We start from the raw sequence: 93,889 nt of genomic DNA on the forward strand, positions 1-93,889 counted from the left end.
CCGATGTGCTCTCCACCGCCCGGCCGGACACAACCGAATTCGAACTGGTCTCCGCACTGGCCGCCCGGGTGGTCGCCGTCGGCGCGGAACCCCTTGTGCTTCTGTGCAACGGCAGCTCCCGGAGCGGCTTCCGCCACCCGCTGGCCACCCACGCGCCCCTCGGCCGCCGCGCCATGGCCGTGATCTGCGCCCGCCGGGACGGCCTGGTTGCCAATCTCACCCGTTGGGTGAGGTTCGACGGCGGCACCCCGGAAGAGCTCGACGCCGAGGCCCGGATCGCCGCTGTTGAGGCGGACATTTTTGACGCCACTGTTCCCGGCGCACGGCTGGACCGGGTCTTCGAAGAGATCAAGGCAGCCTACGCGCGCCACGGATTCGGCGCGGAGCAGTGGGAGCAGCACCACCAGGGCGGACCGGCCGGCTATGCGGGACGGGATCCTCGCGTCACCGCGTCCGCCACGGACTCCGTCGTAACCAACCAGCCGTTCACCTGGAACCCGTCGGGACCCGGGGTGAAGATCGAGGACACGGTCCAGCTCACCGAGTCCGGCGTGAAAGTCCTGACGGTGGACGACCGCTGGCCCGGTACAACGGTCAACGGCCTGCTGCGGCCGGTCACCCTCCAGCTGTAGGCCGGATGCTCTCTCAGATCCTGCCGCGAAACGCCAAACGCTCTCTCAGTTTCCGCCGGAGTCCCGGCAGCAAGTGAGAGAGCGTTTTCGGCTAAAGCCGCATCAAGTGAGAGAGCGTCTAGGGGAGGCGCAGCTCGCCGTCCACGCGGCGCGGGATGCCCAGCGGGTTGCTGTCGTGCAGCGCCGGGTGCAGCACGGCTTCGGGAGCATCCTGGTAGGCAACGGGGCGCTGGAAGCGGCGGACCGCCGTCGCCCCCACCGAGGTGAACAGGGACGTTGTGGCCGGGTACGGGCCGCCGTGCTGCTGCGCCCAGTTCACTGCCACGCCGGTAGGCCAGCCGTCGAAGAGGACTCTGCCGGCCAGGCCGGAGAGCTGGTCCACGAGCTCAGCGACGTCCTCGCCCGGCTGGTGGTGGACGGTGGCGGTCAGGCTGCCAGGAACCTTGGCCAGGACAGCTGAGAGCTCTTCCTGGTCGGCGTATTCGATCAGCAGCGTGGTGGGCCCGAAACACTCCTCGAGCAGCTCGTCCGGGCGCTGCAGGACAGTGGCGGCGGATGTCGAGAACACCACGGGCGCAGCACCGTCGCGGCTTGCGTCCTGGTCCGCGGTGCCGCTGACGATCTGCACGCCAGGCAGCGAAGCCACGCTCCGCAGGCCTTCCGGGTAGGCATCGGAGATCCGGGTGGTGAGCATGGCCGCCGTCGGCGTGTCTTTACTGGCCTCGGCCAGCTCCGCGGCGAAACCGGTCCCGGCCGGGAGGAACACCAGGCCGGGCTTGGTGCAGAACTGGCCGGCGCCCATCGTAAACGAGGCTGCGAGCCCTGCCGCCAGCTGGCTGGACCGCTGGGCCAACGCCGCCGCGGTGAGGACCACCGGGTTCAGGCTGCCCAACTCGCCGTAAAACGGAATGGGGTCGGGCCGGGAGACTGCGAGGTCAAACAGCGCCCGTCCGCCCGGGATGGACCCGGTGAAGCCGACAGCCTTGATGGCCGGATCCTGCACCAGGGCTGTGCCCACCTCCCGGCCGACGACCAGCGCAAACAGCCCGTCCGGGGCCCCGGCGGAGCGCAGGGCCTCCGTAACGACTTCGGCGGTCCGCTCGGACAGCTTCAGGTGGCCCGAGTGCGCCTTGACGATCACCGGACAGCCCACTGCCAGGGCGGACGCCGTGTCTCCGCCCGCCACGGAAAACGCGAACGGGAAGTTGGAGGCCGAGAAAACGGCCACGGGACCGATGGGCCGCAGGATGCGGCGCAGGTCCGGCTTGGGCGGGGTGGCGGACGGGTCCGCATGATCAATGATTGCCTCCAGGTAGGAGCCCTCGGTGATCACGCGGGCGAAGAGCCGCAGCTGCCCGGACGTGCGGGCGACCTCGCCGGTCAGCCGCGCGGTGCCGAGACTGGTCTCCGCGTCGGCGATCTCCACCAGTTCGGTCACGTTGGCGTCCAGGGCGTCGGCGACGGCGGTGAGCCAGCCTGCGCGCTCGGCGTCAGGGGCCGCCCCCGCGATGGCGGCGGCCCGGGTGGCGGCAGCCGTGAGTTCTGAAAGGGAAAGAGTTGCAGTAGTCACTGGAGTTACCTGTTCATCGTCGGGAATCGTCGTCTTTGCGGTCATCGGTTTCGCGTGAAGCCCAGCTGCGGTCAGCCGCGGTGCTCAGCCCGGCGGGTTCTCCGTGAAGCGAAAACCCAGCCCCGGCTGGTCCGTAAGGGTCAGCCGGCTGTTGCTGAAGCGCACCGGTGAGGGACCTGCCAGGACGCCCAGCTGTTCGAAGGATGCATCTTCCACGTCCTCCACCAAGGTACTTTCGGCCAATGTGAGCGCCAGCTGCCCGGACAGCTCCGGCAGCAGATGGGGCATCACCCGGATGCTGTTGGTCCGGGCCAGCTCCACGATCCGGCGGAACGGCGTGATGCCGCCCACCCGGATGATATTGGGCTGGATGATGTCCACCGCTTCCGCGTCAATGAAATCGCGGAAACGGTAGACGGTGTGGAGGTTTTCTCCCAGGGCGATGGGCACGGGTGAATGCTTCCGCAGCCGGCGGTACGCCCAAAGATCGTCCGCGCGGAGAGGCTCTTCGATCCATTCCAGTCCGTACACCGCGAGCACGTCCAAGGCTTTGAGCGTGGTGGGAAGGTCCCACCGCTGGTTGGCATCAATCATCAGCTTGCGGTCCGGGCCAAGCACGGACCGAACGGCCGCCACCCGCTCGGCATCCTCGCGGACATCCGGCTTGCCTACCTTGATCTTGACCGCCCGGTGACCCGCAGCAACCCAGCGCTGGGTCTGGGCCACAAGTTCCTCCAGTGTGTAGTGAAGGTTCACCCCGGAGCCGTACACTTCGGCGGAGTCCTGCCGCTGGCCCAGCAGACCAGTCACGGATGAACTGGCCCGGCGGGCCTGCAGGTCCCAGAGGGCGAGGTCGACGCCGGCCATGGCGATGGTGGTCAGTCCCCCGCCGCCGGCCTCATGCAGCCGCTTCCACAACGTGTCCCACACGGTCTCGGGATTCGCGGGCAGCCCCGTGATGAACGGCGCGATGTCGTAGTCGAGCAGTGCTTTGACAGCCTGCGGGCCAATGGTGGGGGTCCAGGAGAATCCGTGGCCCGCGCCGCCGTCGTCCGTCCGGAGCTCCGTGACGATCACGTGGTTTTCCGGCGCATCCGCTCCCCAGCTGCGGCGCAGCGGCACTGTCAGGATGCGGCTGGTCAGACCCGTGATGACCGGTGCAGCCCGAACCGTTTCGACGGCGGGTGCACTCATCAGCGGGCGGCCAGCTCGTGGCCCTTGGCCAGGATGGCTTTCAGCTGGACCAGCTGGTCCTCGGAGGGATCCACCAGCGGCGGCCGGACCGGGCCGACAGGAAGTCCGCCAAGCCGCAGGCCCGCCTTGACCAGCGAGACGCCGAAGCCGGGCGTCTGGTCACGAAGCCTCACCAGCGGGGCGTAAAAGCCCTCCAGGAGGGCGTTGCGGCGGTCCTCGTCACCGGAAATGTAGGCGTCATAGTAGGCCGTGGCGATCTCCGGCGCCATGGCGAACGCAGCCGATGAGTAGAGCGGGATGCCCAGCCCACGGTAGGCGCCCTGCGTCAGTTCGGCGGTCAGCAGGCCGTTGAAGAATGCGAAGTCCTCGCGTCCGGTGCCCCGGACCGCGGACACGATTTCCTGGGCCAGGCCAACGTCGCCGAGCCCGTCCTTGAAGCCGATCACCTTGGGGTTGGCGGCGAGGCGGACCATGGACGCGGCAGTGAACTTGGCATTGCCGCGGTGGTAGACGATCACCGGGAGGCTGCTGGCGTCCGCCACTGCCTCGATGTAGGCCACCAGGCCGTCCGTGGGTCCGGTGACCAGGTACGGCGGGAGGACCAGAAGCGCGTCGGCACCGGCTTCCTCGGCCACCCGTGCGGCAGCAAGGGCATGGCCCAGGGGCCCGCCGGCCCCGGCAACCACGGGTACCTTCCCGGCCACAACCTCGACGGCGGCGCGCACCACGGTGGCTACCTCGTCGATGCTCAGGGCATGGAACTCGCCGGTCCCGCAGGCGGGAAACACGCCGCCTGGTCCGAAGGGGAGCCGGGAGCCGATGTGCTCCTTGAGGAGCTCCACATCAACGGCGCCTGCCGGCGTGAAGGGGGTGACCGGGAAAAACAGGACGCCGTCGAATTTCATGATGTCTCCTTGGATCCGGCTGTGACCAGCAGGGCAGTTGTCTCGTCGTTGAGGGTGGTGCTTGTCTTCAGTTCGGTCCGCCAGTTGCGCTTGGGTTCCCAGCCGAGCAGGTCCCGGGCCTTGGTCACGGCGAAGGCCGGGCTGGTGCCGGTCAGGCCGCCGGCCAGGGCACCGCTGCCCGGCAGGAAGCTGGGCAGCAGCCCGGCCAACGGCACGGTGGCGAGGGCATCTGCAGCTCCGACAAAGAAGGTTTCCCCGTTGGGAATGGAGTCCATCTTCTGGAGGAGCACGTCCAGGAAATCGGCGACATCGCGGGCGTCCACGTAGTTGAACAACGCCGGCGCGGACAGGGCAGGATCGGCGAGGCGTTCGGCCACGGTATGGCCCTGCTGAGTGGGCGCGCCGTCCCATTCCTCAGGCGAGATGACGTAGCACGGGCGGAAAGCAGCGTACCTGATCTTCTCCCCCTGCGCCGCGGCAAACATCTGCACTGTCTGTTCGGCGATCAGCTTGGAGAGCGCGTAGGCGTTCCAGGGCTTTGGCGTGGTGCGTTCATCCAGCGGGAAGCTGTCCGGCAACCAGCCGGCCGGCGATCCGTAACCCAGCACCGTGGGGCTGGATGCCGTGACGATCTTGCGGACCCCGAGCTCCGTGGCGGCGCTGATGACCGCGTAGGCGAGACGGGTGTTCGTGGCGAGGATGACGTCTTCCGGCGCGCTGAACGGAACGGCGATCGCGGCAAGGTGGATGACGGCGTCGGGCCGGGTTTCCCGCAGCAGGCGCATGGCCTCGCCCGGTGCCAGCAGATCGCCCGTTTCCTGCACGACGCCGGCCGGCAGCTGATCCGCCGGGATGGCGTCACGGTCCACCGAGATGACGTGGTGACCGGCCCCGGCGAGCCCGGCCACGACGCTGCGGCCCAGCCGGCCGGAGCCGCCGGTGACAAAAATCCTGCTCATATTGGTTTCCTTAGGGTTCAGAAGGGCCGCTGCCCCGGCGGCCGTTAGGCGCGGCGAAGGTCGACGCCGAGATCCAGGTCGTCGATGCGGACAGGTACGGAGGACTCCAGCGAGCGGTTGCCGGCGATGCCCACAGACACTGAGCGGAGGCCGTCCAGGTAGCCGGACGGCCGGCCCAGCGGGTCCTCGCCCGGGCCGTTGAAGAGGTCTGACAGGAGGAGTTTGTCGCCGCCGCCGTGGCTGCCTGCGCCGTTGACGATCGGCACCTCGTACGCCGGCTCCCAGTGGCGCTGGACCACCAGGCGCTCGCCGTTGCGGCGGATGGCGTCCTCTTCCTCGACGGGGGTGGCCGAGGGGTCCACCACGGTCTTTTTGTCGGTACTGCTGAGGACGGCGGCACGTTCCACCACTTCCAGTTCCGCCCGGCCTTCGGTGCCGTTGACGGCCACGCGGTAGCCCTCCCACGGGCTGTGCGCGTTCAGGGAGTAGCTCAGGCGCGGACCGTTCTGGTACTCGACCACGAGGGCAAGGTTGTCTTCGATGGTGATGCCGCCGGTGAAGACATCCTGGTCCCGGCGGTAGCCGTCGTGGTGCTCGTTGTCGAGGAAGAGGGCTTTGAGGCGCTCATCGTCACGGAGGTCCAGCGCAAACGGATCCTTGTCCCCGGTGGCGGGAGAGCCGCCGTCGGGCGTTCCCCGCTCGGGGCGGGGGCCCAGTCCGCGCTCGGCCGCGTTGTGGTCGCCGTAGAACTTCAGCCCGCCGGAGGCAAAAACGCGCTCCGGGACGTCGCTTAGCCACCAGTTGACGAGGTCGAAGTGGTGGGATGCCTTGTGGATCAGCAGGCCGCCGGAGTTCTTCTTCTCGCGGTGCCAGCGGCGGAAGTAGTCCGCGCCGTGGACTGTGTCCAGGACCCAGTTGAAGTCGATGGAGGTGACCTTGCCGATCACGCCGCTCTGGATGATTTCCTTCAGGGCGCTGTTGCGCGGTGAGTAGCGGTAGTTGAACGTGACCACCACGTTGCGGCCGGTTTCCGAGACGGCCTTGGTGATGCGGCGGCAGCCCTCGGCGTCGATGGTGAGGGGTTTTTCGACGACGACGTCCGCCCCCGCCTCCAGTGACTCCACGATGTAGTCGGCGTGGGTGTAGTCCGGAGTGGTGACGACAACGCGGTCGATCCTGTTGGCTTGGATGAAGGCGGTGAGATCGGCGGGGTCAAAGGAAGCTACCGGACCCGGGGCCCCCAGTTCCTGGATGAGTTTCTGGTAGTACTCGACCCTGCCGGGGTTAACGTCCGAGAACGCCACCAGTTCTGCGGTGTCAGCGTGGTCGCCGAAGATGGCGCGGATGTACATCTCGGAGCGTCCGCCGGTGCCGATCAAAGAAATGCGTGACCGGGTGCGTGCGCCCGGCCCCGGAGCGGCTTCGGCTTCGTCGCCGGTCTGCGGAGCGGGTGTGAAGGCAGCGGTAGCAGAACTCGATTCGGCTGTGTTGACCATGAGGGTCCCTTTCGAAGGCGTCAAGACTCGGCCGGGCTGCGGCCGCTGGTGGTGCTCTGGAATGGCTTGGAGCTTGGAGCTGGCAACTGCGGTGCTGCGGATGTGCAGAAGATTTCGCTCGGCTGTCGAGAAAGCGTTTTCTCGCAGCCGCTACATGATTTCTATCAATAGACCCGCTGTCCCGTCAAGCCTTATGCTATTTGGAAGAAAGCGTTTTCTAGCGACGGCCCGGATCACTTGCGGCGCTGCCCACAACGCGGCCCGCCGGGAAATGGAAACCGGTTTCTGAGAGCGCTGTATGCTTTCCCTCGGGCGCCGGGTGATTATGGGGCCCGGACTGACGAAAGGCGGGCCCATGGCCAGGAAATCTGCCACTGGCAGGATCGGCATTGCGGACGTTGCCCTGAAAGCGGGTGTCTCGCACGCCACGGTTTCGCGCGTGATGAACGGAAACTTCACCGTGGACCCGGAGATCGCGACACGGGTGCGGGCGGCCGCCGTCGAACTTAAGTACCAGCCCAACCCGGTCGGCCGGAGCCTCGCACTGGGAAAGACGGACACCATCGGCATTGTGGTGCCGGACCTTGCCAACCCCACGTTCCAGGCTATTCTGCGCGGGTTGAGCAGGGCTGCGGCCGAGGATGGTTACCGGGTCCTGATCGCCGATTCGTTCGAGGTCCCCAGCGAGGAATCAATCCTGGCCGGCGAGGCCCGCCGCCGATGCGATGGACTGGTGCTCTGCGCCCCGCGCATGACTGATGCCGAGCTCGAAGAAATCGCACCCTCGCTGCACCCGCTGGTCCTGATCAACCGGACGACGGCTGCTGCCGGGGTTCCCAGCCTCGTGGTCGACTACGGGCAGGGAGTGCAGGACCTCGCCGAGTACCTGACGGGCCTTGGCCATACGCGCCTGGCCTTCCTCGCTGGCCCTGCAGGCAGTGCCTCCAACCGGCTCCGGCTCGAGGGCCTGGAGGCGTTCAGGGCCAGGCATCCTGAGGTGGAGGTCAGCATGCTCGACGGCGGATCGGACTTCGATACCGGCCATGAGGCCGTGGACGCAGTCCTGGACAGCGGCGCCACCGGCATCCTGGCCTTCAACGACCTTGTTGCCATGGGCCTGATGAGCGGACTTCATGAACGGAGCGTGAACGTTCCCGGCGACATTTCCGTCACCGGCTTCGATGACATCCCCTTCGCCCGCTACACCACGCCCACCCTGACCACCGCCGCCGTGCCTATCTCCGAACTGGGCGGCCAGGCCTGGCACCAGCTGCGGGCGCTGATCCGCAAGGAAGAGATCGAAACGCCGGACACCCGATACCAGCCACGCCTGGAAATCAGGGCCAGCAGCGGCCCCTCCCCCGCGAACCTCGCCCCCGCTACATGACATCTCGACGGCGGGTCAGGCCTTCGCGTCAGGCCTGACACCGGCTTCCCGGTAGTAGCCCTCGATGTGGTCCGCCACCAGCCGGGCCGCGTGGCCGCCGTCGTGACTGGTGATGGCCGCCAGGATGCCCCGATGTTCCGCACGGAGCCGCGCAGCAGTGGCGTCCCAGTCCGGGAGGTTGCTGGTGAGCCGGCCGGCATAGTCCTGGATGGCTTCGCGCAGGGAGCCCATCATGGCGCTGACGACCGCGTTGCCGGCGGCATCCGCCAGGGCCAGGTGGAAGCGGACGTCCAGCGCCAGGAACTCCTCCGTCTCCGCGCAATTGTCCATCTGCTCCAGCAGCCGGGCCGCCTCGGCCAGCGCGGGCGATTCCGGGCGGGCCCGGGAAGCGGCCCAGGACTCCAGCAGTACGCGCGTCTCCACGATGTCCTTGACGGGCAGGTGCGAGGTGGCCACGTGCAGCCGGAGTGCTGAGCCCAGCGCCGCAGCCGGATCGGCGATGACAACGGTCCCCGCATCCGGCCCGGACCCCACCCCGGCCCGGAGCACACCCATGGCCTCCAGGACGCGGATGGCTTCGCGGACGGAGGTGCGGGAGACCTGAAGCTGCTCGGCGAGCGCGCGCTCGGCCGGAAGCCGGCCGCCCAGGGTGAGCTGACCGCTGGAGAACTGGCCCTCGATCCACTGCAGGACAAGCTGGTGGGTACGCATGGGTTCATCCTACTTGATGTGGTTGGACCACACGCCTAGACTGTGGTTGGACCACACTCCCGGCGGCTTTGTCTTCCGGGGGTCCCGACACCAGGACCACGAGACCTGCCCGGAGGCAGCAATGACGCAGACGATCGAACCCGGCAACCCCGAGGTGCCCACCCGGGCCGACGACACCGGCGCGGGGCACCACTCCGCCGCAGCCACCCCGGGCAGCGTTCCGGCCGCCCTCAAGCGCCGCGTTCCCAAGTACTCGGACCTGGCCCCGCTGATGCAGTTCAAGAAGCCGGAGTTCAGCCGCGCCGCCAGACTGCGGCGTGCCAGCACCATCTGGGATCTCCGGGATATGGCGAAGCGCCGAACGCCGCAGGCTCCGTTCGACTACACCGACGGCGCCGCCGAAGCCGAAATCACGCTCCGCCGGGCCCGCGAGGCCTTTCTGGACATCGAGTTCCGTCCCGGCATTCTGCGCGATGTGTCCCGCGTGGACCTGGGCACCGAGATCCTTGGCAAGCCGTCGCGACTCCCGGTCGGCATTGCACCCACCGGCTTCACGCGGATGATGCAGTCCGAGGGTGAATACGCCGGGTCCCAGGCCGCCGCGGCCGCCGGGATCCCGTACACCCTCTCCACCATGGGCACGGCCTCCATCGAGGATGTGGCCGCCGCGGCGCCGGACGGCCGGAACTGGTTCCAGCTCTACCTGTGGACGGACCGGGACCGTTCGCTGGAGCTGATCGAGCGTGCCGCCAAGGCCGGTAACGACACCCTCATGGTCACCGTGGACACCGCCGTCGCCGGCGCCCGGCTGCGCGACGTCCGGAACGGCATGACCATCCCCCCGGCGCTGACGATCAAGACCGTGCTGGACGCCTCCTACCGGCCGGCGTGGTGGTTCAACTTCCTCACCCATGAGCCGCTGACCTTCGCGTCGCTTTCCCGCTACACCGGAACCGTCGCGGACCTGATCAACTCGATGTTCGACCCCACCCTGACGTTCGATGACCTCGACTGGCTACGTGAGACCTGGAAGGGCAAGCTCGTGGTCAAGGGCATCCAGACCGTCGACGACGCCCGCCGCGTGGTGGACCACGGCGCCGACGGCGTTGTGCTCTCCAACCATGGCGGCCGCCAGCTGGACCGGGCCCCGATCCCGTTCCACCTGCTCCCGGACGTCTCGACGGCGCTCAGGGCGGACAACAGCGACGCGGCCGTCATCCTGGACACCGGCATCATGAGCGGCGCGGACATCATCGCCGCACTGGCCCTGGGCGCCGACTTCACGCTGATTGGCCGCGCCTACCTCTACGGGCTGATGGCCGGCGGAAGGGCCGGCGTGGACCGGGCCATCGAGATCCTGGAAAAGGACATGCTCCGCACCATGGCCCTGCTGGGCGTCAGCCGGATCTCCGAGCTGACGCCGGACCACGTGCGGATCCTCAAGAAGTAGCGACGGATCGCGGCTCCCGGTTCCGCGAGTGTGCAGTTCGCGGCAGTGTCCGTCGACGACATTGCCGCGAACTGCCAACTCGGCGCGCACCGGGTGCGGGAAGTCCTAGATGAGCCCCTGGGCGAGCATCGCGTCGGCCACCTTCACGAAGCCGCCGATGTTCGCGCCCAGCACGTAGTTCCCCGGGTCCCCGTACTCGTCGGCGGTGGCGGCGCAGCGGTCATGGATTCCAACCATGATCTCCGTGAGCCGTTCCTCGGTGTGCGCGAAGGACCAGGAGTCGCGGCTGGCGTTCTGCTGCATTTCCAGCGCGGACGTTGCCACGCCTCCCGCGTTGGCGGCCTTGCCCGGGCCGAACAGGATGCCCGCTTCCTGGAAGACCGCGACGGCGTCACGGGTCGAGGGCATGTTGGCGCCCTCACCCACCGCCAGCAGCCCGTGGCGGACCAGCCGGGCGGCGGCGGCGCCGTCGAGCTCGTTCTGCGTCGCGCACGGCAGCGCGACGGTCGCGTCAAGGTCCCAGACGGAGCCGCCGTCGACGTACGTGACGGCGGAACGCCGGGCTTCGTAGTCCTTGAGCCGACCGCGCTCGACCTCCTTGATCTGGCGCAGCAGGGCGACGTCGATCCCGGCCTCATCCACAATGTAGCCGGAGGAGTCGGAGCAGGCCACGACCGTGGCGCCGAGGGTCTGGGCCTTGGCAATCGCGTTGATCGCGACGTTGCCGGAGCCGGAGACCACCACGCGCTGCCCGTCGAAGGAGAGGCCGCGGGTCTTGAGCATTTCCTCGGCAAAGATCACGGTGCCGTAGCCGGTGGCTTCGGGACGCACCAGTGAGCCGCCCCAGGAGATGCCTTTGCCGGTGAGGACGCCGGATTCGTAGCGGTTGGTGATCCGCTTGTATTGTCCGAAGAGGTAGCCGATTTCGCGGCCGCCGACGCCGATGTCCCCGGCCGGGACGTCCGTGTACTCGCCGATGTGGCGGTACAGCTCGGTCATGAAGGACTGGCAGAAGCGCATGATCTCGGCGTCCGAGCGCCCGCGGGGGTCGAAGTCGGAGCCGCCCTTGCCGCCGCCGATCGGCATGCCGGTCAGGGCGTTCTTGAAGATCTGCTCGAAGCCGAGGAACTTAACGATGCCCAGGTTCACCGAGGGGTGGAACCGCAGGCCGCCCTTGAAGGGCCCGAGGGCCGAGTTGAACTCCACCCGGAAGCCCCGGTTGATCTGGAAGCGCCCGGCGTCGTCGACCCACGGGACCCGGAAGATGATCTGCCGTTCGGGCTCGCAGAGCCGTTCGAGGATGGCGCCTTCAAGGAACTCCGGGTGCCGGTCGTGCACCGGGCCGAGGCTTTCGAAGACCTCGGTGACGGCCTGGTGGAACTCCCCTTCGCCGGGATTCCGTGCCAGCACCGTGTCCCTTATGGCTTCAAGCCGTGCGTCCATTGCAACTCCTCAAACTTCAGCGCCCCTCGTCGGGCGCGACAAAACAAGCCTTTCCATGGTTGCACCGGGCCGGAAGCGATATCCATTCGGGCGCCGGTAATTGCCCCGTGTGACAGGAATGGGGTGACGGGGAACACAAACGGGACGGTTACTTCTTACGGCCGAACTTCGGCAGATTGGCCAGGAGGTCGGCGGCCTTGGTGGCGGCCCGGCCGACGGTACGGCCGATCTGCTGGGGCATTTTGTCCTCGCCTGCCGTGCCGACCGGGAGAACGACGGCGGGACTCAGCGGGCTGCCCGCGGCCCGTCCGGCGAGCGCCGCGGCGGGCTGTGGGGCAGGTTCGGGCGCGGAGGTGGCGGCCTCGGCCAGGGTGTCCGGGACGGTCTGGAGCCGGTGGTCCGGCGTCCGGGCCGGTGACGGCGCAGCTGACATCGCCGGCGCCGCAGCGGAAGCGCCGACGTCGAATGTCTCCAGCCAACTGGCGATCCCGGCCAGCGGCTTGGGATTGAGCGTGTAGTAGCGCTTCTGGCCCTGGGCGCGCATGCTCACCAGGTCCGCTTCGCGGAGTACCTTGAGATGCTTGGAAATGGTGGGCTGGCTGGCCTCGAGCTCCTGGACCAGCTCCCCCACTGCTTTGTCCCCCTTGCGGAGGGACACCAGAATGTCACGCCGGGTTGCCTCAGCAATGACGGCAAATACGTCGTCTGTCACCATGCCCTCCACACTAGCGACATATACGCCGGATGGCATCCACCAATTGCCGCCGCCGCTGGTACCCGCCGGGCATTGCCCCGCACCGGGGGCGGTGCTAGAACGGACACACCGCCTGCCCGGCAGGTGAGGCCGCAGCCCACCGACCCAGAGGAGTGGACGACCATGGGGGACTTCTTCCGGAAGCAGCTGTTCAACATCATCGCTGCGGTGTTCCTGGCCCTGTTCGTGATCGTCTGGGGCAACGTCCTGATTCAGGTCTGGGTGTTCGTCCCGGAGATACCGGGCACCCCGCCCCAGCTGAACGGCGCCGTCGTCTGCGCCGCAGGGGCGCTGTCCACCTCGCTGAGTTCGCTGACCGCCTCCGCCCTCGGTTTCACCATCGCCGAAGTGCGCCGGGAGGAGCAACGCAGCGGGGAGGCCGCGGGGAAGGCCCAGGCCGGTGTCTTCGACGCCGGGGGGATCACCACCAAGCTCTCCGGCCGGGTCATCACGGCATTGATGGTGTACCTCGCGATCGGGCTGCTGGTGCTTGGTGTGTGGCTGGTGAAGGGCACCGCCTCTTCCGACCTGATCGGGGCGTTCTCGCTCTCGCTGCTGGGCTGGATCATCGGCGCCGCCGGGGTGGTGTTCCAGACCGAGAAGCCCAGCCCCGAACCGTCCGCAGCGGGTTAACCGCAGCAGCGGGCTAGTCGAACCAGGGGTCCAGTCCGTAGAGCGGAAAGACTTCCTTGCGGGTGGCCATCACTGTCCGGTCCACTTCGTCGTTCGGATCGAAGCCGACTTCCCAGGAGCGCCACCAGAGGTCGACGTCGTCGCCCATCATTTCCGGTGCGTCCACCCCGTATTTTGACCCGTAGGTGTCCTTCACATAGCTTCGCCAGTCCTCCGGGACGGGTGTGCGGAGCGGGACAGGGCGCCCCGCGGCGATCGCGATCAGGTGACTCCACGACCTCGGCACCACGGTGACGACGTTGTAGCCCCCGCCGCCCGTGGAGATCCAGCGGTTGTCGCAGTACCGGGCCGCGAGATTGCCGATGGCGGTGGCGGCCTCCCGCTGGCCGTCGACGCTGATGTTGAGGTGCGTCAGCGGATCCAGCCGGTGGGAGTCGCAGCCGTGCTGGCTCACGATGACCTCCGGCTCGAATGCCCCCACGAGCTGCGGCACGACGGCGTGGAAGGCCCGGAGCCAGCCGCCGTCCCCGGTCCCGGCCGGCAGGGCCACGTTCACGGCGCTGCCCTGCGCGTTGGGCCCGCCGATCTCGTTGGCGTACCCGGTGCCCGGGAACAGGGTCAGCCCCGTCTCGTGCAGGGAAATGGTCAGCACGCGCGGATCGTCCCAGAAGATGCTCTGGGTTCCGTCGCCGTGATGGGCGTCGATGTCGATATACACCACGCGCTGCACACCGCCGTCGAGCAGCCGCTGGATGGCGAGGGCCGCGTCGTTGTAGATACAGAAACCGCTCGCGCGTTCTCGGGCCGCGTGGTGCATGCCCCCGCCGAAGTTCACGGCCCGGACGGCGGTGCCGTCCAGGATGGCGGCGGCGGCCAGGAGGGAGCCGCCGGCCAGCCGGGCACTGGCCTCGTGCATGCCGGCGAAAGCCGGGTCATCCTCGGTACCGAGCCCGCGCTCCAGGTCCGGGGTCCCCGGATCCGCGCTCACCCGCCGCACGGCGGCGACGAAGTCCGGGCTGTGGACCGTGCACAGCTCCGCGTCGCTGGCGACGTCCGGGGCCGAGACAGTAACGTGGTCCAGATCCAGCAGGCCGAGGCTTCCCGCCAGCCTGGCGGTGAGTTCCATCCGCTCCGGGGCCATCGGGTGGCCGTGGCCAAAGTTGTAGGCGGTCATGGCAGGGTCCCACACAACCGTCGTCGGCAGTGCGGCCTGTGTGAGCCCCGGCAGGTATGTCATCAATCACAGGCTACCCGAGCGCGGAACCCCGCTCCCCGGTCATTGCGCGGGGTTTAGTGGTTTACTACTGATGGAAACAGTTTCTAGCAAGGAAATGTCACACATGACGCAAAGCCAGTCGAGGTCCAAGAGCCCGGCCAGCTGGCACCCCGGCATTCCGGAGCGGGAGGGCCTGTGGATCTTCACAAGCCTTCGCGACTTCATCGACAACATCGCCAATACCTCCCCTGCCCGGCTGGCACTGACCGCGTTCGGCATGGTGATCCTGGTGTTCACCGCTTTGTTGTCCCTGCCGGTGTCCTCAGCCGCGGGTGAGTTCACCCCGCTGTACCAGTCCCTGTTCACCGCGGTTTCGGCGGTCTGCGTCACGGGCCTGACCGTGGTGTCCACGGCCGTGCACTGGTCCTTCTTCGGCCAACTCGTCATCCTGGTCGGCATTTTCGTGGGCGGCCTGGGCACCCTGACGCTGGCCTCGCTGCTGGCCCTCATGGTGAGCAAGAAGCTGGGTGTGCGCGGCAAGCTGATCGCACAGGAAGCCATGAACGCCGGCCGGCTCGGCGAAGTGGGCACCCTGCTGCGGATCGTCATTGTGACGTCCGTGGTCATCGAGGCAGCGCTGGCTCTGGCGCTGATCCCGCGGTTCCTGCTGCTGGGCGAAAGCTTCGGCCAGGCTGTCTGGCACGGGGTGTTCTACTCGATTTCCGCGTTCAACAACGCCGGCTTCACGCCGCACTCGGACGGCATCGTGCCCTACGAGACCGACTTGTGGATCCTGGTCCCGCTGATGCTGGGCGTCTTCCTGGGCAGCCTGGGGTTCCCGGTGGTGATGGTGCTGCAGCAGAACGGTCTGAACTGGAAGAAGTGGAACCTGCACACCAAGCTGACCATCCAGGTCTCGCTGATCCTGCTCGTGGGCGGGACCGTGCTGTGGGGGCTGATGGAGTGGGAAAACGTGCGGACCATCGGCGAAATGACCGTGGCGGACAAGGTCATTCATTCACTCTTCGCGTCCGTGATGACCCGGTCCGGCGGCTTCAACCTGGTGGACCAGAACCAGATGGACTCCACCACCATGCTCCTGACCGACGCCCTGATGTTCGCCGGCGGCGGTTCGGCCTCGACGGCGGGCGGCATCAAGGTCACCACCATCGCGGTGATGTTCCTGGCTATCGCGGCCGAGGCCCGCGGCGACTCCGATGTGAAGGTCTACGGGCGCACCATCCCCGAAGGCACCATGCGGGTCGCCATCTCGGTCATCGTCGCCGGCGCCACGCTCGTCGCAGTGTCGGCCATGCTGCTGCTCCACATCAGCGGCGCGTCCCTGGACCGGGTGCTGTTTGAAACGATTTCCGCCTTCGCCACGGTCGGCCTCAGCACGAACCTGAGTGCCGAGCTGCCGCCGTCGGGCGTTTACGTCCTGAGCGCCCTGATGTTCGCCGGGCGCGTCGGCACCGTCACCCTCGCCGCCGCCCTGGCCCTGCGCCAGCGCAGCCAGCTGTACCACTACCCGGAAGAGAGACCCATCATTGGCTAGTTCCTCAGGCGCAGTCAACCGCCCAGCCCACAACGCCCCCGTGCTGGTGATCGGGCTGGGCCGCTTCGGCGCGTCCACCGCAGAGCAGTTGGTCAAACAGGGCCGTGAGGTGCTCGCGATCGAAAGGGACCGGAGCCTGGTCCAGAAGTGGTCCAGCGTCCTGACCCACGTGGTGGAGGCCGACGCCACCAACATCGATGCCCTCCGCCAGCTCGGCGCGCAGGAGTTCAGCTCCGCCGTCGTCGGTGTGGGCACCTCGATCGAGTCCTCGGTGCTGATCACGGTGAACCTTGTGGACCTCGGCATCGAGCACCTCTGGGTCAAGGCGATCACGCCCTCGCACGGCAAGATCCTGACCCGGATCGGCGCCAACCATGTGATCTACCCGGAGGCCGACGCCGGCGTCCGCGCCGCGCACCTGGTCTCCGGCCGGATGCTGGACTTCATCGAGTTCGACGACGACTTCGCGATCGTGAAGATGTATCCGCCCCGTGAAACCGTGGGCTTCACGCTGGACGAGTCCAAGGTCCGGTCCAAGTACGGCGTCACGATCGTGGGCGTCAAGTCCCCGGGCGAGGACTTCACCTACGCCCGGCCGGAAACGAAGGTGTCCTCGCGGGACATGCTCATCGTTTCCGGGCACGTCGACCTGCTGGAGAGGTTCGCCGCCCGGCCGTAGCGCCGGTGGCGGCGGCCGTTACTAGGCGCTTCCGGGGGCGGTGGCGTCCGGGTCCGGGCCGGGGGCCAGGTTCCTCGTGGCCGGCCCCTGGATAACCGTGCCGTCAGTGCTGAAACGGGAGCCGTGGCAGGGGCAGTCCCAGGTCACGTCCGCCGGATTGAATTCGACGGTGCAGCCAAGGTGCGTGCAGATGGCCGAGACCGCCTGGACGTCCCCCGCGGGACTGACGTACACGGCAGTCTTAGCCCCTTTGACGTCCACCACTTTCCCCGCGCCCGGAGCTATCTCTCCCGGAGCTACTTCCGCCGGGGCAGCGCCGGCCGGGGGCATCCGCTCCGCCGGTCGCGACGGCGCCGCACGCAATGCTTCACCGCTCCTGGTGCTGTCAAAAACCGCGGCCCACGGGTTAGCGGTCCCGCACAGCGTGTCCCGGAGGATCAAGGCAGCGGCCGTGCCGTTGGTGAGGCCCCATTTGCGGAGGCCGGTGATCACGTGGACATGCCGGAATTCCGGAGCCATGAGGCCCACGTAGGGCAGCCCATCGGCCGGCATGGCGTCCTGGGTGGACCAGCGGAAGGCGATCTCCCCTGCGTCCAGGCGGTCGCGGGCAAAGGCCGCGAGCCGACCGTACCGCTCGGCGGAGTCAACGCTTTCGGCAGCCGGGTGTCCTTCACCGCCGGCCAGCACGTAGCTGGTGCCCTCGACCTCGACGGTCAGGATGGAGCGCATCGGTTCATCGACGCTGACGAAGGTTGCATCCAGCGGGGGAACTGCGCTGCGTCCGGCGACGAGATACGAGCGGTGCGCGTAGCATCGCCCGGCGAAGTGTCCGTTGTCCCCGAAAGGCATGTTCGTTGCCACAATGATGTCCCGCGCCCGGACTGATCCCCGCTCCGTGTCCACCACGGCCGGAGAGCCGTCCCGGAAACCCGTAGCAGGCGACTCCTCAAAGACGAAGCTGCCATCCCCGTCCACTGCCCGGGCCAGTCCCTGCACGTACCTGAGCGCGTGGATCTGGGCCTGCCCGTCGAAACGGACGGCGCCCCTGACCGCGAACGGCAGCGGCACGTCATCCGTGAAGGATGCCGGCAGCCCGAGCCGTCCCGCCAGCGCCGCTTCCTCCCGGACCAGTGCAAGCGCGGACACGGATTCGGCGTAGGTGTAATTGGCCACCCGCCGGAAGCCGCAGTCGATCCCTTCCGCCGCCACGACGTCCGCAATGTGTTCAATGGCTGCCTCGTTGGCCTGCCCGTAGGTGGCGGCGGTGCCGACGCCGTGGCGGGCCGCAAGGTCCGTGTAGGCAAGCCGGTGCAGTGAGGTGACCTTGCCCGTCGTGTTTCCCGTGACGCCGGTACCCACCCGCGCCGCCTCCAGCACGGCCACCGTCCGGCCCGCCCGTTTCAGGGCCAGGGCGGCAGTCAGGCCCGCGATGCCGCCGCCGATCACGGCAACATCCACGCCCAGGGATGCGGCAGCGTCCTCGTCCAGGGACGCGTAGGTGGCGGCTCCTCCGGTGGCAGTCCAGAGGGAAAGGAGTCGTCCTGCCGGCTGTTCCTTCACGGTCCCGACCTCCACACACTAGGTTTCCTCCGCCGTCGGGCGCGTTCTTCCCGGCGTCGCTGGCTTTAGCTACCGCAGGATCAGGGACCGGCGGTCTTCGCCGCCTTCGCGGCGGCCTTGGCGGCCTGCTTGCTGGCGCGCACCTTGCTCAGCGACTCCGGATCCACAATGTCGGCGACGGACAGGAAGGCGTTCTCCTGCCCGTAGTGGCCGGCGGCCTCGCGCCAGCCTTCGGCTTGGAGTCCACACTGCTTTCCCAGCAGCGCCAGGAAGATCTTCGCCTTTTGTTCGCCGAATCCCGGCAGCGCCTTGAGCCGGCGCAGCACTTCCTGCCCGTCGGGGTCGCCCTGTGTCCAGATGGCAGCGGCGTCACCGTTCCAGTCGCCGTGCACCGTCTCGGCGAGGGCCTGGACGCGGCCGGCCATTGATCCGGGGAACCGGTGGACGGCCGGGCGTTCTTTGAACATCTCGACGAACGCCTGCGGATCGTAGCCGGCGATCGCTGCGGGGTCCATGGATCCGATGCGCGTCCGGATCTTTTCAGGACCGGCAAAGGCCGACTCCATGGTCACCTGCTGGTCAAGCAGCATGCCGGTGAGCAGGGCGAACGCGTCGTCGCCGAGTAGTTTGTCCGCCGCGGGATCCCCTGTGATGTGCAGTTCCATGGGTCCCATCCTGCCATCCGGTCCGGTCTGCGTCATGCCTTCGCCCGGGTTGGGCTAGCCGAGCTGCCTGGTGATCTCCGCGGCCCTCGCTGCGGCGGCGCTGGCGCCGCCGGCAATGATCGCGGGGAGGCCGCGCTCATCAAAGGTGGCGATGGCGCGTTCAGTGGTGCCGTTGGGGCTGGTGACGGCCTTACGCAACGCCGTCGGATCAGCGCCCGGCTCAGCCAGCATGAAGCCGGCTCCGGCGACGGTTTCACGCGCAATCAGCAGGGACAGGTCACGGTCGAGTCCCAGTTCGACGCCGGCGTCGGCCATGGCTTCGGCCAGGTAGAACGCGTACGCCGGGCCGGAGCCGCTGATCGCGGACAGTGCGTCGACCTGGTGCTCGGGGATTTCGACGACGGTGCCCGCGGCAGCGAGGACGTCCTTGGCCAGCTGGAGCTGCGCGGCGGAGCAGTGGGTCCCCGGGGACACGGACACGACGCCGCGGCCCAGCTTCGCGGGGGTGTTCGGCATGGTCCGGATCACCGGCTGGCCGGCCGGCAGCGCGGCTTCCAGCTGCTCCAGCGACACAGCTGCGGCGACGCTGATGACGATCGCGTCCGGTGCCAGCGAATCGCCGATCTCACGTGCCAGATCCGCTATGCCCACGGGCTTGACGCCCAGGATCACGACGCCGGCGCCGGTGGCCGCCTGTTTGTTGTTCTCCGGCTCTTCCTCGCCGGCGATCGCCGTGATGCCGTGATGCCGTTTGGCGAGTTCGTCGGCGCGTTCTGCGCGGCGGACCGTGGCGACGATGTCCGCCGGGTCGGCGCCGCCCGCGATCAGGCCGCCCATAATGGCCTCGTTCATTGATCCACAGCCCAGGAATGCGATTCGGTTGCTCATCCCCCCATCATTGCAGTCCGCCCCGATTCACAGCCAGCTCACATCCTTGGGTCAGGGTCTTCACAAACTCCGTGGCTAACGTAGTAGTTACCTCATTGAGGGTGCGAGTGATGCGGCAGGCATGCGGATGTCTGCCCGGCACCGGTGGTCTGCAGCGGGTTTCCCCCCATTTTCCCGCAGCGGACGGCCGGTGCCTTCGTCGTTAAACGGCCGGTCCCGGCCCGAGGGCCCGCAGGCGGGCTTCCAGGAAATTCCGGTCGGCAGTATTTCGGACCAGCTCCAGCGCGGCGCGGTACGCCGCGCCGGCCTCAGCCCGGCGGCCCAGCCGGACCAGCAAATCGGCACGCACGGCGTGGAACAGGCTGTAGCTGTCGAGCCCGAGCGCGTCGACGAGGAGCAGGGCAGGTTCGGGACCCTCGACCTCGGCAAGCGCCACCGCCCGGTTGAGGGCCACGACGGGTCCGGGCGCGGCGTCGGTGAGCTGGTCATAGAGCCAGAGGATCCGCCGCCAGTCTGTTGCTGCGGCGTCGTTCGCGTCGCTGTGGACGGCGTTGATCGCGGCCTGCAGCTGGTACGGTCCCGGCTGGTTCCGCCGCAGGCATTGACGCACCAGTTCCTGCCCTTCGGCGATCAGGGTCCGGTCCCACAGCCGCCGGTCCTGGTCGGCCAGGAGGACCACGCCGCCGCCGGCTTCCCGCGCGGCGCGTCGTGATTCGGTCAGCAGCATCAGGGCCAGCAGTCCGTTGGCTTCGGGTTCGTCCGGCATCAGCGCGACGAGCAGGCGGCCCAGCCGGACCGCTTCGCGGCAGAGGTCCTCGCGGATCGGCGGGCCGCCGGAGCTGGAACTGTAGCCCTCGTTGAAGATGAGGTACACCACGGCCAGCACCGGTTGCAGCCGTCCCGGAAGTTCCGCCCCGCGCGGCACTTTGTACGGGATCCTGGCATCCCGGATCTTGGCTTTGGCCCGGACAAGGCGCTGGGCCATGGTGGATTCCGGCACCAGGAAGGCATGGGCGATTTCCGCCGTCGTGAGTCCGCCCAGCAGCCGCAGGGTCAGTGCCACCTGGACGTTTGTGGCCAGGGCCGGGTGGCAGCAGGTGAATATCAGCCGCAGCCTGTCGTCGTCCACCGTGCCCTCCCTTGTGAGTTCAGTGATCACGATTTCCTCGGGTGTCGGCACTGCCGGCGAGCGGGCCGCCTGCAGCTGCGCGGCGTTGCGCTGTTTGTCCCCGCGTCCGGCTTCCCGGCGCAGCCGGTCGACGGCCCGGTTCCGGGCCGTGGTGATGATCCAGCCTGCCGGGCTTGGCGGGATGCCCGATGACGGCCAGTGCCGGACGGCGAGCGTGAAGGCATCCTGGACGGCGTCCTCGGCGGCATCGATGTCCCCGAGGACACGGGTCAGGACTGCCACCGCCCGCCCGTATTCCTGCCGGAAGACACGGGCGATGTCCGTCTCCGGTGTCCCGCCGGGTTCCGGCGTCGGTACTCGTGGCATGGTTGCGCGAACCGTTCCCGGGTGCCTAGTGCTGGACGGGTCGCACTTCGATGGGGAGGGTGGTGGCGCGGGCAAGCTTGCCGGCCCAGCCGAGGGCGGCGTCGAGGTCGGATGCTTCGATGACGGTGAATCCTCCGAGGTGCTCCTTCGCCTCGGCGAAGGGACCGTCTGTGATGAGCACCTCGGTGCCTTGCTGCCGCACGACAGTGGAGGACCCTGCAGGGTGCAGGCCGGCCGCGAACACCCAGGCACCGGCGGTCTTCATTTCGCGGTTCAGGGCCTCGAGGTCCCGCATGATGGGCTCCAGGAATTCCGGGGCCGGTGCGGGGCCGACGGGCTGGTAAACGCTGAGCAGGTACTGTGCCATGGTGGTGTCCTCCTTGACGATTGGGCCGGCTCCGTACCGGCCTCTCACCTTCTAGACGAACGGCGGGCGTCCGGATCGACACGCCACCCGGGGCGACCCGGCAGCCGGGGGCCTTTTACCGGGTGTCGGCCGGTGCGGCCTGGGTTGGTTCCGCCTCGTCTCCGTCGGGCGACTGCAGCACAGGGGGGTGGCCGGTCCCGGTCACGTGGGGCGCGGGCCCCAGCGGCCCTTCGAAGACCAGCTGGTCCAGCCGGCGGAGGATCAGTCCCTCGCGGAGCGCCCAGGGGCAGATCTCCATGCTGGGGAACTCGAACATTTCGAGGGCGGCCTCGGCCACGAGAGCGCCGGCGAGCAGTTGGGGAGCGCGGGCTTCGGAGACCCCCGGCAGGTTGAGCCGGTCCTCCACCTCCATGGCCGAGATGCGCTGCGCCCAGAGACCCAGATCCGTCGAGAACAGTTCCCTTTTGACGTAGGGGCCGGCGGCGCTGGGCGCGGCCCCTGCGATGCGGGCCAGCGAGCGGAAGGTCTTGGAGGTGCCTGCCACGTGGTTCGCCTTGCCCAGCTTCTCAAAGTCACGGACGACCGGCTTGAGCGTGGTCCGGATGTAGCGGCGGAGTTCCTTGACGCTCTTGGCCGACGGCGGGTCTTCCTGGAGCCAGTCCCGGGTGAGCCGGCTCGCCCCGAGCGGTACTGACGTCGCCAGTTCGGGGAGTTCGTCCTCGCCGTAGGCCATTTCGAAGGAGCCGCCGCCGATGTCCAGGTTCAGGATGGGACCGGCGCCCCACCCGTACCAGCGGCGGACGGCGAAGAACGTCATGGAGGCCTCTTCGCTGCCGGTCAGTTCCTGGAGCGTCACAGTGGTCTCATGCTTGACCCGGGCCAGCACGGCAGGACCGTTGGTGGCCTCGCGGATCGCGGAGGTACAAAACGCCAGCAGGTCCTCGGCTTTGTGCTTGGCCGCGAATTCCCACGCTTCGAGGACGAACTCGATCAGCTCGTGCTGGCCGTCGTCGTTGATGCTGCCGTCGCTCTCGAGGAACTGCACGAGGGACAGCGGGCGTTTGTGCGAGGCGAACGGCACAGGGCGCGCGCCGGGATGGGCGTCCACGAGCAGCAGGTGGACAGTGTTTGATCCGATATCAAGGACGCCAAGACGCATAGTGCCATTATTCCCCCGGGGACGCGGCCCGCCTAACGGGGCCGCGTACGGAGGACCCGGTTAGGCCTGGCCGTCCTGGGAGGCATCATCCGGCTCCTCGGCGGGCTTGAAGTCGCGGCGGATGTTCGCCACGCCTTCCGGATCGATCTCGAAGCCGAAGGCGGCACCGGGATTGATGACCATGCCGAGATCGTCGCCGAGGTTGCCGAGGATCGCGGCGCCCTGGGTGCCGAGCACGTTGGGCGCGGCTTCCAGGTACTGCTCGGCGACGCGGCTCGGGTGGGAGAACACGGCCAGGACGGGATTCCCGGAGGAGTTGGCCAGCACCAGCGGCTCGACCTGGGCATCGGCCCCCTCGAGTGCATCGGAGCTGACGATGTAGACCTCGTTGTTGAGGAACGCGAGGATGACGTCAACGGGGTTGGCGTCCGGCTGCTCCCCCACGGCAAGCTTCTCTTCGAGGTCGTTCAGGGGCTGGAGGTCCAAGTGGGCGGGCTGTTCAGTCATGTCTCTACTCGATCACGTTGCGCCCGGGTCCGCAAACGCGAAATCGCCGGAAACCCGCGAAGTCGCCGGAAGCTTCCGGCGATCCTACTTCTTGGCGGCAGCCTTGCGGGCCGGGGCCTTGCGGGCCGTCGTCGTGCGCTTGACCGGACCCTTGGCGCGCTTCTCGGCGAGGAGTTCGACGGCCTGTTCCCGGGTCAGCTCCTCCAGCGCGGTGGAGCGCGGCACGGTGATGTTGGTGACGCCGTCGGTGATGTACGGGCCGAACCGGCCTTCCTTCACCACGATGTTCTTCTCCGAGACCGGGTCGGGGCCGAATTCCGCCAGCGGCGGGACGGCGGCGCGGGCGCCGCGCTGCTTCGGCTGGGAGTAGATCTCCAGCGCCTGCTCGAGCGTGATCGTGAAGATTTCCTCTTCCGAGCCGATGGACCGCGAGTCCGTGCCCTTCTTCAGGTACGGGCCGAAGCGGCCGTTCTGCACCGTGATCGGATTGCCCTCGGCGTCCTGGCCGAGCACCCGGGGCAGGCTCATGAGCTGCAGGGCCTCGTCCAGGGTGATGGTGTCCACGGCCATCGATGCGAACAGGGACCCGGTGCGGGGCTTGGCCTTCACGGGCTTCTTCGGCGGTTTGGGCTTGCCGTTCTTGTAGTACTCCACCGGCTGGCTGGCGAGCTGTTCCTCGGTCATCTCCGGGATAATTTCGGTGACGTAGGCGCCGTAGCGGCCGTTCTTGGCGACGACGGTGTGTCCGGTGTGCGGGTCCGCGCCGAGCACGCGCTCTTCGGGCGCGGCAGTTTCCATCAGCTCAATGGCTTTGGCCGCGGTGAGCTCGTCCGGGGCCAGGTCCTCGGGGACGTTGGCGCGGGCGGCCTCCACCACCTCGCCGGTCTTCGGATCGACGGTCGGGATGGAGCTCTCCAGGTACGGGCCGAACTTCCCGACCCGCAGCGTGATGCCGTCGGTGATGGGAATCGAGTTGATTTCGCGGGCGTCGATCTCGCCGAGGTTGTTGACGATGCTCAGCAGCCCGGGATTGGAATCCTCGCCGAAGTAGAAGTGCTTCAGCCAGGCGGGCCCGGCCGCCTGGCCGTTGGCGATCTTGTCCAGGTCCGCTTCCATGTCGGCCGTGAACTCGTAGTCCACGTAATCATGGAAGTGCTGTTCCAGCAGCCGGATCACGGAGAATGCGATCCAGCTCGGGACGAGCGCCGAACCCTGCTTCCGGACGTAGCCCCGGTCCTGGATGGTGGAGATGGTGGACGCGTAGGTGGACGGGCGTCCGATGCCCTTCTTTTCCAGCTCGGCGGTCAGTGACGCTTCCGTGAAGCGCGGCGGCGGGGAGGTCTCGTGCCCGACGGCGACAATTTCCGACGCGGTGAGTGCGTCGTCCTTGGCCACGTTGGGCAGCCGGCGTGCTTCTTCGGAGTCCTCATCCCCGCGGCTTTCGTCCTTGCCTTCTTCGTAGGCGGCGAGGAAGCCGGGGAACGTGATGACGGTGCCGGAGGCCGAGAATTCGGCGTCGCGGCGGTCGGTAGCAATAGCGCCGAGGCGGATGGTGGCGGTGGAGCCCTTGGCATCGGCCATCTGCGAGGCGACGGTGCGCTTCCAGATCAGTTCGTAGAGGCGGAACTCGTCGCCGGAGAGCTGCTTGGCCACCTGGGCCGGCGTGCGGAAGGAGTCACCGGCGGGACGGATGGCCTCGTGGGCCTCCTGCGCGTTGGCTGCCTTGCCGCTGTAGACGCGCGGGGACGCGGGGACGTACTCCGGGCCGTACAGCTCGGAGGCCTGGCGCCGCGCGGCCGTGACGGCCTCGTTGCTCAGCGCGGAGGAGTCCGTACGCATATAGGTGATGTAGCCGTTTTCGTACAGTCGCTGGGCCACCTGCATGGTGCTCTTCGAGGAGAAGCGCAGCTTGCGGCCAGCCTCCTGCTGCAGCGTCGAGGTGGTGAACGGCGCGGCCGGGCGGCGGGTGTACGGCTTGGTGTCGACGGAGCGGACGCGGAAATCGGCGTCCTGCAGGCCGGCGGCAAGCGAGGTGGCGAGTTCCTCGTTGAGGTGCACAGCGTTGCGGGAGGTCAGCTCGCCGTTGTCGTTGAAGTCGCGGCCGCTGGCGACCTTGGCGCCGTCGACCATGGCCAGCTTCGCTTTGAAGGAGCCGGACCCGGCGCCGAACTGGCCCGTCAGGTCCCAGTAGGAGGCCGCTTTGAAGGCCATCCGCTCACGTTCGCGGTCCACCACCATGCGGGTCACAACGGACTGCACGCGCCCGGCCGAGAGGCCGCGGGCCACCTTGCGCCACAGCACCGGGGAGATCTCGTAGCCGTAGAGGCGGTCCAGCACGCGGCGGGTTTCCTGCGCGTCCACCAGGTCCTGGTCGACGTCGCGCAGGTTGTCCATGGCGCGGTGGATGGCTTCCTTGGTGATTTCACCGAAGGTCATCCGGTAGACCGGCACCTTGGGCTTGAGCACTTCCAGCAGGTGCCACGCGATGGCCTCGCCCTCGCGGTCCCCATCGGTTGCGAGATAGACAGCGTCGGCGTCTTTGAGCTGGGCCTTGAGTTCGGCGACCTTCTTCTTCTTGTCCGGGGACACCACGTAGTACGGCTTGAAGTCGTTATCAATGTCGACGGCGAACTTGCCCACCGAGGTCTTCTTCAGATCCGCCGGCAGCTCCGAAGGCTGCGGAAGGTCGCGGATGTGACCAATGGAGGCCTCAACAATGAAGCCCTCGCCGAGGTACTTGGCGATGGTCTTGCTCTTGGCGGGAGACTCCACAATCACGAGTTTCTTACCGGTTTTGGCCTTGCTTGGCACGGTGCTCCTACAGAAAAAGGTTTCTCGGGCAGATGCGCCCATACCCGCCTAGTTCACCATATTTTGCCGATTCCCGCGCATCCAGCCTGTAATCACGGGCCTCCGGACAAGGCTCCCGGACGTAATGTGCCCTGCGCCTCTCCCCCATCTGCCGGGCGCGGCCACCGCAGCCGGGACGGCCTCAGGCGGGGGTACCGGACGGGCCGGCCAGAGCCCTCCCGCGGTCATCCGGGATCATCGACCACATGGTCGCCATCCGCTCTGCACCTTCGGGGACGTGGTCCGGGTCCTCCAGCTCGTAGTCCCGGAGCAGGTCGAAGAGCCGGCTGTTCAGCTCGGCCCGCTGCGCCGGGGTCAGGTAGAGCAGGCTGCTGGCAAGCACCACGGAGGAGGGGCCGTCCCCGGCTTCGCCGCGCTGGCGCCGCTCGTCCCGGGTCTTGGCGTAGGCGTTGACGCGCCGGCGGTAGGCGTCCAGTTCCAGGTCCAGCACCGCGAACTCGGGGCTCGCGACACCTCCGCCCGATTTAATCGTGAAGTCGGTGCCGGCGGCTTTCCAGCGGCGTTCCCGGGCATCGCCGGCCGTGGCGGCCGGCACCACGATGCCCCACTTCTGCAGCGCGCGCAGGTGATAACTCATGGCGCTCGGCGTGAGGCCGGTCTGCGCGGCGAGTTCGGTGGCGGTCCGGCTCACCTGGGTTGAATACAGTTCGGAGATGACTTCCAGCCGGGCAGCATGGGCCAACGCCCGGATCGCCTTCGGGTCGGTGATCTCCACGTTCTTTTCCGGGCGCTGCCGGCGCTTGGTGGCCGGAGGGACCGGCGCCTCCGCCATTGGGGTTTCTGCATTCACACCACCAGTCTACCGAGCACCGCCAAACTATGAAAGAAGTGCTTGACACTAAGTTCCGGCGGGGAGTACCTTGCGATTATGAAACATACACTTCATAATCTGCCCGGCGGTTCCGTAGCCCCGCAGCCCCTTTGGCGCAACCGCGACTTCGTTCTTGCCAGCAGTGCCCGCTTCATCGCCACGGCGGGCATGGGCGCCGTCATCATCAGCGTTATGCTGCACCTGCAGAACATCGCCGCCGCCGGCCAGACCGCCGTGGCCGGGCCTTGGCTCGTCGCGGCCTATCTGCTCTGTTCCGCGCTCCCGCTGGTGCTGCTGGCCCCCTGGGCCGGTCGGCTGGCCGACACGCGGGATTCCAGGACGCTCGCGACGGCGTCCTCCGTGGTCAGCGCCGCGGCGGTCGCCGGCATGGGGCTGGGGATGCAGTATCTGGACAACTACCTTCCGGTGCTGTTCGCCATGACGTTCCTCCTCGACACCGCCCAGGCGGTGGCCGGGCCGACCTGGCAGGCCCTGCTGCCCCGGATCGTGGGCGAGGAACGCACCCCGCGCGCTCTGGGCACCATGCAGGCAACCATCATGATCGCGGGCATGGTGGGGCCGGCCGCGGGCGGGCTCCTCAGCGGCTGGGGCGGATCCGGCCTCGTGTTTGCCGCCGCCTGCGCCTGCTACCTCGCGATGGCCCTGGGCGCCCTGCTGATCCGGACCCGCCGCGGGACCGCCGCCGAACGGGCCGGCAGGGACAAGCCCGCCCTGCTGGATGGCCTGCGCCTGATCCGCCGCGACGGCCTGGTCTGGGCCTTGGTCCTCGGCGCGCTGTTCTTCATCACCGTCGGCGAGGCGACCAACGTCCTTGAGGTGTTCCTTGCCCGCGACGAACTCGGCGCCTCCGAGACGCAGTACGGGCTGCTGGCCGCGTCATTCGGCCTCGGGATGGCTTCCGGCGCGGCACTTGCCAGCCGGATCAAGACCCCGCCGGCCCGCCTTCGCGCACTGCTGGCCTCGATGGCCCTGACCTCGGCCTTCCTGGGAATCATGGCCCTGGTGCCGAGCGTCGAACTGCTGTTCGTGGCCTACACGGCCATGGGGGCCGCCTGCGGGGTGCTGAACGCGTGCTTTGGGGCGATTGCCATCCTCCGGATCCCGGAAAGCGGACGCGGCCAGGCCATGGCGATCATCGGCGGCTTGACCCGGGCCGTCTCCATCGGGGCGCTCGCGCTGGGCGGGCTGCTTGGCGCCCTGCTCCCCATCCGGGTGAGCTTCCTGGTCACCGGAGTGGGCGGGGTCCTGGTGGCCCTCGCCGTGACCATATATGTCCTGCCGCGCTACGGCAGCGACGGAGCAGTTGTCCCCGCCGACGACGACGCCGACGATGCCGCGCCCGGCGCCGCGGTACGCCCGGCCGCTCCCGCCGGGTCAGGCGGGCAGCAGGAAGCCGTCGCGGACCAGGTTGCCCACCTCGGCGAGGAGGCCGGCGTGGAAGGCCTCCCCGTCCCAGCCCTCTCCCCCGCCCAGCAGCGCCTCGAGGGCGCCGATGATCTGCCCGGCGGACAGGTCGCCGTCGCACGCTGAGACGAAGCCCGCCAGTTCGGTGCTCAGCAGGTTGGTGCGGCGCAGGCCGGCTCCCTGGCGCAGCAGGATGACGCCGGGGTGCTCGGCTCCGGGGCGCTGGTGCCGCTCCTCGGTCACGTCCCCGGCCACGAGCAGGTGCGCGGCCGCCAGATCGTGGGCGGCCAGCCAGTCGGCGCGCTCCACGGCGGCGCCGAGATGCGGGCCGACGGGCTGCTCGATCGGATAGGTGATTTCCTCGAAGCGCTTCAGCACCGGGGCGCCCGCTGCGGGCCGCCGCAGCCAGATCATCCCGAAGCCGATGGTCTCGACACTGCGTGAGGCGAAATCGTCCAGGTACGCGGCGTACGAGTCCTGGTAGAGCCGCCGGTCCCGCGCCTCGGAGGCGTCCTGCAGCCACGTCTCGGCGTACTGCTCCGGGCTGACCTGCTCACGCTGGATCAACCAGACATCCGCGTCCGGACTGGCCCAGGTTTGCGGCCGTTCCGCCCAGGCGGCGCCCGCCGGGATCTCCCAGTTGCCCAGAAGCTGGGCTGTTCCGCCTGGGGTGAGGACCGAGGGAAGGGCCCGGACCAGCGAGGCGACGATATCATCGCCCGGCAAGCCGCCGTCGCGGTAGGTGAACTGGTTCGCGGCGGCCTCGCCCACGCTGCGCGGCGTGATCACGAAGGGCGGGTTGGAGACCACCAGCTCGAACTCCTCGCCCGCCACCGGATCGAGCAGGGAGCCCTGCCGCAGGCTGACCCGGGCTTCCAGATCGGCGGGGTCCAGGTGCAGCTGGCCGGCATTGAGCAGCAGGTTGAAGCGGGTGAACGCGAGGGCGCGGTCCGAGATGTCGGTGGCGGTGACGTGCTCGGCGTGATGCAGGAGGTGGAACGTCTGGATGCCGCAGCCGGTGCCGAGGTCCAGGGCACGGGCCACATGCCGGCGGGCGGTGACCTGCACCAGGGTGGTGGAGGCCTGCCCGATCCCGAGCACGTGGTCGTGGCGCAGCACGCCCGGGCGCTGGTGGGCCGCCAGGTCACTGGCCACCCAGAGCTCGGCCCCGCCGCTCCCGTCGGCGTTCTCCCCCTCGGTGCCGTCCCCCTCGGCGCCGTCCCCCTGGGTGCCGTCCCCCTCGGCGCCGTCCCCCTCGGYGCCGTCCCCCGGGGCCTCCTCCCAGCCGTACGGCCGAAGGTCCACCTTCGCCTGGACCCGGCCCTCCGCCGCCGGCTCCACGAGGCCCAGTTCCAGCAGGCCCTCCGTGCGGACGCCGGGCAGTGCGGCGTCGAGTGTTGCGGCCGGCTGCGGTTCGGCCAGCAGCCAGAAACGGACGACGGCGGCGAGCGCCGCCGTCGTCTCCAGCCGATGCCGCGCAGGTCCGTGGCCAGGGAGCCGAGCAGGCCKGGGAGGTCGCTGCGGGGCGCGTCGGGGGTGTTGCCGGCCGTGAAATGCGTTGAGGGAGTCACCGGACAAGTTTAGTCCCGGCGCAGGCCGGCCCCCGGCGGCCGGGGGGTCGGGCTCCGGCCCTACAGATGCTTCGCGGCGTAGATCCGCAGCGGGCTCGAGCTCCGGCCCTAGAGATGCTTCGCGGCATAGACCCGCAGGGCGTCCCGGACGAAGGCTGCCCCGGCTTCGCCGCCGTAGTTTGCGGCGAAGCGCGGATCGGCAACGTACATCTCGCCGAGCCCCGTGACATAGCCCTTCACGTCGCCGCCGCTCCCCGTCGCGGAGGCAGACGCCGGCGTGCCGGGAATTCCGGTCAGCCATTCAACATGCCGCCGGGCCAGCTCCTGGGCCTCGGCACTGTCCGCCGCGATTCCCGACTCGGCGGCCGCGGTCCAGTCGCTGCCCAGCTGCCGGGAACGCAGTTTCCAGGCTTCCTTCCCGGCGGGGTCCATCCCCCGCCACCAGGCGTCGCTGTCCGCGTACGCTTCCTTGCCCCAGCGTTGTTCCACCTCGTCCCTGTACTGGGTGTGGTCGAAGCCGTCGAACATTTTCTCCGCCATGATCTCTCCTCCAACTTTCAGTGCTTCAATCGTCTGCCGGACCGACGCAATTTGCCGCGCCAGCCGGTCCTGTTCCTGCCGCAGCCAGTCCAGGTGGCGGCCCAGTGCCTGTTCGGCGTCGGGCTCGTGAGCGAGGACCTCCGCGATGGCCGGCAGCCCGAGCCCGAGGTCCCGCAGGAGCAGGATGCGCTGCAGCCGCACCAGCGAAGCCTGGTCGTAGAACCGGTAGCCGTTGGCTCCGGTCCGGCTCGGTTTGAGCAGCCCAACGTCGTCATAGTGGCGCAGTGTCCGGCTCGTGGTGCCGGCGCTTCGGGCGATCTGTTGCACGGACCACTCCACTTGGCACCCTCCTTCCGCTCCGCGCCAGCCGCTTCCGGGCCGGTCATCTGATGCTAGATGTTGACGCTACGTCAAGGTCAAGACCCGTGGTCAAGGCCCGTGCGGGGCGGTCGGTCCGGACCCCTACGGCCTGCAGTAGCATGGGCGGTATGCATACGCAGCAGCGATTTATCAGCCCTCGGCCGCTTTCCGGCCGCACGGGCTTCTTGTCGCGCGCATAACTGCAGCCGCCGGGGTCCGTCCGGTGCAGCGGCTGAGGGTGAAGCTTCCCCCTTCCCGCACACAAGACCAAGGACCCCTCATGAAGAATTATCTGACCCCCGCCGAGCTTCAATCCGCGCTGGCGCTCCGCGATTTGTCCGATCCCGCCCAAGGCCCCCACGCGATGTCACTGCTGCTGGCAGACGTCACAGTGGCGCTGGAACGCCTCTGGGGCATCGGGGCGGAAACACACCGGATCAGCCCCCTTGTCGCAACCGCCGATAACTACGACCGCCTGGGCTACTCCCCCGACGACGTCACCCGCGATTCGCGCTACTCCCGCCATGTCAGCCCCACGGTGATGCTGCGGAGCCACACCTCGGCGGGCGTTCCGGCGCTGCTGGACGCGCTGCGCCAGGACATGGGCCGCTACGACCGGCTGCACGCACTGCCCGGCCTGGTGTACCGGCGGGACTCGATCGACCGCACGCATGTCGGAGCCCCGCACCAGGTGGATTTGTGGCGAGTTAAGGCGCGCGGCCTGTTGGGCCCGGCCGCGCTGCACGAGATGATGGGCGCCGTCGTGGAGGCGGTCCTTCCCGCTGCGCTGCACCCGGACCTGGAATGGCGCGCAACCCCGGCAACCCACAGCTACACGGACACGGGCAGGCAGCTCGACGTGCTCGTCACCCAGCCGGACGGCACGCGGGAATGGCTGGAACTGGCTGAATGCGGCCTCGTCGCCGCGCAGGTTCTCCGCGGCTCCGGGCTGGATCCGCGCCGCTGGGCCGGCCTCGCCATGGGACTGGGGCTGGACCGCGCCTTGATGCTGCGCAAGGGCATCCGGGACATCCGGCTGCTTCGCTCGGAGAATCCCGATGTCCAGGCCCAGCTGCTGGATCTGAGCCCCTACCGGCCGGTGTCGGTGCTGCCGGAAGTCAGGCGTGACCTGTCCCTGGTGCTCGGCTCCGCGGCGGAGGCCGACGTCGAGCTGCTGGGAGACCGTGCGCGGACGGCCCTCGGGGCGGAGGCCGAGGTGCTGGCCGCACTGGAGATTCGGGCCGTCACCCCGGCGTCGGAGCTACCGCCCGCCGCCGTCGAGCGGCTCCGGCTCGCTCCGGAGCAGGTGAACGTGCTGCTGCGGATGGTGCTGCAGCCGCTCGACCGGACGCTGACCGATGAGGAGGCCAACCTCATCCGGGATCGCGTATACCTTGCCCTGCACCGGGGCCGCGTGATGGAGCTCATCAGCGGGTAGGGCGCGGGGCGCGGTCCGGGGCGGGCGCGGTCCGGGGGCGCCAGCAACAGCGGTAAGTTTGAGGAATGTTCTTCCGCAACACCAGCCCCCTCCGCGCCCGTGCCGTCCGGCAGCGCGCACTTGGCGCTGCGGCGGGCGCCGCCGTCGTCCTGGCCGCCGCCGCGTGCTCCCCTGCCGTTTCAATCGAGTCAGCCGATGTGCCGGCGTGGAAGGCGACCGCGCTTCCGCCGTCCAGCGGCATAGTGGTCGAAGAGGCGGGAAAGATCCTCAACCGGGACCCGATCGTCAAGACGGCAACAGGGATCCGGCCCGGCACCTACGTCCTGACCATCACCTGCGACGGCGGCGGCAAGGCTTTCTTCGACGTCTCCCTTGACGGCACCCGGTTGAGCGAGGCCGGAGCGGCCTGCAACGGAAGCCGCGAGACGGCACGCATCAAGGTTCCGGCGGCCGGGACGCTCCAGATCAGCACCTCGAGTGTTGATGCCCCCCTCATCTACGCCTACCAGTTGGTGCCCGCGGCTTAGCAGCCGGGCCCGCCCCGGACACGCCTCTGTGACTTGCGCCCCCGGCCCCGGCCGTTAGGCTCGGTGCATGTCTGCTACTGGGGGTATGCACCTGACGCGCCGGTCGCGCCAAGCAGCCGTGGTGCTGGCGGTGGCCGCCGTCGCCGCGGGGCTGGCCGGGTGTGAATACGCGGACGACGGCGAACCGCCGGCTGCCGCTTCCAGCGCTCCCAGCCGGTCATATCCGGCGAGGGCGCTGCCGACCCGGGATCCGGCAGTCGTTGCCGCCGAATCCCGCAACCTGTTGGAACTCGGGGCCGTCCTCGACGGCTCATCGGCGGACTACCTGTTCGGCGGATCGAGCGGGATCGGCACCAACAGCGGGGGGTTCTCGACGTCAGGCCCCGTTCGACAGGCCGGCCAGTACAAGGTCACGGCGGCCTGCGTGGGCGTACCGGACGCGCATTTGTCCGTCACCCAGGGGGCCCGGGAGGGCGGCACCCTCCTGGAGCTCAACCTCGACTGCGGCAGCGCGGCGGAAGCGCTGGTGGACCTGGTACCCGGGTCCGTCTCGGCGCACCTCATACACTACGGCCGAGGCGCTCCGGTGCCCGCAACCGGGGCCGTCGCGGGGATCCGGATCGGCTTCAACGGCCCCGGGCAGTAGGCGCCGGACCCGAACTGCCGGAGGGCCCTTGGACTCTGGTGCCCGGCCCCGTGGAGGGCTAACGTCAGGCTATGCCCACAGTTCCGGCGTCGGGCGTGCCCCGGACCCGCACGGCATCCGCCGTGAGGATCCTCTTTGTGCTGCTGCTGGCGCTGTCCGGCTGTGCCTACGAATATGACGACGGGTCAGCCAGCGGGACGGCGCCCGCCTCCGCCCCCGCTTTCACCGATCCGGCGCTGCCGCGGGATCCCACCGTGAACCAGCCCGTCTCCGGCGCAGAGCTGGACGCGTGGGTGGCGCAGGTGCTGCCCGAATCCGAGGGGCAGGTTTTGCACACCAACTACGGCATCTTGGAAGCCGAAGAGGAGCGGGAGGAGACCACGGCGAGCCTGCCCGAGGGCAGCTACGCCCTGACCTTGGCCTGCCGGAGTCCGCGCCGGGTTTCGTTCAGCGTCAGTCTTGACGACACGGAACTGGTGGACCTGAACCTGCGTTGCGGAAATTCGCGGGTCAACGTCGTCTATTTGCCCGCGGACGTTATCCTCCACATCAAGGTGGAAGCAAAGAGCGGGGCCAACTTCGCCTACCGCGTGAGCCGGATCTGAGGTTTTACGGCGCAACCAGCGGTCCCGGCAGCGGCCGGGACGCAGGTTTCCAACCGCGGGATCTGGGCCGCGGGGTCTAGGCCGCGGGATCTAGGCCGCGCAGCCGTCCGGGCAGCGGAGCGTCTCCGGGCTGGCGGCGCAGTCCGGGCAGTACAGAGTAAGCGTGCGGCAGGACGCGTTGGAGCAGTTCTCAAACTTGCTGGTGGGCGCCGAACAGCGGACGCATTCGCCGATGGTCTTCGCGTCCTCGCTGAATTCCACGTGCATGCGCTTGTCGAACACGTAGAGGGACCCCTCCCAGAGGCCCTGGTCTTTGAAGGTTTCGCCGTAGCGGACAATCCCGCCGTCGAGCTGGTAGACCTCCTTGAAACCGCGGTTCACCATGAGGCTGGACAGCACCTCGCAGCGGATGCCGCCGGTGCAGTAGGTGACCACCGGCTTGTCCTTGAGCGCGTCGTATTTGCCCGAGTCGAGTTCCCTGATGAAGTCGTGGGTGGTGGCCACGTCCGGGACGATCGCGTCCTTGAATTTGCCGATCTGGGCTTCGAAGCCGTTGCGGCCGTCAAAGAAGACAACCTCCTCACCGGACTCCTTCCGCGCTTCCACGAGCTGGTGCAGTTCCGCGGGCTGTAGGTGCGTCCCGCCGCCGACGACGCCGCTGGCATCGACCTTGAGCTCTCCCGGGGCCCCGAAGGACACAATCTCGTCGCGGACCTTGACGCTCARCCGGGGGAAGTCCGCGGCCCCGCCGTCGGACCATTTCACGTCGATGCCGTGGAAGCCCTTGTACTCCCGCGTCGTCTTCACGTACTGCTTGACCGCGTTCAATTCGCCGCCGACCGTCGCGTTGATGCCGTCCTTGGAGATGATGATGCGGCCGGTCAGGCCGAGTTTCTCGCAGAGGGCGCGCTGCCAGAGCCGGATGGCATCCGGATCCGCGAGAGGGGTAAAGCCGTAAAAGAGCACAATTCTGTTCAGAGCCACGTTTTAAGGGTACTGGGTGGACCAAAGCAGGGCTGCCGGCCCCGGCAGCGCCCGTTCCGGCGGAGCGGTCCGGTCACAATTGCGTAAGCAGTGACTGTTCCCTGACCCGGCCCCTGTTGCTTGTGGCGGGGCTGGAATACGCTCATCTCATGAGTCTTGAGGCCATGGTTGAAGACACTACCCATCTGCTGGAAATCTGGGTCACCGGCTGGGCCGGCTGCCGGGGATATGAGACACGCAGGGAGGGCCGGTTCCCTGCGGCCTTCCGGGCGGACACCACTCATGAATGGGAATATTTCGCCCACAACCCCTCCGATGCTGAGTTCGCCGCGCTGGCCGCCACCACCGCTGAAGTACCTGCCCGTATCCTCACGATCCTCACGAACGACGTCGCGCGGTACACCTTCCTCGCCCAGCAGCACGGGCTCAATGTCACCTCGGCCTCGCAAACCATGATGATCGTGGACATGGAGACCCAGGACGCCGAGGATCCCTGGCTTCCGGATGATGATCTCCGGTGGGTGCCGTCGCGGACTGACGGCGTCCACCATGCCACGGTCTACGCCGGGGACGAGGTGGCAGCAAGCGGGCAGGTGTTTGTGGTGGACCACACCGCGATCTTCGACAAGATCGTCACAGAGCCGGGATACAAACGCCGGGGCCTGGGCAGCTTCATCATGCGGGCACTCGCCGCCCAGGCTTTCGAGCACGACGTCGAAACCGGGCTGCTGCTCGCTTCCCTGGACGGGCAGAAGCTGTATTCGCACCTGGGCTGGACCGCGGTCTGCCATGTGCTGATGCTCTCCGCCTCGGACGAGGGCGCGGACCTGTCCGTGGGCTGAGGCTCCGGGCCCTGCGGCCTCTTCCACCCGGACGATTTGAGGCCGGGTGAAAGAATGTACGAGTGAACCCACATGAGTCCCTGATTCCGTTGCTGGGCCGCGGCCCGGACCCGGAGCAGCTCCGTCATGTGCGCACCATCCCCGCCCGCCAGGCCGTGCACGCACCGTGGCCCGAGTGGGCGCACGCCGACCTCGTGAACGCCTACGGTTCGCTCGGCATCCACGAGCCCTACCGCCACCAGATCCAGGCCGCCGAACTCGCCCACGCCGGCGAACACGTGGTGATCGCCACCGGCACCGCCTCCGGAAAATCGCTGGCATACCAGCTGCCGGCGCTGGACGCGGTCCATCGGTCCGAGCTGCGCGTCCTCGCCGATCCGGGCAAGATCCACGACGACGGCGCCGTCACGCTATACCTGTCCCCCACGAAGGCCCTGGCGGCGGACCAGCTGGCCGCCATCCGGGCGCTGCAGCTCCCCACCGTCCGGGCCGAGACCTACGACGGCGACACCGACCCCGCGTCCCGCCGGTGGATCCGGGACCACGCGAACTTCATCCTGGCCAACCCGGACATGCTGCACTTCGGGATCCTGCCCAACCACGCCTGGTGGGCCCGGTTCTTCCGCCGGCTGCGCTACGTGATCGTGGACGAGGCCCACAGCTACCGCGGCGTCTTCGGATCCCATGTGGCCAACCTGATGCGCAGGCTGCGGCGCATCTGCGCCTACTACAGCCCGGACGGGTCCGGGCCGGTATTCATCGCAGCTTCTGCCACGGCGTCCGAGCCGGGGACCTCCTTCGGCCGGCTCATCGGCGCTCCGGTGAATGCCGTGTCCGAGGACTCCTCGCCGCACGGCGCCACCACGGTCGCGTTCTGGGAGCCAGCCCTGACCGAGCTCCGGGGCGAGAACGGCGCCAAGGAACGGCGCACGGCCGTGGCTGAAACCGCGGACCTTCTGGCCAATCTGGTGTCCTCGCGGGTGCGGACCATTGCCTTCATCAAATCCCGGCGCGGCGCCGAGACCATCTCCAGCATCACCAAGCGCCTCCTCGACGAGGTGGACCCCAGCCTGCCGCAGCGGGTGGCTGCCTACCGCTCCGGCTACCTGCCCGAGGAACGCCGGGCCCTGGAGAAATCGCTGCGCTCCGGCGAGCTGCTGGGCGTCTCCAGCACGTCAGCCTTGGAGCTCGGCATCGATATTTCCGGCCTCGACGCGGTGCTGGTAGCCGGCTGGCCGGGTACCCGCGCGTCGTTGTTCCAGCAGATCGGCCGGGCCGGCCGGGCCGGGCAGGATGCAATCGCCGCGTTCGTAGCAAGCGACGACCCGCTGGACACGTATCTGGTGAACCACCCCGAGGCGATCTTCGACGTCTCGGTGGAGGCCACTGTCTTTGATCCCTCCAACCCTTATGTGCTGGGCCCGCATCTGTGTGCCGCCGCCGCGGAACTGCCGCTGGGAAACGCCGAGCTGGAACTGTTCGGCGCCACGTCCGAAAAATTGCTGGACCAGCTGGTGGCCCAGGGCTACCTGCGCCGGCGCCCCGCCGGATGGTTCTGGACCCACCCGCAAAGCGCCGCGGGCATGGTGAACCTGAGGGCCGACGGCGGCGGGCCGGTGAGCATTGTGGATGCCGACACCGGGTCACTGCTCGGGACCATGGATTCCCCGCAGACGCACTACCAGGCCCACACCGGCGCCATCTACGTCCACCAGGGCGAGAGCTATGTGGTGGAAGACCTGAACGAGGACGATCACTGCGTGGTGGTGCGCCGCGCGAACCCGGACTACTACACCACAGCCCGCGACGTGACCCAGATCGAAGTGCTCGAGACGCTGCGCACCACCGAGTGGGGCGATGTGGCGGTGCATTTCGGTGATGTGAAAGTAACAACGCAGGTGGTTTCCTTCCAGCGCAAGGCCCTGATTTCGAACGAGATCCTCGGGGAGGAACCGCTTCAGCTTGGTGCCCGGGACCTGTTCACCAAGGCCGTGTGGTTCGTCGTGGACAACCGATCGCTGACCGGTGCGGGGCTGATCGAGGCGCAATTCCCCGGCGCACTGCACGCTGCGGAACACGCGGCGATCGGCCTTCTGCCCCTGGTTGCCTCCAGCGACCGCTGGGACATTGGCGGCGTGTCCACGGCCATCCACGCCGACACCGGGGTGCCGACCATCTTTGTCTATGACGGCCACCCCGGCGGGGCAGGCTTCGCCGAGCGCGGCTACGAAAAGGCCCGGGTCTGGCTCGCCGCCACCCGGGACGCGATCGAGGCCTGCGAGTGCGAGTCCGGCTGCCCGTCCTGTGTGCAGTCGCCCAAGTGCGGCAACAAGAACAACCCCCTCGACAAGGACGCCGCCGTGACCCTCATCGACGTGCTGCTCAAGGACGCGACAGACCAGATGCAGGCCACGTTGCCGGACCACGCCGGGACACCGCTGCAGGCCTAACCGCAGCAGCGGACGCAGCGGTGACGTGGCTATGGCTACTGCCGGTCCGGCCGTAGGCTTCACCAGGGGCCGGCCCGGATCTTTGGCACCGGCCGACGGCGGCGGCAGGCACGGGCTCAGGGCGGCGGCCCGGCCCTGGCCAGACCGGTGGCCCCGCCCCAGGGCGGATGGGTATCGAGCTCGGTGCGGACCTGCACTGTGCTCCCGGGTCCTTCCAGACAGCTCAGGACCCTGGCCCCATTCCGGCGCGCCACGTCCGCGGCGACGGCGCATGGCTCTCCGGGTGTGATCCCCCGGGCAGCATCGGCGGCGGCCAGGGCCGCCAGGTCTGCGGCGGCCGCCGCCCGGAACGCCATCGCAGCCGACTGGGCCAGTAGCATGATCAGGACCGCCGCGGCGAGGACCAGCATCCCCAATCCCAGCGCCAGGACGGTTCCGGCGCCGCGTTCCGGGGATTCCTGGGGTTCCGGGTGCGCGCACTCCGGGGATTCCAAGTGCACCAAGAACTCGAAGGATTCCGTGTGTCCCAAGCACTCCAGGGCTTCCGGGTGCCCCGAACACTCCGGATGCCTGCCCGGATCGGGTATGCGCGGGTGCTGTTGCGGTTGCGTCATCCGGTGAGGCCCTGCATCTGGTGGCCCCCAGTCCAGGGAACCGTGGCCGCAGCTGAAGGGCCGGCCGATTCGCCCCGAACCCAGGCGCGGGCCGAGAGAGTCCAGGGAACGAGCGAACCGACGGCACCGGGAACCCTGTCCGAGACCGTCACGCTGAGCCACTCGCCGTCGGACGCCACTGCTGATGCCGCCGCGTTGCCCGCGAGCCGGCGGACGATCACGTCCACCGCTCCGGCATCGTCGCCCCGGGCCAGTGCGCGGGCGCCGGCCCGGGCTGCTTCCTCCAGGCGAAGCTGCGTGACTCCCGCCGCAGAGCCGGCCAGCAGGAGTGCCAGCAGGAGCAGGACGGCGGGCAGCGCGACCGCGAATTCGGCCGTCACAGCGCCGCGGCATGGTCCGGCGGCAGCGCCCGGCCGGCCGCGGGCGCTCGCGGCAGCGGGCGGAAGCGCCGCACCCCGCTTCATTCGCCCCGCCGGCCGGCCGGGGCTCATGGCAGGGCGAGCGCCGTGCGGATGAGGTTCAGCAGAAAGCCCCGGACCTCATCACTGCGCATGATGAAGACGAGAATGCCGGCAAATCCCACGGCGGCGAGCGTGGCGATGGCGTATTCCGCCGTCGCCATCCCTCCCTCGGAGCCAAACAGCTTTCGGGGCCTTCGCGCCCGGAACGGGCCCGCAGTACTGGCTCCCGGATAGATTTCGCGGACCTCAGCGTTGTCCGGTTCGGCGTGGACCACCCGGACAGTGCGGACGGGCTCAAAGTACTGGGCTGGCATGGGACTTTCCTTTCCTCGGATTCCGGCGGGACCGCCGGCACTCTCCACTGTTCCGGCCGGGTGGGCGGCCGGAAAGGGGCGTTTGCTGCCAAGTGGAAAAGTCCGGCCCAGGAAGCCTGTGGGGGAATGCTCCTGGCCAACGGGTACCGCTCCGTTGCAGGGTCACCTCGGCCGGATGGGTCCGGCAGGATCGACACGTCAGGATCAGCCCGGCAGCATCGCCAGCAGCACAGGAACCACGCCGAGGCAGACGAATGCCGGCAGCGAACACAGGCCGAGCGGCACCACAAGCTTCACGCCCAGGGCTGCGGCCTGTTTCTCCGCGGTCCGGAACCGTTCGCGGCGCAGGCGTGCCGCCTGGGCGTACAGGATCGCGGAGGACGGGGCTCCTGTGAGCGCGGCAAACCCCAGGGCATCACGCAGGGCAAGAAGTCCCGGCGACCGGATGCCGGAGCCGCGCCAGGCTGTGTCCCAGTCGGCGCCAATGGCGAGCGCCGCGACGACCGGCCGCAGCGAACCACGGACCTCGGGGGTTGCCAGCTCTGCAGTCAGCGCCAGGGCACGGCCGAGACCGGCTCCCGCGTCGAGCATCGCGCCGATCAGTTCCAGCATCATGGCCACATCACGGAGCCCGGTCCCGGGCGCGCCGGGTGCCGCGGATGGCCCGTCACCGCATCGCGTGCCGCTCAACATTACGGCGTCCGGAGCAGGCAGCGTCCGGCGCCTGAGCCGACGTCTGGCGATGCCGCCGCCGGAGCACGCAGCGAAGGCAGCGATCGCCAGGATCGCCATCACCGCACAGCCCGCGGCGACTGCCGTCACGGCTGCAGTCCCTCCGCCGCCCGGACGAGCCGTGCCGACCAGAACCGGCCCGCCGCTGTGAGTGCCAGGCCCGCCACGAGCGCCGCCACACCCCAGGGGTTTGCCAGCAGGACCTCGACAGGATCCACCCCGAGCAGCAAACCCAGGCCAAGACCGAGGAACGGCAGCCATGTCAGCAGCCGCACGGTTGCGCGGGGGCCGGCCAGCGCCGTCTGGCGGGCGCCCTCGGCGTCGTCCTCCGCCTCAAGCTGGGCGGCGAATCTTGTCAACACGTCCGCCAGCGGGCAGCCGGTGGCTTCGGCAACATCAAAGCATGCGGCGAGCTGAAACCAGACGCGTCGCTCGGACCCCCACAGACCCGCATCCCTGTCCTGGGTCGTTCCGGCTGTTCGGCCGGCGCCAGCCGCGCCGGCGGAGCGGATGGCGGCTCCCACGGGAGACCCGCGCATCGCGGCCGCACGGGCTGCCGCGAGCATCCGCACGGATCCCGGCGCAAGTGCCGCGGCCCGGCGGGGCAGTGGCTCCCCGGACAAGGCCGCGGCGGGACCGGCAACATGCAGGAGCCACAGCTCGTCCCACAGCCGCGCGGGGGCGCGGCCGCCCTTCAGCAGGGCCGCCAACTGCTGCACGAGCAAGTTCATCGAAACGGCCGGATCCTTCCGGCGCCGCCATCGGGACACCGGGCCGGGTCCTGCGGGCGGGCCGGCGGGAACCCCACGGCGTGCGCCGGTCAACGTCACGCGGATCCGGTGTGGCGGGGCACCCGCCCGCGAAAACGCCAGGAACACCGCGAGCGCAAGGACGCCCACGAGGGCGGCGGTCATGCCGTTCCCCCGCCCGGATCCTCCCGCGCCGCTTCTTCCGCCGGCTCTGCCGATTCCGCTTCCCGCAGCTGTGCTGATCCGGCGACGCCGGGTGTGTCCAGCCCGCCGGCAGACAGTCTGCCGGGGCCAGGTCCGTCGTGAGCAACACTGTCGGGGTCCAACCCCAGGCGGACCGCCAGCAGGGGCCAGGCCGGCCCAGCCCGGACGGCCCCGCCGCAGATGTCCAGCGCGGAACCGACCACCAGCCCGGCAGGGCCGTCTTCCAACACGCCGATGCCGGCCACGGCCCGCCCAAGGTCCAGCCGTTCCACGTGAACCACAGCGTCGAGGGCGCTGGCCGCCTGCAGGCGCACCGCGTCCTGTCCCATCCCGGCCAGCGCCCCCAGCGCGGCCAGCCGTGCGGGCACGTCGGCAGCGGTGTTGGCGTGAATGGTTCCGCCGCCTCCGCTGTGGCCGGTGTTCATGGCGGCCAGCAGTTCCCGTACTTCGGCACCGCGGCACTCCCCCACCACCAGCCGGTCCGGCCGCATCCTCAGGGACTGCCGCACGAGCTCGCCCAGGTCCACGACGCCGCCCCCTTCAAGGTTGCCGTGCCGCGCCTCCAGCGAGACAACGTGCGGGTGGACGGGATTCAGCTCCGCGGCGTCTTCGATCAGGACCAGCCGCTCGCCCGGCGGACAGAGGCCGAGGAGGGTGGCGAGCAGTGTGGTCTTCCCCGACCCGGTGGCGCCGCTGATCAGGAAGCTCAAGCGGTGCGCGACCATCCGTTCCAGCACGGCCTGAACCAGTGCCCCGAACATTCCGTCCCGCCGTAACTCGTCCATGGAGAAGACCCGTTCACGCCGGATCCTGATGCTCAGGAGTGTCCCCGCGGTGGAGATCGGCGGCAGGACGGCATGAACCCGGAAGCCGCCGTCGAGCCTGATATCGACGCAAGGGGAACCGTCGTCCAGCCGCCGGCCGCCGGCTGCCACCAGCCGCGCCGCCAGCGCACGGACCTGCGGCTCGCCGGAGAACGATACCGGCGCCCTTTCGAGCCCGTCCCCGCGGTCCAGCCAGACGGCACCCGGGCCATTCACGAAGATGTCTGTCACGGCGGGGTCCCGGACCAGCACCTGCAGCGGTCCCAGGCCATTCAATTCCGCGCTGATGCCCTCGACCGCGGCCAGCGCACCGGCCGTCCCCAGCAGGCGTCCACTCGCTTGGACAGCGGCTGCCACGCGCGACGGAGTCACCGGGCCCGCGTCGGACATCACGGATTCCCGGACCGACTCCAGCAGCCGCGCGTCAACGGAGGCGCGGGCCGGAGCCCGGTACCGCGGGATGCCCGGGCTGGACCCGGCGTCCGGGGGCCCCGACGCCGAATGGGCGGCGCTCATGGCGTGGGTCCTGCGCCGAAGTCGAGGACCATTCCGGTAAACCGCCGCACACTGCGCTGCCGTCCGGCGTCCAGCAGCCGCCCGGCCTCCGTGGCGGCTGCGGCCCGCCGGACGTCCGGCACGATCCCGGCCAGGGGCAGCCCGACAGACTCGGCTATCAGCCCTGCATCCAGTGAGGCCCCGGATTTGCCCCGCACCACGAGCACCGTGTCCACCGGAGGAAGGTCCTGCAGGAGCCGAGCCGTTGCCACGGCCGCCCGCAGCAGAGCGGGGGCAACAACGATCATCCGGTCGCAGTCCCACGCGAAAGTCCGCAGCGTTTCACGTCCCCGGCCGATATCCACGACCACCAGCTCGTAGCCGCGCCGGGCGGCGTCCAGCACTCCGGCCACGACGGCGTGGTCCACTCCGCTGTGGCGCTCCTTGTTCCCGGGCCAGGACAGGAACGGGAATCCCCCGGCAAGCGGCAGGGAATCGGCGAGCTGGCGGGGATCGATCGTGCCGTCGGCGTCGGCCAGGTCCGGCCAGCGAAGCCCGGCCGATTCTTCGGCGGCGAGCGCCAGTTCCAGTCCCCCGCCCCACGGGTCTCCGTCCACCAGCAGAACCCGCACGCCCTCCCGGGCGGCGGCACTGGCCAGCCAGACAGCGGCCGTGCTGGCCCCGGCGCCGCCGCAGCCGCCGACAATCCCGAGGACCAGCCCGCCCGGCTCGGGAGTCCGGGCGCGGCTGAGGAACTCCGCGAGCCAGGTAGCGGCCTCCGGCAACACTGCGACGCGTTCAGCTCCGACGGCAGCCGCCAGCTGCCACAGGCGGTCGCCGTCTCCATTGAGTCCAACGAGGACAGCCGGCGACCGTCCCCGCGGCGGCAACTCGTGGATATCGCTGCCGAGCAGCACCACCGCGGCCGTGTCCCAGACCTGCGCCGCCTCCCTGATGGTCCCGACCGTCCGCAGCTGGCCGCCGGACGCCGCCACGATCCGCTCCACCTCACCGCGCAGCAGCCCGTCCCCCGTCACCAGCAGCATCTCCGGCGACCCGTCCGGAATCCACGGCCCGGACTCTGGCCCGCCCCCGGCCCCGGGGCCTGGCAACGGGCCAGACCCGGGACTTGCTAGCTGGTGCCTGCTCATGCGGCAACTCTTCACGTCCCGCTGAGCCGCCATAACCCGTGCCGGCGGCTATGTGGACAAGCCCGTGAACGGGTCCATGGACAAGGCACTCCGCACCGCAGGGCAGAATTGACCCTATGTACCTGTTGCTCGCCGCCCACGCTGACGGCGCAGCCCTCCAGGAACTCACCGCAGACGGCGCCCCGCACCCGGACGCACCCGCACTGCAAGTCGTCAGCGCCGCCGAGCTGGCCGGCGTCGTGCGTGCACTCGAACAGCGCCGGCCGCGCTGGATCTGGCACCGCACCCAGGACTGGTACCCCGCCCTGCTGGCCGCCGGCGTGGAGCTGGAACGCTGCTACGACCTCACGTTGTGCGGCGCGATCCTGGCGCACTCGGAGTTCACTGCCCACACCGCGTACGCGCAGAACGCGGAGAAACTGACCCAGGACGACGAACTGCAGCAGCCGCCCCGCGCGCTGCAGCCCCCACCCCCGCCGGCCGACCAGGGTGCCCTGTTTGATGACCCCGGCTGGCGCAAGGCGCCCCGGCACAGCCCCGAGGACCTCCGCGCCGAATACGCCGCCCAGCAGGACGCCCTCAGCCAGGCCGGAGGGGCCGGCGTCGAACACCACGGCGACAACCGCAGGCAGCGCCTCCAGCTCCTGCTCGCCGCCGAGTCCGCCGGCGCCATGATCGCCGCCGAAATGCAGCACACAGGCGTGCCGTGGCGGGAGGAACTGCATGAGCAGATCCTGGCCGACTACCTCGGCCCCCGGCCTCCCCAGGGGCACCGCCCGGCCAAGCTGGAAGCGCTGACCGCCGAGCTGCGGCAGCTGCTGAATTCGCCCGCGCTGAACCCGGACTCCCCGCAGGAGCTCATGCGCGCCCTGCACCGGAACGGCATCGAGGTGAAGACCACCCGGCAGTGGGAACTGAAGGAATCCAGCCACCCGGCGATCGAACCGCTCCTGGCCTTCAAGAAGCTCTCCCGCCTGCACGCCGCCAACGGCTGGGCCTGGCTGGATGCCTGGGTAAAGAACGGCCGGTTCCAGCCGGAGTACGTGGTGGGCGGCGTGGTCTCCGGCCGCTGGGCCTCCCGGGGCGGCGGGGCGCTGCAGATCCCGCGGCAGATCCGAGGCGCCGTCCATGCCGATCCGGGACACAAGCTGATCGTCGCCGACGCCTCCCAGCTCGAACCCCGCGTGCTCGTGGCGCTGGCGCAGGATGCCAAGATGGCCGAGGCTGCGCGCGATAAGGACCTGTATGCCGGCATCGCCGCGCAGGGTTTCGGCGGCGACCGCGCCAAGGCGAAGGTGGCGCTGCTTGGGGCGATCTACGGGGCCACAACCGGCGAGTCCGGCCGCCTGATGCCGCAGCTGACCCGCACCTATCCGCGTGCCGTGGGCTACGTGGAACAGGCCGCCCGCGAGGGTGAGGCCGGACGGACCGTCACGTCACGGCTGGGCCGCAGTAGCCCGCCGCCATCTTTGCGCTGGCTGCAAAGCCAGCAGTCGACCAGCGCCGAGGAACAGCGTCGGGCCGATTCGCTCGCCCGCTCACGCGGCCGGTTCACCCGCAACTTCGTGGTCCAGGGCTCCGCGGCAGACTGGGCAGCCTGCTGGCTGGCAGAACTGCGACGGCGGCTCCGCACCATGCGCGCGGACGGCACCCCCTCCGGGGAACTCGTCTTCTTTCTCCACGACGAAGTCATGGTCCATAGCCCCGAAGCCGCGGTGGCCGACTGCATCCGGGCCATCGAGGAGGCGGCCGCCGCCGCCAAGGAACTGCTGTTCGGCAGGATCCCGGTGGAGTTCCCGGTCAGTGTGGCGGTTGTGGACTCCTACGACAACGCCAAATAGTGCTTGTGACCCGACCGGCGTAACGTACCCGTCGGTAGCGTTGTGCCCTCGTGTGACGGCGGTTACTCTCGAAAAGGCCGGTGGTTGAACCGATAGTCATCGGCCGTGCAACGACGCATATTTCTTGGGGAGGCAGCACCTTGGCTGGCATTTTTGAGATCGCCATGGCCGGCGAGAAGAAGTACTTCTTCAAGCTGACGGCATCCGACGGAACGGTGGTCGCCGTTTCACCACTGTTCAACACGATTAAGGGCGCCGCCGCGGGCATCAACGCCGTGCGGGAGAACGCCGCGACCGGGCTGGTGGTCGACAAGTCACGCGCCTTAGCCGTCTAGCCGGCTCCAGGTATCGACGCTGAGCAAGCTGGTGCGGTCCCAGGGGACCGCCCACCCCAGCTGCTCGAAGAGCTGGTTCAGAATCATCCCGGTGAAGCCCCAGACCACCACGTCGTTGACGGTGAAGGCGGGGCTGTGGAACGTCTGCCCGGCCCGGGTCACGGTGGCCATCACGCGGTTGTCCGGGTCCAGCAGGTCCCGGACCGGGACCCGGAAGACCTGGGAAGACTCGCCGTAGTCCACCACGCGAACGGGTGACTGGGACGCCCACCACCCGAGGACCGGCGTCACCAGGAAGTTTCCGCGCGGGAGGGCCAGTTCCGGCATCACGCCGAGGACCTCGACGCCGGCCGGGTCCAGCCCGGTTTCCTCTTCTGCTTCCCGCAGGGCGGCGTCGGTGACGGATTCGCCCAGGTCGATGCCGCCGCCCGGGAAGGCAACCTGCCCCGGATGGTCATCCAGGGTCTGGGCGCGCTGCAGCAGCAGGACATCCAGATCAGCCGGGGCAAGGACCTTGACCGAGGCCGCCGGGACATCATCGAGCGAGCCGAAGAGCATCAGTACGGCCGCCCGGCGGACGCGGTCCCCGGACTCTACGGCGAGTTCGCGCCAGCGCGGATCAGGTGGCGGGGCCGTTCCGGCCTCCACCGCGGCCACCAGGTCGATGAGGTCCTGACGGGCCGTCACCGTGGCTTCCTCTGGGATTCCATCCGGATCTCCGCGGCCCGGTGCGTCCCTGCGAGGAGCTTCGACAGCAACTCTTCTTGTCCCGGTGCCAGTTCGTACTTCAGCAGCTTCTTCGCCTTCTCAGGGTCCGTCTCGCCCATGCCGTAGCTCGGGCACCAGTTCGCCACCGCACACGCCCCGCAGGCCGGTTTGCGGGAATGGCACACGCGCCGGCCGTGGAACACCACCCGGTGCGAGAGCATGGTCCAGTCCCTCGGTTCGAACAGTTCGCCGACGTCGGATTCGACCTTTACCGGGTCCTCCGAATCCGTCCAGCCGAAGCGTTTGGCGAGACGGCCAAAGTGGGTATCCACCGTGATGCCGGGGATGCCAAAAGCGTTTCCGAGCACCACATTCGCGGTCTTCCGCCCGACGCCGGAAAGCGTCACCAGATCAGCGAGTCTGCCGGGCACCTCGCCGTCGTACTCGTCCACCAGCCGGTTGCACAGCGCCATCAGGTTTCTGGTCTTGGCCCGGAAGAACCCGGTGGGCTTGATGATGGCCTCCAGCTCGGCCGGGTCCGCCTCCGCCATGCTGCGCGCGTCCGGGTAACGGCCGAACAGCAGGGGCGTGATCGCGTTGACCGTGACGTCGGTGGTCTGCGCGGACAGCACCGTGGCCACCACCAGCTCGAACGGACTGCGGAAATCGAGTTCCGCGTGCGCATACGGATACTGCTCCGCCAGCGCCTTGTTGATCCGGCGGGCACGCCGTTTGAGGCCCAGCAGGGACTCCCCCGCTGCCCGCGGCCCGGCGGTCTTGGTCTCTGTGATTTTGCGGCCGGCGGTTCTGCGGCCGGCGCTTTTGGCGCCGCCCGGCGCAGCGCCACGACCGGCGGCCGGTACAGCGTCCGAAGGGGCGCTGCCTGTCGCTGCGCTGCCGGCGGCCGGAATGCTCGAGTCGGTGGCCACCGGGCCGGCTAACCGCGTTCGATGTTGCTGAGGTCCCGGAGCACGCCAACGCGGCCGTCGGTGTGCTGGACCAGGAACTCGTGGCCCCGGTCCTCCAGGGCAAGCACCCAGCCGCCGGGCTCGATCACGAAGGCCGCTGCTCCGGTGTGCTCATCCACGGCGGTGCGGGGCTGGGCAACGGCGAACCAGAATGCCTCGTGAACGGGCTGGACGTCGTCTTCCTCGGGTCGGCTTGCGGGGTCGACCGTGGCGCCGATCGGCTCCTGCTGGCGCACCTGCGGGTTCACGGTGGTGGGTGCGCTGTGGCTTGAAGCGGCCGGAACCTCGGCGGCCCGGGTGTCCTCGGCAGCAGCGGCGGCCCGGGCCTGTGCGTCCGGGGCCTGATCGCCTGCGGGTGATTTTGCGGCGGGAGGCACGACGGCGGCGGCCTGGGTCTGCTCGGCGGCGGACGGTGCCGCCGGGGCCGACGCTGCAGGCACGACGGCGGCGGCCTGAGTTTCCGGGGAACTGACCACCGGGGCGGGCGCGGCGGACTGGGCGGGCGCGGCGGACTGGGCAGGTGCCTGCTGGGCGGGTGCCTGCGGGGCGGGTGCTTGCTGGGCCGGAGGCGGCGTCGAAGCTGCGGCGCCGGCCGCGGCACCGGAGGCTGCGGCCGCGCCCGCTGCGCCGGCGGCAGCACCTAACGACTCGTAGCCGCGCGGGGCCGTGTCCTTGGCAGACTGCCCACCAGGGGTCATCCGCTTCGCCCAGCCGGCGACGGCGCTGGTGCCGGCGGCCTTGGGCGCCTTCTCGTCCGCGGCCTCTTTCGGGGCCTTGGGGGCACGGGGCTTGCTGACGGGGACCGCCGATTCACGGGCCACAATGTGGGCGGGCACCTCTGCACGGTCCAGGAAATCGCCGGCGAAGAAGGGGATCAGGCGGCCCAGCACGGTGGCCGCGAGGAGCCCGAGGGCGCCGACGAGGGCCAGCAACATGCTGGGCACGAATGCGCCCGCGATGGACAGGAAGAAGAACGCAACGGAGAAGGACGCCACCACAGAGCCGAACTGGTCTACGGAAAGGGAGCCGACCCGCATCTTCGTTGCGGGACTGACGCGGCGCGCCACGAACAGTGCGGCAACGATCACCGGGAGGATGATCCCGAGGCCCAGGAAGAACAGGCTGCCCAGGTTCCACAGGTTGTAGCGGACGGCAAACATCGGAATTAGCGAGGCCACAAAGAGAATCAGGGTCGAGCCGAAAACGGTGAGATCACGGATGGTGAATGGCCCCAGGACCGCTTCGTTCTTTTTGCCGGCCGTCTTGCTGTTGGCCTTGTCCACCGTGAAGCGGGGCGCTTCCCCGTAGCCGGCGGGCCGTTCCGCTCCGCCGTTGCCCTGGCTCTGGGCGGGCTGCTTGAGCTGCCCGTTTGCTTGCTCGTTCATTCGGTTCTCCTTAGCACGGCGGCACTCTGGACAGCACCGTCTAACGGCAGCCGAGCAGGGACCGCGAGCAGTCCCGTCGCCTCCATCGGATGTCACAACTTCATCTCAGCCTAGTCAAGTGGCTGGCCGATCACTAGCTGACAAGCCGTGAACAGCGGCATGAAACAAGGCCCGGCATCCCGGTGCCGCGGCTCCCGGTGTGTGTCATTCCAGCACGAAGGTGTGCATGGTCCCGCCCTGGCCGTCGACGAGGGTCACGGCCAGCGGAAGGGTGTGCGCCCCGGCCGGAACGGTGAATTCGTGCGTCGTCGGCGCAAGGTCGGCGGTGCAGACGTTGTCTCCGGCCTGCTCGAAGGTGATGTTCACCCGATCGCTGCCGGCCGCTTCAATCCGGGTCGGGACGGCCGGGCAACTGGAACTTCCCCACAGCGTGACGCCGAACCGCCGGGGTTTGTCCACCCACCCCGCCAGCGGCGTCCCAGACCCCTGGGGCGGTGCGGGGGACGCCGTAGAAGAGGATCCCGGGGAGGCGTCGGGCGCCACGGAGGGCGACGCCACCACGCCGCGGTAGCTGCGGTCGGCGGCATGTGGCGCGCCGGCGCAGGCCGCGACACCCAGCAAAATGCCGACGGCGAGCGCACAGGCCAGTGTCCGCAGCCGGCGTCGTTTCCCCTGGTACAGGTTCATCGCTCACCGGTCCCCGGCTGCTGCCCGGAACCGATGGTGTGCAGGGCCCGGCTGTAGGCGGCCGGTTCGTTGCGGGTGGCGGCAGAGACGGCCAGGTGCCGGGCGGTGATGCGCCGGGCGAAGTGTCCCCGGTATGGCAGGACGATCACGGTGTCCAGGCCGTTCTCCCAGGCGGCGATCAGGGCGGGCAGGCTTTGAGGCTCAGGCAGCTCGGCCGCGCCCCGGCCCGGATGGGCGTCAGCCTGGGGTCCGGACGCCCATTGCCAGGAGTTGTACGCGCCGGCGTCGATACCGGCCCAGCCATAGTCCGCCTGCCAGAACGGCGGAACCAACGGATCGAGGCCGTGTCCCGGCTGCGAGACCAACCGGAGGTGGGCCGGAGTCGGGTGGACGGTCGGATCGGGCTCCTCCACGGAATACCAGTCCCACGCCCGGGCCCAGGCCCGGTGCCAGCGGGCTTCCCACTCTACCGGCGTCGCCGAGTCCGGGATCCTCGATGTCCCGGCGCCGGGCACCGGCTCCAGGCGGGGGACATCGGCGTCGGCCGCTATGTCCCAGGCGTGGCGGATGAACAGCAGGAGCGTCAGGTGGTGCGGGGTGTCGTCCACGCGGATGGCCATGCCCTGCGGCCACGGGTTGTCCGGCACCGGGTCCCAAAACTTCATGTTTCATTCCCCCAATCAGCGGCTGCGTCATCCCGGCCCATTCTGGCGAACGACGGCCGCCGGCGCCAGAGCCTGGACATGCCCCCACCGCCATTCGGCGCTTAACAAACGCCGCTCACGGTTCGCTGTGTGACGCGGCACACGCCGGGCGCGGCGCAGGCGTTAGTGTGTATTTCGGAACAGCTCTTTGCGGTACGACCGTGACCAGCCCATGCCCGACGCCGCGCACGCGGCACGGCCCTGCGGCGGAACGGACGCCCCGCGCAGCACGGATCGATGAATGATGAGGTTCACCATGTCCCAGCAGACACCCGGCATCGCAACGGCGCAGGCTCACCAGGGCGATGCCTTCGAAAACCTGTCCCACGAGAACCGCAAGTTCGCCCCCTCCCCCGAGTTCGCGGCCAACGCGGTGGTCACCGCCGCCGACTACGCCGAGGCCGACGCCGACCGGCCCGCCTTCTGGGCGAAACAGGCCCGGGAACTGCTCACCTGGAGCAAGGACTTCACGCAGACCCTGGACTGGTCCACGCCGCCCTTCGCCAAGTGGTTCGTCGGAGGCGAGATCAACGCCGCCTACAACGCGCTGGACCGCCACGTCGAGAACGGCCACGGCGACCGGGTCGCCATTTACTTCGAGGGCGAACCCGGCGATACCCGCACCTACACGTACGCGCAGCTCACCGAAGAGGTCAAGAAGGCCGCGAACGCCTTCGAGTCCCTCGGCGTCGCCAAGGGCGACCGTGTGGCCGTGTACCTGCCGATGATTCCCGAGGCCGTCATCACGCTGCTGGCCTGCGCCCGGATCGGCGCCATCCACTCGGTGGTCTTCGGCGGCTTCTCCGCTGAAGCCCTCCGTTCCCGGATTGACGACGCCGAGGCCAAGCTCGTCGTCACGGCCGACGGCACGTACCGCCGCGGCAAGCCAAGCTCGCTGAAGCACGCGGTTGATGAGGCGCTGTCCCACGAGGGCGACGGCACCGGGCACACCGTGCAGAACGTCGTCGTCGTCAAGCGCAACGGCCAGGACGTCGACTGGCATGAGGGCCGGGACCACTGGTGGGCCGACACCGTCGGGACCGCCTCCGCCGAGCACACCGCCGTCGGGCATGACTCCGAGCACCCGCTCTTCATCCTCTACACCTCCGGCACCACCGGCAAGCCCAAGGGCATCCTGCACACCACCGGCGGCTACCTCACCCAGGGCGCCTACACGCACAAGGCCGTCTTCGACCTGAAGCCGGAAACCGACGTGTACTGGTGCACGGCCGACGTCGGCTGGATCACCGGGCACTCGTACGTCGCCTACGCCCCGCTCATCAACGGCGCCACCCAGGTCATGTACGAAGGCACCCCGGACTCCCCGCACCAGGGCCGCTGGTGGGAGATTGTGGAGAAGTACAAGGTCTCCATCCTCTACACCGCCCCCACCGCCATCCGGACCTTCATGAAGTGGGGCAAGGAGATCCCGGCGAAGTCCGACCTCTCTTCGATCCGTGTCCTGGGTTCCGTGGGCGAACCCATCAACCCCGAAGCGTGGATGTGGTACCGCGAGGTCATCGGCGGCAACGCCGGGAAGAACGGCGAGCGGAAGGAAACGCCGGCCCCGATCGTGGACACCTGGTGGCAGACGGAGACCGGTGCGCAGATGATTGCGCCGCTGCCCGGGGTCACCGCCACGAAGCCCGGCTCCGCCCAGGTCCCGCTCCCGGGCATCGCCGTGGACGTCGTGGACGAACTCGGCGAGTCCGTGCCGAACGGCTCCGGCGGCTACCTCGTGATCCGCGAACCGTGGCCCGCCATGCTCCGCGGCATCTGGGGTGACCCGGAGCGCTTCAAGGACACCTACTGGTCCCGCTTCGAGGCCATGTACTTCGCCGGGGACGGCGCCAAGAAGGACGACGACGGCGACATCTGGCTGCTCGGCCGGGTCGATGACGTGATGAACATTTCCGGCCACCGGCTCTCCACCGCCGAAATCGAATCCGCCCTGGTGTCCCACCCCGCCGTCGCGGAAGCCGCCGTCGTGGGCGCCGCGGACGAGACCACCGGCCAGGCTGTCGTCGCGTTCGTGATCCTGCGCGGGGACGCCGTGGACACCGGGGACGCGATTGTGCAGGAACTCCGGAACCACGTCGGCAAGGAGATCGGGCCGATCGCGAAGCCCAGGACCATCCTCGTGGTGCCCGAACTGCCCAAGACGCGCTCGGGCAAGATCATGCGGCGCCTGCTCAAGGACGTGGCGGAAGGCCGTGAGGTGGGCGATGCCACCACCCTGGCCGACAACACCGTGATGGCGCAGATCGCGCAGTCGCTGCGGAAGTAGAAGGAGGCCGGCCGGGGACGGTTCGACGGCGGCGCCACCCACCTTTGGTGGGTGGCRCCGTCGCCGGTTAACCCGGGCGTTGTTCAGGGGTGTTTATTCAGCGGCGTTCAGCCGCCGGCGCAGGCCTTGACGAGGACAGCTTCGAAGCTCGTTGCCGCGGGGGTGGTGAATTTCGCGTTGACGAGGGCGAGGGTATCGCCGAACAGGGCCGCCGTTGTGGGGACGTCGAAGTTCTCGCTGGTGATGACCCCCCTGACCTCACCGGAGCTGAGGCGCCCGTTCAGGTCCACCCGGCTGACCTGGTTGGAGAGGTTCTGGACGGCCCAGAGCGTGCCGTCCCGGACGACGATGCCGTCGACGTTCGTCAGGGCGACCGGAACCCCGGCGGAGTCTGTGACCTCGATTTTCTTGTTGAATCCGTCGGTCGGGTCGACGGCGTACAGGGCGCCGCGGCCCGTGTGGGCGACGATCAGCTTGTGGCCTTCGTCGGCGGCGGCTATTCCGTTGAGGTTGAACCCTTCGTCAACAGTGCCGGCGGGGGCCTCAAGCGACAGGGTCCGGACGTCGTCCGGCCGCCCGTCACGGTTGATCGGGACCCGGTAGAGCTCACCGGCCCGGGAGTTGGTGAACCACGCGCCGCCGCGGGTCAGGGTGACGTCGTTGATGAAGCTGGCACCGGCGGGCGCCAGTTCGTACACGGCCACGGTCTCCTTCGTGTCCAGATCGTATACATAGGCCTGGCCGGTGGCGCCGCCGGCCACGAAGAGAAGGTCGTTGTCCCTGTCGACCTTCATGCCGAGGGCGGCCCGGCCCTCCGGTGCTTTGATGAACAGTTTTGCCTTGCCGGTGTCGATGTCTCCCCGGAAGATGTTGCCGTTGAGCCGGTCGCCGGCGAAAAACGTGCTGCCCTCCCCTGCGGCGATCCCTTCAGCTCCGGTGGCGCCGGGGAGATGGAGCACCGGGGAGCGGCCGTCCCGGTCCGCCCCGGAGGCGGAGGCAAGGGGCGCCGGCACGAGAAACGCCGCCAGGGCAAGGATGCCCACGGCCAGCCGGCGGATGGATTTTCCTGTGTGAGTAGTGCGCATGATGTGCTCCGAGATCGGGCTTGCCGCGCGGGCTGACCAGTACGGGCGCTCCGCACGATGGTCCTTTCAGTCTAGGCAGGCGGGCCGGTGCGGGCCAGAGCGGCCTGCCTGTCCGGGCCCATCCCGGGGGGTGTCATTTGAGTGCCGATTCCCGCCGGGTGCGGCGGCCCGTAACGCAACGCGATACATTGGCAGGCATGAGCGAAGCCACCCCCGACGGCGCCGGCCGCGGCACCATCCTGGTCCTCAACGGACCCAACCTGAACCTGCTCGGCACCCGGGAACCGGAGAAGTACGGCACCGCCACCCTTGCCGACGTCGAACAGCTCGCCAAGGACGCGGGCGCGGCGCACGGCCTCGACGTCGAGTGTTTCCAGTCGAACCATGAGGGTGCCCTGGTGGACGCCATCCATGCCGCCCGCGGCAAGGCCGTCGGCATCGTCATCAACGCCGGCGCTTACACGCACACCTCGGTGGCGATCCGGGACGCCATCTCCGCGGTGCAGCTGCCAGCCGTCGAGGTCCACATCACGAATGTCCACGCCCGCGAGGAGTTCCGGCACCACTCGTACCTCTCGGACATCAGCAAGGCGGTCATTGCCGGCGCCGGGATTCTGGGGTACCGGTTCGCCGTCGAATACCTCGCCGGGCTGCAGGCCGGCCGGGACTGAGCATGTCCGCCGGCGAGCCCGCCCGCGGGGAATCGGGCACGGCCGAATCAGGCACGGCCGCGTGGTACCGGCACTTCGGCACCATCGACGCGCCGGGCAATTCGGAGTGCTACGCCGAATGGTCGGTAGGCATCGCGGACGACCCGGAACTGCTCCGGCGGATCGACGAGTGGCCGCACAACAAACGCCAGCCCCTGCTCATGCTCGCGGCCGCCCGCTTCCTCGGCGCGCGGATCAGCCCCTACCGGGACTTCCGTGCGTTCCTGGACTCACACTGGGCCGACGTCTCCCGGACGGTGCGCTCCCGCGCCACGCAGACCAATGAGACCGGGCGCTGCGCCACCCTGCTGCCTTCGCTGGCGCAGATCGCGGCGGCCGGCGGGCGCCCCCTCGCCCTGATCGAGGTGGGGGCCTCGGCCGGGCTCAACCTGTTTCCGGACCGCTACGGCTACGAGTACGACGCCGGAGCCCGGGCCACCCGGCTGGCCCCGGCCGGCAGCGTTCCCGGCAGCTACCCCGTCCTGGGCTGCGCCGTCACCGGCCCGGTCCCGCTCCCGGCGGAACTCCCGCGGGTCATGTGGCGTGCAGGGATCGACCTCAACCCGCTCGACGTCCGGAACCCCGACGACGTTGCCTGGCTGGAGGCCCTGATCTGGCCGGAGCAGGACTTCCGCCGCGAGAGGCTGCGCCGGGCGGTCGCGGTCGCCCAGGCTGAACCGCCGCTGCTCGTCGCCGGAGACCTCAACGACCGGCTCCTGTCCCTCGTGGCACAGGCGCCGCCGGGCGCCACCCTGGTGGTCTTCCACAGCGCGGTCATGGCCTACCTCGACGCGGAGGCCCGGGACCGGTTCCGCGCCACCATGGCGCGGCTCGCCGTCGAACGCGGCTGCCACTGGCTCTCCAACGAGGGGCACATGGTGGTCCTCCAGGCGGATGGCTCCAGCGTGGTCCCGGAAATGGATGACGAACGGCTCCGCGGGCGGTTCCTGCTGCTTCACAACGGCAACCCGGTGGCGATCACCGGCCCGCACGGCCAGAGCCTGGAGTGGCTGTAGCAGGTTCCGTCCCGGCGCCGGTCCCCGGTTACTTCTGGATGCACTGGCCCGGGGAAACGGCGCTGCCGAGGCCCGGGGCCTGGGCCGCGACCGGCTCCAGATCCGTCATGGTGATGGCATAGCCGAGCGAGGACCCGCCCGTGGCCTTGGCGAAAACCACTCCGGCCACCTGGCCGTCGTTGGTCAGCAGCGGGCCCCCGGAATTGCCCGGCTGGACGTCGCCGGCGATCCGGTAAACGTCCGCCGGCGAGGGGTTGTTGCCGTAGATGTCGGGGACCAGCACCGTCGCAATGTCCTGCACCGTGGCGGGCTTGGACTGGAACGGGCCTCCGTGGGGATACCCGGCAAACGCCGCCGGGCTCCCGGCCGGCAGGTCGGAGCTGAGCGGCAGCGGGGCCGTGCGGAGGCCGTCGACGGCCACGACCGCGAGATCGTGCTGGGTGTCGAAGTACACCACCCGCCCGGGCAGGGCGCCGCCGCCGGGGATCTCCACCACCGGTTCCGGCACGCCGGCAACCACGTGGGCATTCGTGACCACCCGGCCGGGGGAAACCACGAAACCGCTTCCGGTCTGGCTTTGCCCGCACTGATACGCGGTGCCGGCGATCTTCAAGACCGATGCCGCTGCCCTGTTCAGCGCCGGGGTGTCGGTGCTGGTGTCCGGGATGGCCACCGGCTGGCCCTGCCCGATGCCCTCGAACAGCGTCGGGATGCCCTCACCGATCACGGCGGAGCGCAGCTGTGCCATCGAGGTCTTCAGGGGCACGGGGGTCACGCCGTCGATGAAGCGGATCACTTTGGACTCGGCAAGCGGCTGGGAGACGAAGGGAACACCGAGCGCGCCGATACTGAAGGCCAGCATCGACATCACCAGGGCCGACACCACCACGTTGACGCCGCCTCCGGCCAACCGGTCCATGGACCGCAGCGGGCTGATCTTGACGACGCTGCGGATTCTGCGCCCGATCGCGGTGCCCAGCCCGTGCCCGAGGACCATCAGCAGCACGGCGGTGGCGATGATCGCCGTGAGGCGCCACCCGCTGTCCTCCACCAGTTTGCTGACAATGGGGACGGACACAAACGCGGCCACGGCGCCCGCGGCGAACCCGGCGATGCCGCCGGCGGTCACCAGGAAGCCGTTGCGCAAGCCATGGAACAGGTAGGACAGCAGCGTCACGATCAACACGACGTCCAAGATGGTCAAGCCGAACACCAATGCTCCTTATAGGCAGGAAAACCCCAATTCTACCGGCGCAGGCTGACAGTTTGCCGAGGGCGTCCGGAGGGCCTGTGACGGCACAGATGCGCCTTGGCCACGACGTTTGGCGCGTTTCGGTGCCAAGTACGTCACAGACCGGCCAAAATTCTGAAACAATGGCTGAAGCGCCCCAGCCGACACAGTAAGTCAGGAGATTTCATGGATATCGAGGTATTGCGCCGCGCACCCCTTTTCGCCACGCTCGACGACGAGGCGTTCCGTCTGCTGACGGACGAACTCACCGAGGTGGACCTCTCACGCGGAGCCTCGGTTTTCCGGGAAGGCGACCAGGGTGACCAGCTCTACTTCATCGTCTCCGGCAAAGTGAAGCTCGGCCGCACCTCCCCCGACGGCCGCGAGTCCCTGCTCGCCATCCTCGGCCCGGGAGAGCTGTTCGGCGAAATGGCACTGTTCGACCCCAGCCCGCGCACGGCCACGGCCACGGCCGTCTCCGAGACCCGGCTGGCCGGGCTTAAGAACGAGAGCCTGAACGCCCTGCTGCGCACCCGCCCGGAGGTCTCCGCCCAGCTGCTGCAGGCCCTGGCACGCCGCCTGCGCCGCACCAACGATTCGCTCTCCGACCTGGTCTTCTCGGATGTACCGGGCCGTGTGGCCAAGGCGCTGCTGGACCTGGCGGACCGCTTCGGCCGTCCCGCAACCGACGGTGTCCTGGTGGCCCACGAGCTCACCCAGGAAGAACTGGCCCAGCTGGTCGGCGCTTCCCGCGAGACGGTCAACAAGGCCCTCGCCGAATTCGTGCAGCGCGGCTGGCTGCGCCTGGAGGCCCGCGCCGTCGTCATCCTCGACATGCAGCGCCTCCGCCAGCGTTCCCGCTAAGCCTGGCGGGCATTGCGCCTGCAGCACACCGAAGGCCGGCCCGTGAATACACGGAGCCGGCCTTCGGCGTTGCTCAGGACTCCGGTTCGTAGCCGATGAGCCAGTGAAGTCCATGACGGTCGATGACCTGGCCGTCGGAGGCGCCCCAGGGCTTCATGGCCAGAGGGTCGACCACCCGGCCGCCCGCGGCGAGTTTGTCGAACCACTCGTGGAGGACGGCAGGTTCCGCGGTCCCCAGCAGTGAGAGCCTGAGGCCCTCGATCCGGACACTCTGCTCGCCTGCGGCCGCATCCGATCCCGCCAAACCCACAGTTCCGCTCAGCTGGCCGTGGGCGATGGCATCCGGCGGGCCGTCAGTGCGGCTGAACTCCTCATAGGTGAACAAGGCAAGCTCTCCGCCGAAGACGTCCGCGTAGAAGCCAAGGGCTTCACGGGCCGTGCCGGGGAAGGTGACATAGATCTGCGGCGCTGTCATGGGCACAGCATACCGACACCCAATCAGCGTTCGCGCTGGGGCTCTCCGGCGACGGTCTTGGCCGCCTCGACCTCGAGCATAAGCCGGCCGTCTTCCTCGACGAGCTTCGGCTGGTAGACGTGGGCCTTGCGCTTGTAGCTGAGGTAGGCGATGCAGCCGTTGGCCGCAGCCATCTTCTCGAGCATGATTTCCGAGCCGGGAACCAGGAGCTGGCCGAGTGTGAGCCCGGCGGTGTTCTCCTGGGCCACCTCATCGCCGAGCTCAGAGGTGTTGCGGCCGTCGACAACCTTCCGGGCGCACACCCAGCGGCCCCACACGCCTTTGCTGGCCAGCAGCGACGGCTGCTGGTTCATCGGAACGGTGGCCGCGAAGTAGCGGGTGTTGAAGCGGCGGTGCGCGAAGTCCGGGCTGAGCCAGTTGACCAGAGGTTTGAGCAGGTCCGTCCGCACCGAGAGACCGCGCTTGGCGAGCACCTCGGTGAAGGACTTCTCCTGCTCCGCCACGGCCACGCGGGCCCTCATCCACTCGGCCGTGGAGGTCGCCTCGACGGTGGTGGACAGGTCCGGCCCGGCCAGGAGGATGCCGGTTTCCTCGAACAGCTCACGGATGGCGCCCACCACATGGCGGCGCGCCAGCCCGACGTCGGCCGTTCCCATCTGCTCGGCCCAATGCTGCGGCGAGGGGCCCAGCCAGCCCACGGCGTCGTCGTCGGATGCCTCCAGGGACCCGCCCGGGAAGGCGAGCACACCCAGCGGCGAGGAGCCGGGCCGGTACCCCAGCCAGGTCTCCAGGCCGGTGGGCGAATCGCGGAGCAGCACCACGGAGGACGCGAAGCGGGGCGCGCGGGGCGTCCTTTCGCCGTGTTCGAGCCAGCTGCGGGCCGCCCCCTCCAGATCCGGGGGGAGGGCAAACAGTCGTCGGGCTAACTGAGGCAAGAAACTGACCGGCCCTCTAGGCGAATTCGGCGATCAGTTCGACTTCAACGGGTGAGTCGAGCGGAAGGACAGCGACCCCGACGGCGGACCGTGCGTGCTGGCCGGCGTCGCCGAGGACCTTGCCGAGCAGTTCGGACGCGCCGTTGATCACGCCGGGCTGGCCGGTGAAGGACGGGTCGGAGGCGACGAACCCCACAACCTTGACGATCCGGGTGATGCGGTCGAGGTCCCCGATGACGCTCTTTACGGCAGCCAGGGCGTTGACGGCGCAGACGGCGGCGTACCGCTGGGCTGCTTCCGGTGAGACCGTGACCTCGGCAGAGGCGCCTTCGGTTCCGGAGGACACCTTGCCGGTCGCTTCGAGCTTGCCGTCGATGAACGGCAACTGGCCCGAGGTGTAGACATGGTTGCCGGAGATCACAGCCGGGACATAGGCAGCAACCGGGGCGGCAACCTCGGGCAGGGTCAGTCCGAGCTCGGCGAGGCGCTGCTCGACGGCGGACGACGCGCCGGTACCGGCGGTGCTGCGGGCCTCAGTTTCGGGAGCCCCGGGGGCGCCCGGGGCGGCGGATGCGGGGGTGTTCATGGCTACTGCTTCTCCCGCTTCAGGTAGGCCACCAGGCCGTTTCCGTCGGGTCCGGGGACAACCTGGACAAGCTCCCAGCCGTCGTCACCCCACTGGTCCAAAATCTGCTTTGTGGCGTGAATAATGAGCGGAATCGTGGCGTACTCCCATTTGGTCATGATCTAAAGCCTAGTCCTTGCCGGTAAAGTGGAAAACATGGCGACTGGTAAGAACCCTTTATTTGACACGGCCACCACCCTCGGAAAGATCCTTCTTTTCCTGGGCGTGAGCGCCATTTGTGGCGTCCTGGTGGCGGGACTGCTGGTCCCCGCGGCAGCCGTTACCGGCAGCTCGGCCAGCGGATCGATCAAATTTTTCGACACCCTCCCGGCCGAACTGCAGGTGGACCCGCCGAGCCAGTCGACGACGGTCCTGGCCTCCGACGGCAGTGTGATCGCCAGCCTCTACGCGGAAAACCGCACCAAAGTCTCCCTCGACCAGATGTCGCCCTACGTCAAGGACGCTGTCATCGCCATYGAGGACAGCCGCTTCTACGAGCACGGCGGCGTGGACACCACCGGCATCATGCGCGCGCTGGTCAGCACGGCCCGCGGCAATAAGCAGGGCGCGTCCACCATCACGCAGCAGTACGTGAACAACGTCATCAACTCCTCCCTCGAGGCCGAGGGCAAGAGCGACCAGGTCCTCCTCAACGGTGTGAACAAGGGCGTGGGCGACAAACTCCGGGAAATGAAGCTCGCCATCGCCCTGGAGAAGAAGTTCACCAAGGAAGAGATCCTCGAGGGCTACCTGAACATCGTCTTCTTCAACCGTGACGCCTACGGCATCGAAGCCGCCTCCAAGTTCTTCTTCAGCACCACCGCCAAGGACTTGACCCTGCCGCAGGCCGCGCTGCTGGCCGGCCTGGTCAACAGCCCGTCCTTCTACGACCCGATCACCAACCCCGAGAACGCCAAGATCCGGCGCGACCTGGTGCTCCAGTCCATGCTGACCCAGAACAAGATCAAGCAGCCCGAGTACGACGCCGCCGTGGCCACTCCGGTGGAAACGAAGGTCACGCCGGCCCGTCAGGGCTGTGCCTATTCGGCGTCGGCCCCGTATTTCTGCGACTACGTGCTGCACCTGCTGCTGAACAACCCGGCCTACGGCGCCGACTACGACGCCCGGGTGCGCAAGGTCTTCCGTGGCGGCCTGACCATCAAGACCACCCTGGACCCGAACGCCCAGGCCGTGGCCCAGGCGCAGGTTGAAGCCTCCGCCGGGGCGAACCCGGACAAGTGGGGCGCCTCGCTGGTCTCCGTGCAGCCGGGCTCGGGCAAGATCGTCTCCATGGCCCAGAACACCCAGTTCCTGGAGGCCGAGGGGAAGTTCAAAAACGAATTCAACTTCAATGTGGACAAGAAGGACGCGAAGGGCAACGACCTCGGCGGGCTGGGCGGTTTCCAGCCCGGTTCCACGATGAAGCCATTCACGTTTGCGGAGTGGCTCAACGAGGGCAAGTCCATGAACACCGTCCTCAATGGTGCGGTGCGCAAGTACCCGCTGAACTTCCGGTGGAAGAACACCTGCCCCTCCCCCGTGGACGGTGCCTACAACACGGCTGAAGAAGGCCTGGGCGCGGCGCCTGACCTGCAGAACGCCGAAGAGAACTGGTACCGCCCCCTGTCCGTCCTCGAGGGCCTCTACAACTCGATCAACACCATCACCTTTGCCTCCGCGGCGCAGGTGGACCTCTGCGGCATCCAGAAGATTGTCGACGCCGTGGGAATCCACGCCGGCCAGACGAACGAGCCCGTTCCCATGACACGGCTGTCGAACCTGATCGGCGCCACCCAGACCTCGCCGTTGACCATGGCCAGCGCGTTCGCGACCTTCGCTAACGACGGCAAGTACTGCGAGGCGATCGCCATCGAATCGGTCACGGATGCCACCGGCGCCCCGCTGCCGGCCCAGGCGACCAGCTGCCGCGATGCGATCAAACCGGAAGTTGCCCGCGGCGTGACCTATGCGCTGCAGGAAGTCCTTAACCGCGGTTCCGGTTCCTTGATCCAGCCGCGGATCTCCACCCGGACCAGCTTCCCGATCGCTGCCAAGACCGGCACCAACGACACCAACAACTCCACCTGGGTGGTCGGCTTCACCAGCGGCCTGGCGACGGCGTCCTTTTTCGGCGACGCGCTCGAGGGCCAGACCCGCTACGGACGCAACCTGACGCTGAACGGCAAGTTCTACAAGGCGATCGACGGTTACATGATCGCGGGACCGCAGTTCTCGAACTACATGGCCCAGGTGGCGCCGGCGTTCGGCACCAACCCGTTCCCGGCCCCGCCGTCGAACCTGCTGACCGGCCCGGCTCCCGCGCCCAAACCGTCGACACAGGCGACGCCGGCACCGTCCAGCGCGCCGAGCGAGCCCGCACCAAGCGAGCCGGCGCCGCCTTCAGACCAGCCAGGCAACGGCGGCCAGCCCGCCCCACCCAACAAGCCGTGACCGGGCAGAACCCGCTGGCAAGCCGCGTCCGAAGCATCGGGCGCGGCTTCGCCGTAACCGCTGCCGCCGGCGCCGTGACAGGTGCCGCCATGACCGGGTACGGGCTGTGGGAGAAGAACCAGTTCGTCCTGCGCGAAGAGACCCTGCCGATCCTCCCTGCCGGCTTTGGGCCGATCCGGGTGCTGCACCTGAGCGACATCCACTTCGTGCCCGGCCAGCACCGGAAGGCCGAGTGGCTGTCCTCGCTGGCGGAACTGCGGCCGGACCTGGTGGTGAACACCGGTGACAACCTCAGCCATGCCAAGGCGGTACAGCCCCTGCTGGAGTCGCTCCGCCCGCTGATGGAGTTCCCCGGAGTCTTCGTTCCAGGCTCGAACGACTACTTCGCGCCGCGGATGAAGAATCCGGCGTCGTATTTCCTGGGCCCGTCCTCGAAGCCCAAGGCCCCGGCCAAGCTGGACTGGGCGCGTCTCCGTTCCGGTTTTGGCATGGGCGGCTGGGTGGACTTGACCAACCGCTGCCAGTCGCTGGTGATTAAGGGCCTGCGCGTTGACTTTTCGGGCGTCGACGATCCGCATCTGGGCCTGGAGCGGTACGCCGGCTGGCCCCGCGGCACCAAGGGCCAGGACAGCAAACCGCACCTCCGCGTCGCCGTGATCCACGCCCCCTACCAGCGCGTCCTGGACCGTTTCACCGAGGACGGCGCCGAGCTGCTCTTGGCCGGGCACACCCACGGCGGCCAGATCTGCGTCCCGGGTTTCGGGGCACTCGTCGCCAACTGCGACCTTCCGACATGGCGGGCCAAGGGCCTGCACGACTGGGAAAGCAAGGGACTCACGACGCCGGTCAATGTCTCCGGCGGCATCGGCACTTCGCGTTTCGCCCCGGTCCGGATCGCATGCAAGCCCGAGGCAGCGCTGCTCACACTCACCGAGCGTTCCTGAGCCCTCCCGTTTCCCCGCTTCCACGGGACATGCCATCCCCTGCGCGCCACCGCTGGACAAAGCGGGCCTATGTCCACTCCCCGGCGCCACGACTGGGCATGTCCCCCAGCGGCGGCGCGGCGCGACGCCATTGCGGAATGTAATTACTGGGCGAGATCCTGATGCTGTCGATATATATGTGAACCGGGTCACCCGATGGCCTAGGGTAGTTGCTACAGGAAACTACATCCAGTTGCGTTAGATATTTCGCAGTTGCGTTTAAAGAAGCAGGCATGGCCAAGCAGACCTCATTTTTCTCCTCCATCAGCCGTCTCTATCCGCACGTCAAGCCGATCATTCCGCGGCTGGTCATGGGCCTGCTCTGCGCACTGCTCGCCAGCGTGGTGGCCCTGGCCATCCCCCAGGTGCTGCGCGTGCTGGTGAACCAGTCCCTCCAGCCCGGCGGCAGCACCGACGCGGTCTGGGCCGCCTCCCTCGTCATCCTGGGCCTGGGCGTTGCCGAAGCAGGACTGGTGGCCCTGCGCCGGCAGTTCGTGATCAACCCCGCCACCACGGTCGAGACCCGGATGCGTGTGTCCCTGTACGGCCACCTGCAGGACCTGACGGTCTCCTTCCACGACCGCTGGGGCTCCGGGCAGCTGCTCTCCCGGGCCATGACCGACCTGAATTTCCTGCGCCGCTGGATGGCCTTCGGCGCCATCATGCTGGTTGTCACCACGCTGACCGTCGTGATCGGCGTCGCCGTCATGTTCTCGATGAGCTGGCAGCTGGCACTGATCTTCCTCGCCGCCGCGGTGCCGATCATGATCTACGGCTTCCGCTTCCGCACCCGCTTCAGCAAGGTGGCCCGCCGCAGCCAGGACCAAGCCGGCGACCTCGCCACCACGGTCGAGGAATCGGTCCACGGGATCCGCGTCCTCAAAGCGTTCGGCCGCAGCCGCGAGGCACTGGAGAACTTCAACGAACAGGCCGAGGAACTCCGGCAGACTGAGATCGCCAAGGCCAAGCACCTCGCCTCCTTCAGCCTGGTGGTCACCCTCCTGCCCGAGCTGGCCCTCGGTGCCGGCCTCGTCGTCGGCATCATGCTGGCCTCCACCGGCGAGCTGAGTATCGGCGCCCTCGTGGCTTTCTTCGCCACCGCCGCCGTGATCGCCACCCCGGTGGAATTCTGCGGCATGCTGCTGGCCATGGCGCTCACCGCCAAGACCGCGGTGGACCGGCATTTCGAGGTGATGGACTCGGTGAACACCATCACCAGCCCGGACCAGCCGCGCCGCCCCGCCGAGCTGAAGGGCGCCCTGAGCTTCAACAACGCCACCTTCGCCTACGAGGATGCCCCGGACAAGCCGATCCTCAAAGACATCAGCCTCGACATCAAGCCCGGTGAAACCATGGCCCTGGTGGGAATCACGGGCAGCGGCAAGAGTGCACTGCTCCAGCTGGTCCCCCGGCTGTACGAGGTCACCGACGGTTCCATCACCATCGACGGGGTGGACCTGCGGGAGTTCAGCGTCGAGGAGCTCCGCACTGTGGTCGCCGTCGCGTTTGAAGACACCACCCTGTTCTCCAGCTCCGTCCGCGACAACGTCCTGCTCGGCGCACCGGCCGGCCTTCCGGCCGAGCGCCGGGAAGAAGCCCTCGAGGAGGCGCTCGACGTCGCCCAGGCTCACTTCGCGTACTCCCTCCCCGAGGGCATCGACACGCTGATCGGCGAGGAAGGCCTCAGCCTGTCCGGCGGCCAGCGGCAGCGCATCGCCCTGGCCCGCGCCATCGCCGCCCGGCCCAGGGTCCTGGTTTTGGACGACCCGTTGTCCGCCCTCGACGTCCACACCGAGGAACTGGTCGAGACCAGGCTGCGGGAGGTGCTGACCGACACCACGACGCTGATCGTGGCCCACCGGCCGTCCACGGTCGCGCTGGCGGACCGGGTGGCGCTGCTGGAGGACGGACGCATCACGGCCGTCGGCACCCACACCGAACTGCTCGCCGGGAACCGCCACTACCGCTACGTGATCGCCAGCCTCGACCCTGAACCGCGGGACCTCGACTCCGAGCTGCTGGATTCCGAATTGTCAGATCTCAATGCCGAGGAGATTTCCCGATGAGCAGCGCCACCTTCGGCACCGCGAACGAGGACAACGCGCACCTGTCCAAAGGCGAAAGCAAGACCGTCCGGCGCCGCTCCCTGGCCCTGCTGGGCTCACTGATCCGCCCGGTCCGCAAGCGGTTCTGGCTGACCATTGCCGCCGTCGTGCTGTCCCAGGCGGCGCGGGTCGCCGGGCCCGCGCTGATCGCCTTCGGCATCGACCGGGCACTTCCGGCCCTGACCGCCGGCGACAGCCTCCCCCTGCTGCTCACCGGCGCCGCCTACCTCGCCGCCGCCGTCGCGACGGCCTGCCTCACCGCCCTGTACGTGACCTCGACGGCGCGGCTGAGCCAGGCGATGCTCCTGGACCTGCGGGTACGGGTCTTCCGGCACACCCAGCGGCTCAGCCTGGAATTCCACGAAAAGTACACCTCGGGGCGCATCATCGCGCGGCAGACCTCGGACCTGGAGGCGCTCCGCGAACTCCTGGACTCAGGGATCAGCTCGCTGGCCTCCGGGATGCTGTTTATGGTCTTCACCGCCATCACCGTGTTCGCCCTCGACTGGCGCAGCGGGCTCCTGGTCCTCGCCGCCGGCGTGCCGATGTACTTCCTGGCCCGCTGGTACCAGAAGCACTCCCAGATCGCGTTCCGCGAGTCCCGCGTTGTCTCGGCCCGGCTGATCGTGCACTTCGTCGAAACCATGACCGGCATCCGCGCGGTCAAGGCTTTCCGCAAGGAACGCGAAAACGCCGAGCACTACGCCGGCCTCTCCGAGGACTACCGCAAGGTCACGGTCCGCTCCATCAACCTCAACGGCGTCTTCCAGCCCGGCCTGGTGCTGATCGGGAACGTCTGCGTCGCCGTCGTCCTGCTGTTTGGCGGCTTCCGCGTGCTCAGCGGCGATCTGGCCGTCGGTGTGCTGCTGGCCCTGATCCTGTCCACCAAACGCTTCTTCCAGCCGGTGGACCAGATGGCCATGTTCTACAACTCGTTCCAGAGCGCCCAGGCAGCGCTGGAGAAGGTCTCCGGGCTGCTCGAGGAGGTCCCCACCGTCCGGCCGCCCAAGAACCCGGTGGCCCTGCGCGACGCCAAGGGAGCCATCGACTTCACGGGCGTCGAGTTCCGCTACGGCGACGGGCCGGTCATCATCCCGGCCATGGACCTGCACATCCCTGCCGGCCAGACGGTGGCGCTTGTGGGCCAGACCGGCGCCGGCAAATCCACCCTCGCGAAGCTGATCGCCCGCTTCTACGACGTCTCCGCCGGCTCCCTCACGCTCGACGGCGTGGACCTGCGGGAGCTTGCGACGGCGGACCTGCGGCGGAACGTCGTTATGGTCACCCAGGAGGCCTTCCTGTTCAGCGGTTCCGTCGCGGACAACATCGCCCTCGGCCGGCCCGAAGCCTCCCGCGGGGAGATCGAGGACGCCGCCAGGGCCGTGGGCGCGCACGATTTCATCACGGAACTGCCGGACGGCTATGACACCGACGTCAACAAGCGCGGCGGACGGGTCTCCGCTGGGCAGCGTCAGCTCATCAGCTTCGCCCGGGCCTTCCTGGCCCGGCCCGCCGTCCTGATTCTGGACGAGGCCACGTCGTCGCTGGACATCCCGTCCGAGCGGCTGGTGCAGACAGGCCTGGCCGGGCTGCTGCAGGGCATCGACGCCGACAGCGGCCGGACCGCCCTCATCATCGCGCACCGCCTGTCGACGGTGGAGACCGCGGACCGCGTCCTTGTGGTCCATGACGGGCGCGTGGTCGAGGACGGCACCCCGGAGCAGCTGATCGGCGGCGGCGGCCGCTTCGCGCAGCTGCACGGCGCCTGGAAGGACTCGCTGGTCTGACAACCGGAGCTGGGCGCGCCCCGGTGCGTTCCGTGCGGCTTCTGTTGCAGGAAGACGGCGGCCCGATTTCACATCCGGAGCCCCATCCGATACTCTTGTGAAGTTGCTTTTGAAGCAACGGATCGGGATGTGGCGCAGCTTGGTAGCGCGCGTCGTTCGGGACGACGAGGTCGCAGGTTCAAATCCTGTCATCCCGACCAATCAAAAGAGGGCCTTCCATTGGGAAGGCCCTCTTTTTGTTTTCAGCCGGCCGGCGATGCAGGCGCCCCGCCGCAGTCGACCGGGGTTCCGGGGTTCCGGGGTTCCGGGGTTCCGGGGTTCCGGGGCAAAAAATAACTCCGGGACATGGTTCGCGCATGTCCCGGAGCTATCAAAGAGCCAATGCTTACATCGGGTCCGGCCAGTTGCCGATGTTGGTGGAGAAAGTCATCGGGTCCGGCCAGTTGCCGATGGCCGAGAGGCTTCCCTGGCTGGAGCTCATGGGGTCGGGCCAGTTGCCGATGGACAGGGTGGTGCCCATGGGGTCCGGCCAGTTACCGATGGCACTTACGGACAGGACTGCCGGAGCCGCTGCGGAGAAGGCCAGCGCCCCTGCCAAGGCGACGGAAGCTGCAATCTTCTTGAACATGTGGGTTCCTCAATACGAGTCGGAAACGCGATTCGGATACATTACAAAGCGAGCACTAGCCCTTGTTGACATACATTGTAAAATGGCTTGCACAGAGACTGTCAAGCATTTAGTACAAAGACTGTCCGGAATTAGGAGGAACCCGTGGGGAACGGATTCGGGGAGAAACTCCGAGCGGAACGGCTCGAACGCGGCCTGACGCAAGCGGAATTGGGACGGGACTTGTACTCGCCCAGCTACATCTCCCTGCTGGAGACCGGACGCCGCGAACCGACCGCCGATGTCATTGAGGAACTGGCCCGGCGGCTCGAGCTGGCGCCCAAAGCGCTGGAAGCGTGGAGCCAGCCGGTGTCCGTCAGCGACGCCGAATACGTGCTGGCCGGCCTGTACGCGCGCCAGGCCTGGGACCTGCGGGACTACGCGCTGGCGGCAACTCACGCCGCGTCGGCGGCCCAGATCGCCCTCGAAGCCAAGAACACCAGCGCCTGGTGGAACATGAGCTACATGCAGGCCGAGTGCCTGATGAAGCAGGGCCAGCTGAAGGAATGCCAGGACCTGGTCCAGCGGCTGCTGGACCACCCGATGGCCGCCGAGTCGGCGGGCCTGGGCGTCCGGGCACGGCAGATGCTCGCGGCCGTGTGCCACGGCCAGGGGCAGCTGACGGTCGCCGTCGGGCATGCGCAGGAGGCGGTGCGGCTCTGCGCCGAACTGCCCAAGGGCTCCACGCTGATCATTGGTGCGCTGCGCGCCCTGATCGGCGCGCTGGCCGAAAGCGGCCGGTTGGATGAGGCCTGGGAATACTGCCAGGCCATGAACGAGCAGATGGATGACCATTCCATGACCCAGCTGGCCGGCGAGGTCGCCTGGGTGATCGGCAACGTGGCCTTCATGCGCCATGACTACCCGGAGGGCATCAAGTACCACGAGCGGGCGGCGCAGCTGCTCTCCCCCGCGAACGACATCGACCTCTGGGCCCGGTTCAACAAAGCCTCGGCCGCCGTCCGTCTGTCCTCAGGGATCGTGGAGCCGGAGACGCTCACCTCGATCGAGCGGGCGGAGCTGGCGCTCTCGATCGTTGGCGGCAACAAGACCGATCAGCTCGAGGTGGCGTTCATCCGCGCCCGCTGGCTCTACCTGACCGGCGATATTGTGGCGGCCGTCCAGAAGCTGCGGGAGATCCACGCCGAAAAGGACGCCCTCGCCAAGCACGTCGCCGGCGAGGTGGCCCTCCTGCTGGGCAAGGCGCTCAAGGCCGCCGGCGAATCCGACGAGGCCCTTGTCTATCTCGAGGAAGCCCAGAAGGAATTCAGCGCAGCGGGCGCCTCGGACCGGGTCCAGCAGGCGATGGACGCCGTGCTGGAGATCCGGCTGGCGCAGCGGCGCGCGCAGGCCGCCACTTCGCCCGGAGCCGGGGCGGCCCGCTCCGCGACGGCTTAGGCGAACGTCCGGCCGGTGAGCTTCTCGAAAGCCTCGACGTAGCGGCTGCGGGTACGGGCGACGACGTCGGCCGGCAGGGCCGGCGGCGCCACGTCCGAGGACTTGTCCCAGCCGGACTCGGCCGAGGTCAGCCAGTCGCGGACGTACTGCTTGTCGTAGGAGGGCTGGGCCTTGCCCGGCTCGTACGTGGCGGCATCCCAGAACCGTGAGGAATCCGGGGTGAGCACCTCGTCGCCGAGCGTGATGACGCCGGTGGCGGCGTCGAAACCGAATTCCACCTTGGTGTCGGCGAGGATGATGCCGCGGCCGCGGGCGATCTCCTCGGCCTTGGTGTAGATCTCCAGCGTGAGTTCGCGCAGCCGGGCGGCGACGTCCTCCCCCACGGTGACGACGACGGCCTCGTAGGTGATGTTTTCGTCATGCTCGCCCACCTCGGCCTTCGCGGAGGGGGTGAAGATCGCTTCCTCGAGCCGGGACCCGTCCACCAGGCCTTCCGGCAGGGGAATGCTGCACACGGTGCCGGACTCCCGGTACTCGAGGAGGCCGGAGCCGGTGAGGTAGCCGCGGGCGATGCATTCGACCTGGAACATGTCCAGTTTTTTGCAGATCATTGCCCGGCCTTCGACGGCGGCGGGCACGCCGGCGTCGACCGTGGACGCGAGCACGTGGTGTTCGACGCCGAGCTGTTCGAACCACCACAGGCTCAGCTGGGTCAGGATGCGGCCTTTGTCCGGGATCTCGCTGGCGAGCACGTGGTCGTAGGCGCTGATGCGGTCACTGGCGACCACCAGGACGCATTCCTGGCCGATGCGCTCCGTGATGGACTCGTCCAACGGGACGTAGAGGTCGCGGACCTTGCCTGAGTAGATGTGCTTCCAGCCGGGAAGGTCCAGCGTCTCGGTGTCCAGGCCTCCGGCGGGCATGGCGGATTCAGTCGCATTCATTCTCAGGCCTTCGCTTTCGTGGCGGCGGCGCCGGGCGACTGCACTTTGATCTCGCCGCGGGCCGCCTTTCCGCCGATGTCGGTGCGGAACTGGCTGCCGTCCAGCTGGACGAGTTCGACGCCGTCGTACGCCCGTTCGCGGGCCTCGACGAGGTCCGTGCCGAGCGCGACGACGGCGAGGACCCGGCCGCCGGCGGAGACCACTTTGCCTTCGTCGTCGAGCCGCGTGCCGGCGTGGATCACGTGGACGCCTTCGATCGACTCCACTTTCTTGAGCCCGCGGATGCGGTCGCCGGTGCGCGGGGCATCCGGGTAGTTTTCGGCGGCGACGACGACGGCGACGGCGGTTTCCTTGGACCAGCGCAGCGGCTGGACCTTGTCCAGCCCGCCCTTGGCGGCTGCCATGAGCAGCCCGCCGAGCGGGGTCTTGAGGCGGGCGAGGACGGCCTGGGTTTCCGGGTCGCCGAAGCGGACGTTGAACTCGATTACCCGGGTGCCGCGGGACGTCAGGGCCAGTCCGACGAAGAGCACACCGACGAACGGGGTGCCGCGGTGGGCCATCTGGTTGACCGTGGGCTGGGCGACGCGGTCCAGGACCTCCTGGACGAGGCCTTCGGGCGCCCATTCCAGCGGGGTGTAGGCGCCCATGCCTCCGGTGTTGGGGCCCTCGTCGTTGTCGAAGATCCGCTTGAAGTCCTGGGCCGGGGAGAGCGCCACGGTGTTGCTGCCGTCGCAGAGGACGAAGACGGAGACCTCGGGGCCGTCGAGGAACTCCTCGATGACCACGGTTCCGCCGGCGTCGAAGCAGGTCTGGGCGTGGGCGAGGGCCTCGGCCCGGTTGTTGGTGACGACGACGCCCTTGCCCGCGGCGAGCCCGTCGTCCTTGACGACGTAGGGGGCGCCGAAGGTGTCGAGCGCGTCGGCGGCTTCCTCCGCGGTGCCGGCAACCCGGGCCATCGCCGTGGGGACCCCGGCCTCGGCCATGACTTCCTTGGCGAACGCTTTGGAGGCCTCTAGCTGGGCCGCGGCCTTGCTGGGGCCGAACACCGGGATGCCGGCGGCTCGGACGGCGTCGGACACGCCAGCGGCAAGCGGCGCCTCCGGGCCGACCACCACGAGGTCGACGGTGAGCCTGGTGGCCAGGGCAGCGACGGCGGCCGGATCGTTCGCGTCGATGGCGTGTGTGGGGACCAGTTTGCTGATGCCGGCGTTGCCCGGGGCCGCATGGACCTCGGACACGTTCGGGTCTGCAAGCAAGGATCGGACAATGGCGTGTTCGCGGCCGCCGGGGCCGATGACAAGTACCTTCACAGTTCCCAAGGGTACTTTGTGGACCCGGCAGGCTCCTAAGCTGTGACCACCACCGGACATGCCCAGCCCCGGCCGCGCCCACTGGACATAACGCCACTATGTCCATCCCCGCGCCCGAAGGGAGGGCATGCCCCCGGTGGTGGCCCCGCCCGCCGGGCCATCCTCGGAGCTGTCAGCTACGAAGACCTGTTATGGACAAGCCCAGCACGCAGACGCCCGCCACGGAAGAATCCAGCGCGGAAGAACTCAGCATCGAGGAGCGCGCCCGGAAGCGGCCCGGCAAGCGCCCGGCCGCCAGGTGGCTGTCCGGACCCACCGCCCTTGCCGCGCTGGCGGGGGTGGCCGCCGCCGCCGTCGTGCTGTCCGTGGCGGAACTGGTTGGCGCATTCTTCACGGCGCGGGCGACGCCGGTGATCGCCCTGGGCTCGACCTTCATCGACTTCACGCCGCCGTGGATGAAGGACTTCGCGATCGCCACTTTCGGCACGAACGACAAGCTCGCCCTGTTCGTCGGCATGGGGGTGACCATCCTGCTGCTCGCGTGCGTCCTGGGCATCGTGGCGTACCGCAAGTGGGCCCTCGGCGTCGCAGGCGTGCTGCTGATGGGTGCCGTGATCGTCGCGAGCGTGGTGACCCGGGCCAGTGTGAAGCCGCTGGACGCGATTCCCACGCTGATCGGCACCGTGGCCGGACTCATTGCGCTCCGCTTCCTGATCACGCGGCTGTGGCGGATGCAGGAGTGGCCGGAAATGGACGCGGACCTGGCAGCCAAGGACCCGGAACGTCCCGCAACGAGCCGCCGCGCTTTCTTCGCCGCGACCGGAATCACCGCCGCAGCCTCAGCCATCGCCGCGACCGGCGGTCGCATGCTCAGCTCGGCCCGCAGCAACATCGCCCAGGCCCGCGAATCCCTCCAGCTCCCGGCACCGGCCAAGTCGGCCCCCGCCGTGCCCGCTGGGGTGCAGTCCAAGGCGCCGGGGGTTACGCCGTGGCTGACGCCCAACAACGACTTCTACCGCATTGACACGGCCCTGAGCGTGCCCGAAGTCAACGTCCAGGACTGGGAGCTGCGCATCCACGGCCTCGTGGAACAGGAAGTCCGGCTCAGCTTCCAGGACCTGCTCGACGCGGACCTGATCGAGTCCCACGTCTCGCTGACGTGCGTGTCCAACCCGGTCGGCGGTAACCTGGCCGGCAACGCCAAATGGCTGGGCATGCCCATCCGTGACGTGCTCAAGATGGCCCGGCCCAAGGAGGGCGCGGACATGGTGCTCTCCACCTCGATCGACGGCTTCAGCGCCTCGACACCGCTCGAGGTCCTGCAGGACGACCGTGACGCCATGCTGGCAATCGGCATGAACGGTGAGGCGCTGCCGCTGGAACACGGCTATCCGGTGCGCATGGTGGTCCCGGGCCTGTACGGCTTCGTCTCCGCCACCAAGTGGGTGGTGGACCTGGAAGTCACCCGTTTCGCGGACAGCAAGGCCTACTGGACGCAGCGCGGCTGGTCCGAGCGCGGCCCCATCAAGACCATGGCCCGGGTGGAAGTCCCGAAGTCCTTCGCCAGGGTCCCGGCCGGGCGGGTCGCGATCGGCGGCACCGCCTGGGCCCAGACGCGCGGCATCACCAAGGTTGAGGTGCAGATCGACAACGGACCCTGGACCGAAGCCACGCTTTCCGACGAGGCCTCACTCATCACCTGGCGCCAGTGGTCCTTCGACTGGGACGCCACCCCGGGCCCGCATTACATCAAGGCCCGCGCCACCGACGGAACCGGCGAGGTCCAGACGGACAAGCGGGCGGATCCGGTGCCCGACGGCGCCTCGGGCTGGCAGTCGCTGATGGTGACCGTGGAATAACGGGGTATCACTGCCGGGCACCATAGACTTGCTGTATGCCCTTGAATTCGCATGCCACCTTCACCGTCGAGTCCGCCGTCGAACTGGCCGTCGTTGAACGCAGCGGCTTTGTGGAGTCCCGGCACATCGGCTCCGCCGTCCTTATCGCCGGGGACGGCACCGTCGTCACCGAACTGGGCGACATCACCACCCCGATCTACGCCCGGTCCACGCTGAAGCCGTTGCAGGCCCTCGCCTCCATGCAGGCCGGCGTCCCCCTGCGCGGCGCGCAGGCAGCGATCGCCTGCGGCAGCCACGTCGGCTCGCTGGACCACATGGACGTCGTCGAGGGCATGCTCAAGGCCGCGGGCGTCAAGGAAGAGCAGCTCCTGTGCCCGGCCGCCTGGCCCGAGGACGAGACGGCCCGCAACTGGCTGGTCCGCTCCGACCGGGGCATGTCCAAGCTCGCCTTCAACTGCTCCGGGAAGCACGCCGCGTTCCTCTGGGCCTGCACCGAGAACGGCTGGGACACCCACAGCTACCTCGAGCCCAACCACCCGCTGCAGCAGCGCATCCGCTCCGTGATCGAGGAGTACTGTGGCGAAAACATCGCCCACCTCGGCATTGACGGCTGCGGCGCCCCTGTAGCTGCGGTCTCCCTGACCGGACTGGCCCGTGCCTTCTCCAAACTCGCCAAGGCCCCCGGGGACAAGAACTCCAACGCCCGCGCCGCCACGATCGCCACCTCGATGCTGGACTACCCATGGGCAGTGCAGGGCAAGGGCGAATGCAACACCATCGTCATGGACGAGCTCGGCGTCCTCGCGAAGATCGGCGCCGAGGGCGTGCTGGTGATGGCCACGCCCACCGGCGCCTCCGTCGCCATCAAAGTCCTTGACGGCAACATCCGGGCCACCACGCTCGTCGGCCTGACCCTGCTGGCGGCTGCCGGCGCCGTCGACGTCCCGGAAGTGGCCAGCGTCCTGGACAAAGTTGTTGCCCCCGTGCTCGGCGGCGGCCGGCCGGTGGGCAAGATCCGGCTCGGCCACGCGGTCTCGGCGCTGCTCGACTGACGCGGCGGCCGACGGCGGCGTTCCCCGGCTGAGGGGACGGCCGGCGGCGGCGCCGGCCGAATCACGAGGCAGGACCTCCGGTCGCGCTGCCCTGACGCGTTTTGCGGACCGATTTTGCTGGACGAGGCCCTCCGGATCGGGCAGTCTTGATGGTTCCGGACGTTCGCTCCGGTTGCACGCCCGGACCCTGGTACCGAACGGAGCAGCATGGTGACTTCCGGCCAGCCCCCGGCGCCGCGGCTCCTCCCGCTCCTGGCCGCCGGCCTGACGCTGCTGGTTCTCGGTGCCGTCCCTTCCGCCGGTTCCCCGTCCGCGCTGCCCGCCGCCCCGGCAGCCGGTCAGCTCCCCGCCCAGGCGCCTTCCACGCCGGCGGCTGAGGGAAATGAAACGCCCGACGCCGGCGCACCGGCCGCCACGCCGACATCCACGGCACCTCCACCCGAGTCACCCGCGGCATCCAGCCCCGCCGCCGGGACGGTGACCGTCTCCACCGCAGCCGAACTCAGCGCAGCCCTCGCTGCGGCTCTCCCGGGCCAGACCATCCGGCTCAACGACGGCGCCTACACCGGAAAGTTCGTGGCCGCAGCATCCGGCACGGACTCGGCTCCCATTACCCTGACCGGTTCCCGCGCTGCCGTCCTCAGCTCCGGGTCACTGAAATCCGGCTACGGGCTGCACATCACCGGCAGCTACTGGCAGGTCTCGGGCCTGTCCGTCGCGCAGTCCGCGAAGGGAATTGTCCTGGACGGATCCGCCCACACCGTCCTGGACAACGTCGACGTCGGCAGTATCGGCAGCGAGGCAGTGCACTTCCGTGCCAGCAGCACGGACTGCACCATGCGGGACTCGGAGATCCACGACACGGGCCTGGTCAAGCCTGGCTTTGGCGAGGGCATCTACGTGGGCAGCGCCAAGAGCAACTGGGAGGCCGTGATGGGGTCCGCCACGACCCCTGACCGTTCGGACCGGGTCCTGATCAGCAACAACCGCGTCTCCCGGACGGCTGCCGAAGGGATCGACATCAAGGAGGGCACCACGGGCGGCAAGATCACCGGAAACAGCTTTTCCGGGGCGGGGTTCTCCGGCGCCAACTCCGCCGATTCCTGGGTGGACGTCAAGGGTAACGGCTACACCGTGGCCGGCAATTCCGGGTCAGACACCAAGCTCGACGCCCTGCAGGTGCACAACGTCCTGGACGGCTGGGGCCGCGACAACGCCTTTTCGGGCAACACCGTTCAGGGCGGAGTGCCGGGCTACGAAGTCTGGATCCAGTCCGGGGACCTGGGCAACACCGTCCGGTGCCAGCCGAGCGCTGCGGGCCGGGGACTCACCAACATCCCGTGCACGCCCTGACGGGGGCCGCCAGGGCAATCCCGCAGCTCAGGCTGGAGTGCCGGTGGCGCCGTCGCGCGCGTCCTCGAGCAGAATGACAGTCCTCGGCTGGTAGGGACGGCCCAGGGCGCGGTACTCCCAGCCCTTCGCGGTGTAGTCGCTGGCATCGAGGGCATGCCGGCCATCAACAATGAGCCGCCGGCGGACAAACCCCGCAAGGTAGTCCGGGTCAGCGTGGCGGAATTCCTCCCATTCGGTGAGCAGCGCCACCACATCAGCCTGGGCCACCGCCTCCTCCATCGACGCGACGTAGTTGAGGTCCGGGTAGAGCCGGTGGGCATTGGCGTTGGCCTGGGGGTCGTAGACGGTCACCGCGGCACCCTCCAGGTACAGGAGCCGGGCGACGTCGAGTGCCGGGGCGTCGCGCACGTCGTCGGAATTTGGCTTGAAGGCCGCGCCGAGGGCCGCCACCCGCACGCCCGCGAGGGTCCCGCCGGCGAGTTCCCGGATCAGGTCCACCGTGCGGACGCGCCGCCGGTTGTTGATCGAATCGACCTCGCCCAGGAAGCTGACGGCCTGGCCCACACCCAGTTCCTCGGCGCGGTGCCGGAAGGCCYGGATGTCCTTGGGCAGGCAGCCGCCGCCGAATCCCAGTCCGGGCTTGAGGAACCGCCGGCCGATCCGGTCGTCAAGGCTCAGCGCCTGGGCCAGCAGGCTGACGTCGGCGCCGGTGGCTTCGCAGACCTCGGCCATGGCATTGATGAAGGAGATCTTCGTGGCAAGGAAGGAATTGGCGGCCACCTTGACCAGTTCCGCGGTGGCCAGGTCGGCCACGATCAATGGAGTGCCGGTACTGAGGATCGGGGCGAAGACCGTGCGGAGCTGCCCCTCCGCCCACGCGGACTCCACCCCTATGACGAGGCGGTCCGGGAAGAGGGTATCCTGCACCGCGAATCCCTCGCGGAGGAATTCCGGGTTCCAGGCCAGCTCCAGTTCGGGCCCGATCGGCGAGATGTCCTTGACCATCCCGCTCAGCCGGGCCGCCGTTCCGATCGGAACGGTGGACTTGCCGACGAGCAGGGCCTTGCGGGAAATGCGCGCGGCCAGGGAACTGAAGGCCTCCTCGACGTAGCTCAGGTCCGCGGCCCCCGATCCGGCGGCCTGCGGCGTGCCGACGCAGAGGAAGTGGACGTCGCCGAACTGTGCCACCTCGTCGAAATCGGTGGTGAAGTGCAGGCGGCCCGAGGCGAGGGCCTCGTCAAGTTTCTCGGGCAGGCCGGGTTCGAAAAACGGGACGCAGCCGGCGCAGAGCATGTCGATCTTGTTCCGGTCAACGTCGGCGCCGAGCACCTCGTAGCCCATGATCGCCATGCAGATGGCGTGTGTGGCGCCGAGGTACCCGGTGCCGGTGACAGTGACCCTGGGATTGGGCACAGCGGAGGACGGAGGGTTGCACATTGACTTCTCTCTTCCTGGGGAAAGCACCCTGGCTGGCGTCGACCGGCACGGTTGCGCCCGGCCCGGTTTTTCTAGGCGGTTTTGCAGGGTTGGTTCGAGACGCCCTTTCCGGCCTGGGAGGCGCTGTTGCTGCATTCGACGACGTTGCCGCGTACCGGAGTCAGCGAATAGCCGAAGCCGGGTCCGTTGACCTCGGCTGTGTTGTTACGGAATACATTCCCGGTGCCCCAGCCGTCGACAATCTCGTGGGTCTGAAATCCGTCCACCGGTGAATTTCGGCCGGAGTTATTGTCGATGGTCCAGTCATTGCCTTTCACATCCACCCAGGAATCGGCGCCGGCAATACTGGAACCATCGAAGCGGTTGTCGCGAACGATGCCCCCGGATGTCCCTTCCTTGATGTCAACACATTCTGCGGAAGTCCCGGAAATGTCATTTCCGGCGACCTCGTTGCGGTCGCTTTTATCCGGCCCGCAACCGCTGATGTCGCACCAGTTGCTTTCCGCCGAGCCGACGTAGACCCCTTCACCGAATTTCGGTTTCCGCAGCCCGGTGTCCCGGATCGAATTCTCCAAAACTTTGTTGTCGGTGCTGAATTTCCTGAGGTGGATGGCTTCGTCGCCGGTGTTGCTGACATCGAGGCCCCGCAGTACTGAGTGCGTCGTTTCATCGACCATCACGCCTTTCTGCCCGTTGCGTACGGCGAAACCCTGGAGCACCCAGTGGGATGCCCGGTTGAGGTGGAGCACGTAGCCGTCGTCGAGCCGCCCGCCGTCGAGGATGCTGCCGGCCGTGCCGCAGACTGTTACCGGCCGGCCTTCCGCCCCGTTTCCAGTGGCGGTGAAGTTGCCCGCATAGACGCCTGGCCTGAGGCCGATGACGGATCCGGGCGCGGGGTTCATCAGGGCGGCCTGAAGTTCCGCTGCGCTGGCTACGGTGACGGTGGCCGCCGGGCAGTCCCCGCCGGGCGGCGCGGCGGTGGGCCCCGGCGGCCCGATTGACCCCGGAGACCCGGTTGACCCCGGCGGCCCAGGCGATACGGTGCCGCGCCCGGAGTCGGCACCGCCCTCAACGCCGCCTGGGCCGGAGGGACCTGCCATGTTGCCCGCGGCAAGCCAGGCCGCTGCCCCGATCACCGCGGCAGCCAGCAGGGCAAGTGCCACCAGCCAGGGGCGGGCCGGGGTCATGGCCGGCTTCACTGCCGCAGTCCTGCGACGTCGTCGGGAACCACGAATCCCCGGCTGAGCGTGGTCAGCGGCACGCGTTCTTCGTAGGGGCTCCGGATCTGTGCCGTCCTCTTCTTCCGGACCACGGCGGTGAGCAGCAGCAGGCCGCCGAGCGCGATCCAGACCAGGCTCAGCGGCTGGAACATGGACCCTACGGCTTTGTCCACGGTGTAGGCCGGCGCCCACCCCAGCAGGTTGTTCTCCGTGACGGCGGCCCCGGCGGCCCCCTCCGCCCAAATGGCCGCGCTGCCCTGGCCGGCCACCGTGTTGCCCGCGACGATGGTGCCGCCCACCTCCCCAACAAGAGTGATTCCGTGGTTCGCAATGGAGCCCAGCGTATTGGCGGTGATGTCGGCCCGGGCGTTCCGGACGTAGATTCCGGTGTCCCCGCCGGTGATGGTGTTCCGGTACACCGCTGCAGAGGCGTGCGCGTCCCGGACCGCCACGGCCTGGAGCCGCTGGTCCCTGAACTCGTTCCGGCTGATGCCGACGCCGCTCGCTCCGTGGTTGACCACCACGCCCACCTCGTTGGCAGCAATGCGGTTGTTCTCGACGTCGAGGTTGCTGCCGCCGCTGAGCTCGATCCCGTACCGGGCGTTCCCCACCACCGAGCTTTCCGTCACGCGGTTGCCGCCGTAGGGAATCACGGCAGTGCCGACGGCGTTGGGCCCGTCCGCGAGGGGCCGTCCGTCGAATGAAATTCCGTTGCGGCCGTTGCGCTCCGCCGTGACCTCCTCCATGAGGACCCGCGTGGTCGAGCTGGCCACCGTGAAGCCATCCACCGCGTTGTCCGACGATCGTGTCCGGGTGATCTGCGCATCGGTGACGGCGCGGTGCAGGACAAGGCCGTCCACGAGGCTCCCGGTGATGGCCGAGTCCTCGATGATGATGTCCCGGGCGTTGGAGACAAACAGGCCAAAGGCGTTGCCGTCGATGGTGACGTCATCGATGCCGGCGGTCACCACGCTGTATTCCTGCTCCCTGGCGGCCCAGGCGGCCAGGACGTCCTCGGGAAGCACCCGCGCCCCGCCGGCGGCTGCCTCTGTGGCCTGCTCCGCCGTAGGCGGACCGCTCTGGAACGCCCCGACGTCGTCCGTTCCGGTCAGGGAGAGGCCGCCGGTGTTGCCGCTCCAGAACCCCAGGTTGGAGATGTTGGCGCGGGTCAGGGAGGCGTGTCCGCCGAGGACCCGGATGTAGGCGCGGCCGTCAGCGGTGCTCGTGTCGACGGCCTGCTCCGCGCTGTCCCAGCTGGTCACACGGACGTCCGCCGTCGCCGAGCCGGCCACGGTGAGGGACCCGCCCAGGGCAACAATGGAGACGAAGTGGTCCCGGGTGCTCTCCAGCCGGATGTCGAGTCCCTCCGGGCTGTCGGGGGCGAGCAGGGAAAGATTGGCCCCCGGCAGGACGACGATGCTCTCGGACAGGACGTAGGCGCCGTCCGGCTGACGGACAAAGCCCTTGGGCGTGAGGACCTCGAGATCGGCGAGGGTATACGGTTCGGGCCGGGCAGGGAGGATCAGGGTGTAGGTGGTGCCGGTGCGGAGGCGGAAGGCGCCCTCCAGCCCGTCCACCCGCCACCGGGCGACCGAAGCGACGGTGCGCACGTAGATGAGCCGTTCGTCTTCGCGTTGAACGAGCTGCGCTTCGCGGGCCGGGTCCCCGGGGTAGATTTCGCCTTGGACGTTGCCGTTGGCCGCGATTTCGTTCCGGCCCACGGGATCGAGCGGGCGCTGGTTGAACAGCTTGTCGGCCTGCAGGATCAGCGTGCCGGACCCCGCGAGGAGCACGGCGGCGAGGGTGACGAGCAGTCCCTGCCTGGTGGGTCTCATGTCGAGGCCGCCCCCGGCGTCAGGCTCCGGGCGTCCTGGCCGTCGCCGCCGACCTGGTCCGTATGCCGGGTGAGCCAGCCCTGCCTGTTCATCGTCGCGAAGGCGTATACCTTGATGGGCAGGGCAACCAGGATCACTGTGAGGGCGAAGACAGGCAGGATCAGGAGGTCCTTTGGCTCCCGGCGCAGGTGGGAGATGCCCCGGATGCCCCGGCCCAGCAGCAGCCAGCACGCGGCGGCCGCGAAACCCAGCGGCGTCGGGTCCAGCCGGTTGAAGATCAGGTAGAAGACCGTCAGCCCCATGGTCACGGGCGTCAGCAGGATCTGCAGCACCGTCACTTTGGTGACGAACGGGACGCGCCACAGCCAGCCCATGGCGATCGCGGTCAGGTAGCAGCGGTAGGAGTTCCGGCTCCAGCGGACCCGCTGCTTGACGAAGGCGCCGAAGGTCGACGGAAACATGGACAGCGCCTGCGCGGTGGACTGGTGGACCGTCCTGTACCCGGAGGCCAGGACCAGCCAGGTCAGGCGGCCGTCGTCGCCGGAGATGCACCGGCGGCCCATGAAGTACTCGTTTTCCAGATGCTCCAGGACCAGCAGCACGGCTTCACGGCGGTAGACGGCCGTCCGGCCCGAAATGCACGGCACCGCCCCGGCGCGGCCCATCGCCGGCACGTAGTCGAGATACCTGAGGTTGACCATCCAGTCCGCGATGCGCCGCCAGATGCTTGTGTTCCGCTGGTAGACGTTCTGGTGTGTGCCGACGGCGCCGACCCGGGGATCCGCGAACGGCATCTGGACGTTCCGGAGCAGGTCCGGTTTCCACCAGGTGTCGGAATCCGTGAGCACCAGGAGGTCGTATTGCGCGAGCCGCACGCCGGCGCCCAGGGCTGACCGCTTGCCCACGTGGTGGAACAGCACCGGCCGGATGGTCTTGTCCCCCAGCGCCGTGATGCGGCGGTACGCCTCGAGATCTTCGACGTCGAGGACAATGATGATCTCGTCAGGCCGCTGCTGGCGCCAGGATTCGAGGGCGCTCATGAGGATGTCGGGATCCTCGTGGAAGGACGGGACGATCACGGAGGTTGTGGCCTCGAAATCGTTCACCACCGGCCGGGCCCGGCGCGAGAGAATGAAGCGGTACAGCCACAGGCCCCACACAATGGCTCCGGCCACGGCCACGGGAAAGTATGGGGATGCCTCGGTGTAGAAATCGCTGAGGGCGGACCAATCGAATGTGGTTTTGGTTTGATTTTGCGGAATATCAAAAGAACGCATTATCGGCCTTCACTGCGGTGCGAATGAGAGAAGGGACGCTAAAGACTATTGCCCCCAATGTCGTTCGATGCGCCGTTCGATGCAAAAAGCGCCGCTACTTGCGGCCCGGTGTCCTGCGCCGCGCCTGACGAGCCACTTTGTGGGCCCGCCCGCGCCGTCCGTTTGCCGCCGTCACTTCGGCTGGCTGCACTTCGAGCATGGGCTTACGGCGGTAAGCCACGCTAGGGATTTGCGTACGCGATTAGTAGGGCACCCTACTGGTATTTGCGTTGGCATTACCTAGGTTCAATTGAGGGTAGCTACTCGCTTTTACTGCTACTAATGGCCGAATAGTTGTCAAGGATGTTTACAAAATATGAATTACGTGAGGGGTAGGGTGGAATAGGCAACCGCCCGGCGGCCCTCGGCAGAGGCGCTGGCCGCGTTAGCTGCTTTGCGACATACAGGAGGCAAAATTAATGGTTGTACAACGCCGCCGGATAGCCCTGGACGAGGGCCGCGCGGCCCTCGCAGCATGGCAGTCAACCAATACCCGCATGCCGGATTCCGCCGGAAGTGATGCCGCGGAAACGGGCGCACCTGTCCCGCGCAGCACTCTTGCGACGGCGGTCCGCTACTCCCTGGAGGAGGTCACCGCGCGGGCGCCCGGGAACTCGGTGGAAGTGCGGGTTCCGCCCTTCGGCGTGACCCAGTGCGTGGAGGGCCCGCGGCATACCCGCGGCACTCCTCCGAATGTGATTGAGTGCGACGCCGCCACCTGGCTCGCGATGGTCAGCGGGCACCTGAGCTGGGCAGACGCCGTCGATGCCGGGCGGGTAGCCGCCTCGGGGCTGCGCGCCGACCTGTCCGGGCTGCTGCCGCTGTGAGCGCGCCGGCCTCCCCGGCTAACCGCGTCCGATAAACGGCATCCCTGCGGCCGTGATCACGAGGGACCCGATGCTGGCGGAGGGCGGCATCCCGGCCATCAGCAACACCGCGCGGGCGGCGTCGTCCACCGGGAAGGTCGGCTCAACACGGCTGCTGCCGTCGGCCTGAACGGCCCCGGAGCCGACTCCGATCGTGTCCGTCAGCTCCGTGGCCGTGTTGCCGATGTCGATCTGCCCGCACGTGATGCCGAAGCCGCGGCCGTCGAGTTCGATGCTCTTGGTCAGCCCGGTCACGGCGTGTTTGGTGACCGTGTAGGCAACGGTCCGGGGCCGGGGTGAGTGCGCGGCGATCGATCCGTTATTGATGATCCGCCCGCCCTGCGGCGACTGCGCCTTCATGGCCCGTACGGCGGCGGCGGCGCACAGCATGGAACCGGTCAGGTTCACCGCCACGGTGGCGTCCCAGTCCGCGAGGCTGATTTCGTCCACGGAGGCGGCCGGACCGAACACACCGGCGTTGTTGAAGAGCACATCCACCCGGCCCCAGTGCTGGAGGGCTGCGGCGAAAAGCCGCTCGACGTCGTCGGGCATGGTGATATCGCACGGAACGGCGAGCGCCTGGGCATGTCCCGCGCCGGTCTCCAGCAGCTGCGCTTCCCGCCGACCCGCCAGCACCACCCGGTACCCTTCGGCGAGCATGAGCCTGGCCACCGCCCGGCCGATCCCCGATCCGGCGCCGGTGACTACTGCTACGCGGCCGGGCAAGTGCTGTCGTGTCATCCGGCTAGCGTATGCCGAGTTCGCATTTCACGGCAGTGGTCCGCGCCAACATTGCGGCCAAGTGTCATGTCGCGGAGGGGTGGCCGTCCCCGCGCCGGCGGGAACGCCGGCCGGCACGAAAGCCGGACCAGAACGTCAGCGCCAACAGGCCCGCACCGGTCAGCACCACGCCCGCCCATTTCTCCCGGTCCATGATCAGCATGCCCTGCGGGACGAAGGTCTGTTGGGACAGCGGGGCGTAAGCAAACCAGCCGAAACTCTCCTGCTGCACCGGCACCGACAGCAGGACGATTCCCGCCAAGATCAGGGCCAGTGCCACGAGCGGCACAGCCACACGGGCCAGCCGTGTGGCGCGCGACGGCCCGGATTGCCGGTCCCCTGACGGGCCGTCCCCTACTGGATCGCCCCCTGCCGGACCGTCCCCCGATGGATTCATGGGAACACTGTAACCGCCGGCTGTCCCGCTAGCTCCGCCGGACGCGGGCGGCGAGCTTTCCGATGGCGCTGTCCCGGAGGTTCTCCATCAGCGCCCGCGGACCCGGATATATTTCGACGGCGCCGGCGTCCCGGAGTTCCGCCTCGCTGGTGCCACCGCAGGTCAGGCCGATGGCCGGAATGTCGAGCTTCCCTGCGGCGTAGATGTCCCACACGGCGTCGCCCACGAAGACTGCGTCCGCTGCCGGCGCACCAACGGCGTTGAGGGCGGCCACGAGGATGTCCGGGGCCGGCTTGCTCTCCTTCGCGTCTGCCGAGCTGGTGGCGGCATCGATGAAGGCGTCGGCGCCGATCGTGGCCCGCAGCACCTCGAGGTCTCGTTCCCGGGCGGAGGATGCCAGCGCCACGGCGAGTCCGCTGTCGTGGCAGCCAGCCAGCAGCTCGCGGGCGCCGTCCAGCGGGCGCAGGGCCGGCCAGAAAGTGGAGAACACTGCGGCGTGCGAGGTCATGATGGTGCTGTCCTGGCCGGTGTCCCGGTCAGCGGGCAGCAGCTTGGCAAGGATCTTGTCCCCGCCCATCCCGACCGCGCGGTGAATGCTCGCCATCGGTACGTCGTACCCGGCCTGCCGGAAGGCCTGCCACCACGCCAGCGTGTGGAGGTAGGCCGAGTCGACCAGGGTGCCGTCGACGTCGAAGAGCACGGCGGCCTTGCGCCCCGGACGGGACGTGCTGGCGGTCATGGAATCTGGGGCGCCCGGGCCAAGGGGGCCGCCAGGATCCGCGTCAGTGATGAGCCCGCGCCCGTTTTCCTGCGGCCAGTGAACCGCCAGCCAGGGAGGTTCCACGGCCGGCACCCCCTGCGGTCCGTCGGGTCATCCTCGTCAGCGGGCCCGCGGGTGCGGCCTGCCCGCCGGCACTGCGGTCCCGGATGAGCCCGGTGCCGGCAATTTCACGGGCCTGGGCGATGCCTGCCACGGCTGCCCTCTTGGTGGGAAAGGTGACGGAGACAGCCATCAGGCTGCCGGCCCCGTCAAGCATGCGGATCCGGTAGCCGCCGTCGGGCGCGTCCACGAGTTCGAAATATCCAGCCATCGCACACTCCTCTGTCCTCTACCCCGGGGTGGGATATTAGTAAGTATACTTATCTAAGGTCTGGACGAACACCATTTTCCTCCCGGTTCCCGGCGCAGCTCCCCTGTTCAGCGGCCCGGGAGCGGGGCGTCGCTGCGGCGTACACCCACTTCATTCAGTTCCAGGGCGCTCCTCACAAGAGCAAAGTGGCTGAAGGCCTGCGGCGTATTGCCGAGCTGACGCCCGTCCTCGACGCTCCATTCCTCGCTCAGGAGTCCGACGTCGTTGCGCAGCGCCAGCAGCCGCTCGAACAGTTCCTGCGCCTCATGGTGCCGGCCGGCCCCCAGGAGGGCCTCGACGAGCCAGAACGAACAGGCCAGGAACACCCCTTCCTCGCCGGACAGCCCGTCGTCGCATTCAGCCGGCTTGTAGCGGCGCAGGAATCCGTCGTGGGTGAGTTCACCCTGGACGGCGTCAATCGTGCCGATCATGCGCGGGTCATCCGGGGGCAGGAACCCGACGCGCGCGATGAGCAGCAGGCTCGCGTCGAGCTCCGGCCGCCCGTAAGACTGGACGAACGTATTGCGTTCGGCATCGAACCCGCGGGACATGACGTCGGCGCGGATCGTTTCCCGCAGTTCCTCCCACCGGTCCGCGGGGCCGGGCAGGCCGAAGTCCCGGACGCCCTTGACCATCCGGTCGGCCGCCACCCACGCCATCACCTTGGAGTGCGTGAAATGGCGCCGCGGCCCGCGCATCTCCCAGAGTCCGTTGTCAGGCCGGCGCCAGGCGGACTCCAGGTGCTCCATCAAAGCGAGCTGCACATCCCAGGATTCGTCGGTGCTTGTCAGCAGCGAATTCCGGGTCAGTGACAGGCAGTCCAGCACCTCGCCCCAGACATCGAGCTGAAGCTGCCCCGCAGCGCCGTTGCCGGTCCGGACCGGGGCGGAGTTCTCGTACCCCCGCAACCAGGGCAGCTCCATCTCGGGCAGGCGGCGTTCGCCATGGAGGCCGTACATAATCTGCAGGTCCTTGGGGTCTCCCGCCACGGCCCGCAGCAGCCAGTCACGCCAGCAGGCGGCCTCGTCCGTGTAGCCGGCCGCGAGTAGTGCCTGGAGCGTCAGTGTGGCGTCGCGGAGCCAGCAGAACCGGTAGTCCCAGTTCCGTTCGCCGCCCAATTCTTCCGGCAGGGAGGTCGTCACGGCCGCCACTATCCCGCCGGTGGGGGCGAACGTCAGCGCTTTCAACGTGATCAGGGAGCGCTGCACGGCCTCCCGGTGGGGCCCGGTGACTGTGCACTTTGCTGACCAGCGCCGCCAGAATTCCTCGGTGGACGCCAGGGCCCGTTCCGCGTCGACGGTCCGTGGACGGGGCAGGTGGCTCGGCGTCCAGGTCAGCACGAACGGCACCCGATCCCCGGCTTTGACGGTGAAGTCACTGATGGTCTGCAGGCGCTCGCCCCTTAAGGGCGCCTCGGTCACCAGATACGCGGCATCGGGACCGGCCACCGCGTGGATCCCGTGCTTGTCGTGGCGGACCCAGGGCACGATGTGCCCGTAGTCGAAACGCAGGACCAGCTCACCGCGCATCCTGACTGTTCCGCGGATGCCCACCACAATCCGCACGATGTCCGCCACCTCGTCGCGGGGAGGCATGAAATCGATGACCTTGACCGTTCCGGAGGGCGTCTCCCACTCGGTTTCCAGGATCAGAGTGCCTTTGCGGTAGTGCCTGCGGGTGCATTCACCGCCGCCCGCCGGCGCCAGCAGCCAGCGCCCGGCCTTGGGAGTGTCCAACAAGGCGCTGAAGCAGGCCGGCGAGTCGAACCGCGGCAGGCAGAGCCAATCGATCGAGCCCGCGGTGCTGATCAGGGCCGCGGTGTGCAGATCGCCGACCAGTGCGTAATCTTCTATGCGTGCCATGGGTCTTACAGTGCCACACCCGTTTCCCAGCGGACTAGGACCCTCAGTTGAACCGCGGCGTTCTTGGAACCGTGGCGCTGCCGGACACAGTCCTCGGCCGGACGGGCCCTTGTGGGAGAGTGGAGGCATGGAATTGGCGTCACAGCAATCACCCGGCCCGCAACCAGTTACCGGCAACCGGGCTTTCCGCCTGGCGCACTGGGTCTCGGATACCTTCAACAGCATCCGCCTGAAGTCGGCCCGCCGCTGGGACTTCGTCCCGACCACCGTCGCCTACCAAGGCTACGGATCCACCACGTGGGTCCGGGTGCTCGGCCGTGTGGTCCTGACCAGCAAGCCCAACCCCGGCAGCCGGGCCGAGCAGGCAGCCCAGAACGGCAACCAGAACATCCGCGGCTGGCGGGCCTTCACGTCCGTACCGGTCCAATACTCCGAGGTAGAGATCGAGGTTGGCGGGGTCACCGCGCGGGTCCAGGCGGACCGTGGCGGACTCGTGGACACCGTCGTGCAGGTGGAGCTCACCCCGGGCTGGCACACCGCCGTCCTGCGCGCCGAGGGCACCCCGCCTGCCACGGCGCAGATCTTTGTCATTGCCCCCGACACCAAGCTCGGGATCGTGTCCGACATCGATGACACGATCATGGTCACGGCGCTCCCCCGGCCCTTCCTCGCGCTCTGGAACACCTTCGTGCTCAACGAACGCGCCCGGATGGCGACCCCCGGGATGGCCGTGCTGATGGACCGGATCAAGGTGGAGCACCCGGACGCCCCGGTCATCTACCTGTCGACCGGGCCGTGGAACGCCGCCCCCACCCTGGCCCGCTTCATCACGAGGAATATGTACCCCTCCGGCGCCCTGCTGCTCACCGATTGGGGCCTCACCCATGACCGGTGGTTCCGCAGCGGCCAGGAGCACAAGCGCCGCAACCTGGAACTGCTCGCCGAAGAGTTCCCCAACATGCGCTGGTTGCTCTTCGGCGACAACGGGCAGCACGACGAATCGATCTACTCACACTTTGCCCAGCAGCACGGCGACCGGGTGGCCGCCATCGGCATCCGCCAGCTCTCCGCCAGCGAAGCCGTCCTGGCCGGCGGCCACTCGGAGACGGGGGACCACGCCGGTTCCGATGTTCCCTGGATCTACTCCCCGGACGGCGCAGGCATGGCGAAAAGCCTGCAGGGCCTGGGGATTCTCTAGACGCCTGCGGGGCCGGCCGCCGGTGCCGTAGCTAGCCTGCCGGCTGAGGGTGGCCGGCGTCGGACGCCACCGGCCCGCCGTCGGACGCAACCGGCCCGCCGTCGGAAGTGGCGCCCCCTGCGCCCGGAGGCACCGGGACCGAGTTCCGGTGCCGGGCCGCGAGGACTTCCCGAAGCCAGTGGAACGAGGCCTTTTTGGTGCGCTCCTGGGTCTCGCGGTCCACGTGCAGCAGCCCGAACTGCTGCTTGTAGCCGCCCGACCATTCGAAGTTGTCCATCAGCGACCACACGTAGTATCCGCGCAGGTCCACCTTCTCCGCCGCGCAGCCGGGTGAAGTCGCTTCGATGGCGGTGGCAATATGGTCCGCGAGGTAGCGGATCCGTCGTTCATCCGGGATGATGAGCCCGCCGTCGGGATCCTGGATCTCGAGGTCCTCGAAGCTCGCCCCGCCCTCGGTGATGTAGACCGGCGGAAGGTCCGGGTAGCGCTCAGCCATTTCCGCGAGCGCTACGGCCATGTACTCCGGTTTGATGGGCCAGCCGTACGCGGTGATCTCGGTGTCCGGGAACGACGCAATGTGGAACGGGGCGCCGGGCGCGGTGCCGCTCAGGTCATCGCCCATGGCCTCGGCCATGCCCTTCGGCACGGCACCCTCACCCGGACCGGAGGCCACCCGCGTGGGCATGTAGTAGTTGAGCCCGTAGAAGTCCAGCGGCTGCGAGATCAGCTCCATGTCCTCGCTGGACGGGCTGAAGGAGGAGAAGAAGGTGGCGGCGCGGACGGTGTCAGGGTACTTGCCGAGCAGGACGGGGTCCGCGTAGAGCCGGTTCTGGGCCATGTCCATCAGGCCGGCGCTGAGCTTGTCCAGCGGATTGATCGAGGCGGGCACCATGGGCGAATAGACGTTGGTGATCCCGATTTCGCCGGGCACGTTCGCCGCCCGGAGCGCCTGCAGCGACAAGCCGTGGCCCAAGAGCTGGTGGTGGACGCTGGGCAGGGCCTTCAGCATGAGCGCCTCGCCCGGTGCGTGCATCCCCAGCATGTAGCCGTTGGTGGTGACCGTGGCGGGTTCGTTGACCGTGACCCAGCGGGTGACCCGGTCTCCGTACGCGGCCGCGGCGATCGAGGCGAACTCCCCCAGCCGGTAGGCCGTGTCCCGGTTCATCCAGCCCCCGGCTTCATCCAGCTCCAGCGGCGTGTCCCAGTGGTACAGCGTTGCCATCGGCGCGATGCCGTTGGCCAGCAACAGGTCGATCAATCTGTCATAGAAGTCCAGGCCCGCGGGATTGACCGGGCCGCTGCCGCCTGGCTGGATCCGGGGCCAGGACAGCGAGAACCGGTACGAATCGATCCCGAGTTCCTTCATGAGGGCCACGTCTTCGGGCATCCGGTGGTAGTGGTCGCACGCTATCGCGGGGCTGTGGTCCTCCACGATCGCTCCGGGCTTGGCGGCGAAGACGTCCCACCCTGCGGGGCCGCGTCCGTCCTCGTCCAGGGCGCCTTCGATTTGGAAGGCTGCGGTCGCCACTCCGAGGGTGAACCGCGGCGGCAGGAGGGAAGCCAGGTCCTTGGCGGAAGCTTTCATCAACAGGGTCCCTTATGTAGTTGCAGGCAGTTGACTGATTTTAGGCCGCCGCCCGGCCCCGCGCCACGACCGGCGCCCGCATGCCGGTGTGGCCCCGTCCGGCCGCGCTTTTACTGCGCCTCAGTACGAGGCGGTCTCCGGGCCGAACAGGAATTCCTTGGCGTGTGCCACGGCCTTTTTGAATGCATCATTTCGCAGGGCCTGCAGTTGTGCAGCCTCGTCCGCTGAGGGTTCCAGATAACTCGTGTACCCCGGCCTCAGCACCCAGATGTCGCCAGCCGGCGGCAGGTAGAAGACACCGAAAGAACGGTGCTGGCTGTCGTCGACGGTCCAGACGGGAACCACAGCCAGCGCGGCCCCGGTATCGATGTTGATCCATTGCGCCCGCGGAAGCGGCGCTTCATGGGCCTCCGGGTCGAGAAACGGCGCGGTCCCCTCACCCCATCTGGCCTCGAAGCGCTCGTGGAATACCGGCATCAGGTGCGAATCATAGCGGCGCCATGCGTTCATGGCCGCCCTCCTTCCTAGTGCTCATTCCCTCTCGAGTGCTCATTGGCTGTCTCTTACGCCCGGGAGCAAGCGCCGGGATCGGACGACGGCGGCCCGCTGCGGCCGCCGTCGTCCCTCGTCGCGTTCTGCGTCTGCCGGACGGACAGCCCGCTGTTACATCCCGATCTGCTGCAGCTTGCCCTCGGCGTGGGTGATTTCGATCTTCCGGGGCTTGGCCCGCTCCAGCACCGGAATCCGGAGCGTCAGCACGCCGTCGGCGTAGTTCGCCGTGACCTTCTCGGTGTCCAGGGTGTCGCCGAGAAGGAGCTGGCGGCTGAAAACGCCGCGCGGCCGCTCAGAGGCGATCAGTTCCACATTGGGCTGCGTCGGATCGCGCCGTTCAGCCCTGACCGTCAGGACGTTGCGCTCGATATCGAGGTCCACCGAGTCAACGTTGACGCCGGGAAGATCAAACGCGACGACGAACTCGCCGTTCTCCTGCCATGCATCCATGGGCATGGCTGCGGGCCTTGCCGCCGTTCCGAAAACCTGCTGGGTCAGCCGGTCCAGTTCACGGAACGGGTCCGTACGCATCAACATCATTTCCCACTCCTTCATGCGAGAGTCCTGATTTTTTCCTGTATCCACGCCATCTAATTATCTGTGGTAGTGGATATAGATTTTTTATAGCACCGGTGCGAAACTGATGCAAGGGGGAAAACCCGCACATCAAAATGCCGCGAAGGAGTGCCGTGACGGAACATGGTCGGGAGCTGGGCCTGTATGCGATTTCGGTCGTGGCCCAGCTGGTCGGGACCGGGCAGCAGAACATCAGGCTTTACGAGCGGAGAGGGCTGCTGACCCCGGACCGCACCGCCGGGGGCACGAGGCAGTACAGCGACTCGGATCTCGCGGTGCTGCGGCGGATCGGCGAGTTGCTGGAGGAGGGGCTCAATCTGGCCGGCGTGGCCAAAGTGCTGGAACTCGAAGCGGTCAATGCCCGGCTCCAGGCTGAGCTGAACCGCGTCAGGCCACGCCGGACCTAGAGCTTCCGGCCGCCGGCGATGCGGTGGGATTCCTCGAGGAGCTCGCCCAGCTCCTCACGATCGATCCGGTCCAGCCGCACCAGCACGAGCAACGGCGAACGATCGTGGTGCGGCGTCCAGAAATACGTGTCCGGGTCCGTTCCGGCGAGGGCTTCGCGTTCCTCGGTCTTGACCGTGAGCACGCCCGCCTCCCAGATCCTGGCCATGAGCGTGGCCGCAAACCAGGCGGGCTGGCCCCAGCTGGGCCGCTCCACCACTCCCGGGAGGGCCAGCGCGGCGCGTCGGACGTCATCTTCGGTGGCCATGCCCCACTCTGGCACCCGCGCAGGGCGGGGGCAAGGAGCAATGGCCGGGAGCTAATCCTGGCTGGTGTCGGCCCTGGAGAGTGTTCCGGTGATCTGCTCGCCTCGGATGCGGGCAGTCCGCCAGGTGTCCAGGGCGATCACCCCGCCCAGGATGACGAAGGAGATGGACAACGAGGCCAAGGCGTCGGTCAGCCAGTGGTAGCCCAGGTAGAGCCGGCTCACCGCGGCGAAGAAGATCCCCACGCCCGCCAGTGCGAAGCCTGCGACCGCGGCCCTGGGGTTGCGCCGGCGGGAGACGACCAGAAACGTGCCGACCAGCAGGAAGTCGCAGGCGCCGAGGACGTGGCCGGACGGGAAGGAGAAGGTGAAGTCGGCGCCGAAGAGCATGAGGTCCACGGGCGGTCGCTGGCGCCCGATGGTGCGCCCGATGATCTGGGCAAGGATCACGCCGGTGAGCATGGCGCCGGCCAGGAGCATCGGCCGCCAGGCATGCTTCGCCAGCAGGCCCCAGGCCACCGTCACCACGAGGACGATGATCGGAAGGGCGACGGGTCCGAAGACAATCGCCAGGAAGATCATGACCGCAGTGAGCGGCTCGGAGCGCAGGGTCAGGAGCCCCGAACGGACAGGTTCGTCGCCTTCCGTGAGCCCGTCATGCTGGAGGACACCGGCAAGGATCACAAGGAACAACACAGTTCCCAGAATCATGAGGCCGACGGCGGTCCGGTACAGGTTCTTTCGGTCCCGCTCGCTCATGAAGCGTTCTTCCACGACAAACTTGTCGTGGAAGACCCGCCAGCGGCCGGGCGATTTCCCGGTAGCTTCCTCTGCCATTCCCGTTCCCGCCTCTGCACCGTGTGTGGACATATCCTTCGAGAAGAATATCCCGGTTCCGGCTCCGCAGGGGCCGTGGGCTCCCCGTCAGTCCCGCGGCCCCCTCCCCGGTAGCCTGAAGCCATGGGCGTTATGAATGAACTGATCAACCCGGGTGTCGTCGGCTCACTGGGGCGGATCCTGGCCGCCGCCTCACCGGGYGGCCGTTTCACCCAGCTGGCCGCGTCGGCAGGAGAACTGGACGGGCTGAGCCTGCGGGAACGCACCGACCTCCTCAGCCGCGCCATGCTCGCTGACCTGCCCGGGGACTACGCCGGAACGGCAGCCGTTTTCCGCCGGGCGCTGGATGATCCGGACTTCACCGGTTGGATGATCTGGCCCGTGACCGAGGCAGCGGCCACCCTGGCCCTTGGCTCGACCGGGCCGGAAGACTTCGAGGACTGCCTGGCGCTCCTCGCCGAGCTGACACCGAGGCTCACCGCTGAATTCGCGATCCGTGGGCTCCTCGCCGCAGATCTGGACCGGGCGCTGGCCGTCATCCAGGCCTGGACGTCCCACCCGGACTGGCACGTCCGCCGGCTCGCCAGCGAGGGCACCCGGGCGTACCTCCCCTGGGCAATCCGCGTCCCGGAGATCACGGACCGGCCGGCCGCCACCCTGCCGATCCTCGACGCGCTGTACCGGGACCCGGTGGTCGACGTCCGGCGCTCGGTGGCCAACCACCTGAACGACCTGGCCCGGCACGCCCCCGGCGATGTGGTGGCCACAGCAGCCGGTTGGATGGCCGCCCCGGATGAGAACACTCCCTGGGTGGTCCGGCACGGGTTGCGGACCCTGCTCAAGAAGGCCCATCCGGGTGCGTTGGAACTGCTGGGGTTCCCGCCGGCGTCGATCGCCGTGACGCCGCCGCGGCTGGACAGCACCGCCGTCGAGCTTCCCGGAGAACTCGCCTTTGCGTTTGAAATCACGAACACCGGCCCCGCGGAGGCCCGGCTCGCCGTCGACTTCGTGGTCCACTATGCCAAGGCCAACGGGACGCTCGCGGAGAAGGTGTTCAAGCTCGCCACGCCCGTCCTCGGGCCGGGCGAGTCCAGGACATTTTCGAAGCGCCATGCCTTCCGCCAGATGACCACGCGGGTCCACCACCCCGGCGGCCACGCACTGCAGCTGCAGGTTAACGGAGTTCGCTATCCGGCAGCCGGATTCACGGTTGTGACCTAAGGCGCCACCTCCCCTGCGCGAGGTCAACGGCCGCGACCGCCGTGTCCGTGAGCATCCTTCGCCCGCCCCTGAGCGGTCCGACGTGACCACACTCACCGCAGCAACGCCTGTGGCGATGGAACAGCAGGTCAACCGCGCGCGGGCCGCCCCGACCAAATTGCTGGTCCGAACAGACGCCGGTCCGATACGGCGCGGTGATTTGACGGCCATATAAATATGACGTTATGGTCGCTTCAATTATTGGGGCCGACGAGTAACACCCAAGAAAGAACAGAGCGATGACCACAGTAACTGAATGCATTGAGATCCAGGTCGACAGCCGTCAGGTGCTTGACGAACGGCTCGACGACGCCGTCCGCGGTCTCCAGGAGATCGCCATGGCAACCGGGACGCAGGGCATCCTGCTCACCCGTCACAAGGCCGGCCACTACACTGCGGCGCTGTCCGACCAGGTCCCCTTCGGCATGACGCGGGAACTCATTCACTGATCCCGGCAGGGCCTCAAGCGCCTGTCCCCAGCGCCTGATTGTGGCGCCACAAGCCAGGTCCCGGGCGGCGGAGCATCGACTCCCGCCCGGGACCTTTTTTGTTCCCGGTCCTTTCAGGACTACCGGCCGTGGCCTGCCGGGAAGGGGTCGATGGGGGTCACCGGTTGTGTCCGCTCACCAGTCATGGACGGTGCCGTCGACGAGGCGGTTGTAGGGCAGGTAGGCCTGCTGGTAGGGGAACGCCGCGGCGGCTTCCTCGTTGAACTCGACGCCGAT

The 93,889-nt window shown here is 68.4% G+C and carries 87 protein-coding genes, 1 tRNA gene and 1 pseudogene (1 of these 89 running past the window's edge); 33 read left to right on the forward strand and 56 right to left on the reverse strand.

Annotation, left to right across the window (positions count from 1 at the left end):
* Positions 1 to 632, forward strand: partial view of a M24 family metallopeptidase gene (locus tag AB4Y67_RS14080; protein WP_441406398.1) — the 3' portion only. 508 nt of this gene lie to the left of the window's left edge; 632 of the gene's 1,140 nt are visible here — the last part of the coding sequence; the start codon falls outside the window, past its left edge; it ends in the stop codon at positions 630 to 632.
* A gap of 118 nt (positions 633 to 750) precedes the next feature.
* Here the strand turns inward: AB4Y67_RS14080 and AB4Y67_RS14085 are convergent, their stop codons facing one another.
* The 5 genes from AB4Y67_RS14085 to AB4Y67_RS14105 form a co-directional block, all read right to left on the reverse strand.
* Positions 751 to 2,202, reverse strand: coding sequence for an aldehyde dehydrogenase (NADP(+)) (locus AB4Y67_RS14085; protein ID WP_441406399.1), 1,452 nt, complete (start codon positions 2,200 to 2,202; stop codon positions 751 to 753).
* Positions 2,203 to 2,286: 84 nt separating this feature from the next.
* Positions 2,287 to 3,396 carry a mandelate racemase/muconate lactonizing enzyme family protein gene (locus AB4Y67_RS14090; RefSeq protein WP_441406400.1) on the reverse strand — a complete coding sequence of 370 codons (1,110 nt, stop codon included), beginning with the start codon at positions 3,394 to 3,396 and terminating at the stop codon, positions 2,287 to 2,289.
* A complete protein-coding gene (locus tag AB4Y67_RS14095; protein WP_441406401.1) occupies positions 3,396 to 4,301 on the reverse strand; it encodes a 5-dehydro-4-deoxyglucarate dehydratase in 906 nt (301 codons plus the stop codon). The genes AB4Y67_RS14090 and AB4Y67_RS14095 overlap by 1 nt, the downstream gene beginning before the upstream one ends.
* Complete coding sequence (locus tag AB4Y67_RS14100) at positions 4,298 to 5,260, reverse strand: NAD-dependent epimerase/dehydratase family protein (RefSeq protein ID WP_441406402.1); 963 nt, start codon at positions 5,258 to 5,260, stop codon at positions 4,298 to 4,300. The genes AB4Y67_RS14095 and AB4Y67_RS14100 overlap by 4 nt, the downstream gene beginning before the upstream one ends.
* Before the next feature lie 44 nt (positions 5,261 to 5,304).
* Positions 5,305 to 6,756, reverse strand: coding sequence for a Gfo/Idh/MocA family protein (locus AB4Y67_RS14105; RefSeq protein WP_441406403.1), 1,452 nt, complete (start codon positions 6,754 to 6,756; stop codon positions 5,305 to 5,307).
* Between the two features lie 355 nt (positions 6,757 to 7,111).
* On the opposite strand from AB4Y67_RS14105, the gene AB4Y67_RS14110 reads away from it, so the two are divergent.
* A complete protein-coding gene (locus AB4Y67_RS14110) occupies positions 7,112 to 8,143 on the forward strand; it encodes a LacI family DNA-binding transcriptional regulator (RefSeq protein ID WP_441406404.1) in 1,032 nt (343 codons plus the stop codon).
* Between the two features lie 15 nt (positions 8,144 to 8,158).
* Here the strand turns inward: AB4Y67_RS14110 and AB4Y67_RS14115 are convergent, their stop codons facing one another.
* Positions 8,159 to 8,854, reverse strand: coding sequence for a FadR/GntR family transcriptional regulator (locus tag AB4Y67_RS14115; RefSeq protein WP_441406405.1), 696 nt, complete (start codon positions 8,852 to 8,854; stop codon positions 8,159 to 8,161).
* 121 nt (positions 8,855 to 8,975) lie between these two features.
* On the opposite strand from AB4Y67_RS14115, the gene AB4Y67_RS14120 reads away from it, so the two are divergent.
* Positions 8,976 to 10,304, forward strand: a complete 1,329-nt coding sequence (locus AB4Y67_RS14120) for an alpha-hydroxy acid oxidase (RefSeq protein WP_441406406.1) — start codon at positions 8,976 to 8,978, stop codon at positions 10,302 to 10,304.
* A gap of 105 nt (positions 10,305 to 10,409) precedes the next feature.
* Here AB4Y67_RS14120 and gdhA read toward each other — a convergent pair whose 3' ends face one another.
* Both gdhA and AB4Y67_RS14130 read right to left on the reverse strand, forming a co-directional pair.
* Positions 10,410 to 11,747: an NADP-specific glutamate dehydrogenase gene (gene gdhA, locus AB4Y67_RS14125; RefSeq protein ID WP_441406407.1), complete on the reverse strand. Its 1,338-nt coding sequence runs from the start codon at positions 11,745 to 11,747 to the stop codon at positions 10,410 to 10,412.
* Between the two features lie 148 nt (positions 11,748 to 11,895).
* Entirely contained in the window at positions 11,896 to 12,462 is a 567-nt protein-coding gene (locus AB4Y67_RS14130) for an ArsR/SmtB family transcription factor (RefSeq protein ID WP_441406408.1), read from the reverse strand.
* A 162-nt stretch (positions 12,463 to 12,624) separates the two neighbouring features.
* Between AB4Y67_RS14130 and AB4Y67_RS14135 the strand changes: the two genes are divergently transcribed.
* Positions 12,625 to 13,134 carry a hypothetical protein gene (locus AB4Y67_RS14135; protein WP_441406409.1) on the forward strand — a complete coding sequence of 170 codons (510 nt, stop codon included), beginning with the start codon at positions 12,625 to 12,627 and terminating at the stop codon, positions 13,132 to 13,134.
* Between the two features lie 13 nt (positions 13,135 to 13,147).
* On the opposite strand, the gene AB4Y67_RS14140 is transcribed toward AB4Y67_RS14135, so the two are convergent.
* Positions 13,148 to 14,371, reverse strand: a complete 1,224-nt coding sequence (locus AB4Y67_RS14140) for an acetoin utilization protein AcuC (RefSeq protein ID WP_441406410.1) — start codon at positions 14,369 to 14,371, stop codon at positions 13,148 to 13,150.
* A 103-nt stretch (positions 14,372 to 14,474) separates the two neighbouring features.
* Here AB4Y67_RS14140 and AB4Y67_RS14145 point away from each other — a divergent pair, with 103 nt between their 5' ends.
* Together AB4Y67_RS14145 and AB4Y67_RS14150 are read left to right on the forward strand one after the other, a co-directional pair.
* Complete coding sequence (locus AB4Y67_RS14145; protein WP_441406411.1) at positions 14,475 to 15,905, forward strand: TrkH family potassium uptake protein; 1,431 nt, start codon at positions 14,475 to 14,477, stop codon at positions 15,903 to 15,905.
* A gap of 40 nt (positions 15,906 to 15,945) precedes the next feature.
* A complete protein-coding gene (locus AB4Y67_RS14150; protein ID WP_175558467.1) occupies positions 15,946 to 16,584 on the forward strand; it encodes a potassium channel family protein in 639 nt (212 codons plus the stop codon).
* Positions 16,585 to 16,605: 21 nt separating this feature from the next.
* Here AB4Y67_RS14150 and AB4Y67_RS14155 read toward each other — a convergent pair whose 3' ends face one another.
* The 9 genes from AB4Y67_RS14155 to AB4Y67_RS14195 form a co-directional block, all read right to left on the reverse strand.
* Complete coding sequence (locus AB4Y67_RS14155; RefSeq protein ID WP_441406412.1) at positions 16,606 to 18,144, reverse strand: FAD-dependent oxidoreductase; 1,539 nt, start codon at positions 18,142 to 18,144, stop codon at positions 16,606 to 16,608.
* Positions 18,145 to 18,224: 80 nt separating this feature from the next.
* Entirely contained in the window at positions 18,225 to 18,818 is a 594-nt protein-coding gene (locus AB4Y67_RS14160; RefSeq protein ID WP_441406479.1) for an HhH-GPD-type base excision DNA repair protein, read from the reverse strand.
* A 45-nt stretch (positions 18,819 to 18,863) separates the two neighbouring features.
* On the reverse strand, positions 18,864 to 19,697 hold the full coding sequence (gene proC, locus AB4Y67_RS14165; protein ID WP_441406413.1) for a pyrroline-5-carboxylate reductase: 834 nt from the start codon (positions 19,695 to 19,697) through the stop codon (positions 18,864 to 18,866).
* A gap of 202 nt (positions 19,698 to 19,899) precedes the next feature.
* On the reverse strand, positions 19,900 to 21,192 hold the full coding sequence (locus tag AB4Y67_RS14170; protein WP_441406414.1) for an RNA polymerase sigma factor: 1,293 nt from the start codon (positions 21,190 to 21,192) through the stop codon (positions 19,900 to 19,902).
* Positions 21,193 to 21,217: 25 nt separating this feature from the next.
* Positions 21,218 to 21,559 carry a YciI family protein gene (locus tag AB4Y67_RS14175; RefSeq protein ID WP_441406415.1) on the reverse strand — a complete coding sequence of 114 codons (342 nt, stop codon included), beginning with the start codon at positions 21,557 to 21,559 and terminating at the stop codon, positions 21,218 to 21,220.
* Positions 21,560 to 21,674: 115 nt separating this feature from the next.
* Positions 21,675 to 22,718 (reverse strand): Ppx/GppA phosphatase family protein, encoded by a 1,044-nt coding sequence (locus AB4Y67_RS14180; RefSeq protein ID WP_441406416.1) that lies wholly within the window; start codon positions 22,716 to 22,718, stop codon positions 21,675 to 21,677.
* 60 nt (positions 22,719 to 22,778) lie between these two features.
* On the reverse strand, positions 22,779 to 23,225 hold the full coding sequence (locus AB4Y67_RS14185) for an SseB family protein (RefSeq protein ID WP_441406417.1): 447 nt from the start codon (positions 23,223 to 23,225) through the stop codon (positions 22,779 to 22,781).
* A gap of 84 nt (positions 23,226 to 23,309) precedes the next feature.
* Complete coding sequence (topA, locus tag AB4Y67_RS14190; protein ID WP_441406418.1) at positions 23,310 to 26,036, reverse strand: type I DNA topoisomerase; 2,727 nt, start codon at positions 26,034 to 26,036, stop codon at positions 23,310 to 23,312.
* Between the two features lie 181 nt (positions 26,037 to 26,217).
* Positions 26,218 to 26,886 carry an ArsR/SmtB family transcription factor gene (locus AB4Y67_RS14195; protein ID WP_441406419.1) on the reverse strand — a complete coding sequence of 223 codons (669 nt, stop codon included), beginning with the start codon at positions 26,884 to 26,886 and terminating at the stop codon, positions 26,218 to 26,220.
* Positions 26,887 to 27,075: 189 nt separating this feature from the next.
* Between AB4Y67_RS14195 and AB4Y67_RS14200 the strand changes: the two are divergent.
* Positions 27,076 to 28,236: pseudogene (locus tag AB4Y67_RS14200) on the forward strand (MFS transporter); the annotation flags it as partial.
* Positions 28,237 to 28,302: 66 nt separating this feature from the next.
* Here AB4Y67_RS14200 and AB4Y67_RS14205 read toward each other — a convergent pair.
* Complete coding sequence (locus AB4Y67_RS14205) at positions 28,303 to 29,910, reverse strand: DUF7059 domain-containing protein (RefSeq protein WP_441406420.1); 1,608 nt, start codon at positions 29,908 to 29,910, stop codon at positions 28,303 to 28,305.
* A gap of 101 nt (positions 29,911 to 30,011) precedes the next feature.
* Entirely contained in the window at positions 30,012 to 30,782 is a 771-nt protein-coding gene (locus AB4Y67_RS14210; protein WP_441406421.1) for a MerR family transcriptional regulator, read from the reverse strand.
* Positions 30,783 to 31,083: 301 nt separating this feature from the next.
* On the opposite strand from AB4Y67_RS14210, the gene srmL reads away from it, so the two are divergent.
* From srmL to AB4Y67_RS14230, 4 genes are all read left to right on the forward strand, one after another.
* Positions 31,084 to 32,241: a PheS-related mystery ligase SrmL gene (srmL, locus tag AB4Y67_RS14215; RefSeq protein WP_441406422.1), complete on the forward strand. Its 1,158-nt coding sequence runs from the start codon at positions 31,084 to 31,086 to the stop codon at positions 32,239 to 32,241.
* A gap of 65 nt (positions 32,242 to 32,306) precedes the next feature.
* Positions 32,307 to 32,768 carry a hypothetical protein gene (locus AB4Y67_RS14220; RefSeq protein WP_441406423.1) on the forward strand — a complete coding sequence of 154 codons (462 nt, stop codon included), beginning with the start codon at positions 32,307 to 32,309 and terminating at the stop codon, positions 32,766 to 32,768.
* 67 nt (positions 32,769 to 32,835) lie between these two features.
* Positions 32,836 to 33,414, forward strand: coding sequence for a hypothetical protein (locus AB4Y67_RS14225; RefSeq protein WP_441406424.1), 579 nt, complete (start codon positions 32,836 to 32,838; stop codon positions 33,412 to 33,414).
* Between the two features lie 71 nt (positions 33,415 to 33,485).
* A complete protein-coding gene (locus AB4Y67_RS14230; protein WP_441406425.1) occupies positions 33,486 to 34,019 on the forward strand; it encodes a DUF6023 family protein in 534 nt (177 codons plus the stop codon).
* A gap of 90 nt (positions 34,020 to 34,109) precedes the next feature.
* Here AB4Y67_RS14230 and trhO read toward each other — a convergent pair whose 3' ends face one another.
* Positions 34,110 to 35,003 carry an oxygen-dependent tRNA uridine(34) hydroxylase TrhO gene (gene trhO, locus AB4Y67_RS14235; protein ID WP_441406426.1) on the reverse strand — a complete coding sequence of 298 codons (894 nt, stop codon included), beginning with the start codon at positions 35,001 to 35,003 and terminating at the stop codon, positions 34,110 to 34,112.
* 149 nt (positions 35,004 to 35,152) lie between these two features.
* On the opposite strand from trhO, the gene AB4Y67_RS14240 reads away from it, so the two are divergent.
* Together AB4Y67_RS14240 and AB4Y67_RS14245 are read left to right on the forward strand one after the other, a co-directional pair.
* Entirely contained in the window at positions 35,153 to 35,845 is a 693-nt protein-coding gene (locus AB4Y67_RS14240) for a GNAT family N-acetyltransferase (RefSeq protein ID WP_441406427.1), read from the forward strand.
* Positions 35,846 to 35,907: 62 nt separating this feature from the next.
* Complete coding sequence (locus AB4Y67_RS14245) at positions 35,908 to 38,295, forward strand: DEAD/DEAH box helicase (protein WP_441406428.1); 2,388 nt, start codon at positions 35,908 to 35,910, stop codon at positions 38,293 to 38,295.
* 116 nt (positions 38,296 to 38,411) lie between these two features.
* Here AB4Y67_RS14245 and AB4Y67_RS14250 read toward each other — a convergent pair whose 3' ends face one another.
* The 7 genes from AB4Y67_RS14250 to ssd form a co-directional block, all read right to left on the reverse strand.
* On the reverse strand, positions 38,412 to 38,825 hold the full coding sequence (locus AB4Y67_RS14250) for an Rv3654c family TadE-like protein (RefSeq protein ID WP_441406429.1): 414 nt from the start codon (positions 38,823 to 38,825) through the stop codon (positions 38,412 to 38,414).
* 80 nt (positions 38,826 to 38,905) lie between these two features.
* The gene (locus AB4Y67_RS14255; RefSeq protein ID WP_441406430.1) at positions 38,906 to 39,289 is read right to left on the reverse strand and encodes a TadE family type IV pilus minor pilin; all 384 of its coding nucleotides are present in this window, start codon (positions 39,287 to 39,289) and stop codon (positions 38,906 to 38,908) included.
* Between the two features lie 107 nt (positions 39,290 to 39,396).
* Positions 39,397 to 39,732, reverse strand: coding sequence for a DUF4244 domain-containing protein (locus tag AB4Y67_RS14260; protein WP_441406431.1), 336 nt, complete (start codon positions 39,730 to 39,732; stop codon positions 39,397 to 39,399).
* A gap of 156 nt (positions 39,733 to 39,888) precedes the next feature.
* Positions 39,889 to 40,506, reverse strand: coding sequence for a type II secretion system F family protein (locus tag AB4Y67_RS14265; protein WP_441406432.1), 618 nt, complete (start codon positions 40,504 to 40,506; stop codon positions 39,889 to 39,891).
* Positions 40,503 to 41,330 carry a type II secretion system F family protein gene (locus AB4Y67_RS14270; RefSeq protein ID WP_441406433.1) on the reverse strand — a complete coding sequence of 276 codons (828 nt, stop codon included), beginning with the start codon at positions 41,328 to 41,330 and terminating at the stop codon, positions 40,503 to 40,505. Before AB4Y67_RS14270 ends, AB4Y67_RS14265 begins: the two co-directional genes overlap by 4 nt.
* Positions 41,327 to 42,709: a TadA family conjugal transfer-associated ATPase gene (locus AB4Y67_RS14275; protein WP_441406434.1), complete on the reverse strand. Its 1,383-nt coding sequence runs from the start codon at positions 42,707 to 42,709 to the stop codon at positions 41,327 to 41,329. The genes AB4Y67_RS14270 and AB4Y67_RS14275 overlap by 4 nt, the downstream gene beginning before the upstream one ends.
* Complete coding sequence (gene ssd, locus AB4Y67_RS14280; RefSeq protein WP_441406435.1) at positions 42,706 to 43,734, reverse strand: septum site-determining protein Ssd; 1,029 nt, start codon at positions 43,732 to 43,734, stop codon at positions 42,706 to 42,708. The genes AB4Y67_RS14275 and ssd overlap by 4 nt, the downstream gene beginning before the upstream one ends.
* Positions 43,735 to 43,955: 221 nt before the next feature.
* On the opposite strand from ssd, the gene AB4Y67_RS14285 reads away from it, so the two are divergent.
* Positions 43,956 to 45,680 (forward strand): bifunctional 3'-5' exonuclease/DNA polymerase, encoded by a 1,725-nt coding sequence (locus AB4Y67_RS14285; RefSeq protein ID WP_441406436.1) that lies wholly within the window; start codon positions 43,956 to 43,958, stop codon positions 45,678 to 45,680.
* Positions 45,681 to 45,820: 140 nt separating this feature from the next.
* Positions 45,821 to 46,015, forward strand: coding sequence for a YegP family protein (locus tag AB4Y67_RS14290; RefSeq protein WP_441406437.1), 195 nt, complete (start codon positions 45,821 to 45,823; stop codon positions 46,013 to 46,015).
* On the opposite strand, the gene AB4Y67_RS14295 is transcribed toward AB4Y67_RS14290, so the two are convergent.
* The 5 genes from AB4Y67_RS14295 to AB4Y67_RS14315 all read right to left on the reverse strand — a co-directional run bounded on the left by AB4Y67_RS14295 (position 46,004) and on the right by AB4Y67_RS14315 (position 50,428).
* Positions 46,004 to 46,702: an NUDIX hydrolase gene (locus AB4Y67_RS14295; protein WP_441406438.1), complete on the reverse strand. Its 699-nt coding sequence runs from the start codon at positions 46,700 to 46,702 to the stop codon at positions 46,004 to 46,006. The genes AB4Y67_RS14290 and AB4Y67_RS14295 overlap by 12 nt on opposite strands.
* Positions 46,699 to 47,514 (reverse strand): endonuclease III, encoded by an 816-nt coding sequence (gene nth, locus AB4Y67_RS14300; RefSeq protein ID WP_441406480.1) that lies wholly within the window; start codon positions 47,512 to 47,514, stop codon positions 46,699 to 46,701. Before nth ends, AB4Y67_RS14295 begins: the two co-directional genes overlap by 4 nt.
* Positions 47,515 to 47,660: 146 nt before the next feature.
* The gene (locus tag AB4Y67_RS14305; RefSeq protein WP_441406439.1) at positions 47,661 to 49,076 is read right to left on the reverse strand and encodes a hypothetical protein; all 1,416 of its coding nucleotides are present in this window, start codon (positions 49,074 to 49,076) and stop codon (positions 47,661 to 47,663) included.
* Positions 49,077 to 49,280: 204 nt separating this feature from the next.
* On the reverse strand, positions 49,281 to 49,763 hold the full coding sequence (locus AB4Y67_RS14310; protein ID WP_441406440.1) for a hypothetical protein: 483 nt from the start codon (positions 49,761 to 49,763) through the stop codon (positions 49,281 to 49,283).
* Positions 49,760 to 50,428, reverse strand: a complete 669-nt coding sequence (locus AB4Y67_RS14315; RefSeq protein ID WP_441406441.1) for a hypothetical protein — start codon at positions 50,426 to 50,428, stop codon at positions 49,760 to 49,762. Before AB4Y67_RS14315 ends, AB4Y67_RS14310 begins: the two co-directional genes overlap by 4 nt.
* A gap of 295 nt (positions 50,429 to 50,723) precedes the next feature.
* Between AB4Y67_RS14315 and acs the strand changes: the two genes are divergently transcribed.
* Complete coding sequence (gene acs / locus AB4Y67_RS14320) at positions 50,724 to 52,754, forward strand: acetate--CoA ligase (protein ID WP_441406442.1); 2,031 nt, start codon at positions 50,724 to 50,726, stop codon at positions 52,752 to 52,754.
* Positions 52,755 to 52,861: 107 nt separating this feature from the next.
* Here acs and AB4Y67_RS14325 read toward each other — a convergent pair whose 3' ends face one another.
* Positions 52,862 to 53,839: an SMP-30/gluconolactonase/LRE family protein gene (locus tag AB4Y67_RS14325; RefSeq protein ID WP_441406443.1), complete on the reverse strand. Its 978-nt coding sequence runs from the start codon at positions 53,837 to 53,839 to the stop codon at positions 52,862 to 52,864.
* A gap of 197 nt (positions 53,840 to 54,036) precedes the next feature.
* On the opposite strand from AB4Y67_RS14325, the gene aroQ reads away from it, so the two are divergent.
* Both aroQ and AB4Y67_RS14335 read left to right on the forward strand, forming a co-directional pair.
* The gene (gene aroQ, locus AB4Y67_RS14330) at positions 54,037 to 54,510 is read left to right on the forward strand and encodes a type II 3-dehydroquinate dehydratase (RefSeq protein WP_441406444.1); all 474 of its coding nucleotides are present in this window, start codon (positions 54,037 to 54,039) and stop codon (positions 54,508 to 54,510) included.
* Between the two features lie 2 nt (positions 54,511 to 54,512).
* On the forward strand, positions 54,513 to 55,565 hold the full coding sequence (locus AB4Y67_RS14335) for a DUF2332 domain-containing protein (RefSeq protein ID WP_441406445.1): 1,053 nt from the start codon (positions 54,513 to 54,515) through the stop codon (positions 55,563 to 55,565).
* Between the two features lie 28 nt (positions 55,566 to 55,593).
* Here AB4Y67_RS14335 and AB4Y67_RS14340 read toward each other — a convergent pair whose 3' ends face one another.
* On the reverse strand, positions 55,594 to 56,778 hold the full coding sequence (locus AB4Y67_RS14340; RefSeq protein ID WP_441406446.1) for a MarP family serine protease: 1,185 nt from the start codon (positions 56,776 to 56,778) through the stop codon (positions 55,594 to 55,596).
* Positions 56,779 to 56,982: 204 nt separating this feature from the next.
* On the opposite strand from AB4Y67_RS14340, the gene AB4Y67_RS14345 reads away from it, so the two are divergent.
* Positions 56,983 to 57,660, forward strand: coding sequence for a Crp/Fnr family transcriptional regulator (locus tag AB4Y67_RS14345; RefSeq protein ID WP_011693220.1), 678 nt, complete (start codon positions 56,983 to 56,985; stop codon positions 57,658 to 57,660).
* Between the two features lie 73 nt (positions 57,661 to 57,733).
* Here the strand turns inward: AB4Y67_RS14345 and AB4Y67_RS14350 are convergent, their stop codons facing one another.
* The 4 genes from AB4Y67_RS14350 to AB4Y67_RS14365 are packed head-to-tail and all read right to left on the reverse strand — an operon-like array spanning position 57,734 to position 59,814.
* Positions 57,734 to 58,135: a VOC family protein gene (locus AB4Y67_RS14350; protein ID WP_441406447.1), complete on the reverse strand. Its 402-nt coding sequence runs from the start codon at positions 58,133 to 58,135 to the stop codon at positions 57,734 to 57,736.
* A 23-nt stretch (positions 58,136 to 58,158) separates the two neighbouring features.
* Positions 58,159 to 59,070 carry an NUDIX hydrolase gene (locus tag AB4Y67_RS14355; RefSeq protein WP_441406448.1) on the reverse strand — a complete coding sequence of 304 codons (912 nt, stop codon included), beginning with the start codon at positions 59,068 to 59,070 and terminating at the stop codon, positions 58,159 to 58,161.
* 16 nt (positions 59,071 to 59,086) lie between these two features.
* Positions 59,087 to 59,656, reverse strand: coding sequence for a RidA family protein (locus AB4Y67_RS14360; protein ID WP_441406449.1), 570 nt, complete (start codon positions 59,654 to 59,656; stop codon positions 59,087 to 59,089).
* Between the two features lie 2 nt (positions 59,657 to 59,658).
* Positions 59,659 to 59,814 carry a DUF4177 domain-containing protein gene (locus AB4Y67_RS14365; RefSeq protein WP_003797879.1) on the reverse strand — a complete coding sequence of 52 codons (156 nt, stop codon included), beginning with the start codon at positions 59,812 to 59,814 and terminating at the stop codon, positions 59,659 to 59,661.
* A gap of 37 nt (positions 59,815 to 59,851) precedes the next feature.
* Between AB4Y67_RS14365 and AB4Y67_RS14370 the strand changes: the two genes are divergently transcribed.
* The 5 genes from AB4Y67_RS14370 to AB4Y67_RS14390 all read left to right on the forward strand — a co-directional run bounded on the left by AB4Y67_RS14370 (position 59,852) and on the right by AB4Y67_RS14390 (position 67,221).
* Positions 59,852 to 62,146: a transglycosylase domain-containing protein gene (locus tag AB4Y67_RS14370; RefSeq protein WP_441406450.1), complete on the forward strand. Its 2,295-nt coding sequence runs from the start codon at positions 59,852 to 59,854 to the stop codon at positions 62,144 to 62,146.
* Positions 62,143 to 63,090 (forward strand): metallophosphoesterase, encoded by a 948-nt coding sequence (locus tag AB4Y67_RS14375; RefSeq protein WP_441406451.1) that lies wholly within the window; start codon positions 62,143 to 62,145, stop codon positions 63,088 to 63,090. Before AB4Y67_RS14370 ends, AB4Y67_RS14375 begins: the two co-directional genes overlap by 4 nt.
* A 272-nt stretch (positions 63,091 to 63,362) precedes the next feature.
* Positions 63,363 to 65,195, forward strand: coding sequence for an ABC transporter ATP-binding protein (locus AB4Y67_RS14380; protein ID WP_441406452.1), 1,833 nt, complete (start codon positions 63,363 to 63,365; stop codon positions 65,193 to 65,195).
* Positions 65,192 to 67,021 carry an ABC transporter ATP-binding protein gene (locus AB4Y67_RS14385; RefSeq protein ID WP_441406453.1) on the forward strand — a complete coding sequence of 610 codons (1,830 nt, stop codon included), beginning with the start codon at positions 65,192 to 65,194 and terminating at the stop codon, positions 67,019 to 67,021. Before AB4Y67_RS14380 ends, AB4Y67_RS14385 begins: the two co-directional genes overlap by 4 nt.
* A gap of 123 nt (positions 67,022 to 67,144) precedes the next feature.
* A tRNA-Pro gene (locus AB4Y67_RS14390) sits at positions 67,145 to 67,221 on the forward strand.
* A 185-nt stretch (positions 67,222 to 67,406) separates the two neighbouring features.
* Here the strand turns inward: AB4Y67_RS14390 and AB4Y67_RS14395 are convergent.
* Positions 67,407 to 67,649 (reverse strand): hypothetical protein, encoded by a 243-nt coding sequence (locus tag AB4Y67_RS14395; RefSeq protein WP_346927190.1) that lies wholly within the window; start codon positions 67,647 to 67,649, stop codon positions 67,407 to 67,409.
* A 144-nt stretch (positions 67,650 to 67,793) separates the two neighbouring features.
* Here AB4Y67_RS14395 and AB4Y67_RS14400 point away from each other — a divergent pair, with 144 nt between their 5' ends.
* Entirely contained in the window at positions 67,794 to 69,086 is a 1,293-nt protein-coding gene (locus AB4Y67_RS14400; protein WP_441406454.1) for a helix-turn-helix domain-containing protein, read from the forward strand.
* On the opposite strand, the gene AB4Y67_RS14405 is transcribed toward AB4Y67_RS14400, so the two are convergent.
* Both AB4Y67_RS14405 and purD read right to left on the reverse strand, forming a co-directional pair.
* Positions 69,083 to 70,030: a phosphoribosylaminoimidazolesuccinocarboxamide synthase gene (locus tag AB4Y67_RS14405; protein WP_441406455.1), complete on the reverse strand. Its 948-nt coding sequence runs from the start codon at positions 70,028 to 70,030 to the stop codon at positions 69,083 to 69,085. The genes AB4Y67_RS14400 and AB4Y67_RS14405 overlap by 4 nt on opposite strands.
* A gap of 2 nt (positions 70,031 to 70,032) precedes the next feature.
* The gene (purD, locus tag AB4Y67_RS14410; protein ID WP_441406456.1) at positions 70,033 to 71,340 is read right to left on the reverse strand and encodes a phosphoribosylamine--glycine ligase; all 1,308 of its coding nucleotides are present in this window, start codon (positions 71,338 to 71,340) and stop codon (positions 70,033 to 70,035) included.
* A gap of 191 nt (positions 71,341 to 71,531) precedes the next feature.
* Between purD and AB4Y67_RS14415 the strand changes: the two genes are divergently transcribed.
* The 3 genes from AB4Y67_RS14415 to AB4Y67_RS14425 all read left to right on the forward strand — a co-directional run bounded on the left by AB4Y67_RS14415 (position 71,532) and on the right by AB4Y67_RS14425 (position 75,604).
* Positions 71,532 to 73,199 (forward strand): molybdopterin-dependent oxidoreductase, encoded by a 1,668-nt coding sequence (locus AB4Y67_RS14415; protein ID WP_441406457.1) that lies wholly within the window; start codon positions 71,532 to 71,534, stop codon positions 73,197 to 73,199.
* Between the two features lie 35 nt (positions 73,200 to 73,234).
* Positions 73,235 to 74,251: an asparaginase gene (locus AB4Y67_RS14420; protein ID WP_441406458.1), complete on the forward strand. Its 1,017-nt coding sequence runs from the start codon at positions 73,235 to 73,237 to the stop codon at positions 74,249 to 74,251.
* A gap of 207 nt (positions 74,252 to 74,458) precedes the next feature.
* Entirely contained in the window at positions 74,459 to 75,604 is a 1,146-nt protein-coding gene (locus AB4Y67_RS14425; RefSeq protein ID WP_441406459.1) for a right-handed parallel beta-helix repeat-containing protein, read from the forward strand.
* 27 nt (positions 75,605 to 75,631) lie between these two features.
* Here AB4Y67_RS14425 and AB4Y67_RS14430 read toward each other — a convergent pair whose 3' ends face one another.
* From AB4Y67_RS14430 to AB4Y67_RS14445, 4 genes are all read right to left on the reverse strand, one after another.
* Positions 75,632 to 77,041 (reverse strand): UDP-glucose dehydrogenase family protein, encoded by a 1,410-nt coding sequence (locus AB4Y67_RS14430; protein ID WP_441406460.1) that lies wholly within the window; start codon positions 77,039 to 77,041, stop codon positions 75,632 to 75,634.
* A 71-nt stretch (positions 77,042 to 77,112) separates the two neighbouring features.
* Complete coding sequence (locus AB4Y67_RS14435; RefSeq protein ID WP_441406461.1) at positions 77,113 to 78,228, reverse strand: hypothetical protein; 1,116 nt, start codon at positions 78,226 to 78,228, stop codon at positions 77,113 to 77,115.
* An 8-nt stretch (positions 78,229 to 78,236) separates the two neighbouring features.
* Entirely contained in the window at positions 78,237 to 80,096 is a 1,860-nt protein-coding gene (locus tag AB4Y67_RS14440; RefSeq protein ID WP_441406462.1) for a right-handed parallel beta-helix repeat-containing protein, read from the reverse strand.
* Complete coding sequence (locus AB4Y67_RS14445; RefSeq protein ID WP_441406463.1) at positions 80,093 to 81,373, reverse strand: glycosyltransferase; 1,281 nt, start codon at positions 81,371 to 81,373, stop codon at positions 80,093 to 80,095. Before AB4Y67_RS14445 ends, AB4Y67_RS14440 begins: the two co-directional genes overlap by 4 nt.
* 458 nt (positions 81,374 to 81,831) lie before the next feature.
* Between AB4Y67_RS14445 and AB4Y67_RS14450 the strand changes: the two genes are divergently transcribed.
* Positions 81,832 to 82,239 (forward strand): sterol carrier family protein, encoded by a 408-nt coding sequence (locus AB4Y67_RS14450; RefSeq protein ID WP_441406464.1) that lies wholly within the window; start codon positions 81,832 to 81,834, stop codon positions 82,237 to 82,239.
* Between the two features lie 18 nt (positions 82,240 to 82,257).
* Here AB4Y67_RS14450 and AB4Y67_RS14455 read toward each other — a convergent pair whose 3' ends face one another.
* The 5 genes from AB4Y67_RS14455 to AB4Y67_RS14475 form a co-directional block, all read right to left on the reverse strand.
* Positions 82,258 to 83,019, reverse strand: a complete 762-nt coding sequence (locus AB4Y67_RS14455) for an SDR family oxidoreductase (protein WP_441406465.1) — start codon at positions 83,017 to 83,019, stop codon at positions 82,258 to 82,260.
* 64 nt (positions 83,020 to 83,083) lie between these two features.
* Positions 83,084 to 83,455, reverse strand: coding sequence for a hypothetical protein (locus tag AB4Y67_RS14460; RefSeq protein WP_441406466.1), 372 nt, complete (start codon positions 83,453 to 83,455; stop codon positions 83,084 to 83,086).
* A 28-nt stretch (positions 83,456 to 83,483) separates the two neighbouring features.
* Positions 83,484 to 84,194, reverse strand: coding sequence for an HAD family hydrolase (locus AB4Y67_RS14465; RefSeq protein WP_441406467.1), 711 nt, complete (start codon positions 84,192 to 84,194; stop codon positions 83,484 to 83,486).
* A 43-nt stretch (positions 84,195 to 84,237) separates the two neighbouring features.
* A complete protein-coding gene (locus AB4Y67_RS14470) occupies positions 84,238 to 84,546 on the reverse strand; it encodes a YegP family protein (RefSeq protein WP_441406468.1) in 309 nt (102 codons plus the stop codon).
* A gap of 107 nt (positions 84,547 to 84,653) precedes the next feature.
* Positions 84,654 to 86,447: a glycoside hydrolase family 15 protein gene (locus AB4Y67_RS14475; RefSeq protein WP_441406469.1), complete on the reverse strand. Its 1,794-nt coding sequence runs from the start codon at positions 86,445 to 86,447 to the stop codon at positions 84,654 to 84,656.
* Between the two features lie 127 nt (positions 86,448 to 86,574).
* On the opposite strand from AB4Y67_RS14475, the gene AB4Y67_RS14480 reads away from it, so the two are divergent.
* A complete protein-coding gene (locus AB4Y67_RS14480) occupies positions 86,575 to 87,645 on the forward strand; it encodes an App1 family protein (RefSeq protein ID WP_441406470.1) in 1,071 nt (356 codons plus the stop codon).
* Between the two features lie 31 nt (positions 87,646 to 87,676).
* Here AB4Y67_RS14480 and AB4Y67_RS14485 read toward each other — a convergent pair whose 3' ends face one another.
* The 3 genes from AB4Y67_RS14485 to AB4Y67_RS14495 form a co-directional block, all read right to left on the reverse strand.
* Complete coding sequence (locus tag AB4Y67_RS14485) at positions 87,677 to 89,230, reverse strand: GH1 family beta-glucosidase (RefSeq protein ID WP_441406471.1); 1,554 nt, start codon at positions 89,228 to 89,230, stop codon at positions 87,677 to 87,679.
* Positions 89,231 to 89,350: 120 nt separating this feature from the next.
* Positions 89,351 to 89,740, reverse strand: coding sequence for a hypothetical protein (locus tag AB4Y67_RS14490; protein WP_441406472.1), 390 nt, complete (start codon positions 89,738 to 89,740; stop codon positions 89,351 to 89,353).
* 153 nt (positions 89,741 to 89,893) lie between these two features.
* The gene (locus tag AB4Y67_RS14495) at positions 89,894 to 90,319 is read right to left on the reverse strand and encodes an Hsp20/alpha crystallin family protein (protein WP_441406481.1); all 426 of its coding nucleotides are present in this window, start codon (positions 90,317 to 90,319) and stop codon (positions 89,894 to 89,896) included.
* Positions 90,320 to 90,471: 152 nt separating this feature from the next.
* On the opposite strand from AB4Y67_RS14495, the gene AB4Y67_RS14500 reads away from it, so the two are divergent.
* Positions 90,472 to 90,765, forward strand: a complete 294-nt coding sequence (locus AB4Y67_RS14500; RefSeq protein ID WP_441406473.1) for a MerR family transcriptional regulator — start codon at positions 90,472 to 90,474, stop codon at positions 90,763 to 90,765.
* Here AB4Y67_RS14500 and AB4Y67_RS14505 read toward each other — a convergent pair.
* Together AB4Y67_RS14505 and AB4Y67_RS14510 are read right to left on the reverse strand one after the other, a co-directional pair.
* Positions 90,762 to 91,070 carry an MmcQ/YjbR family DNA-binding protein gene (locus tag AB4Y67_RS14505; protein ID WP_441406474.1) on the reverse strand — a complete coding sequence of 103 codons (309 nt, stop codon included), beginning with the start codon at positions 91,068 to 91,070 and terminating at the stop codon, positions 90,762 to 90,764. The genes AB4Y67_RS14500 and AB4Y67_RS14505 overlap by 4 nt on opposite strands.
* Positions 91,071 to 91,121: 51 nt before the next feature.
* Complete coding sequence (locus AB4Y67_RS14510; protein WP_441406475.1) at positions 91,122 to 91,904, reverse strand: phosphatase PAP2 family protein; 783 nt, start codon at positions 91,902 to 91,904, stop codon at positions 91,122 to 91,124.
* 123 nt (positions 91,905 to 92,027) lie between these two features.
* Here AB4Y67_RS14510 and AB4Y67_RS14515 point away from each other — a divergent pair, with 123 nt between their 5' ends.
* Both AB4Y67_RS14515 and AB4Y67_RS14520 read left to right on the forward strand, forming a co-directional pair.
* Positions 92,028 to 93,125, forward strand: a complete 1,098-nt coding sequence (locus tag AB4Y67_RS14515; protein WP_441406476.1) for a DNA alkylation repair protein — start codon at positions 92,028 to 92,030, stop codon at positions 93,123 to 93,125.
* Positions 93,126 to 93,403: 278 nt separating this feature from the next.
* Positions 93,404 to 93,613, forward strand: coding sequence for a hypothetical protein (locus tag AB4Y67_RS14520; RefSeq protein ID WP_441406477.1), 210 nt, complete (start codon positions 93,404 to 93,406; stop codon positions 93,611 to 93,613).
* Positions 93,614 to 93,889: the final 276 nt, after the last annotated feature.

Source organism: Arthrobacter sp. YAF17, assembly GCF_052113365.1.
Classification (GTDB): domain Bacteria; phylum Actinomycetota; class Actinomycetes; order Actinomycetales; family Micrococcaceae; genus Arthrobacter.

Coding starts and splice junctions, on each gene's coding strand:
- AB4Y67_RS14090 (WP_441406400.1), bottom strand. CDS start 3,396: ATGAGTGCACCCGCCGTCGAAACGGTTCGGGCTGCACCGGTCATCACG.
- AB4Y67_RS14095 (WP_441406401.1), bottom strand. CDS start 4,301: ATGAAATTCGACGGCGTCCTGTTTTTCCCGGTCACCCCCTTCACGCCG.
- AB4Y67_RS14100 (WP_441406402.1), bottom strand. CDS start 5,260: ATGAGCAGGATTTTTGTCACCGGCGGCTCCGGCCGGCTGGGCCGCAGC.
- AB4Y67_RS14105 (WP_441406403.1), bottom strand. CDS start 6,756: ATGGTCAACACAGCCGAATCGAGTTCTGCTACCGCTGCCTTCACACCC.
- AB4Y67_RS14110 (WP_441406404.1), top strand. CDS start 7,112: ATGGCCAGGAAATCTGCCACTGGCAGGATCGGCATTGCGGACGTTGCC.
- AB4Y67_RS14115 (WP_441406405.1), bottom strand. CDS start 8,854: ATGCGTACCCACCAGCTTGTCCTGCAGTGGATCGAGGGCCAGTTCTCC.
- AB4Y67_RS14120 (WP_441406406.1), top strand. CDS start 8,976: ATGACGCAGACGATCGAACCCGGCAACCCCGAGGTGCCCACCCGGGCC.
- gdhA (WP_441406407.1), bottom strand. CDS start 11,747: ATGGACGCACGGCTTGAAGCCATAAGGGACACGGTGCTGGCACGGAAT.
- AB4Y67_RS14130 (WP_441406408.1), bottom strand. CDS start 12,462: ATGGTGACAGACGACGTATTTGCCGTCATTGCTGAGGCAACCCGGCGT.
- AB4Y67_RS14135 (WP_441406409.1), top strand. CDS start 12,625: ATGGGGGACTTCTTCCGGAAGCAGCTGTTCAACATCATCGCTGCGGTG.
- AB4Y67_RS14140 (WP_441406410.1), bottom strand. CDS start 14,371: ATGACATACCTGCCGGGGCTCACACAGGCCGCACTGCCGACGACGGTT.
- AB4Y67_RS14145 (WP_441406411.1), top strand. CDS start 14,475: ATGACGCAAAGCCAGTCGAGGTCCAAGAGCCCGGCCAGCTGGCACCCC.
- AB4Y67_RS14160 (WP_441406479.1), bottom strand. CDS start 18,818: ATGGGACCCATGGAACTGCACATCACAGGGGATCCCGCGGCGGACAAA.
- proC (WP_441406413.1), bottom strand. CDS start 19,697: ATGAGCAACCGAATCGCATTCCTGGGCTGTGGATCAATGAACGAGGCC.
- AB4Y67_RS14170 (WP_441406414.1), bottom strand. CDS start 21,192: ATGCCACGAGTACCGACGCCGGAACCCGGCGGGACACCGGAGACGGAC.
- AB4Y67_RS14175 (WP_441406415.1), bottom strand. CDS start 21,559: ATGGCACAGTACCTGCTCAGCGTTTACCAGCCCGTCGGCCCCGCACCG.
- AB4Y67_RS14180 (WP_441406416.1), bottom strand. CDS start 22,718: ATGCGTCTTGGCGTCCTTGATATCGGATCAAACACTGTCCACCTGCTG.
- AB4Y67_RS14185 (WP_441406417.1), bottom strand. CDS start 23,225: ATGACTGAACAGCCCGCCCACTTGGACCTCCAGCCCCTGAACGACCTC.
- srmL (WP_441406422.1), top strand. CDS start 31,084: ATGAAGAATTATCTGACCCCCGCCGAGCTTCAATCCGCGCTGGCGCTC.
- AB4Y67_RS14220 (WP_441406423.1), top strand. CDS start 32,307: ATGTTCTTCCGCAACACCAGCCCCCTCCGCGCCCGTGCCGTCCGGCAG.
- AB4Y67_RS14225 (WP_441406424.1), top strand. CDS start 32,836: ATGTCTGCTACTGGGGGTATGCACCTGACGCGCCGGTCGCGCCAAGCA.
- AB4Y67_RS14230 (WP_441406425.1), top strand. CDS start 33,486: ATGCCCACAGTTCCGGCGTCGGGCGTGCCCCGGACCCGCACGGCATCC.
- AB4Y67_RS14240 (WP_441406427.1), top strand. CDS start 35,153: ATGAGTCTTGAGGCCATGGTTGAAGACACTACCCATCTGCTGGAAATC.
- AB4Y67_RS14270 (WP_441406433.1), bottom strand. CDS start 41,330: ATGACCGCCGCCCTCGTGGGCGTCCTTGCGCTCGCGGTGTTCCTGGCG.
- AB4Y67_RS14275 (WP_441406434.1), bottom strand. CDS start 42,709: ATGAGCGCCGCCCATTCGGCGTCGGGGCCCCCGGACGCCGGGTCCAGC.
- ssd (WP_441406435.1), bottom strand. CDS start 43,734: ATGCTGCTGGTGACGGGGGACGGGCTGCTGCGCGGTGAGGTGGAGCGG.
- AB4Y67_RS14285 (WP_441406436.1), top strand. CDS start 43,956: ATGTACCTGTTGCTCGCCGCCCACGCTGACGGCGCAGCCCTCCAGGAA.
- AB4Y67_RS14305 (WP_441406439.1), bottom strand. CDS start 49,076: ATGAACGAGCAAGCAAACGGGCAGCTCAAGCAGCCCGCCCAGAGCCAG.
- AB4Y67_RS14310 (WP_441406440.1), bottom strand. CDS start 49,763: ATGAACCTGTACCAGGGGAAACGACGCCGGCTGCGGACACTGGCCTGT.
- AB4Y67_RS14315 (WP_441406441.1), bottom strand. CDS start 50,428: ATGAAGTTTTGGGACCCGGTGCCGGACAACCCGTGGCCGCAGGGCATG.
- acs (WP_441406442.1), top strand. CDS start 50,724: ATGTCCCAGCAGACACCCGGCATCGCAACGGCGCAGGCTCACCAGGGC.
- AB4Y67_RS14325 (WP_441406443.1), bottom strand. CDS start 53,839: ATGCGCACTACTCACACAGGAAAATCCATCCGCCGGCTGGCCGTGGGC.
- aroQ (WP_441406444.1), top strand. CDS start 54,037: ATGAGCGAAGCCACCCCCGACGGCGCCGGCCGCGGCACCATCCTGGTC.
- AB4Y67_RS14335 (WP_441406445.1), top strand. CDS start 54,513: ATGTCCGCCGGCGAGCCCGCCCGCGGGGAATCGGGCACGGCCGAATCA.
- AB4Y67_RS14345 (WP_011693220.1), top strand. CDS start 56,983: ATGGATATCGAGGTATTGCGCCGCGCACCCCTTTTCGCCACGCTCGAC.
- AB4Y67_RS14350 (WP_441406447.1), bottom strand. CDS start 58,135: ATGACAGCGCCGCAGATCTATGTCACCTTCCCCGGCACGGCCCGTGAA.
- AB4Y67_RS14360 (WP_441406449.1), bottom strand. CDS start 59,656: ATGAACACCCCCGCATCCGCCGCCCCGGGCGCCCCCGGGGCTCCCGAA.
- AB4Y67_RS14365 (WP_003797879.1), bottom strand. CDS start 59,814: ATGACCAAATGGGAGTACGCCACGATTCCGCTCATTATTCACGCCACA.
- AB4Y67_RS14380 (WP_441406452.1), top strand. CDS start 63,363: ATGGCCAAGCAGACCTCATTTTTCTCCTCCATCAGCCGTCTCTATCCG.
- AB4Y67_RS14385 (WP_441406453.1), top strand. CDS start 65,192: ATGAGCAGCGCCACCTTCGGCACCGCGAACGAGGACAACGCGCACCTG.
- AB4Y67_RS14395 (WP_346927190.1), bottom strand. CDS start 67,649: ATGTTCAAGAAGATTGCAGCTTCCGTCGCCTTGGCAGGGGCGCTGGCC.
- AB4Y67_RS14405 (WP_441406455.1), bottom strand. CDS start 70,030: ATGAATGCGACTGAATCCGCCATGCCCGCCGGAGGCCTGGACACCGAG.
- AB4Y67_RS14415 (WP_441406457.1), top strand. CDS start 71,532: ATGGACAAGCCCAGCACGCAGACGCCCGCCACGGAAGAATCCAGCGCG.
- AB4Y67_RS14420 (WP_441406458.1), top strand. CDS start 73,235: ATGCCCTTGAATTCGCATGCCACCTTCACCGTCGAGTCCGCCGTCGAA.
- AB4Y67_RS14425 (WP_441406459.1), top strand. CDS start 74,459: ATGGTGACTTCCGGCCAGCCCCCGGCGCCGCGGCTCCTCCCGCTCCTG.
- AB4Y67_RS14435 (WP_441406461.1), bottom strand. CDS start 78,228: ATGACCCCGGCCCGCCCCTGGCTGGTGGCACTTGCCCTGCTGGCTGCC.
- AB4Y67_RS14440 (WP_441406462.1), bottom strand. CDS start 80,096: ATGAGACCCACCAGGCAGGGACTGCTCGTCACCCTCGCCGCCGTGCTC.
- AB4Y67_RS14445 (WP_441406463.1), bottom strand. CDS start 81,373: ATGCGTTCTTTTGATATTCCGCAAAATCAAACCAAAACCACATTCGAT.
- AB4Y67_RS14450 (WP_441406464.1), top strand. CDS start 81,832: ATGGTTGTACAACGCCGCCGGATAGCCCTGGACGAGGGCCGCGCGGCC.
- AB4Y67_RS14455 (WP_441406465.1), bottom strand. CDS start 83,019: ATGACACGACAGCACTTGCCCGGCCGCGTAGCAGTAGTCACCGGCGCC.
- AB4Y67_RS14460 (WP_441406466.1), bottom strand. CDS start 83,455: ATGAATCCATCGGGGGACGGTCCGGCAGGGGGCGATCCAGTAGGGGAC.
- AB4Y67_RS14465 (WP_441406467.1), bottom strand. CDS start 84,194: ATGACCGCCAGCACGTCCCGTCCGGGGCGCAAGGCCGCCGTGCTCTTC.
- AB4Y67_RS14470 (WP_441406468.1), bottom strand. CDS start 84,546: ATGGCTGGATATTTCGAACTCGTGGACGCGCCCGACGGCGGCTACCGG.
- AB4Y67_RS14475 (WP_441406469.1), bottom strand. CDS start 86,447: ATGGCACGCATAGAAGATTACGCACTGGTCGGCGATCTGCACACCGCG.
- AB4Y67_RS14480 (WP_441406470.1), top strand. CDS start 86,575: ATGGAATTGGCGTCACAGCAATCACCCGGCCCGCAACCAGTTACCGGC.
- AB4Y67_RS14485 (WP_441406471.1), bottom strand. CDS start 89,230: ATGAAAGCTTCCGCCAAGGACCTGGCTTCCCTCCTGCCGCCGCGGTTC.
- AB4Y67_RS14490 (WP_441406472.1), bottom strand. CDS start 89,740: ATGAACGCATGGCGCCGCTATGATTCGCACCTGATGCCGGTATTCCAC.
- AB4Y67_RS14495 (WP_441406481.1), bottom strand. CDS start 90,319: ATGTTGATGCGTACGGACCCGTTCCGTGAACTGGACCGGCTGACCCAG.
- AB4Y67_RS14505 (WP_441406474.1), bottom strand. CDS start 91,070: ATGGCCACCGAAGATGACGTCCGACGCGCCGCGCTGGCCCTCCCGGGA.
- AB4Y67_RS14510 (WP_441406475.1), bottom strand. CDS start 91,904: ATGGCAGAGGAAGCTACCGGGAAATCGCCCGGCCGCTGGCGGGTCTTC.
- AB4Y67_RS14520 (WP_441406477.1), top strand. CDS start 93,404: ATGACCACAGTAACTGAATGCATTGAGATCCAGGTCGACAGCCGTCAG.